General features: G+C 61.2%; 108 protein-coding genes, 5 tRNA genes and 2 riboswitches (2 of these 115 cut by a window edge). Of the genes, 29 read left to right on the forward strand and 84 right to left on the reverse strand.

The features are described 5' to 3' along the window. The 3 genes from coxB to EL255_RS18555 all read right to left on the reverse strand — a co-directional run. A protein-coding gene (gene coxB / locus EL255_RS18545) for a cytochrome c oxidase subunit II (RefSeq protein WP_232018881.1) crosses the window boundary here: on the reverse strand, window positions 1–829 show its 5' portion. Its footprint begins 356 nt before the window's first position; only the first 829 of its 1,185 coding nucleotides appear in the window; it begins with the start codon at window positions 827–829; its stop codon lies beyond the left edge, outside the window. A gap of 245 nt (window positions 830–1,074) precedes the next feature. Further along, window positions 1,075–3,147, reverse strand: a complete 2,073-nt coding sequence (locus tag EL255_RS18550; RefSeq protein WP_042653174.1) for a tRNA(Met) cytidine acetyltransferase TmcA — start codon at window positions 3,145–3,147, stop codon at window positions 1,075–1,077. Further along, window positions 3,144–3,458 carry an HlyU family transcriptional regulator gene (locus EL255_RS18555; protein ID WP_042653175.1) on the reverse strand — a complete coding sequence of 105 codons (315 nt, stop codon included), beginning with the start codon at window positions 3,456–3,458 and terminating at the stop codon, window positions 3,144–3,146. Before EL255_RS18555 ends, EL255_RS18550 begins: the two co-directional genes overlap by 4 nt. 138 nt (window positions 3,459–3,596) lie before the next feature. Here EL255_RS18555 and EL255_RS18560 point away from each other — a divergent pair, with 138 nt between their 5' ends. From EL255_RS18560 to EL255_RS18575, 4 genes are all read left to right on the forward strand, one after another. Further along, window positions 3,597–3,803 (forward strand): bacterioferritin-associated ferredoxin, encoded by a 207-nt coding sequence (locus EL255_RS18560; RefSeq protein ID WP_042653176.1) that lies wholly within the window; start codon window positions 3,597–3,599, stop codon window positions 3,801–3,803. Between the two features lie 144 nt (window positions 3,804–3,947). Next, window positions 3,948–4,427 (forward strand): bacterioferritin, encoded by a 480-nt coding sequence (gene bfr / locus EL255_RS18565; protein WP_042653177.1) that lies wholly within the window; start codon window positions 3,948–3,950, stop codon window positions 4,425–4,427. Between the two features lie 201 nt (window positions 4,428–4,628). Continuing rightward, window positions 4,629–6,734, forward strand: a complete 2,106-nt coding sequence (locus EL255_RS18570; protein ID WP_042653178.1) for a DUF885 domain-containing protein — start codon at window positions 4,629–4,631, stop codon at window positions 6,732–6,734. A gap of 89 nt (window positions 6,735–6,823) precedes the next feature. Beyond that, the gene (locus tag EL255_RS18575; RefSeq protein WP_042653179.1) at window positions 6,824–7,282 is read left to right on the forward strand and encodes a methylglyoxal synthase; all 459 of its coding nucleotides are present in this window, start codon (window positions 6,824–6,826) and stop codon (window positions 7,280–7,282) included. A gap of 264 nt (window positions 7,283–7,546) precedes the next feature. Here EL255_RS18575 and EL255_RS18580 read toward each other — a convergent pair whose 3' ends face one another. Further along, window positions 7,547–8,134, reverse strand: a complete 588-nt coding sequence (locus tag EL255_RS18580; RefSeq protein ID WP_042653180.1) for a superinfection exclusion B family protein — start codon at window positions 8,132–8,134, stop codon at window positions 7,547–7,549. 170 nt (window positions 8,135–8,304) lie between these two features. After that, a riboswitch (yybP-ykoY riboswitch) is annotated at window positions 8,305–8,414 on the forward strand. Between the two features lie 88 nt (window positions 8,415–8,502). Here EL255_RS18580 and EL255_RS18585 point away from each other — a divergent pair. Continuing rightward, a complete protein-coding gene (locus tag EL255_RS18585) occupies window positions 8,503–9,489 on the forward strand; it encodes a sodium:calcium antiporter (protein ID WP_042653318.1) in 987 nt (328 codons plus the stop codon). Between the two features lie 100 nt (window positions 9,490–9,589). Here the strand turns inward: EL255_RS18585 and ansB are convergent, their stop codons facing one another. The 3 genes from ansB to EL255_RS18600 all read right to left on the reverse strand — a co-directional run bounded on the left by ansB (window position 9,590) and on the right by EL255_RS18600 (window position 12,141). Continuing rightward, a complete protein-coding gene (gene ansB / locus EL255_RS18590; RefSeq protein WP_042653181.1) occupies window positions 9,590–10,648 on the reverse strand; it encodes an L-asparaginase 2 in 1,059 nt (352 codons plus the stop codon). A gap of 129 nt (window positions 10,649–10,777) precedes the next feature. After that, window positions 10,778–10,972, reverse strand: a complete 195-nt coding sequence (locus tag EL255_RS18595) for a heavy-metal-associated domain-containing protein (protein ID WP_042653182.1) — start codon at window positions 10,970–10,972, stop codon at window positions 10,778–10,780. Window positions 10,973–11,190: 218 nt separating this feature from the next. After that, window positions 11,191–12,141 (reverse strand): AEC family transporter, encoded by a 951-nt coding sequence (locus EL255_RS18600; protein ID WP_042653183.1) that lies wholly within the window; start codon window positions 12,139–12,141, stop codon window positions 11,191–11,193. A gap of 153 nt (window positions 12,142–12,294) precedes the next feature. Between EL255_RS18600 and treR the strand changes: the two genes are divergently transcribed. From treR to EL255_RS18620, 4 genes are all read left to right on the forward strand, one after another. Beyond that, on the forward strand, window positions 12,295–13,242 hold the full coding sequence (treR, locus tag EL255_RS18605) for a trehalose operon repressor TreR (protein WP_042653184.1): 948 nt from the start codon (window positions 12,295–12,297) through the stop codon (window positions 13,240–13,242). Window positions 13,243–13,433: 191 nt separating this feature from the next. Next, window positions 13,434–14,858 carry a PTS trehalose transporter subunit IIBC gene (gene treB, locus EL255_RS18610; RefSeq protein ID WP_042653185.1) on the forward strand — a complete coding sequence of 475 codons (1,425 nt, stop codon included), beginning with the start codon at window positions 13,434–13,436 and terminating at the stop codon, window positions 14,856–14,858. Between the two features lie 91 nt (window positions 14,859–14,949). Continuing rightward, window positions 14,950–16,611, forward strand: coding sequence for an alpha,alpha-phosphotrehalase (gene treC, locus EL255_RS18615; protein WP_042653186.1), 1,662 nt, complete (start codon window positions 14,950–14,952; stop codon window positions 16,609–16,611). A gap of 21 nt (window positions 16,612–16,632) precedes the next feature. Then, a complete protein-coding gene (locus tag EL255_RS18620; RefSeq protein ID WP_042653187.1) occupies window positions 16,633–17,268 on the forward strand; it encodes a sugar O-acetyltransferase in 636 nt (211 codons plus the stop codon). Window positions 17,269–17,353: 85 nt separating this feature from the next. On the opposite strand, the gene EL255_RS18625 is transcribed toward EL255_RS18620, so the two are convergent. From EL255_RS18625 to plsY, 8 genes are all read right to left on the reverse strand, one after another. Continuing rightward, window positions 17,354–17,950 carry a Yip1 family protein gene (locus tag EL255_RS18625; RefSeq protein WP_042653188.1) on the reverse strand — a complete coding sequence of 199 codons (597 nt, stop codon included), beginning with the start codon at window positions 17,948–17,950 and terminating at the stop codon, window positions 17,354–17,356. A gap of 374 nt (window positions 17,951–18,324) precedes the next feature. Then, window positions 18,325–19,329 carry an OmpA family protein gene (locus EL255_RS18630; protein WP_042653189.1) on the reverse strand — a complete coding sequence of 335 codons (1,005 nt, stop codon included), beginning with the start codon at window positions 19,327–19,329 and terminating at the stop codon, window positions 18,325–18,327. Between the two features lie 235 nt (window positions 19,330–19,564). Continuing rightward, a tRNA-Asn gene (locus EL255_RS18635) sits at window positions 19,565–19,637 on the reverse strand. Between the two features lie 221 nt (window positions 19,638–19,858). Continuing rightward, window positions 19,859–19,934: transfer RNA gene (locus EL255_RS18640), tRNA-Asn, on the reverse strand. A gap of 44 nt (window positions 19,935–19,978) precedes the next feature. Then, window positions 19,979–20,054: transfer RNA gene (locus tag EL255_RS18645), tRNA-Phe, on the reverse strand. A 3-nt stretch (window positions 20,055–20,057) separates the two neighbouring features. Further along, a tRNA-Thr gene (locus EL255_RS18650) sits at window positions 20,058–20,133 on the reverse strand. Window positions 20,134–20,185: 52 nt separating this feature from the next. After that, window positions 20,186–20,261: transfer RNA gene (locus EL255_RS18655), tRNA-Phe, on the reverse strand. 47 nt (window positions 20,262–20,308) lie between these two features. Continuing rightward, complete coding sequence (gene plsY / locus EL255_RS18660; protein WP_042641224.1) at window positions 20,309–20,971, reverse strand: glycerol-3-phosphate 1-O-acyltransferase PlsY; 663 nt, start codon at window positions 20,969–20,971, stop codon at window positions 20,309–20,311. 171 nt (window positions 20,972–21,142) lie between these two features. On the opposite strand from plsY, the gene folB reads away from it, so the two are divergent. The 3 genes from folB to EL255_RS18675 all read left to right on the forward strand — a co-directional run bounded on the left by folB (window position 21,143) and on the right by EL255_RS18675 (window position 22,657). Next, window positions 21,143–21,514: a dihydroneopterin aldolase gene (folB, locus tag EL255_RS18665; protein ID WP_042653191.1), complete on the forward strand. Its 372-nt coding sequence runs from the start codon at window positions 21,143–21,145 to the stop codon at window positions 21,512–21,514. A 38-nt stretch (window positions 21,515–21,552) separates the two neighbouring features. Further along, complete coding sequence (gene folK, locus EL255_RS18670) at window positions 21,553–22,062, forward strand: 2-amino-4-hydroxy-6-hydroxymethyldihydropteridine diphosphokinase (protein ID WP_042653319.1); 510 nt, start codon at window positions 21,553–21,555, stop codon at window positions 22,060–22,062. A 106-nt stretch (window positions 22,063–22,168) separates the two neighbouring features. Next, window positions 22,169–22,657, forward strand: coding sequence for a YbaK/EbsC family protein (locus EL255_RS18675; protein ID WP_042641447.1), 489 nt, complete (start codon window positions 22,169–22,171; stop codon window positions 22,655–22,657). Window positions 22,658–22,699: 42 nt separating this feature from the next. Here the strand turns inward: EL255_RS18675 and mdtD are convergent, their stop codons facing one another. The 7 genes from mdtD to EL255_RS18710 form a co-directional block, all read right to left on the reverse strand. Further along, window positions 22,700–24,094 carry a multidrug transporter subunit MdtD gene (gene mdtD, locus EL255_RS18680; protein ID WP_042653320.1) on the reverse strand — a complete coding sequence of 465 codons (1,395 nt, stop codon included), beginning with the start codon at window positions 24,092–24,094 and terminating at the stop codon, window positions 22,700–22,702. An 83-nt stretch (window positions 24,095–24,177) separates the two neighbouring features. After that, window positions 24,178–25,305 carry a CobW family GTP-binding protein gene (locus EL255_RS18685; RefSeq protein ID WP_042653192.1) on the reverse strand — a complete coding sequence of 376 codons (1,128 nt, stop codon included), beginning with the start codon at window positions 25,303–25,305 and terminating at the stop codon, window positions 24,178–24,180. Window positions 25,306–25,314: 9 nt separating this feature from the next. Beyond that, window positions 25,315–26,709 (reverse strand): D-arabinono-1,4-lactone oxidase, encoded by a 1,395-nt coding sequence (locus tag EL255_RS18690; protein ID WP_042653193.1) that lies wholly within the window; start codon window positions 26,707–26,709, stop codon window positions 25,315–25,317. 156 nt (window positions 26,710–26,865) lie between these two features. Further along, the gene (locus tag EL255_RS18695) at window positions 26,866–28,431 is read right to left on the reverse strand and encodes an EAL domain-containing protein (RefSeq protein ID WP_042653194.1); all 1,566 of its coding nucleotides are present in this window, start codon (window positions 28,429–28,431) and stop codon (window positions 26,866–26,868) included. Window positions 28,432–28,543: 112 nt separating this feature from the next. After that, window positions 28,544–30,118: an EAL domain-containing protein gene (locus EL255_RS18700; protein ID WP_042653195.1), complete on the reverse strand. Its 1,575-nt coding sequence runs from the start codon at window positions 30,116–30,118 to the stop codon at window positions 28,544–28,546. Window positions 30,119–30,447: 329 nt separating this feature from the next. Next, the gene (acnB, locus tag EL255_RS18705; RefSeq protein WP_042641451.1) at window positions 30,448–33,045 is read right to left on the reverse strand and encodes a bifunctional aconitate hydratase 2/2-methylisocitrate dehydratase; all 2,598 of its coding nucleotides are present in this window, start codon (window positions 33,043–33,045) and stop codon (window positions 30,448–30,450) included. 229 nt (window positions 33,046–33,274) lie between these two features. Next, window positions 33,275–35,533, reverse strand: coding sequence for a patatin-like phospholipase family protein (locus tag EL255_RS18710; RefSeq protein ID WP_042653196.1), 2,259 nt, complete (start codon window positions 35,531–35,533; stop codon window positions 33,275–33,277). Between the two features lie 262 nt (window positions 35,534–35,795). On the opposite strand from EL255_RS18710, the gene EL255_RS18715 reads away from it, so the two are divergent. The 3 genes from EL255_RS18715 to EL255_RS18725 all read left to right on the forward strand — a co-directional run bounded on the left by EL255_RS18715 (window position 35,796) and on the right by EL255_RS18725 (window position 39,014). Beyond that, window positions 35,796–37,706: a methyl-accepting chemotaxis protein gene (locus EL255_RS18715; protein ID WP_042653197.1), complete on the forward strand. Its 1,911-nt coding sequence runs from the start codon at window positions 35,796–35,798 to the stop codon at window positions 37,704–37,706. A 146-nt stretch (window positions 37,707–37,852) separates the two neighbouring features. Continuing rightward, window positions 37,853–38,065: a hypothetical protein gene (locus tag EL255_RS18720; protein ID WP_042653198.1), complete on the forward strand. Its 213-nt coding sequence runs from the start codon at window positions 37,853–37,855 to the stop codon at window positions 38,063–38,065. Between the two features lie 634 nt (window positions 38,066–38,699). Further along, window positions 38,700–39,014 (forward strand): hypothetical protein, encoded by a 315-nt coding sequence (locus EL255_RS18725; RefSeq protein WP_084228324.1) that lies wholly within the window; start codon window positions 38,700–38,702, stop codon window positions 39,012–39,014. A 74-nt stretch (window positions 39,015–39,088) separates the two neighbouring features. Here EL255_RS18725 and lpdA read toward each other — a convergent pair whose 3' ends face one another. The 5 genes from lpdA to ampD all read right to left on the reverse strand — a co-directional run bounded on the left by lpdA (window position 39,089) and on the right by ampD (window position 47,052). Continuing rightward, window positions 39,089–40,516 carry a dihydrolipoyl dehydrogenase gene (lpdA, locus tag EL255_RS18730; RefSeq protein ID WP_042653200.1) on the reverse strand — a complete coding sequence of 476 codons (1,428 nt, stop codon included), beginning with the start codon at window positions 40,514–40,516 and terminating at the stop codon, window positions 39,089–39,091. A gap of 153 nt (window positions 40,517–40,669) precedes the next feature. Beyond that, on the reverse strand, window positions 40,670–42,541 hold the full coding sequence (aceF, locus tag EL255_RS18735) for a pyruvate dehydrogenase complex dihydrolipoyllysine-residue acetyltransferase (protein WP_042653201.1): 1,872 nt from the start codon (window positions 42,539–42,541) through the stop codon (window positions 40,670–40,672). Between the two features lie 167 nt (window positions 42,542–42,708). Beyond that, window positions 42,709–45,369 carry a pyruvate dehydrogenase (acetyl-transferring), homodimeric type gene (aceE, locus tag EL255_RS18740; RefSeq protein WP_042653202.1) on the reverse strand — a complete coding sequence of 887 codons (2,661 nt, stop codon included), beginning with the start codon at window positions 45,367–45,369 and terminating at the stop codon, window positions 42,709–42,711. Window positions 45,370–45,438: 69 nt separating this feature from the next. After that, entirely contained in the window at window positions 45,439–46,203 is a 765-nt protein-coding gene (pdhR, locus tag EL255_RS18745; protein ID WP_042653203.1) for a pyruvate dehydrogenase complex transcriptional repressor PdhR, read from the reverse strand. Between the two features lie 276 nt (window positions 46,204–46,479). Further along, window positions 46,480–47,052: a 1,6-anhydro-N-acetylmuramyl-L-alanine amidase AmpD gene (ampD, locus tag EL255_RS18750; RefSeq protein ID WP_042653321.1), complete on the reverse strand. Its 573-nt coding sequence runs from the start codon at window positions 47,050–47,052 to the stop codon at window positions 46,480–46,482. Window positions 47,053–47,186: 134 nt separating this feature from the next. Here ampD and EL255_RS18755 point away from each other — a divergent pair, with 134 nt between their 5' ends. The 9 genes from EL255_RS18755 to yacG all read left to right on the forward strand — a co-directional run bounded on the left by EL255_RS18755 (window position 47,187) and on the right by yacG (window position 54,928). Then, entirely contained in the window at window positions 47,187–47,657 is a 471-nt protein-coding gene (locus tag EL255_RS18755) for a retropepsin-like aspartic protease family protein (RefSeq protein WP_042653204.1), read from the forward strand. Window positions 47,658–47,660: 3 nt separating this feature from the next. Further along, complete coding sequence (gene nadC / locus EL255_RS18760) at window positions 47,661–48,518, forward strand: carboxylating nicotinate-nucleotide diphosphorylase (RefSeq protein WP_042653205.1); 858 nt, start codon at window positions 47,661–47,663, stop codon at window positions 48,516–48,518. Between the two features lie 321 nt (window positions 48,519–48,839). Beyond that, window positions 48,840–49,265, forward strand: coding sequence for a pilin (locus tag EL255_RS18770; protein WP_042653206.1), 426 nt, complete (start codon window positions 48,840–48,842; stop codon window positions 49,263–49,265). Window positions 49,266–49,268: 3 nt separating this feature from the next. Further along, on the forward strand, window positions 49,269–50,975 hold the full coding sequence (tapB, locus tag EL255_RS18775) for a PilB family type IVa pilus assembly ATPase TapB (RefSeq protein ID WP_042653207.1): 1,707 nt from the start codon (window positions 49,269–49,271) through the stop codon (window positions 50,973–50,975). A 130-nt stretch (window positions 50,976–51,105) separates the two neighbouring features. Beyond that, window positions 51,106–52,347, forward strand: a complete 1,242-nt coding sequence (locus EL255_RS18780) for a type II secretion system F family protein (RefSeq protein WP_042653208.1) — start codon at window positions 51,106–51,108, stop codon at window positions 52,345–52,347. Between the two features lie 104 nt (window positions 52,348–52,451). Beyond that, on the forward strand, window positions 52,452–53,324 hold the full coding sequence (locus EL255_RS18785) for a prepilin peptidase (protein WP_042653209.1): 873 nt from the start codon (window positions 52,452–52,454) through the stop codon (window positions 53,322–53,324). A gap of 18 nt (window positions 53,325–53,342) precedes the next feature. Further along, on the forward strand, window positions 53,343–53,957 hold the full coding sequence (gene coaE / locus EL255_RS18790) for a dephospho-CoA kinase (RefSeq protein ID WP_042653210.1): 615 nt from the start codon (window positions 53,343–53,345) through the stop codon (window positions 53,955–53,957). Window positions 53,958–53,994: 37 nt separating this feature from the next. Further along, on the forward strand, window positions 53,995–54,717 hold the full coding sequence (zapD, locus tag EL255_RS18795) for a cell division protein ZapD (RefSeq protein ID WP_042653211.1): 723 nt from the start codon (window positions 53,995–53,997) through the stop codon (window positions 54,715–54,717). Window positions 54,718–54,733: 16 nt separating this feature from the next. Then, window positions 54,734–54,928, forward strand: coding sequence for a DNA gyrase inhibitor YacG (yacG, locus tag EL255_RS18800; protein ID WP_042653212.1), 195 nt, complete (start codon window positions 54,734–54,736; stop codon window positions 54,926–54,928). A gap of 56 nt (window positions 54,929–54,984) precedes the next feature. Here the strand turns inward: yacG and mutT are convergent, their stop codons facing one another. The 20 genes from mutT to EL255_RS18900 form a co-directional block, all read right to left on the reverse strand. Next, a complete protein-coding gene (gene mutT, locus EL255_RS18805; RefSeq protein WP_042653213.1) occupies window positions 54,985–55,392 on the reverse strand; it encodes an 8-oxo-dGTP diphosphatase MutT in 408 nt (135 codons plus the stop codon). 8 nt (window positions 55,393–55,400) lie between these two features. Next, a complete protein-coding gene (locus EL255_RS18810; protein ID WP_042653214.1) occupies window positions 55,401–56,585 on the reverse strand; it encodes a tetratricopeptide repeat protein in 1,185 nt (394 codons plus the stop codon). Between the two features lie 73 nt (window positions 56,586–56,658). Further along, the gene (gene secA, locus EL255_RS18815; RefSeq protein WP_042653215.1) at window positions 56,659–59,379 is read right to left on the reverse strand and encodes a preprotein translocase subunit SecA; all 2,721 of its coding nucleotides are present in this window, start codon (window positions 59,377–59,379) and stop codon (window positions 56,659–56,661) included. Between the two features lie 59 nt (window positions 59,380–59,438). After that, on the reverse strand, window positions 59,439–60,344 hold the full coding sequence (locus EL255_RS18820; protein WP_042653216.1) for a M23 family metallopeptidase: 906 nt from the start codon (window positions 60,342–60,344) through the stop codon (window positions 59,439–59,441). Between the two features lie 140 nt (window positions 60,345–60,484). Beyond that, complete coding sequence (gene lpxC, locus EL255_RS18825) at window positions 60,485–61,408, reverse strand: UDP-3-O-acyl-N-acetylglucosamine deacetylase (RefSeq protein ID WP_042653217.1); 924 nt, start codon at window positions 61,406–61,408, stop codon at window positions 60,485–60,487. Window positions 61,409–61,509: 101 nt separating this feature from the next. Continuing rightward, on the reverse strand, window positions 61,510–62,661 hold the full coding sequence (gene ftsZ, locus EL255_RS18830) for a cell division protein FtsZ (RefSeq protein WP_042653218.1): 1,152 nt from the start codon (window positions 62,659–62,661) through the stop codon (window positions 61,510–61,512). 39 nt (window positions 62,662–62,700) lie between these two features. Continuing rightward, complete coding sequence (gene ftsA / locus EL255_RS18835) at window positions 62,701–63,960, reverse strand: cell division protein FtsA (protein ID WP_042653219.1); 1,260 nt, start codon at window positions 63,958–63,960, stop codon at window positions 62,701–62,703. Further along, on the reverse strand, window positions 63,941–64,693 hold the full coding sequence (locus EL255_RS18840; RefSeq protein ID WP_042653220.1) for a cell division protein FtsQ/DivIB: 753 nt from the start codon (window positions 64,691–64,693) through the stop codon (window positions 63,941–63,943). Before EL255_RS18840 ends, ftsA begins: the two co-directional genes overlap by 20 nt. A 97-nt stretch (window positions 64,694–64,790) precedes the next feature. Then, window positions 64,791–66,245, reverse strand: coding sequence for a UDP-N-acetylmuramate--L-alanine ligase (gene murC, locus EL255_RS18845; RefSeq protein ID WP_042653221.1), 1,455 nt, complete (start codon window positions 66,243–66,245; stop codon window positions 64,791–64,793). A gap of 9 nt (window positions 66,246–66,254) precedes the next feature. Beyond that, window positions 66,255–67,322 carry an undecaprenyldiphospho-muramoylpentapeptide beta-N-acetylglucosaminyltransferase gene (gene murG / locus EL255_RS18850; protein WP_042653222.1) on the reverse strand — a complete coding sequence of 356 codons (1,068 nt, stop codon included), beginning with the start codon at window positions 67,320–67,322 and terminating at the stop codon, window positions 66,255–66,257. After that, window positions 67,319–68,503, reverse strand: a complete 1,185-nt coding sequence (gene ftsW, locus EL255_RS18855) for a cell division protein FtsW (RefSeq protein WP_042653223.1) — start codon at window positions 68,501–68,503, stop codon at window positions 67,319–67,321. Before ftsW ends, murG begins: the two co-directional genes overlap by 4 nt. After that, the gene (gene murD, locus EL255_RS18860; RefSeq protein WP_042653224.1) at window positions 68,500–69,783 is read right to left on the reverse strand and encodes a UDP-N-acetylmuramoyl-L-alanine--D-glutamate ligase; all 1,284 of its coding nucleotides are present in this window, start codon (window positions 69,781–69,783) and stop codon (window positions 68,500–68,502) included. Before murD ends, ftsW begins: the two co-directional genes overlap by 4 nt. Before the next feature lie 3 nt (window positions 69,784–69,786). Continuing rightward, window positions 69,787–70,869, reverse strand: a complete 1,083-nt coding sequence (gene mraY, locus EL255_RS18865) for a phospho-N-acetylmuramoyl-pentapeptide-transferase (RefSeq protein ID WP_042653225.1) — start codon at window positions 70,867–70,869, stop codon at window positions 69,787–69,789. After that, entirely contained in the window at window positions 70,863–72,218 is a 1,356-nt protein-coding gene (murF, locus tag EL255_RS18870) for a UDP-N-acetylmuramoyl-tripeptide--D-alanyl-D-alanine ligase (RefSeq protein WP_042653226.1), read from the reverse strand. Before murF ends, mraY begins: the two co-directional genes overlap by 7 nt. After that, on the reverse strand, window positions 72,215–73,699 hold the full coding sequence (murE, locus tag EL255_RS18875; RefSeq protein WP_042653227.1) for a UDP-N-acetylmuramoyl-L-alanyl-D-glutamate--2,6-diaminopimelate ligase: 1,485 nt from the start codon (window positions 73,697–73,699) through the stop codon (window positions 72,215–72,217). Before murE ends, murF begins: the two co-directional genes overlap by 4 nt. A gap of 98 nt (window positions 73,700–73,797) precedes the next feature. After that, window positions 73,798–75,552 (reverse strand): penicillin-binding transpeptidase domain-containing protein, encoded by a 1,755-nt coding sequence (locus EL255_RS18880; protein WP_042653228.1) that lies wholly within the window; start codon window positions 75,550–75,552, stop codon window positions 73,798–73,800. Beyond that, on the reverse strand, window positions 75,549–75,863 hold the full coding sequence (gene ftsL / locus EL255_RS18885; RefSeq protein WP_042653229.1) for a cell division protein FtsL: 315 nt from the start codon (window positions 75,861–75,863) through the stop codon (window positions 75,549–75,551). Before ftsL ends, EL255_RS18880 begins: the two co-directional genes overlap by 4 nt. Before the next feature lie 3 nt (window positions 75,864–75,866). After that, complete coding sequence (gene rsmH, locus EL255_RS18890) at window positions 75,867–76,805, reverse strand: 16S rRNA (cytosine(1402)-N(4))-methyltransferase RsmH (RefSeq protein WP_042653230.1); 939 nt, start codon at window positions 76,803–76,805, stop codon at window positions 75,867–75,869. Beyond that, the gene (mraZ, locus tag EL255_RS18895) at window positions 76,806–77,264 is read right to left on the reverse strand and encodes a division/cell wall cluster transcriptional repressor MraZ (RefSeq protein ID WP_042653231.1); all 459 of its coding nucleotides are present in this window, start codon (window positions 77,262–77,264) and stop codon (window positions 76,806–76,808) included. Window positions 77,265–77,503: 239 nt separating this feature from the next. Then, a complete protein-coding gene (locus EL255_RS18900; protein WP_042653322.1) occupies window positions 77,504–77,800 on the reverse strand; it encodes a hypothetical protein in 297 nt (98 codons plus the stop codon). Between the two features lie 255 nt (window positions 77,801–78,055). Here EL255_RS18900 and EL255_RS18905 point away from each other — a divergent pair, with 255 nt between their 5' ends. Next, entirely contained in the window at window positions 78,056–78,910 is an 855-nt protein-coding gene (locus EL255_RS18905) for a lytic transglycosylase domain-containing protein (RefSeq protein ID WP_042653323.1), read from the forward strand. Here EL255_RS18905 and EL255_RS18910 read toward each other — a convergent pair. The 11 genes from EL255_RS18910 to lafA (EL255_RS18960) all read right to left on the reverse strand — a co-directional run bounded on the left by EL255_RS18910 (window position 78,846) and on the right by lafA (EL255_RS18960) (window position 87,629). Beyond that, window positions 78,846–79,304, reverse strand: coding sequence for a hypothetical protein (locus EL255_RS18910; RefSeq protein WP_084228325.1), 459 nt, complete (start codon window positions 79,302–79,304; stop codon window positions 78,846–78,848). The two genes, EL255_RS18905 and EL255_RS18910, sit on opposite strands and share 65 nt — an antisense overlap. Further along, window positions 79,291–80,238: a lateral flagellar motor protein LafU gene (gene lafU, locus EL255_RS18915; protein WP_042653232.1), complete on the reverse strand. Its 948-nt coding sequence runs from the start codon at window positions 80,236–80,238 to the stop codon at window positions 79,291–79,293. Before lafU ends, EL255_RS18910 begins: the two co-directional genes overlap by 14 nt. Further along, window positions 80,238–81,095 (reverse strand): lateral flagellar motor stator protein LafT, encoded by an 858-nt coding sequence (gene lafT, locus EL255_RS18920; RefSeq protein WP_042653233.1) that lies wholly within the window; start codon window positions 81,093–81,095, stop codon window positions 80,238–80,240. The genes lafU and lafT overlap by 1 nt, the downstream gene beginning before the upstream one ends. Before the next feature lie 48 nt (window positions 81,096–81,143). Next, on the reverse strand, window positions 81,144–81,857 hold the full coding sequence (gene lafS, locus EL255_RS18925) for a lateral flagellar system RNA polymerase sigma factor LafS (protein WP_042653234.1): 714 nt from the start codon (window positions 81,855–81,857) through the stop codon (window positions 81,144–81,146). Between the two features lie 5 nt (window positions 81,858–81,862). Further along, complete coding sequence (gene lafF, locus EL255_RS18930) at window positions 81,863–82,321, reverse strand: lateral flagellar basal body-associated protein LafF (protein ID WP_042653235.1); 459 nt, start codon at window positions 82,319–82,321, stop codon at window positions 81,863–81,865. 40 nt (window positions 82,322–82,361) lie between these two features. Beyond that, window positions 82,362–83,450: a flagellar hook-length control protein FliK gene (locus EL255_RS18935; RefSeq protein WP_042653236.1), complete on the reverse strand. Its 1,089-nt coding sequence runs from the start codon at window positions 83,448–83,450 to the stop codon at window positions 82,362–82,364. Beyond that, entirely contained in the window at window positions 83,441–83,779 is a 339-nt protein-coding gene (locus EL255_RS18940; RefSeq protein ID WP_042653324.1) for a hypothetical protein, read from the reverse strand. The genes EL255_RS18935 and EL255_RS18940 overlap by 10 nt, the downstream gene beginning before the upstream one ends. Window positions 83,780–83,899: 120 nt before the next feature. Further along, the gene (gene lafC / locus EL255_RS18945) at window positions 83,900–84,292 is read right to left on the reverse strand and encodes a lateral flagellar export chaperone LafC (RefSeq protein WP_042653237.1); all 393 of its coding nucleotides are present in this window, start codon (window positions 84,290–84,292) and stop codon (window positions 83,900–83,902) included. 39 nt (window positions 84,293–84,331) lie between these two features. Then, window positions 84,332–85,615, reverse strand: a complete 1,284-nt coding sequence (gene lafB, locus EL255_RS18950; protein WP_042653238.1) for a lateral flagellar capping protein LafB — start codon at window positions 85,613–85,615, stop codon at window positions 84,332–84,334. 109 nt (window positions 85,616–85,724) lie between these two features. Beyond that, on the reverse strand, window positions 85,725–86,588 hold the full coding sequence (lafA, locus tag EL255_RS18955) for a lateral flagellin LafA (protein WP_042653239.1): 864 nt from the start codon (window positions 86,586–86,588) through the stop codon (window positions 85,725–85,727). 177 nt (window positions 86,589–86,765) lie between these two features. Further along, entirely contained in the window at window positions 86,766–87,629 is an 864-nt protein-coding gene (gene lafA / locus EL255_RS18960; protein ID WP_042653240.1) for a lateral flagellin LafA, read from the reverse strand. Window positions 87,630–87,836: 207 nt separating this feature from the next. Here lafA (EL255_RS18960) and fliB point away from each other — a divergent pair, with 207 nt between their 5' ends. Further along, window positions 87,837–89,006, forward strand: coding sequence for a flagellin lysine-N-methylase (gene fliB / locus EL255_RS18970; RefSeq protein WP_197720910.1), 1,170 nt, complete (start codon window positions 87,837–87,839; stop codon window positions 89,004–89,006). 55 nt (window positions 89,007–89,061) lie between these two features. On the opposite strand, the gene EL255_RS18975 is transcribed toward fliB, so the two are convergent. From EL255_RS18975 to lfgB, 12 genes are all read right to left on the reverse strand, one after another. Then, window positions 89,062–90,063: a hypothetical protein gene (locus EL255_RS18975; RefSeq protein ID WP_042653241.1), complete on the reverse strand. Its 1,002-nt coding sequence runs from the start codon at window positions 90,061–90,063 to the stop codon at window positions 89,062–89,064. Between the two features lie 18 nt (window positions 90,064–90,081). Then, window positions 90,082–90,981: a lateral flagellar hook-associated protein LfgL gene (gene lfgL / locus EL255_RS18980; RefSeq protein ID WP_042653242.1), complete on the reverse strand. Its 900-nt coding sequence runs from the start codon at window positions 90,979–90,981 to the stop codon at window positions 90,082–90,084. Window positions 90,982–90,991: 10 nt separating this feature from the next. Beyond that, window positions 90,992–92,311 carry a lateral flagellar hook-associated protein LfgK gene (gene lfgK / locus EL255_RS18985; protein WP_042653243.1) on the reverse strand — a complete coding sequence of 440 codons (1,320 nt, stop codon included), beginning with the start codon at window positions 92,309–92,311 and terminating at the stop codon, window positions 90,992–90,994. Continuing rightward, window positions 92,311–92,709 (reverse strand): rod-binding protein, encoded by a 399-nt coding sequence (locus EL255_RS18990; RefSeq protein WP_042653244.1) that lies wholly within the window; start codon window positions 92,707–92,709, stop codon window positions 92,311–92,313. The genes lfgK and EL255_RS18990 overlap by 1 nt, the downstream gene beginning before the upstream one ends. A 10-nt stretch (window positions 92,710–92,719) precedes the next feature. Next, window positions 92,720–93,826, reverse strand: coding sequence for a lateral flagellar basal body P-ring FlgIL (gene fgIL, locus EL255_RS18995; protein WP_042653245.1), 1,107 nt, complete (start codon window positions 93,824–93,826; stop codon window positions 92,720–92,722). Window positions 93,827–93,834: 8 nt separating this feature from the next. Then, complete coding sequence (gene flgH, locus EL255_RS19000; protein WP_242380647.1) at window positions 93,835–94,494, reverse strand: flagellar basal body L-ring protein FlgH; 660 nt, start codon at window positions 94,492–94,494, stop codon at window positions 93,835–93,837. A gap of 17 nt (window positions 94,495–94,511) precedes the next feature. Next, entirely contained in the window at window positions 94,512–95,297 is a 786-nt protein-coding gene (gene lfgG, locus EL255_RS19005; protein ID WP_042653246.1) for a lateral flagellar basal-body rod protein LfgG, read from the reverse strand. 90 nt (window positions 95,298–95,387) lie between these two features. Then, window positions 95,388–96,122, reverse strand: coding sequence for a lateral flagellar basal-body rod protein LfgF (lfgF, locus tag EL255_RS19010; protein ID WP_042653247.1), 735 nt, complete (start codon window positions 96,120–96,122; stop codon window positions 95,388–95,390). Window positions 96,123–96,132: 10 nt separating this feature from the next. After that, entirely contained in the window at window positions 96,133–97,326 is a 1,194-nt protein-coding gene (gene flgEL / locus EL255_RS19015) for a lateral flagellar hook protein FlgEL (protein WP_042653248.1), read from the reverse strand. Between the two features lie 18 nt (window positions 97,327–97,344). Then, entirely contained in the window at window positions 97,345–98,028 is a 684-nt protein-coding gene (locus EL255_RS19020) for a flagellar hook assembly protein FlgD (protein WP_042653249.1), read from the reverse strand. Next, window positions 98,029–98,454, reverse strand: a complete 426-nt coding sequence (gene flgCL, locus EL255_RS19025; RefSeq protein ID WP_042653250.1) for a lateral flagellar basal body rod protein FlgCL — start codon at window positions 98,452–98,454, stop codon at window positions 98,029–98,031. Window positions 98,455–98,456: 2 nt separating this feature from the next. Further along, complete coding sequence (gene lfgB / locus EL255_RS19030; protein ID WP_042653251.1) at window positions 98,457–98,846, reverse strand: lateral flagellar basal body rod protein LfgB; 390 nt, start codon at window positions 98,844–98,846, stop codon at window positions 98,457–98,459. Between the two features lie 127 nt (window positions 98,847–98,973). Here lfgB and lfgA point away from each other — a divergent pair, with 127 nt between their 5' ends. The 3 genes from lfgA (at window position 98,974) to lfgN (ending at window position 100,491) form a co-directional block, all read left to right on the forward strand. Further along, entirely contained in the window at window positions 98,974–99,699 is a 726-nt protein-coding gene (gene lfgA / locus EL255_RS19035; protein WP_269471663.1) for a lateral flagellar basal body P-ring formation protein LfgA, read from the forward strand. Window positions 99,700–99,775: 76 nt separating this feature from the next. Further along, window positions 99,776–100,051: a flagellar biosynthesis anti-sigma factor FlgM gene (gene flgM / locus EL255_RS19040; protein ID WP_042653253.1), complete on the forward strand. Its 276-nt coding sequence runs from the start codon at window positions 99,776–99,778 to the stop codon at window positions 100,049–100,051. Continuing rightward, entirely contained in the window at window positions 100,048–100,491 is a 444-nt protein-coding gene (gene lfgN / locus EL255_RS19045; RefSeq protein ID WP_042653254.1) for a lateral flagellar protein LfgN, read from the forward strand. Before flgM ends, lfgN begins: the two co-directional genes overlap by 4 nt. Window positions 100,492–100,495: 4 nt before the next feature. Here lfgN and lfiJ read toward each other — a convergent pair whose 3' ends face one another. The 14 genes from lfiJ to lfiM all read right to left on the reverse strand — a co-directional run. Further along, the gene (gene lfiJ / locus EL255_RS19050) at window positions 100,496–100,912 is read right to left on the reverse strand and encodes a lateral flagellar protein LfiJ (protein WP_042653255.1); all 417 of its coding nucleotides are present in this window, start codon (window positions 100,910–100,912) and stop codon (window positions 100,496–100,498) included. 9 nt (window positions 100,913–100,921) lie between these two features. Beyond that, window positions 100,922–102,253: a lateral flagellar FliI-like assembly ATPase LfiI gene (gene lfiI / locus EL255_RS19055; RefSeq protein ID WP_042653256.1), complete on the reverse strand. Its 1,332-nt coding sequence runs from the start codon at window positions 102,251–102,253 to the stop codon at window positions 100,922–100,924. Beyond that, a complete protein-coding gene (lfiH, locus tag EL255_RS19060) occupies window positions 102,246–102,938 on the reverse strand; it encodes a lateral flagellar assembly protein FliH (protein WP_042653257.1) in 693 nt (230 codons plus the stop codon). The genes lfiI and lfiH overlap by 8 nt, the downstream gene beginning before the upstream one ends. Before the next feature lie 12 nt (window positions 102,939–102,950). Continuing rightward, window positions 102,951–103,979, reverse strand: a complete 1,029-nt coding sequence (fliGL, locus tag EL255_RS19065) for a lateral flagellar motor switch protein FliGL (RefSeq protein WP_042653258.1) — start codon at window positions 103,977–103,979, stop codon at window positions 102,951–102,953. Beyond that, window positions 103,966–105,714 carry a lateral flagellar M-ring protein FliFL gene (fliFL, locus tag EL255_RS19070; protein ID WP_084228326.1) on the reverse strand — a complete coding sequence of 583 codons (1,749 nt, stop codon included), beginning with the start codon at window positions 105,712–105,714 and terminating at the stop codon, window positions 103,966–103,968. The genes fliGL and fliFL overlap by 14 nt, the downstream gene beginning before the upstream one ends. An 8-nt stretch (window positions 105,715–105,722) precedes the next feature. Next, window positions 105,723–106,049 carry a lateral flagellar hook-basal body complex protein LfiE gene (lfiE, locus tag EL255_RS19075; RefSeq protein WP_084228327.1) on the reverse strand — a complete coding sequence of 109 codons (327 nt, stop codon included), beginning with the start codon at window positions 106,047–106,049 and terminating at the stop codon, window positions 105,723–105,725. 11 nt (window positions 106,050–106,060) lie between these two features. After that, window positions 106,061–107,323: a lateral flagellar response regulator transcription factor LafK gene (gene lafK / locus EL255_RS19080; protein ID WP_269471676.1), complete on the reverse strand. Its 1,263-nt coding sequence runs from the start codon at window positions 107,321–107,323 to the stop codon at window positions 106,061–106,063. Window positions 107,324–107,576: 253 nt separating this feature from the next. Continuing rightward, a riboswitch (cyclic di-GMP riboswitch) is annotated at window positions 107,577–107,664 on the reverse strand. Window positions 107,665–107,868: 204 nt separating this feature from the next. Next, on the reverse strand, window positions 107,869–109,944 hold the full coding sequence (gene lfhA / locus EL255_RS19085; RefSeq protein ID WP_042653260.1) for a lateral flagellar biosynthesis protein LfhA: 2,076 nt from the start codon (window positions 109,942–109,944) through the stop codon (window positions 107,869–107,871). A gap of 3 nt (window positions 109,945–109,947) precedes the next feature. Next, window positions 109,948–111,084: a flagellar biosynthesis protein FlhB gene (gene flhB / locus EL255_RS19090; protein WP_042653261.1), complete on the reverse strand. Its 1,137-nt coding sequence runs from the start codon at window positions 111,082–111,084 to the stop codon at window positions 109,948–109,950. Then, window positions 111,081–111,863 carry a lateral flagellar biosynthetic protein LfiR gene (gene lfiR / locus EL255_RS19095; protein ID WP_042653262.1) on the reverse strand — a complete coding sequence of 261 codons (783 nt, stop codon included), beginning with the start codon at window positions 111,861–111,863 and terminating at the stop codon, window positions 111,081–111,083. The genes flhB and lfiR overlap by 4 nt, the downstream gene beginning before the upstream one ends. Then, window positions 111,860–112,129 (reverse strand): flagellar biosynthesis protein FliQ, encoded by a 270-nt coding sequence (gene fliQ / locus EL255_RS19100; RefSeq protein ID WP_042653263.1) that lies wholly within the window; start codon window positions 112,127–112,129, stop codon window positions 111,860–111,862. The genes lfiR and fliQ overlap by 4 nt, the downstream gene beginning before the upstream one ends. Before the next feature lies 1 nt (window position 112,130). Further along, complete coding sequence (gene fliP, locus EL255_RS19105) at window positions 112,131–112,865, reverse strand: flagellar type III secretion system pore protein FliP (protein WP_042653264.1); 735 nt, start codon at window positions 112,863–112,865, stop codon at window positions 112,131–112,133. Next, on the reverse strand, window positions 112,865–113,242 hold the full coding sequence (gene lfiN, locus EL255_RS19110) for a lateral flagellar motor switch protein LfiN (RefSeq protein WP_042653265.1): 378 nt from the start codon (window positions 113,240–113,242) through the stop codon (window positions 112,865–112,867). The genes fliP and lfiN overlap by 1 nt, the downstream gene beginning before the upstream one ends. Window positions 113,243–113,249: 7 nt before the next feature. Then, window positions 113,250–113,855, reverse strand: partial view of a lateral flagellar motor switch protein LfiM gene (lfiM, locus tag EL255_RS19115; protein ID WP_170176019.1) — the 3' portion only. It continues 273 nt past the right edge of the window; 606 of the gene's 879 nt are visible here — the last part of the coding sequence; the start codon falls outside the window, past its right edge; the stop codon is at window positions 113,250–113,252.

The raw sequence follows: 113,855 nt of genomic DNA on the forward strand, positions 1-113,855 counted from the left end.
CCTTGGCGGCGGCCTGATCATCTGCAGTCTTGGCAATCCAGCCATCAAACTCTTCGGCCGGTTTTGCCACCACCACTATGGGCATGAAGCCATGATCCTTGCCGCATAGCTCGGCACACTGCCCGCGATAGGTGCCGGGTCTGTCTATCCTGGTCCAGGACTCATTGATGTAGCCCGGGTTGGCATCCTTCTTCACCGCGAAGGCGGGCACCCACCAGGAATGAATGACATCATCCGAGGTCATCAGGAATCTGATTTTCTTGCCGACGGGCAATACCAGAGGGCGATCGACCTCCAGCAAATAGGTGTCGCTCTTGGGCTGCTCACCCGAGATCTGTTTCTTGCTGGTTGCCAACAGGGAATAAAACTCCACCGGGTGCTCGAGATATTTGTAATGCCACTTCCATTGGGATCCCGTGATGAGCACGGTCAAGTCGGCCTTGGAGGTATCTTCCATCTTCAACAGGGTCGAGGTGGCCGGGGCGGCCATCGCCACCAATATCAGCACGGGAATGGCGGTCCATAGCAATTCGATGCGGGTGCTCTCATGGAATTGGGCAGCCTTGGCGCCACGGGATTTCCGATGATGGATGATGGACCAGAGCATGGCCCCGAACACGAGCAGCCCGATCAGACAGCAGATATAGAAGATGGTCATGTGCAGGTCATAGACCCGCTGACTGATAGCGGTGGCCCCGCGCGTCATGTTGAATGTTATTTCGCTGGCGGAAACACTGCCGCCAGCGAGACATATCAGCCATGCGCCATGGTTAATTGCATTTTTTCCCACATGGCACTCCCTGTGCACGCTAGAAAAGATGGTGAGCATTAACCGCTGACATAACTAACCATCTGAAAATAATGCATTTATTAAAATCACTTTCACAATCAAGTATTAGTCCATATTCCGAAAAAGCCAAAATGAGGCCGATCAGGATGGACTCATCAGAGCGATTTTCATCGAATCTGATGGTGAGCCGCGCTCCTGAAGAGTGGCAGATAAACCAGGGGCGCATGGCGCCCCTGGTTTATCTATGCTGACTCACCATGACACCCGGGCCGTCCCCTCCTGCCTCAGCCCCTGTCCTCGCCCCCGTCCAGCAACCGGGCCACCAGGGTCCTCAGGGACTTGATCAGGGCAGGCTTGCCCGCCAGTTTCAGCGCCCTGGCCAGCTCAGACCAGGGGGCATATTGCCAGATGCTGGCGATCAGCAGCCGGCGTTCGTCGGGCACCAGCTCATCCAGTGCGGTCACCCGGGCAGCCAGCCAGCGTTGCAGGCTGGACTGGCACAGCTCGAACGGCTTGTGATGATGGGCAAAGCACATCAGCTCCTGGCGCTCAAACTCATCCGGCTCGGCCACATCGGTGACCATATCCCCACTCAGGCACTGCCAGATCAGCTCGGTATCCAGCCCCCTGAGCTCTCCCGCCAGCAGGGTCGGCAGCTGGCGCACGAAGCGCCGTCGCCATTCTGCCAGCTCCGGTTCCAGCGCCGTTTTCAGCGGCTTGAGCAGCAGGGCCGCATGGCTGCCGCTGGCCGCATCCCGTTGCAGGCCGATGCGTAGCACCCTCAGGCCCGCCTTGCGCCAGAAGGGGAGCAAGTCGGCACTGGCGGAAAAGGCGGAGCCCAGATAGTCGAGCCCCAGTGCGCGGTAGTGGGCCTCCAGCTTGTCCAGCAGCAAGGAGCCCAGCCCGTGGCGATGCAACAGCGGGTGGATGGCGATGCGCATCACCCTGGCGTAGCTGCGCTCACCCGCCGTGGTGAACCCCGCATGGGCGAGCAGGGACTGAGGCAACAGGTGCCCCCTTGGGCGTCGCCGCCCGGCCCAGATATCGCGGGCCAGCGCCGGCGCTATGTTGCCTTCCCGTGCCACCAGCGCGACCCCGAGCAGGCTCTGCTCTTGCTCCAGCAGGTGGATGTCGAGATCCGGGCTCTCCAGCAGGGATCTGAGATCGCTCGGGCTGGTCTGGTAGTGGGCCAGCACCAGCAGGCCGAACACCTGATCGAGCAGCGCCTCATCCTCCGCCAGCTTGTCCTGCCCGATCTGCCGCCAGCCTGGCGCCGTCGGGGGCGGTGGTGGTAGGACTTCGGCGTTGAGGCCGAGCAGGCGGAACACCAGTGGCTCCAGCGGATCGTGCTGGCTCCAGCGAATGGGTTCGGCCAGGCGCAGCTCCTGCCAATCCGGGGTCTGCCGGTCCAGCACCCGCTTGAAGCGCAGATGAAAGCCGCGCCCGGTACCCTCATAGCCGTGCTCCGTGGTTGCGAAGACGATGCGGTTGTGGCGCGCCAGCATGGCCTCCAGCAGCGGGGTCGGGATGGCGGCAGCCTCGTCCACCAGCAGCAACGCCGGCTGAAGATTGCCCTGTACCAGCCGGTCCGGTGACACATAGCTCAGCCCGGCCAGCCGCTCAGGCGTGCTCGCCAGCGCCTCGGCGGCATGGGCAAACAGGGTCGCGACCGTGGCCTGGGACGGGGCCGTCACCACTATCTGCAGGGCGGGATCCTGACGCAGCAAATCGGCGGCGGCGAGGCCGAGCAGGGCGCTCTTGCCGCGGCCACGATCGGCGCTGAGCACCAGCGGGCGGCCGCGATGACCATGCAACACCTTGTGGATCGCGGGCAGGGCATGAGCCTGATCGGCACTGAGTGGCCGGCCGGGTCCCAGAGGTTGCCAGGGTTCCACCCCGGTCGGCGGACTCAGGGAGAGTGCAGGATCCCCCGCCAGCAACCGCACCAGCCGGGCGATAAAGCCGTGCCCCGCCCGGCCCGCATCCTCCGGCTGGGCCACCAGCCGCAGCCGGTCCGGATCAGGATAAGTGGGCCACTGTGCCCGGGGCGGTGTCAGCAGCAACAGCAGACCACCGGCGCGCAGCGTGCCGGCCAAGGCGCCGAAGGCATCGGGATGAAAGCCGCTGAATGCGTTTAGCACGAGCGTGTCGCACTCCTGACCCAGCCGCTGCAACGCCTTGGCGGCCGGCAAGGGGGCGTACCGCTCAGGCCCCTCCCCCAGCCAGAAGACAGCCTCCCCGAGCAGGGGCTCGGCCCGGGCGATGCAATCCGCCTCCACTCCTTCCAGCCAGATCAGACGCCGCTCGCCACCATGGGCAAGCGCCCGGCGCAGGGTGCTCGACTCGGCGGGGATCATGAGACGCCGTGGTCGCCGGATTTGACGCGGGGCTCGAACATGCGCTCCCCCATCTGATCGATGAAGGTATGCGCCTTCTGCACCATGAAACGCTCGGCATCGGCCGGGCTCGCGAACAGATCGGAGCGGATGAAGCGGTGGGTCAGCAGGGCGCCATCCACCTCCCTGGTGATGCGGCCCGCCAGCCGGTATTGCCCCCCTTCCGCCATGGGCTCGGGGTAGATGAGATAACCGGCATATTCGGTCGGGGTCACCTCGACAACCGGTGTCGGCTGGCCTTTGAACAGGGTGCGGAACAGTTTCTTGAGCATGATAGTTTCCTCTCTGATGGGAGCATTGTCCCCAAGGGGTGAATGACTGGCAAGCGGGTGAGCTTATTCCTAATTGTTATTTGCATTGCGAACAGTTCTCATTTAGATTTCATCTCAATCCAGCATGAGGTCAGAATTATGTACGTGTGTTTGTGCCGCGGCATCACAGATACCCAGATCCGCAAGGCGGTACAGGCAGGCAAGACCGAGTTCCGACAACTGAAACAGTCGCTGGAAGTGGGTGCCCAGTGCGGCAAGTGTGTACGCATGACCATGGAGATCATCGCCGCCGAACTCGACAAGGTGGAATCGGATCAGGAACCGCTCTATTACGAAGTGGCCTGATACCGCGATTTGATTTTCTACGCAGATCCCTCACGGGATCCCCGCACCCTCAGGCGAGCCAATTCGTCAGCCCCCTTATTGTCATCTTTCTGGACTAAGCTCTAGTGATCGACGCCGCAGGCACGAACATAAGGAGTAATGTCGATGAAAGGAGATCCCAAGATCATTGCCCACCTGAACAGGGTGCTGGCCAATGAGCTGGTTGCCATCAACCAATACTTCCTGCATGCCCGTATCTACGATGACTGGGGCCTCAAGGGGCTCGGGCACAAGGAATACCATGAATCCATCGACGAGATGAAACACGCCGACGAGCTGGTCAAGCGGGTGCTGTTTCTCGAGGGGCTGCCCAACTTGCAGGATCTGGGCAAGCTGCGCATCGGCGAAACAGTGGAAGAGATGCTGCGCTGCGATCTTTCCCTGGAGATGGATGCCATCCCCGACCTGAAGGTGGCCATCACCTACGCCGAGTCCGTGCATGACTACGTCAGTCGCGACCTGTTTCAGGATATCCTGGAAGACGAGGAGGAACATGTCGACTGGCTGGAGACCCAGCTCGATCTCATCGATCGCATCGGCCTGGAAAACTATCAGCAATCACAGCTCCACTCGGGCACATCCTGAATAGTTATCGCATGAATAAACGACTCCAAAACCCGCTGAGGCGGGTTTTTTATGATCCCCATGCATAGCTTTTCATCACGCTTATACATATGAAAAACAAGGTTATTTTTGTTAAGCAAGTCGCAAAAAACCGATCCTTGCAGGTGCACTATTGGAACCCATTCTGGAGTTCACAATAACAATGCTTTAAAGGACTAAAACATGCACTTCTTGCCCAACAAGGTGACGCTGGCCTGCGCCATCGCCCTCACGCTGACCGCCTGCAACGACAACAGCTCCAATGCCCCGGCGGATCCCGCCGCCACCAAGGCCGCACTGATGCAAACCATGGACGATGCTCTGCGCGAGAGCCAGGCGCTGGATCCCTATGGCTTTGCCATCGATGAACAGACCCTCGCCAAACGCAAGGCGCTCGACGGGTCGCTGCTCAAGCGACTGGACGCCATGGACCCGAACGTACTGAGCGAGCGGGATCGGTTGTTCTACGACATGATCCGCTGGGATCTGCAGATCAACCTGGCCGGCTACGAGCTGCCCCAATCCCAGATCCCCATCCATCACTTCCGCAACCGGGTGGTGGATCTGGCCGATGAGGTCGGCGCGGCCCCCGCCAACGGCAGGGCCGCCCGCACCGTCGGCAGCGGCTTCGACTATTTCGAGCAGAGCTCGGCAGATCGAGTGGCGCCGGGCGATGCCGCCTGGCGGCGGGATCTCGACCGCACGGCCAAGGCGCCTGCGCTGGCTACTCAGGCGCGGGCTGCGACGGCCCCCCTGGCTTGGTATCAGGAGCATCTGACCTGGCTCAAGGCCTATGACGCCTATCTGGCCGAGGTGAAGCACCAATTCGAGCTGGGCAGCGCCCAGGGCAACACCCTGCCGGATGAGCTGGTGGACAGGCTGCTGGCCCAGCTGAACAGCAAGCTGGATGGCGAGGCGATCGCCGGCGCCTATCTCGGCTGGCAACAACTGCCGGGGGAGGCCGACGAGGCGCTGCGCACCGACTACAAGGGGGTGCTGGACAGCATCAACGGCCGCTATCTGGCGCTGCGGGACTATCTGGATTATCGGCATGGCGGTGCCTATGCGGTACGCCTGGGCAGCGGTGAGTGCGACGACGGCTTCTGCGGCATGACCAATGGCCGCGACTGGTATCGCTGGCTGCTGAAGAAGCACAGCACCACCAACATGACGCCGGAGGAGGTGCATGAGCTGGGGCTGAGCGAGGTGGATCGGATCTTCGGCGCCATGGTCAAGGTGTGCCATACCGTCGGCAAGTGTGACAGCGAGGAGGTGGCCAAGAGCAAGCAGAGTGGCCAGATCTACGCCTTCTTCCGCTACCTCAACGAGCCGGGCTTCTTCTATCAGAACCCGCTGTCGGTCTGGTCTGCCGGCCTCAATCCGGGTAACGCGGCCGGGGCTGTGCTGAGCGAGCCACAGCAGCAGGCGCTGGCCGAGCATGAGCGGGCGCTGCGGGAGTACAACGTCTTCAAGAGCAAGGCGGCGCTGGTGCTGCCGGACTTCTTCGATGCCGAGCGCACCATTCCCAAGCTGGACTACGAGGTGGTGCCCGTCGCCTACGGGGATGCCCCCTACGGCGGGGTCGCCTGGTATCAGGACGGCAACCCCCAGACCGGGCGCAAGGGGCAGTTCTTCCTCAACACCTTCTACCCCTATGGCCTGCAGAGCTGGAACATCAGCACCCTGCTGGCCCACGAGGGCGCGCCGGGCCACCACTTCCAGATCACCATAGCCCAGGAGCTGGCGGCCAAGGATCCCGACTTCCCGCAGTACGTGGCGAACGCCTCCTACACCGCCTATGCGGAAGGCTGGGCGCTCTACACCGAATACCTGGCGGATCACGACATGGGGCTCTATCAGGGCCGTGGCCTCTACGACCCCGCAGTGGGAGATGCCAAGCTGGAGGGCTCGCCTGCGTTCAACAACCAGTTGCAGTACTTCGGCCGCCTCAACGAGGAGATGCTCAGGGCCATGCGGCTGGTGGTGGATACCGGCATTCACTGGTATGGCTGGAGCCACGACAGGGCCGTCGATTACATGCAGGAGAACTCGGCGCTGGGGGCGGGAGACATCAGCTCAGAAGTGCCGCGCTACATGGCCTATACCGGTCAGGCAACCTCCTACAAGGCGGGTCAGCTGGCGCTGATCCGGATGCGCGAATCCGCCGAGCAGGCCATGGGCGGCCGGTTCGACCTCAAGGCGTTCCACCACCAGGTGCTGGAATACGGCATGTTGCCCATCTCGGTGCTGGAGCGGAAGAACCAGCAGTGGATTGAACAGTCGAAGTGATCACAGTTACGGCGCCCGGCAAGGCAGCGGGCGCCGCTTTCGATTAGGATACAGCCCTACATTCCATCACTATGCTACGGATGATATCCATGGACCAGATTACACGTGAGATGGCGCCCCACAAGCGGGTGGCGCTGGTGGCTCACGACAACATGAAAGCCCCATTGCTGAACTGGGTGCTGCGCCGCAAGGAGGAGCTCAAGCTCCACCACCTCTATGCGACCGGCACCACCGGCACCCTGCTCGGCAAGCAGGCGCAGCTGCCCATCACCTGCCTCTTCTCCGGCCCCATGGGCGGCGATCAGCAGCTCGGTGCCCTCATCGCCGAGGGCAAGATCGACGTGATGATCTTCTTCTGGGATCCCCTCAATGCCGCGGCGCACGATCCGGATGTGAAGGCGTTGCTGCGCCTGGCGGCGGTGTGGAACATCCCGGTCGCCACCAACGAGGCGACCGCAGACTTCATCATGGACAGCCCCCACATGCAGCGGGCCTTCAGCGTGCAGATCCCCGACTACGCCGGTTATTTGAAAGCCAGAACCGAGTAACGGCAGATCCGCCAATCTGTGCCGGTTACTTGAAGGCCAGAACCGAGTAACGGCAGATCCGTCAATCTGTGCCGGTTACTTGAAGGCCAGAACCGAATAACGGCAGATCCGCCAATCTACGCCGGTTACTTGAAGGCCAGAACCGAATAACGGCAGATCCAACAATCTGCGCCGGTTACTTGAAAGCCAGAACCGCATAAAAACAGCCAGATAGCAAAGAGCCGGACATTGTCCGGCTCTTTTCATTTGAAGGATGACGGCGACTCAGCGCTGGAGGCTCTTCTGGGCGAACTTGGGCCTGGCGTTCATGATCTGCTCCACCTGCTCGTCGCTCATCTTGCCACGGGAGAGCCCCAACACCTTGTAGGTGAGCAGCGGCCGCGCCGGCAGGGCGATCATCAGGGCGCGGATCTGGTTCTCGTCTTCTTTCTCCCGCACCGGCTTGCCATAGGCATAGGTCAGCACCCCGGCATTCATCAGGTTTTTGACGGCGGGCTCGGTGATCGGCAAGTTTATGACGCTTTTACGCTGCAGCACGAACTCGCGCAGCACCGCCTTCTCGTTGAAATCGAGGAAGCCGATCATCTGGGCCAGCAGCCCCTGCTGACGGCGGGACTGCCACTCGTCACAGGCCCACTCCCAGGCGATCAGGAAACCCTGGCTGCAGAAGTAGGAGATGGCGATCAGCATGCCAACCCCGAGCCAGGCGGCGTGCACCGTGGCCCACTGGCTGACGGCCCCCTTCATCAGGCCGGCCGGAAACAGCAAGATGATGCTGCAGCAGAGCAGCAACCAGACCATGAGCCAGTTGAGGCGGTTCAGTTGATAGAAATGTTGGATCCACCGTTTCATCGTTCATCCTTCCCAGAGCATTGTGGACAGTACTCAGCTGATAGCAATCGCTGTGCCAATGCGCAGCTAAGGTGGGCAAGGAAACAGACCGGGCGTTACATCCCCTTACAACTTGTTGATCCCATTATTATTAATTTCCCTTGTGAGACGGCCACCGGGTTGGTAAAAAACCTGCACTGTCATTGGGGAGTAGCAACCCGCCCGTGATCCGGGCAGGGCTCATGTCAACATTCTTGGATCTTTCGGTCCATGGCATGGGCGGCGATAGCATCTATCGCTCTGCAAGACCTTTGGCCTCGATATGCTAGCCAGCCAGGCGAGCCGTATCGGGTCCATCGGTTGTTCTGCTCGCCTGGCGGTTGCCCATCATGCCGATCACCCTGCTGCTGTTCCTGCTCTCCGCCGTCACCATCTATCTCGCCTGCGAATATTTCGTCAACGGCATCGAGTGGACCGGTCATCACCTCAAATTATCCCAGAGCGCCACCGGCTCCCTGCTTGCCGCCCTCGGCACGGCGTTGCCGGAGTGCATCGTCACCCTGAGCGCCCTGCTGATGGGGGATGCCTCTGCTCAGCAACAGATAGGGATAGGTGCCGCCCTCGGCGGTCCGCTGGTGCTCTCCACCCTGGGTTATGCCGCCGTCGGCCTGACCCTGCTGCTCTGCCTTAGCCCCGAGCAGAGGGTCATCGAGGAGGCAGTGCAACGGGAGACAGGCCGGGATCAACTCTGGTTTGCCGGCATCTTCCTGGTGGCGGTGGCGCTCGGCATGGTGAGCTTCGACGGCAAGGCCTGGCTGGCGCCGCTGTTCGTGCTGATCTATCTGGTCTATGTGCGGCGTGAGCTGAGGCAGACCGACAGCCACGAGGTCTCGTTGCCGGCCCCCCTCAAGCTGGACCCCGGGGCCAGGATCCCGACGCCGGGCAAGGTGTTGCTGCAGACCCTGGGGGCGCTGCTGGCGGTGACGCTGGCGGCTCAACTCTTTGTTCATCAGCTGGAGAGCATGGGCGAACTGCTCGGCCTCTCCCCCGCCTTGGCGGCCCTGTTGCTGAGCCCGGTGGCGACCGAGATGCCGGAGCTGATGAACGTGCTGATCTGGGTGCGCCAGGGCAAGAACCGGCTGGCGCTGGCCAACATCTCCGGCGCCATGATGATCCAGGGCACCATTCCCAAGGCATTCTGCCTGCTGTTCACCCCCTGGCTGCTGGACAGCACCATGCTGGTCTCCTCGCTGGTGACCCTGCTGGCGGTGGTGCTGCTGTGGTGGGGCTTTCGCCGGGGGAGGATGACGGCGGCCAGGCTGGCCTGGGTGGGGCTGGTCTATCTCGCTTTCTGTGGCTGGCTGGGGGTGGGCTGAGGGCGCGCTGGTTTGTGAGCATGACGCCATGAGAAAGGGCAGGATGAGATCCTGCCCTTGTTTATTTTCATGGGGTTATGTCAGCCCCGGAGCCCCGGGATCAGAACTGCTGGAACCAGCGCTGGATCTGGGCCGGATCCTTGCTCTGGGTCAGGGAGAGCATCAGCAGGATGCGCGCCTTCTGCGGGTTCAGGGTGCCGGCGGCCACGAAGCCGTACTTGGCGTCATCGATCTCGGCATCCAGGGTGGTGGCGCCGGTCGGCACGCGGGCGGAACGCACCACCCGGATGCCATCCTTGCTCGCCTTGGCCAGGGTATCGAACAGGGTGTGGTAGAGGTTGCCGTTGCCCACGCCGGCGCTGACGATGCCGTCAAACTTGGCATCCACCATGGCTTTGGCGGGCAGATCGGTGGCGTTGGCGTAGTTGTAGACGATGCCCACCTGCGGCAGCTTGTCGAGCTTGCTCACGTCGAACGGGGTCTTGCTGGTGTGCAGGCGGGCCGGGCTGCGCTGGTAGTCGATCTTGCCGTTGTGGATGTAACCGAGCGGGCCGAAGTTGGGGGCGGCAAAGGTCTGCACCCCTGTGGTGTTGGTCTTGGTGACGTCACGGGCGTCCAGCACGGTGTCGTTCATGGCCACCATGACGCCACGGCCCTTGGATTCGGGATCGGAGGCGGTGACCACTGCGTTGTACAGATTCAGCGGGCCGTCGGCGCTCATGGCGGTGGAGGGGCGCATGGCGCCGACCAGCACCACCGGCTTGTCGCTCTTGACGGTGAGGTTGAGGAAGTAGGCGGTCTCCTCCATGGTGTCGGTGCCGTGGGTGATGACGATGCCATCCACGTCATCCTTGGCCAGCAGTTCATTCACCCGTTTGGCCAGCTTGAGCCACACCTCGTCGTTCATGTCCTGGGAGCCAATCTTGACCACCTGCTCCCCCTGCACCGCGGCGATGTTCTTCATCTCGGGCACGGCGGCGATCAGCGTCTCGATGGCGACCTTGCCAGCCTCGTAGTTGGATTGGGTCGCGGACTGTCCCGCCCCGGCAATGGTGCCGCCCGTCGCCAGGATGTGCACGCTGGGCAGAGCCATGGCCATGGGGGAGAGGGTCATGCCGAGGACGACGGCGAGCAGGGTCTTGCGGATAGGGTGGGTCATGCTGCAATCCTTTTGGGTTAGTTGACTGCAGCATTTTCATCCATTTTGAATCGTTTTTAAGTGATCACTCTCAACAATAAAAACAAGCAAACAGAATATTGGTCTGATTTTTACCCATATAGGGATAAATCACTCCGCACTGAACCCCTTGGCTTCGATCAGCGCGATCAACTCGGCCTTGCTCAGCTCGCTCTCGATGACGGCCTTGCTGCTGCCAAAGTCGACCCGGGCCTGGCTGACGGCGCCCTGGGCCAGCAGGGCCTTCTGCAGACTGGCGGCGCAGCCACCGCAGGACATGCCGGATACTTTGAGTTCTATGGTCATGAGATGTCTCCTCTGTTGATGTGATCTCAGCCTAAAGCTACAGCTAGCGGCAAGGTCAAGCCCCGCTCGTCATCAATAAACATGCCCTGTATTCACCGTCATCCCATCAGTCCCAAGTAGTTCATCAGGGCGGCACCCAGGCTGGTGCTGATCAGCGAGCCCAGGGTGGTGGTGGCGATGACATATTGACGGCGAACACGCCGTCATCGGATGCCTCGCTAGCCCATCAGCCCGAGGTAGTTCATCAGGGCGGCGCCCAGGCTGGTACTGATCAATGAACCGAGCGTGGTGGTGGCGATGATGTTGGCGGCCAGCACGCTGTCGCCGCCCATGGCGCGGGTCATCACATAGCTGGCGGCCGCCGTCGGCGTGGAGCTGATCAGGAACAGAATGCCGAGCGCCTGGGTGCTGAAGCCGAGCGCCCAGGCCCCCACCACCAGTAGCACCGGAATACAGAACAGGCGGTTGGCGGTGGCCCAGCCGGTCAGCGTCGCACCGCCGCGCAGGGCCTTTAGATTGAGGCTGGCACCGGTGCACAGCAGCGCCAACGGCAGGGTCATGTTGGCAAAGTAGTTGCCGGTGGTGATGACCAGTTGCGGCAATTCGATGCCGAGCAGGCCGAAGGGCAGCGCCGAGAGTATGGCAATGATCAGCGGGTTCTTGGCGATCCCCTTCAGGATCGGCCTGATCCCCCGCCCTCCCCCCAGGCTGCGGGTGAGGGTGATGACAGCGAGAATGTTGTAGAGCACCGTCACCGCCCCCACCAGCAGCGCCGCGGCCCCGATCCCCTCTGGGCCATAGGCATTCTGCACATAGGCCAGCCCCATGATCCCCATGTTGCCGCGGAAGCTGCCCTGTACGAAGATGCCGCGCTGGCGCGGCTCCGCGATGAAACGGGACGCCAATGCCTCGAGCACCAGGAAGGCGGCGAGCGTGCCCAGCAAGCCGTAGAGGATGAGCCAGGGACTCGGCATGGTGGAGAAGTCGGTGCGCACCATGCTGAGGAACAGCAGGGCCGGCAGGGTGACCTGGAACACCAGCCGCGAGGCGGACTCGACGAAGCTGTCTGGCAACAGACCGAGGCGCTTGAGCCAGATCCCGAGCAGCAGCACCATGCAGATGGGGCCCGTGATGGAGAGGGAGAAGTGCAGACTTGCCAACAGATCCATGATGCGCGTCCTGTGCGATGCGAGCGGCAGGCCGCCAGCCGGAATGGAGAGGGGAAGAGCCGCCATTCTAACGCCATGGGCTTGTATTCACAGGGGTTAATCACAACAATGTGGGCAATGACCTGCAGCCCTGATGTGGAAAGCACCCGACCTATGGAAAAGAAACTGACCATCCTCGACATCGCCCGTCTCTGTGGCGTCGGCAAGTCGACCGTCTCCCGGGTGCTCAATCAGGATCCCAAGGTCAAGCCACAGACCCGCGAGCGGGTGGAGCAGGTCATAGCCCTGCACGGCTTCGTGCCGAGCAAGTCGGCCAGGGCCATGCGCAACCAGAGTCAGCAGGTGGTGGGCATCATCGTCTCCCGGCTCGATTCCAGCTCGGAAAACCAGGCGGTGCGCGGCATGCTGGAGACCCTCTACGCCCGCGGCTACGACGCCGTGCTGATGGAGAGCAAGTTCTCCCCCGACAAGGTGAGCGAACACCTGGCCGTGCTGGCGCGGCGCGGGGTGGATGGCATCATCCTGTTTGCCTTCAACGATCTCGACTATGCTGCCATGACACCGCTGCGAGAGAGGTTGGTGCTGGTGGCCCGCGAATACCCCGGTTTCTCCTCGGTCTGCTTCGACGATGGGGGGGCGGTGCGCACCATGCTGGCACAGCTGGAAGCACGCGGCGCCCACGACATCGCCTACCTCGGGGTGGATGCCTCGGATCTCACCACCGGTCAGCGTCGGCTGGATGCCTATCTGGCCTACTGCCGGGAGCAGGGTCGCCCACCGCGCTCCGCGCTCGGGGATCTCAGCCTGCAGAGCGGCTACCGGCTGGCGGCCGAGCTGCTCACCCCCACCACCCAGGCGCTGGTCTGCGCCAGCGACACCCTCGCCATGGGCGCGGCCAAATACCTGCAGGAGCAAGGCCGCGGCGAGGTGCTGGTGACCGGCCTTGGCAACAATCCCCTACTCAGCTTCCTGTTTCCCAACGCCCTCAGCCTGGATCTCGGCTACAAGGGCGCGGGGGAGCAAGCCGCACGCCAGCTGCTCGGTCAGATCGAGCAGGGCAGATCGCCGCAAGCCACCATAGCCCCCTGTCAGCTGTTGTGAGCCTCATCACTCGTTGCTGAGCGAAATTCGCACATTCTGTGACTCTCACCACGAAATGGGAACGTTCCCATTTCTGTCGGGAGCGATTGGTAGCATGCTAAATAGGAACTATACCAAGAACACTTGGGTCAGCAGGCTGGCCCTACAGGGTGATGCATACCAAACTCAATAGAGTCACAGAGGGAAGACTCATGTCCAAGATCAACGCACAACATCTGGCCCAGCTTATCGACAAGATCGGCGGCAAGGAGAACATCGCCACCGTCAGCCATTGCCTGACCCGGCTGCGCTTCGTGCTCAATGACCCTACCAAGGCCGACTCCAAGGCCATCGAGACCATACCGGCGGTGAAGGGGAGCTTCACCCAGGGCGGCCAGTTCCAGGTGGTCATCGGCAACGAGGTGGAGCAGTGGTACAAGGCGCTCACCGAGGAGATCGGGGTCAGCGGTGCCAGCAAGGATGCCGCCAAGCAGGCGGCGCGCCACAACATGAACCCGCTGGAGCGCGGCATCTCCCATCTGGCGGAGATCTTCGTGCCGCTGCTGCCCGCCATCATCACCGGCGGTCTGATCTTAGGGTTTCGCAACGTCATCGGCGACATTAAGATGTTCGATGGCAAGACCCTCACCGAGATCAGCCAGTTCTGGGCCCAGGTGCACGCCTTCCTCTGGCTGCTGGGTGAGGCGATCTTCCACTTCCTGCCGGTCGGCGTCTGCTGGTCCGCGGTGAAGAAGATGGGGGGCTCCGAGATCCTGGGGATAGTGCTGGGGATCACGCTCGTCTCGCCGCAGCTGATGAATGCCTACGCCATCGGCCAGCAGGTGCCCGAGGTGTGGGACTTCGGTCTGTTCGTCATCGAGAAGGTGGGCTATCAGGCCCAGGTCATTCCGGCCCTGCTGGCAGGGGTGGCGCTCGCCTATATCGAGACCAACCTCAAGCGTATCATCCCGGCCTATCTCTACCTGGTGATAGTGCCCTTCATCTCCCTGCTGCTGGCGGTGATCCTGGCCCACACCCTGATCGGCCCCTTCGGCCGCTGGATTGGTGAAGGCGTCGGCTTCGCCGCCAAGGCCGCCATGACCGGCTCCTTCGCCCCCATAGGCGCGGCCCTGTTTGGCTTCCTCTACGCCCCCCTGGTCATCACCGGCATCCACCACACCACCAACGCGGTGGACCTGCAGCTGATGCAGAGCATGGGCGGCACCCCGATCTGGCCGCTGATCGCACTGTCCAACATCGCCCAGGCGTCCGCGGTGGTGGGCATCATCCTGATCAGCCGCAAGGAGAACGAGCGGGAGATCTCGGTACCTGCCGCCATCTCAGCCTATCTCGGCGTGACCGAGCCGGCCATGTACGGCATCAACCTCAAGTACAAGTTCCCCATGCTGTGCGCCATGGTGGGCTCGAGCTGCGCGGCCCTCATCTGCGGCTTCGCCGGGGTGATGGCCAATGGCATAGGGGTCGGCGGCCTGCCGGGCATCCTCTCCATCCAGCCGCAATACTGGGCCATCTATGCCGTCGCCATGCTGGTGGCCATAGTGGTGCCTCTGGCGCTGACCCTGCTGGTCTATAAACGCCAGCAGGCGGCCGGCAAGCTGGAACTGTCTGCCGCCTAAGCGGCTGGCACAGAGGCGGAGCTCAGGCTCCGCCATTTTTATCGCCCTTTTTCAATCCGTTACCCGTTTCAACAAGATGAGCGACCCGACCATGAAACAGACTCCCTGGTGGCAGAGTGCCGTGATTTACCAGATCTACCCCAAGAGCTTTCAGGATTCCGGCGCCCGCGGCACCGGCGATCTCAAGGGGATCATGGCCCGCCTCGACTACCTCAAGACCTTAGGGATAGATGCCCTCTGGCTGACCCCGGTCTACGTCTCCCCCCAAATAGACAACGGCTACGACATCGCCGACTACCTGGCCATCGATCCCGCCTACGGCACCATGGCCGATTTCGAGGCGCTGCTGGCGGCGGCCCACGAGCGCGGCATCCGCATCGTGATGGATATAGTGGTGAACCACACCTCCACCGAGCACGCCTGGTTCAAATCCGCCATGGGGGATAAGCACAGTCCCTATCGCGACTACTACATCTGGCAAGATCCTGTGGCGGGCGGCGTGCCCAACAACTGGCAGTCCAAGTTTGGCGGCAGTGCCTGGGAGCTGGACCCCGCTACCGGCCAGTATTATCTGCACCTGTTTGCCCGCGAGCAGGCGGATCTGAACTGGGAGAATCCGGCGGTGCGGGCCGAGGTGAAGAAGGTCATCCACTTCTGGGCCGACAAGGGGGTCGATGGCTTCCGGCTCGACGTCATCAACCTCATCTCCAAGGATCAGGCCTTCCCGAACGACGACCTGGGCGATGGCCGCCGCTTCTACACCGACGGGCCGCGCATTCACGAATTCCTGCAGGATATCAGCCGCGATGTCTTCGCCCCGGTGGGCGCCATGACGGTGGGCGAGATGTCCTCCACCTCGCTGGCGCACTGCCAGCGCTACGGCGCGCTGGATGGCTCAGAGCTCTCCATGGTGTTCAACTTCCATCATCTGAAGGTCGACTACCCGAACGGTGACAAGTGGACCAAGGCGCCGTTCGATTTCCTCGAGCTCAAGCGCATCTTCAACCACTGGCAGAGCGGCATGCACGGCAAGGCCTGGTCGGCCCTGTTCTGGTGCAACCACGATCAGCCGCGCATCGTCTCCCGCTTCGGCGACGAGGGCGAGCACAGAGTGGCGGCCGCCAAGATGCTGGCCAGCACGCTGCACGGCCTGCAGGGCACCCCCTACATCTATCAGGGGGAGGAGATCGGCATGATCAACCCCGGCTATGGCAGCATCCATGACTATCAGGATGTGGAGAGTCGCAACATCTTCGCCATCAAGCAGGGCGAAGGGGTGCCAGAGGCGGAGATCCTCGCCATTCTCGGCGCCAAGTCGCGGGACAACTCCCGCACGCCCATGCAGTGGAGCGTCGCCACCAACGCCGGTTTTACCAAAGGCACCCCCTGGCTCAAACCCGCCGCCAACTACCCCGAGATCAATGCCGAGGCCGCGCTGGCCGACGCCGACTCGGTGTTCTGGCACTACCGGGATCTGATTGCCCTGCGCAAGGCGCACCCCATCTTCACTCAGGGGGATTATCAGGAGCTGCTGCCGGGCCACGAGCGCCTCTGGGCCTATAGCCGCAGCTGGCATGGCCAACGCCTGCTGGTGGTGAGCAACTTCTACGGCGAGCCAGCGGACTTTGCCCTGCCCGAAGGGATGCAAGCCGGCGAGGGACGCCTGCTGCTTGGCAACTACCCGGACAGCCCGACCCGACTGCAGTCTTGCCGGCTGCGGCCCTATGAATCCCTGATCTGGCTGGTGGAGTAGATGATGACTGAGGCAACGACTATGGTGACAACCCAGTCGCAACAGGGGACTCAGCCACAGCCAGAACGTGGCCAGGAATGGCACAAGATGGTGGCGGGGCAGCCCTATGATGCGGCTGACCCCGAGCTCAAGGCTGCGCGCGAGCGCTGCCGCTTCCTCTATCACAGCTTCAACACCTGTTGGCAGGAGAAACCCGAGCGGGACGCCCTGCTGCGCGAGTTGCTCGGCAGCCGCGGCGCTTCCTGTGCCATCAACCCGCCCTTCTTCTGCGACTATGGCGCCAATATCTTTGTGGGTGAGAACTTCTACGCCAACGTCAACTGCACCATCCTCGACGTGTGCGAGGTGCATATCGGCGATAACGTGCTGCTGGCGCCCGGGGTGCAGATCTACACCGCCGCCCACCCGATCGCGGTGGTGCCACGGGTGGCCGGGGTCGAGTTCGGCAAGCCGGTGCGGATCGGCGATAACGTCTGGATCGGCGGCAGCACAGTGATCTGCCCCGGCGTCACCATAGGCGACAACAGCGTCATCGGCGCCGGCTCAGTGGTGACCAGGGATATTCCGGCCAATGTGGTCGCCGTCGGCAATCCCTGCAAGGTGCTAAGGCCCATGACGGCGGAGGAGCTGGCAGTGATGGGCCCTGCGGAGGCGTAGTGAACCTGTATCGAACGATGACAAAGGCGCCATAGAGGTGCCTTTGTCATTTCCGATGAAGGACCTGGTGCAGGCCCCTGCCTCGCTAGGTAAACACCGGACCAAAGCCAGAGCCCCACAGAACGGCGGTGGTCGCCAGCACGCAGACCAGCAGCACCAATCCGACCGTGACCACAGAGCTGGCATAGATGAACCCCTGCTCCTTGGGAATGTGCATCAGGATAGGGACGCCGACATAGAGCAGGTAGACGGAGTAGCTGAGCCCGATGAGGCCGATGATCATGACGAACCAGAGATGGGGGTAGAAGGCCGATAGCCCGACCATGAACAGCGGGGTGGAGGTATAGGCTGCCAGCTCGAGTGTCGTCGTGTAACTGGGGTCGGAGCCGAAGGTGTGACCCATCCAGTGCGCCAGATAGGCCAGGGCAAACACCCCTATGACCAGCGCCACGTACATGGCCACCGACAGCATGAAGGCGCTGTCCGAGGTCAGGGTGATGGGATCGCCTACACCTATGCTCCAGCCGATATGGACGGCGGAGTAATAGGCGCAGACTGACGGGATAAGGGCCACGATAAGAATATGGGTCAGACTGTTTCTGAAACTGTCGTGCGCCTCGTCTATGGTATGCCATTCGGTGTGAGGATGGGCATACAATCCCCATAAGTGGTTTAATATCATAGCGTTATTCCTTTTCAGCTTGGATTGTGAATCGTCGTATACCGCTCGCGCTCCTCTCTATCATTGTTGCATCGCTCGACGGGCCGTCCATTGCAACCGCTACGGCTAGCTTTAAATAAAGCTGCTCCCCTCCCCGGGCGTCAAGGAAGGAACCGGGAACCACAGAAACAGAAAAGCCCGGCGTTGCGGCCGGGCTCTTGAATTGCGCTCTGGGATTTGGCTTGCAGCGGTGATATGCGGAGCTGCAGCCCACAATGCAACGCTCGAACCGCTCGTCACAACCACCTTTCCTGGCCAGCCACGGCTCTGCATTGCGGATAAGCAAAAGGGGATGCCATGGCATCCCCTCTTCGCATTATCTGAGCTGAGTCAGATTACTGCTGTACTTCCTGCACGCCGGAGACGCGGACTTCGACGCGACGGTCCGGGGACAGGCAGGAGACCAGCTGATCCTTGGCGGTGATGCCATCGCACTGGGTGCCGGTTACCGGGTCGGCTTCGCCACGACCTTCGATGGAGATCTTGCTGGTGGCCAGACCCTTGCTCACCAGGAAGTCTGCGACGGTGCGGGCACGCGCCTCGGACAGCTGCTGGTTGTAAGCCTCGGAACCGATACGGTCGGTGTAACCGACAACGACGGCGCTGCCATCTTTCGGCTGGAATTCAACGATTTGCTGATACAGACCGTTCAGGGCTTCAACCCCTTCCGGCTTCAGTTCTGCCTTGCCAAAGGCAAACAGCACGTCTGAGTTCAGGGCAAAGTTCTTCTCGACAACCACAGGGGCCGCTTCTGCAACGACGGGTGCAGCAACAGGCTCAACGTAGGAGGTGCGGAACGGGTGATATACCGCTTCCAGCGTCGCTACACTCTGGTTGGACTTGTACTGCTCGCCAGTGGAGGTGGTCAGGTCAGCCACGTCCCACATGTAGCGGTAGCGCGCCTGCAGATCCAGCGCATCGTTCAGCTTGTAGGTCAGACCGATACCGGCCAACGGGGAGACACGGGTGTCACTGTTGTCCAGACCATCGGTGTGGGCCCAGTAGGCACCGGCTTCACCGAACAGGGAGAAATCTTCGCTCAGCGGCAGACGGGCGATACCGGACAGGGTGGCGCCCTGGTTCTCATAGCGCTCGCCATCGGTGCTGCCACGGCCGGCGTACTGGTAACCCAGTTCGGCACCGAAGGTTTCGTTGAAGTTGTAACCCATGAAGAGGTTGGTGGCAGTCGCATCTTCGGTACCATCTTCGACAGCCGCGTTATTCAGGCCGTTGAAGTGGGTGGCACCGATACCGGCACCAAAATAGATGTCGTCGGTAGCGTGAGCTGCAGTGCTTGCCAATGCCAGTGCAATCCAGACAGGAGTCAGTCGTAAGTTCATCGTATAGCCTCATCAATGCTAAATGGTGGGCGTTCAGCCCTTGTTATGTATGGCCGCCATTCTATAGGCGAAATCATGTACAGGACCTTAAGCGCAGAGACTATTTACCACTCATTTTACTGTTTGTTTTTCATGCACTTCTCGGCTTTAACCAGAAAAACGTTTTTACTCAATAACGGGCTTCTTATGCCCTGGGATGTTAGTGATGTATGGTGACTGAGTGAATAACCATGGGCTCCTCCTACTGGACTTGAACCAGTGACACATGGATTAACAGCCTGCCGTTCTACCGACTGGAATAAGGAGGATATATGCCTTTAGTAGCGGATATACGGGCCACCATCATCCCGATAGAAGGGCCCAGAAGAAATTGAGGCGGCGGCCAGCGAAGCTCCGGCTCTTAAAGACGGTATCAAGAAAAAGAGGGGTCTGCGATATATCGAGAGCGCCCAGCAAACCTGTCCCCAGATCAGCCAACAGTGAAAAACAGGCAAAGAAAAAGCCCAGCTTTGCAGCTGGGCTTTTGTGTTGGCTCCTCCTACTGGACTTGAACCAGTGACATACGGATTAACAGTCCGCCGTTCTACCGACTGAACTAAGGAGGAATTGTACTTTGGATGCAAGATATCGCTATCTCATCATCCTTAATTGGTGCCCAGAGACGGAATCGAACCGCCGACACGGGGATTTTCAATCCCCTGCTCTACCGACTGAGCTATCTGGGCAAATGGTGCCGGCTACCGGAATCGAACTGGTGACCTACTGATTACAAGTCAGTTGCTCTACCTACTGAGCTAAGCCGGCACACTTTAAACCACTGTGCATGAACACATTTTCACTTCATGGCACCAAAACTTGGTGCCCAGAGACGGAATCGAACCGCCGACACGGGGATTTTCAATCCCCTGCTCTACCGACTGAGCTATCTGGGCGTGGGCGCTATTAAACGGATTTTAGGGCGGGTGGTCAACGGGAAATTTCACTTTCCGTCTCGTTCGTCTCTTTTTTGCGCAGCATCGCCCGTTTTTATCACTTCCGCAGGTGAAGCCACCTCCCGACGGCCCCAGAGTCGAGATTCCTCTCCCTTCAACAGGCGGGTGATGTTCTCGTGATGGCGGATCAGAATGAGGCAGGAGAGCAAGGAGACCGGCAGGGTGTATTCCGGTTTGAGCAGGTAGGTGAAGAGCGGGGTCAGCAGCACGGTGACGATGGAGGCCAGCGACGAATAGCCGCTCACCAGCAGCACCAGCAGCCAGGTGGCGATCGCCGCGCCCCCCATGGCAAAACCGATGGGCAGCATGGTACCCAGTGCCGTGGCGACGCCCTTGCCACCCCGGAAGTGAAAGAAGATGGGATACATGTGACCGAGACAGGCCGCCACACCGATGAAGCCGAGGTAGATGGGCTTGATCTGCAGATACCAGGCGAGGTAGACGGGCGCCGTGCCCTTGAGCACATCGAGCAGCAGCACGACCAGCGCCGCCATCCGCCCGCCGAGGCGCAGCACATTGGTCGCCCCCGGGTTGTGGGAGCCATGATCGCGAGGATCCGGCAGCCCCCTGATGCGGGAGACCAGCACGGCACTGGACAGCGAGCCGCCCAGATAGGCCAGAATAATCATCAAAATCGTCAGGGCCGTCATCTTGGTCGTTTTTACCACGATATGAATGGGGTATGATGCGGGCCACATTCTCTGGCTTGGGGTTGCCCAACAGCGTGTCGCCCAAACCGACCGTCAGCAGCAATCTGCTGGCCAGACCTGCATCCCTGCGCTGTTCTCACAGCCCATCAAGAGTAAAGAAGAAGTACTGTCATGGACAAGGTGTTTATTCGCGGACTCGAGGTTTTGACCACCATAGGGGTATATGAGTGGGAGAAAGGCATTCGCCAGAAGCTCTGTTTCGATCTCGAGATGGGCTTTGACAACCGCCCCGCCGCCGCAACCGACGATATCAAGCTGGCATTGGATTATGCCACCCTCTCACGCAAGATCTGTGATCACGCCGCCGGCACCATAGTCGAGCTGGTCGAGACCATGGCCGAGCAGGTCGCCGCCCTGGTGCTGGCCGATGAGCGGGTGCAGTGGGTCAGGGTCGTGCTGACCAAACCGGGCGCCGTGCCCAACGCCGCCGGCGTCGGCGTCGAGATCCTGCGCCACCGCGCCCCGGCCGCGAGTGCCCAGTGATGGGCATTCGTACCGATGACGATCAGGGCGGTGACAGCATGACCCGCATCTACATCAGCCTGGGCTCCAACATCGAGCGGGAGCGCCATATCCGGGCCGGGCTCGATGCCCTGCAGGCCGAATTTGGCGAGCTTGAGGTCTCCCGGGTGTTCGAGAGCGAGGCGGTGGGCTTTGCCGGCCGCCCCTTCTACAACCTGGTGGTGGGTGCCGACACCGAGCTGCCGCTGGCGACCCTGTGCCAGCGCCTACGGGCCGTGGAGTTCGCCCATGGCCGCGAGCCGGACGCCAAGAAGTTCGCCCCGCGCACCCTGGATCTGGACCTGCTGCTCTATGGGGATCTGGTCTGCGAGGATCCGGTGGCACTGCCCCGCGGCGAGATCCTCAGCAACGCCTTCGTGCTGTGGCCGCTGGCCGAGCTGGCCCCCAGCCTGCGCCATCCCACCGATGGCCGTACCCTGGGGGATCTGTGGCAAGCCTACGACAAGGCATCGCAGCGACTCAGCCCCATTCCCTTCCACTGGGTGGCGTACGAGTTGCAGCCTCACTGAAGCACAAGGGCGCCTCGCGGTGCCCTTGTGCTTATCGGCCATCAGAAAGAGTGATTGGGCCCAAGCCCCGGCGACTGGCAGCATGGCCCTGACACAGGAGAGCACAATGCCACTCGATACCATTCATGACTTCAACTGCCAGCTGCTGAGCACTCTGCCCCACCAGCGCTATCAACACGAACCCATCCTGGATTACGCCACCGACGAGCGGGTCAAGGCGCGCCTCGGCTGGCAGGCGGAATTCAGCAAGACTCTGTTCCTCAAGTTCAAGGATGGCCGCTTCGCCCTGCTGCTGACCCACAGGGACGGGCGGCTGGATAACAAGGCGGTCAAGGCCAGCCTGGGGGCCAAGCCCTCCATCTGCACACCACAGGAGATGCAGGCGGAGATCGGCTGCCTGCCGGGGGCCGTCTGCCCCTTCCTGCCCCGTGCCGACATCCCGCTGCTGGTGGACTCCGCCCTGCTGGCCCACCACGCCTTCACCTGGACCCCGGGCCACCCGGAGCAGACCTTCCTGCTGGCGACCGAGCACCTGACCACCCTGCTGGCGGCCCTGCCCTGCCAGGTCAGCTACCTGCCCGTGGCGCAGGCCTGATCACTGCTTTTCATCTGACCGAACGGGGCCGCGAGGCCCCGCTCACCCCTGCTCCTTCCTGGCCAGCTGGGCGAAGATCAGCGCCGCCAGCATGGACATCAGGCCGATGCAGAGATAGGTCAGGTGGAAGCCACCCAGCCACTGCTCACTGCCCTCTGCCGGCTGCCCGGCGGAGAATAGCCCGAGCAGGCTGGCGGCGATGGCCACCCCCAGGCTCATGGAGAGCTGCATCACCACCGACAGCAGGCCGTTGCCGCTGCTGGCATGGTCGGCGCTCAAGTCCTGCAGCGTCAGGGTGTTCATGGCGGAGAATTGCAGCGAGTTGATGGCGCCGAACACCATCAGCCAGCCCAGCAGCAGCCAGTGCGGCACCTGGTTGTCGATGAGGGAGAAGCTGGCGATCAGCACCCCCAGCGCCAGGGTGTTGACGATCAGGATGCGGCGATAACCCACCTTGGGGATCAGCTTGTTGACCAGGGTCTTGGTCAGCATGGCGCCGATCACCGTGGGGATCATGGTCATGCCCGCCTTGCTCGGCGAGAAGCCCAGCCCCAGCTGCAGGAACAGCGGGGTGAGGAAGGGCATGGCGCCGCTGCCGAGGCGGGCAAACAGGTTGCCCCAGATGCCGATGGCAAAGGTCGAGGTCTGGAACAGCGCCAGGCTGAACAGCGGCTGCTCGGTGTTGGCCGCATAGAGCCAGTAACTCGCCATGGCCGCCAGGCCAAACAGCACCGCAAACAGCGCCCAACCGGTGGAGATGCTGTGTTCACCCAGCCCCTGCAGGCCGACCGAGACCAGCACCATGCCGGCGCTGAACAGCACAAAGCCCTGCCAGTCGAAGCGGGCGGTGTGCTGACGCAGATCCGGCATGAAACTCCAGCTGGCGATGAAACCTATCACCCCCACCGGCAGGTTGATGAGGAACACCCAGTGCCAGCTCGCCACCTCCACCAGCCAACCCCCCAGCGCCGGGCCGAGCAACGGCCCCAGCAAACCCGGGATGGTGACGAAGGACATCACCCGCAGCAGCTCATGCTTGCTGTAGACCCGCAGCACGGCGAGGCGCCCTATGGGCATCAGCAAAGCTCCGCCCACCCCTTGCAGCACCCGGGCGGCGACCAGCATGGGCAGGCTGTTGGCCGCGGCACAGGCCAGGGAGCCCAGGGTGAACAGCAGTATGGCCGCCAGGTAGACGCGGCGGGTGCCGAATCTGTCCGCCAGCCAGCCGGAGGCGGGGATGAGCAGCGCCACCGTCAGCATGTAGGCGATGATCACCGACTGCATCTGCAGCGGGCTCTCCCCCAACGCCGCGGCCATGCTGGGCAAGGCGGTGTTGAGTATGGTGCCATCGAGTGTCTGCATGAAGAAGCCGACCGCGGTCAGCAGGGGCAGCCACTTGCGTTGGGCAGGGGTAACCAGGTGCGAGTGTTCGGGCATGGGCAGCAACCTCTCCTTGTTGTCTTGACCTAAAAAGAGACTCGCACTCGCTTTTTGAAAACGGGGCGGGTCACATCAGGATATCAGGCATCCGGCTGGCCGAGCATGGCTCTGAGCTGCTCTTCGAGCGTGGGCTCAGGTGCCTTGAGAGTCTCGAGGAACAGGGCCTCGATCCCGGCCTTGTCCCGGCTCTTGACGATAAACACCAGCCTGGATTGGGCCCGCCCTTCCGGCCACTCCCCCAGGGTCTGCAGCGGATAGAGCTGGCCGTGGACGCCGTGGATCACCACCGGCTGACTCTCTCCCTCCAGCAGCAGTATCCCCTTGAGCCGCAGCAGGGCATCGCCGTATTGGGCCTGCACCGCATCGATGGCGGCCAGCAGGCGAGACGGCCTGAGAGGCTCGCCGATGCGCAGGGAGAAGCTCTCGATGTTGCCGTGCTCGAAGTGGGTCGGGGTGGCGGTGCCCACCCTGGCCGCGACCGGCGTCATCCTCGGCTGCAGTGGCGAGGCCAGCCCCTGCTTCGGGGATTCGGTGCGCAGCCAGGCCAGCAGCTGGCGCACATCGCGCCCCGCCGCCTCGTTGTAGGCGCCGAGCTTCTCCAGCACGGTCGGCGACAGCTCGCCATTGCTCACCCGCTGGATCGGCGCCGCCGGGTTGAGCAGTGCCAGCCGGGCTTCCACCCGCGCCAGCACCTCGGTCTCCACCAGGTCGCCCTTGCTCACCACCAGCAGATCCGCCAGCGCCACCTGCTTGACCGCCTCGTACTGCTGGCCGAGCTGCTGCTCGATATGGCCGGCATCCACGACGGTGACTGTGCCATCGAAGCGGTAACGCTGGGCGATGAAGCCCTCCTCCTTCAGGGTGAACAGCACGGGGGCCGGATCCGCCAGCCCGGTGGTCTCTATGATGAGCCGCTTGAAGGGTTTGATCTTGCGCTGGATGGCCTTCATAAACAGCCCCTGCAGCGCCTCCACCAGGGAGCCCTGCACCGAGCAACAGATACAGCCGGAATCGAGCAGCATCACCTGCTCGTCCACCTGCTGCACCAGATGATGATCCAGCCCCACAGAGCCGAACTCGTTGATCAGCACCGCGCATTCGCCGAGCTCAGGCTGCTTGACCCAGTGGTTGAGCAAGGTGGTCTTGCCGCTGCCGAGGAAGCCGGTCAGCAGGGTGACGGGAATGCGGGTATCTTGCATATCGGTCATGTTAGCGCCTCACCGGTTGGCAAACAGATCGGCGAGCCAGCGGTTTTCGAACCGGCCGCAGGGATCGAGCTCGGCCTTGAGGGCCAGGAAGTCGTGCCAGCGCGGCAGCAGGGCCGGGAAGTCGTAGAGATCCATCGCCAGGTGCTTGCCGAAGTGGGGAATGCCGCCGAGCGGCACCAACAGTTGTTGCAGCTCGCGCATCTGCTCCATGGAGCCATTGACGAAGGTGCCATCCGCCGCCAGATAGACCAGGAAGCCGACCCAGCACACCGACTGGTCATAGGCCGCGCTGAGCCAGGCCTCGGAGGGGCCGGTGCAACGCAGGATAAAGGGGTAATGCAGCACGCCGGGGTTGGCCTGCTGCCAGCGCTGCAGGATCTCCAGCGCCTCGGCCATGCGGTGCAGCGGCACCGCCACCTCGCAGTTGATCTGGGGCGCCGGTATCCCCTTGCAGAGGATCTGGTAGACGTTACCCACCAGATCGGAGGCGTCCTTGAAGCGGCGCACCGTCTCGAAGTGCTCCCCGAGCCGCGCCTCGTCCTTGGTGTCCTTGGCCATCTTCTGCAGGGTGGCATCTATGGTGGCATTCATGCGGGCATCTATGTCCCCCTCCAGCAGCAGCGGCTCGCTGCCCGCGGCGCGGTAACGCTCGACCTCCTCGTCACTGGCGGGATCCACCAGCCAGATGTGGCTCTCGCCGGTCCAGGCGAACCACCAGCTCTTCACGAAGCCGTGCTCGCGGTTGAGCCGCTCGTTGTGCTCCAGCAGGAAGGGGTAGTCGGTGGTGAACTTGGTGCAGCGCATGATGCGGTTTGGCACCGTGCGCAGGGTGACGTCGAGCAGTATGCCGAGCATCCCCATGCCCATCACGAAGGCGCCGAAGCGCGGGTCGGTGCGATCAACCCGGATGAGGTCGCCATTGGCCAGCATGAGGGTCATGGCCTCCACCGCATCGCACAGGGCGGACTGGTGCAGCCCCTGGCCGTGGGTGCCGGTGCTGAGCGCGCCCCCCAGGGTCTGGATGCCGATGACCCCCGGCGAGGCGGGCAGCATCCGCTCCATGGCGATGAGATCGGCGTAGACGGTATCGAGCGGCGTCCCCGCCTGATAGGTGACGCTCTCCTCCGTCTTGCTGAGCTGGCCGCGCAGATGGTGCAGATCCACCAGCAGCGCCTGGCTGCCCTCGGCATAGACGCTGTGGATGGGTTCGAAGGAGAGCCCTGAGCCGATCAGCCGCAGCTTGCGCTCGGGATGTTCACGCAGCAGGCGTTGCAGCTGGTCGCGGCTGGTCGGGCGCCACACCTGCTCCAGCGCACCGAGGGGGTTGGTCCTGGACCAGTTGAACAGCACCTCTCGATTGCCAATCGCCTTGATGCTGTGAAATGCCTGGAACCTGACCGTCATACCGCGCCTCATCTGACTTCAAAATGAGCGTCAATTCTACCGAAAAGTGAGCCGCAAGGCATGAAAAACAAGCCCCTACAGTCGAGGGGGTGGATAACGAAGGCCTGACCCGTGCAAAGCGGGGATGCTGGCGGCCATCGCAAGGCCCAAGCGCGATCAGCTGGCGAGCGACATGACCCGGCTGGCCGCCTCCGCCCGCAGCATCGCACAAAACTGCCGGAGCGGCACCGGGCGACCGAACAGATAGCCCTGCAGGTAGGTCACCTTGCCCTTGAGATAATTCGCCTGCTGGCGGGTCTCGACCCCTTCGGCGATCAGGGTCAGTCCGAGCCGGCTACCGAGATCGATCACGTTGTCGACTATGTGCTTGGACAGGGATTCGGTGCCGATCCGGCCGATGAAGGATTGATCGATCTTGAGGTAGTCCACATTGAATTGCTGCAGATAGACCAGGCTGGAGTGGCCGGTGCCGAAGTCATCCATGGCCAGCCTGACCCCCATCTCGTTCAGTTGCCTGAACAGCGAGAGGGTATGGGGATCCGCCACCAGCAGCTCACGCTCGGTCAGCTCGAGCACCAGCACCACCTTGCCCGGCTCGAAGCGGGCGAGAAACTCGCGACACTCCCTCAGCAGGATGTAGTCGCGGCAATGGGCCGCGCTGATGTTGAAGCTGATGTGAAAACCTTCGGGCAGACGCCGCTGTTCGGCGGCCAGCCGCTGGCCCACCTCCGCCATGATGAGGCTGGTCATGGGCACGATCAGACCGCTGACCTCCGCCTGGGGAATGAACAGGTCCGGGCGGATCAGGCCCGCGTTCGGATGCTGCCAGCGCATCAGCACCTCGGCCCCCATGATCCGCTCGCCATCGGTCGACACCAGGGGCTGCAGGAAGGGGACAAATTCCCGCGCCTGCAGGGCGCGCGCCAGCTCGTTGGCCGGGGAGCGAGGACGACTCAGCAGCCACCACATGAGCAGGGCAAAGCCGATGCAGATCCCCGTCAGCACCAGCAGTCCAAACCAACGGTGCTGCAACAACCCTTGCCAGCTGGTGGAAAACTTCTGCCCCACGTAAATGGCGAGGGGATAATCCTGCGAGTGCAGCATGACATGGGCCTCGCCGGACAGGGCGGGGGCCTCGCTGAAGAAGTTGCCCTGCTCGTCGAGCCAGTGGCTACCGACGTTCAGCATCAGCTCGAGGGAGGGAATATGAAGGCTCAGGATGAAGCTGAGGTAGTCGCCATCGATCAGCGCCAGGGTGGACGCCTCCCCCTGCACGGCCCGCACCGCCAGGAAGGGGTGACCATTGCGAACGGGGCTGCTGTTGCTCAGCAGCAGCTGCCCCTGGCTGTATTTCTCCGCCGCATAGGGCATCTGATAGGAGCCGAAGAAGGAGGTGCAGTAGATGTTGCCCTCGTGCGCCAGATTGACCGAGCGGATGAAAGACTCCATGGCCGCCTTCTCCCTCAGGTCAAACAGCACGGCTTCGCAGGGCTTGCCCAGCAGCGGCAACGCATTGCGGTTGGCCTCCTTGGCATGCCCCAGCATGTTTTCCAGCATGGTCATGGCGCGATCCGCCGCCTGATTGGACTCCAGCAACAGACCCGCCTGATAACGGTTGTACAACGCCCAGCTGCCGAGCAGCATGGGCAGTGTGAATACCAGCAAGGTGATGGTCAGACGCAGCCAGGGCCGAGCCGTGTCGAACGCGGGGGAATAGGTCATGGGTGGTCCTGCTGCACAAGGACCGCCATGTTAACGATAGAAACTGAACCCAGGCCTAACCGTACAAAAAACAACCACACGAAGATGTTCTGGTGGGCGCCATGAGGCGCCCCTAGGCAAGATCCGCGAGCCTCGGCGCCGCCGACCCGGCTTCCGGCTGCAGCTCGGCGCAGAACTGCGGCAGCGGGATCGGCTGACCGAACAGGTAGCCCTGCAGATAGTCGACCCCCTTGTCGCGCAGATAATCGGCCTGCGCCTCGGTCTCGACCCCTTCCGCCACCAGCGCCAGCCCCAGCCGCGAGCCCAGATCGATGACATTGTCCACTATGTGTTCGGAGAGGGACTCGGTGCCGATCCGGCCGATGAAGGAGCGATCGATCTTGAGATAGTCCACGTGGAACTGCTGCAGATAGAGGAGGCTGGAATGGCCGGTGCCGAAGTCATCGACCGCCAGCTTGACCCCCATCTCGTCCAGCTGCTTGAACAGGGAGAGCGTGTGCGCGTCCGCCACCAGCAGCTCGCGCTCGGTCAGCTCCAGCACCAGCACCACCCGGCCCGGGATGAAGTGCGCGAGGAAGCCGCGGCACTCCTCCAGCAGGGAGAGATCCCGGCAATGGGCCGCACTGATGTTGAGTCCAACATGGAAGCCGTCCGGCAGCTTGTCCTGCCGGGCCGCCAGTTGCACGGCCACCGCCTGGATCAGCTGGCTGGTCATGGGGACTATCACCCCGCACTCCTCGGCCTGGGGAATGAACAGGTCGGGGCGGATCAGACCAGAGCTCGGGTGCTGCCAGCGCATCAGCACCTCGGCCCCCATCACCTTGCCGTCGCCACTGGTCACCAGGGGTTGCAGATAGGGCACGAACTCCCGCGCCCGCAGCGCCCGCTTCAGCTCCCCCTCCATGGAGCGTGGCCGCCCCAGCAGCCACCACACCAGCAGCGAGATGCACAGCGAGAAGCCCAGCAGCATCAGGATGGTCAGGTGCCTGACATGCCACAGCGCCCCCCAGATGGAGGGCAGTTCGAAACCGGCATAGACGGAGAGCGGATAGTGCTCGGACTTGAGCTTGTGCACCGCCAGGGTCGGCAATCTGTGATAGCCCTCCATCAGGTGCCCCTTCTCATCCAGCCAGGCGTTGCCCACATGCAGCTGCACCTCCCCCGAGACCGGGGCACTCAGGGCCAGCATCAGCTTCAGGTATTCGCTGTCGATGGTGCTGAGCACGGCCCCATCCTGCGATTCGGTGCGCACCGCCAGCATGGGGTGATTGGCCCTGACCGGGTTGCCCGACAGCAGGCGCAGGAAGCCCCCGCTGTAGGCACCGACATCGTCCTCCCAGTGCACATCCCCGAACAGCGAGTTGCAGTAGACCCCGTAGTCGTTGATGAGGCTGGCGCTACGGACGAAAGGGGCCAGCGTGACCTCCCTGCGCAACGTCAGCAGCGAGGTTTTGCAGGGGTGCCTGATCAGCGGGAAGATGTTTCTGTTGGCCCCCTCGGCATGATGCAGCATCGCCTCCATCAGGCGTACCGCCTTGGTGGCGGCCAGCTCGGATTGCTTGTCCAGGGTGTGCAGATAGTTGCTGTGCAGCTCCCACAGGCCCACCGAGGTCGGGAGCGCAAACACCAGCAAGGCACATAACAGCCGCCAGCAGGGGCGCGCGGCATCTAATCCCAATAGAAACATTGTCTGACCATCCAGGAATGAGGCGGATAGAACGACCAGCCCCATGACATCGGCACCTCGCCGGCATGAGGCCCAGAGTCGCAGCCAAAAAAGCGGGGCATGATACAGCGGCCGATCCGTTGCGCTCACGAACCAGATCAGTTTTTACTCAATAAAGAGAGAAATGCGTCGAGGGGGATGGCGGGGCATGGGGGCGTTCCCCTCCCCTTATCTCGCCAGCGTCAGGCCGCAGGATCCTGAGGCGTCTCAGTCTGCTTGGCGCCATGAAAAAGCCCCGACATGGGCCGGGGCTTTTTATCAGACTGCGTGCGCCGCGTCGGCGCCCAGCCTTACACCGCTTGCTGCAAGATCACCGCATCGGCCTTCTTGGTATAGGAGGCGATCTCGTTGAAGTTGAGGTAGCGATAGGTATCGGCCGCGGTGGCATCCAGCGCCTTGGCGTACTGCAGGTACTCCGCCACGGTCGGGATCTTGCCGGTGATGGCGGCAACCGCGGCCAGCTCGGCGGAGGCCAGGTAGACGTTGGCGCCCTTGCCCAGACGGTTAGGGAAGTTACGGGTGGAGGTGGAGACCACGGAAGCCCCCTCCGCAACCCGCGCCTGGTTACCCATGCACAGGGAACAACCCGGGATCTCGATGCGGGCACCGACCCGGCCGAAGATGCCGTAGTAGCCCTCTTCGGTCAGCTGATCCTTGTCCATCTTGGTGGGCGGGGCTATCCACATGCGGGTCGGCAGCTCGCCCTGGTACTTCTCGAGCAGCTTGCCGGCGGCGCGGAAGTGGCCGATGTTGGTCATGCAGGAGCCGATGAACACCTCATCGATCTGGCAACCAGCCACGTCGCTCAGCAGGCGGGCATCGTCCGGATCGTTCGGCGCACAGAGGATGGGCTCCTTGATAGTGGCGAGATCGATCTCGATGATTTCGGCGTACTCGGCATCCTTGTCCGCTTCCATCAGCACCGGATTGGCCAACCACTCCTCCATCCCCCTGATACGGCGGGTGATGGTGCGCACGTCGCCGTAGCCTTCGGACAGCATCCACTTCAGCATGACGATGTTGGACTTGAGGTACTCGATGATCGGTGCCTGATCCAGCTTGATGGTGCAACCGGCGGCGGAGCGCTCGGCGCTGGCGTCGGCCAGCTCGAACGCCTGCTCCACCTTCAGGGTCGGCAGCCCCTCGATCTCGAGGATACGGCCGGAGAAGATGTTCTTCTTGCCTGCCTTCTCCACGGTCAGCAGGCCGCGCTGGATGGCGGCGTAGGGGATGGCATGGACCAGGTCACGCAGGGTGATGCCCGGTTGCAGCTCGCCCTTGAAGCGCACCAGCACGGATTCCGGCATGTCCAGCGGCATCACGCCGGTGGCGGCGGCGAAGGCCACCAGACCGGAGCCCGCCGGGAAGGAGATCCCGATGGGGAAACGGGTGTGAGAGTCACCACCGGTGCCCACGGTGTCCGGCAGCAGCATGCGGTTCAGCCAGGAGTGGATGACGCCGTCACCGGGACGCAGGGAGACGCCGCCGCGGTTCATGATGAAGTCCGGCAGGGTGTGGTGGGTCTGCACGTCGATGGGCTTCGGATAGGCGGCGGTGTGGCAGAAGGACTGCATGGTCAGATCGGCGGAGAAGCCGAGGCAGGCCAAGTCTTTCAGCTCATCCCGAGTCATCGGGCCCGTGGTGTCCTGGGAACCGACCGTGGTCATGCGGGGCTCGCAGTAGGTGCCGGGACGGATGCCCTGCACGCCGCAGGCCTTGCCCACCATCTTCTGGGCCAGGGTGTAACCCTTGCCGGTGTCGGCCACAGGCACAGGGCGACGGAACACGGTGGAGAACGGCAGCGCCAGCGCCTCGCGCGCCTTGTCGGTCAGGCCGCGGCCGATGATCAGCGGGATACGGCCACCGGCGCGCACCTCGTCGATCAGCACCTCGGTCTTGAGGGTGAACTCGGCCAGCACCTCACCGGTGCCGTGGCGGGTGATCTTGCCCTCATAGGGGAAGATGTCGATCACATCGCCCATCTCCAGCTTGGAGACATCCACCTCGATGGGCAGGGCGCCGGCATCTTCCATGGTGTTGAAGAAGATGGGGGCGATCTTGCCGCCGAGGCAGACGCCACCGGCACGCTTGTTCGGCACGAACGGGATGTCGTCGCCCATGAACCAGAGCACCGAGTTGGTGGCGGACTTGCGGGAAGAGCCGGTACCGACCACGTCACCGACGTAGGCCAGCGGGAAGCCGGTCTGCTTGAGCTCTTCGATGGCCTTGACCGGGCCTATCACGCCATCCTTGTCCGGGGTGATGCCGGGGCGGGCGTTTTTCAGCATGGCCAGGGCATGGAGCGGGATATCGGGACGGGACCAGGCATCCGGTGCCGGTGACAGGTCATCGGTGTTGGTCTCACCGGTCACCTTGAACACGGTGACGGTGATCTTCTCGGCCAGGGCCGGGCGGTTCAGGAACCACTCGGCATCGGCCCAGGACTGCAGCACCCGTTGGGCGTGCGCGTTACCGGCCTTGGCCTTCTCTTCCACGTCGTGGAAGGAGTCGAACATCAGCAGGGTGTGGGAGAGGCCCTTGGCAGCAAGAGGGGCCAGCTCGGCATCATCCAGCAGATCGATCAGCGGCTGGATGTTGTAACCACCCTGCATGGTGCCGAGCAGCTCGACGGCTTCGGCCGCGGTCAGGATCGGGGAGTGCGCCTCGCCCTTGGCGACGGCGGTGAGGAAACCGGCCTTCACGTAGGCCGCTTCATCAACACCAGGTGGAATTCGGGAGGACAACAGTTCTTTCAGAAAATCTTGTTCACCGGCGGGCGGGTTCTTGAGCAGTTCAACCAGGGCGGCGACTTGCTCTGCATCCAGAGGTTTGGCAACCACGCCCTCGGCGGCACGTTCTGCGACGTGTTTACGGTAGGTTTCAAGCACGACTAATTCCTCTTTGGTCTTTTTTTTGGGGTTCGCCCAAGCTCGCGGCGATCGTCCTTGCGGGACACCCGTAGGGTGCCCCCCACTATATAAGTTTTAACGAGTAAGTAAAATCCAAACCCTGCTCACTTATTCACCAAACCAACATAACCATCTAACCTTGCTCAGGTTTTTTAAAAGTACAAAAAACGCGCCAGACACAAATTAACAAAAAGGCAGCATTTAGCCCTTATTCAAAGGTGGTGCCCAATTGCAGATAGAACATGTCGTGGCCCCCCTCCGCCACGCCATAACCGAGGAAGATGGGGCCGAGGAAGCTCTCCACCCCCACATAGACGGAGCCGGAGGTGTAGGAGGACTCCAGGCTGATGTCCGCGCCCTTGTCCCAGACCCCGCCCTGCTCGAGGGAGCCGCCGAGGAACAGCGGTGCCTTGACCGCGCCGAAGTCGTTGTCCGCCACCCGATAGATGTAGCGCAGACCGCTGAACAGGCTGTAGCGGCCGCTCAGCTGGTAGTGCTGGAAGCCGGACAGCCGGAACAGACCGCCGAGATCCTGCACGAACAGCGGCACCTCTTCCTCCGAGGTGGAGCCGCCCCCTTCCAGCATCAGGTTGAGGCTGTGTCGCCCCCATGACCATGGCTTGATCAGCGCCAGGTGATAGTTGATCCCCTCGGTATTTTCGGTCGGCTCATTGGTCGGTTCGACCTTGATGTGGGAGTAGCCGCCCTTGATGTCCCAGTAGATCCCCTCGTAGGGGAAGTAGCGACTGTCGAGGGTATCGTGCTCGAAGCGGACATAGGGTCCCCAGGAGGAGGCATCCGCATCCGCATCGGACAGGTTCTGAATATCGACGCTGCCCACCTTGCCCTCCAGCCCCAGGGACAGCCGGCTCCAGGGCTGACGGTTCCAGCCGACGGAGAGATCCACGCTGGTGAAGCTGTACTCCGAGTCCAGATAACTCACGCCGGACGTCTGCACCTCATCCTCCGGGAAGAAGACCCGGCGCTGGGTCTTGTCATAGGCCAGACTCGCCTCGCCGAAGAAGGTCTGGGAGGGCTCGAGCGGGGTGTAGAAGTCGGTCTTGAGGTGCTTGGCCGTGCCCAAGGAAGCCTCGGTCAGCCACTCGGCCCCCCAGTCATTGACGTTGGTCAGGTTGTAGGACATGCCGACGTTGTAGTTGGAGGTGCTCTCGAAATCATCGGAGAAACCGAGCTGGAAGTTGAGATAACCCGGCCCCCAATTCTTCTCGCTGGCATTGACCACCAGCACGTTCTCACCACTCCGCTCCTCCACCTCATAGGTGATGCGATCGAACGACTCCAGCGCATAGAGCCGGCGGATGCCCGCCTCCAGGCTCTCATAGGTCTGCACCTTGTCCGGGCGCACCTTGAGCATGGCGCGCACAGTGTCGTCGGAGAGGCGCGACTTGTTGACGATCTCCACCTTGTCGATGTAGTAGGCCGGCTGGCCGCTGCGCTCGGCGCGGCGGCTCAACTTCTGGTTGCGGTAGTCGGCATAGCGTTCCGGCGAGAGCGACAGGGCATCGAGCTGGCTAGAGGCGCGGTTGGCCACCACCTCCCCGACCCGGATCCCCTCCGGCATGCGGGCAAAATCGGCGATGCCCATGTCGCCGAACTCGGGACTGAGCAGCACATCCTTGGGCCCCAGCAGGGCCTTCTGCTTGTCGGTGCCGACCTGGGTCATGTAGGTGGTGAGCTGATCGATCATCGCCAGCCCCGATTTCAGCGACTCGCGGGTGCGCAGCTTGGCACCTATGTCCACCGCGATGACGATGTCGGCCCCCATGGCCTTGGCCACGTCCACCGGCATGTTGTTGACAGTGCCGCCGTCGGCCAGGATATGCCCCTCCCACTCCACCGGCTTGAGGGCGCCGGGGATGGACATGGAGGCCTGCATCGCCTTGGCGAGGCTGCCGTGATCCAGCACGAAGGGGGTCACGGTTTCCATGTCGGTGGCCATGGCGCGGTAGGGGATGGGCAGGTTGTCAAAACTCTTCTGCACCGGCAGGTTGGAGGTCGCGTGACGCAGCAGGCTGGCCATGGACTGGCCCTGGAAGAAGCCGTCCGGCAACTGGACAGAATCACCATTGACGCCGATGTCGGTACGCAGCTGGTATTTCTCGCTCTGCTGCTTCTTGCGCAGGGAGAGTTCATCGCGGCCGACCTTGTCCTGATAGCCCTTGTTCCAGTCGATGGAGAGGGTCATGCGCTCCACCTCCTCGGCGCTGAGCCCCATGGCGTACATGCCCGCCACGTAGGAGCCCATGCTGGTGCCTACTACTATGTCGACCGGGATGCGCTTCTCTTCCAGCACCTTGAGCACCCCGATGTGGGCCGCCCCCTTGGCGCCGCCGCCGCTCAGCACCAGCGCGATCCTGGGTCGATCAGACTGGGCCGCCGCCATGAAAGGCAGAGTCGCCAGCAAGAGCAGAAGCAGGTGGGTCCATCCCCGATGAAAGATGCGCATATGATTGTCCATTGATCCAGTGCGAGCCGAGTGAGCCGTGATGCCTACTATAAGATGAGGAACTGTAACCGCAACTGCCTGTGCTGGCGAGATTTCATCAAGATCCCGTCGGCCGGCCGGGAGCATGGGCGGCGTCAATCCAGTCCCGGCCTGATGTGAGCGCAAACGTTAATCGGCAATAAACGCCGGCATCGCCTCAAGGGCGCGGGTCGGCGGCCGCTAATATGGGCTCAACCTTCGGCCCACACTCCCGAGTCACCCTATGTTTGCAAGCCTGACACTCAAACAGAAAATTCTGGCCACCGTCATCCTGGCCGTGGCGCTCTCCTGCCTGCTGGTGGGTTACTTCAGCCAGCGCTCGGCCCAGCAGCTGATCGAGGCCCGCATGTTCGAGCAGGAATTGCCGAACCTGACCCAGCGCATCGGCAAGGAGATCGAGAAGGATCTCACCTCGGTCGCCAATGCCGCCAAACAGCTCGCCAACGATCGCTTCGTGCTGGACTGGGTGGCCCGTGGCATGCCCAAGGAGCAGGAGTCCATCCTCGTCGACCAGCTCAAGGACATGACCGCCCAGTACGGCCTGGTCACCGCCTCCTTCGCCGATCGGCAGAGCGCCGCCTACTACAACCAGGACGGCTTCCTGCGCAACCTGACCCCGGAGCAGGATGGCTGGTTCTACGGCTACACCAAGAGCCCGCAGGATCTGATGCTCAGCATCTTTCGCGAGAGCAATGGCGAGGTGAAGCTGTTCGTCAACTTCCAGCAGCTCGACGGCCGCGGCCTGGCGGGGCTCGCCAAGTCCCTCGACAGCATGGTCAGCATGCTGGCCAACTTCCGCATCGGCGACAGCGGCTTCGTGTTCATGACAGATGGCAGCGGCAAGGTGAAGCTGCACCCGGACGCAGCCCGCATCGACCGCGACACCCTGTCCCAGCTGGCCGGGGCCAGTGCCGCTGGCCTGCTGACCAAGCAGGCGTTCGCCGCCACCCACGCCGAGATCGATGGTCAGCCGGTGGTGCTCGCCACCAGCTATATTCCGCTGCTCGACTGGTACCTGGTGGCCCAGGTACCGGAGGCCGAGATCTACGCCGAGCTGGATCGGGCCCGCTTGCACATCCTGCTGGTGAGCCTGGCGATCGCCGTCGGCATGGGGCTGCTCGGCGTGCTGCTGGCAGGCTCGGTCAGCCGCCCGCTCAACGAACTGGCCCGCCTGTTCCGCGAACTCGGCAGTGGTGACGGGGATCTGACCCAGCGCCTCAAGGTGGAGGGCCGGGACGAACTCGCCCAGGTCGCGACCGGCTTCAACAACTTCGTGGCCAAGATCCACGGCTCCATCGAGCAGGTGGCCAGCAACTCCCGCCAGCTCGCCGCCACCGCCAACGAGGTGGCCAGCAAGGCCCAGCTGACCCAGCACAACTGCACCGCCCAGCGCGATCGCACAGTGCAGGTGGCCACCGCCATCCACGAGATGGGCGCCACCGTCGGCGAGATCGCCGGCAACGCCTCCCTGGCCGCCGACGTGGCCAAGCAGGCCAACGAGCAGGCCGATGCAGGCGCCCTGATGGTGGCCCAGGCACGCCACGGTATCGTCGGCCTCTCCGACGAGATCGAACAGGTATCCGGCGTCATCGAGTCGCTGGCCAACCAGACCGACTCCATCGGCAGCATCCTCGACACCATCCGCAGCATCTCGGAGCAGACCAACCTGCTGGCGCTCAACGCCGCCATCGAGGCCGCCCGTGCCGGTGAGCAGGGCCGTGGCTTCGCCGTGGTGGCCGACGAGGTGCGCAACCTCGCTAGCCGCTCCGCCGCCTCCACCGCCGAGATCCAGGGCATGATCAACCGCCTGCAGGAGCAGAGCGCCCGCGCCGTCAGCGCCATGACCCAGGGCCGCAGCCAGAGTCTGGCGGTGGTGGCCCAGGCCGACGAGGCCGATGCGGCCCTCGGCCAGATCACCGGCCATATCACCCAGATCAGCGACATGAACATCCAGGTCGCCACCGCCACCGAGGAGCAATCCAGCGTGGTCGGCGAGATCAACCGCAACGTGGAAGACATCAACCAGCTGACCATGGAGACCGCCGACATCGCCCACCAGCTGACCGAGTCTAGCCGCAGCCTGCAGCAGCTCTCTGGCGAGCTCGACAAACTGGTCGGCAACTTCCGGCTCTGAGTCTCCTCCGCCCTTTCCCCTCATCCAGGGAGCGCAGCCGCGCTCCCTTTTGGCGACAACGGCAAGCCATGACGCAGCACCGCCAACTCGACTCAGGATCCCGGCAGAAATGACGCATAATCAGAGGAGAACCAAGGAGAACGGAAATGGGTAAACTGATGATGGTAATGGTACTGGGGGCGCTGTTGTCGGCCTGCAGCAGCGGGCCGGTGCGAGTGCACGGCGCCGATGTCAGTGTGGATGACACCCGGATCCGGGTCTACGACGGCCATAATGATGGCTATTACGATGATGACTATCACGGCGGCCAACGGGGTCATTTCTGTCCCCCGGGACAGGCCAAGAAAGGGCGCTGCTAGCGCCTTTTTTTATGGCCGTCATCTGCTGGTCGGCCTGCTGCAAGCGCGCGTCCAATACAGGCGCCGCCGGATCTTAGTGCTCCACCCCGGCGACACAGATCCATAGGGTCTGCCCCCTCCCCTCGACCATCCCCTGTCCTCCCTCTGTACTGAGCCCCACGGCATAGCGCCAGATCACACCGGATCCCATGCCGGCATCGACTACCATATCAGCCGGGATACGCCTCTCTTCCACTGCCTCGAGTCCCGCTATGGGCCACGCCCTTGACGCTTCCCCCGCTCGGCACCGAGTCAATTCAGGCTCGAACCGATCGCTCGCCGGACGCCCCTCTACAGGATGCAGACAGTTGGCCGGAACGGCTCTCCCTCAACACCATCTCGTGCCGCTCTGGCCGGGCATATCAGCCATTCCACCATAGGGTGGCGCCGGCATGGCGCGGCAATGAAACGGCGACGTAAGCAAGAGCGCATCGCTGCTGGTCATGACCTTCTAAATACGCGTTCTGCCCCATACTTGAGGGAACACCGCATGCTCCCTGTTATGCCAGCGGCAAGTCATGACGCAACGCCACCAACGCACCCCGGTGTCCATGGGGAACGGCAGCATAATCAGGGGAAACCATAGGAGGTTGTTATGGACAAGCGGATTCTGATGGTACTGCTTGGCGCGCTGCTCACCGCCTGCACCAGTGGCCCTATACGGGTACATGGCGCAGATTTCAGTGTGGACGATGCCCATATCCGGGTCACTGACGGCTACTACCGCTACCATGGGGGTCATTACTATCGCTATTACGATGACCACCATCGCCACGATGGCTATTACCGCCGCTATTACGATGACCGCCACCCCGATCGCTATTACTACCGCCATGATGGCCACCACCATCGCCAGGAGGGTTATCGCTCCTTCTGCCCGCCAGGCCAGGCCAAGAAAGGGCGCTGCTGACAGCCGGCTGCCAGGTGACAGGCAACAAAAAAGCCGCTCATGGGAGCGGCTTTTTCATCACGGCAGGAAGAAGATTATTTCTTCTTCTTGGCCTTGGCGTTCGGCAGATCGGTGATGGATCCTTCGTACACTTCGGCAGCCAGACCCACGGACTCGTGCAGAGTCGGGTGAGCGTGGATGGTCAGCGCCAGATCTTCGGCGTCGGCACCCATCTCGATGGCCAGACCGATCTCACCCAGCAGTTCACCACCGTTGGTACCGACGATGGCACCACCGATGACGCGATGGCTGTCCTTGTCGAAGATCAGCTTGGTCATGCCGTCGGAGCAATCGGAGGCGATGGCGCGGCCGGAGGCAGCCCAGGGGAAGGTGGCGACTTCGAAGTTCAGGCCCTGTTGCTTGGCTTCCTTCTCGGTCAGACCGACCCAGGCCATCTCTGGCTCTGTGTAGGCGATGGACGGGATCACTTTCGGGTCGAAGTAGTGCTTCTTGCCGGCGATGACTTCGGCCGCCACGTGGCCTTCGTGCACACCCTTGTGCGCCAGCATCGGCTGACCGACGATGTCACCGATGGCGTGGATGTGAGCGACGTTGGTACGCAGCTGCTTGTCCACCTCGATGAAACCGCGCTCGTTGACGGCCACACCGGCTTTCTCGGCGTCCATCAGCTTGCCGTTCGGCACACGACCGACCGCGACCAGCACGTTGTCGTAGCGAACCGGCTCGGCCGGGGCGTGCTTGCCTTCGTAGGAGACGTAGAGACCGTCTGCACGGGCTTCAACTGCGGTGACCTTGGTCTCCAGCATGATGTTGAATTTCTTGGCAACACGCTTGGTGTAGATCTTGACGATGTCTTTGTCGGCAGCCGGCACCAGCTGATCGGCAAATTCCACCACGTCGATCTCGGAACCCAGGGAGGAGTACACGGTACCCATCTCCAGGCCGATGATGCCGCCACCGATGACCAGCAGCTTGCCCGGAACTGTGGTCAGTTCCAGCGCATCGGTTGAATCCCATACACGCGGGTCATCGTGGGGGATGAACGGCAGCTTCACCGGACGGGAACCCGCGGCGATGATGGCGTTGTCGAAGGTGACTGTGGTCTTGCCGTCGTCCCCGGTCACTTCCAGCGTGTTCGGGCCGGTGAACTTGCCGAAGCCGTTCACAACCTGGACCTTACGCATCTTGGCCATGCCGGCCAGACCGCCGGTCAGCTGGTTGATGACCTTCTCTTTCCACAGACGGACCTTGGTGATGTCGGTCTGGGGGGCACCGAACACGATGCCGTGATCGGCCAGCGCCTTGGCTTCTTCGATGACTTTAGCGACGTGCAGCAGTGCCTTGGACGGGATGCAGCCCACGTTCAGGCAGACGCCACCCAGGGTGGAGTAGCGCTCGACGATAACGGTATCCAGACCCAGATCGGCGGCACGGAAAGCAGCGGAATAACCGGCAGGGCCGGCACCCAGTACTACGACCTGAGTTTTGATTTCTTTACTCATCATGACCTCTTTGTCGTTCTATATCCCCGGACAGCACAGTCTTATGCCAAAGAAGGCGGCTGCAGCCGTGAAAAAAACGGGGCAAGTTTATAATTTTGTTAATGAAATGAGAAGTGAAAAGGGCGAGCTCTGTGCTCGCCCTCTCATTTACATTTACAGAACCAGTCGACGAATGTCGGACAGCACACCACTCAGAGTGGTGACGAAGCGAGCACCGTCAGCACCGTCGATGACGCGGTGGTCATAGCTCAGCGCCAGCGGCAGCATCAGACGCGGCACGAACTCCTTGCCATTCCACTTCGGCTTCATCTCGGACTTGGAAACACCGAGGATGGCCACTTCCGGCGCGTTGACGATCGGGGTAAAGCTGGTACCGCCGATGCCACCCAGGCTGGAGATGGTGAAGCAACCGCCCTGCATGTCGGCAGCGGTCAGCTTGCCGGCACGGGCCTTCTTGGAAATTTCGGCCAGGTCGCGGGACAGCTCATAGATGCCCTTCTTGTTGACGTCGCGAACGACCGGTACTACCAGGCCCCCCGGAGTGTCAACCGCCACACCGATGTGGATGTACTTCTTCATGATCAGCTTGCTGCCGTCTTCGGACAGGGCGCTGCAGAAGCGCGGATGCGCTTCCAGGGCCTTGGCGGCGGCTTTCAGGATGAACACCAGCGGGGTGATCTTCACATCCAGCTTCTGCTTCTCGGCCAGCATGTTCTGCTCTTTGCGGAACGCTTCCAGATCTGTGGTATCGGCTTCGTCGAACTGGGTGACATGAGGGATCATGGCCCAGTTGCGGTGCAGGGCAGGACCGGAGATCTTCTGGATCCGGGTCAGTTCCAGCTCTTCGACCGGACCGAACTTGCTGAAGTCCACCTTCGGCCATGGCAGCACGTTCATGCCGTTGCCATTGCCGGTACCGGCAGCAGGAGCGGACTCGGCGCGCTTGACGGCATCCTTCACGTAGGCTTGCACGTCTTCTTTGACGATGCGGCCCTTGCGACCGGAGGCCTTCACCTTGGCCAGGTTGACGCCGAACTCACGGGCCAGACGACGCACGGCCGGAGAGGCGTGGACGTAGGCATCGTTGGCAACGAAGTCGGACGAAGCGGCAGCCGGGGCAGCGGCCTGAGCCACCGGGGCAGCAGGTGCAGCGGCAACGGGTGCAGCAGCCTGGGCAACCGGGGCGGCGGCAGGCGCGGCGCCAGCCACTTCGAATACCATGATCAGGGAACCGGTAGAGACCTTGTCACCGGCCTTCACCTTGATTTCCTTGACGATACCGGCGAACGGCGCAGGTACTTCCATGGAGGCCTTGTCACCTTCGACCGCGATCAGGGACTGGTCGGCTTCGACCTTGTCACCCACGGCGACCATGATCTCGGTCACTTCCACTTCGTCACCGCCGATGTCAGGTACGTTGACCTCTTTGGCAGCGGCGGCAACCGGGGCTGCAGCCACGGGAGCGGCTGCCTGAGCCGGGGCAGCCACGGCGGCAGGTGCGGCACCCGCCACTTCGAATACCATCACCAGGGAACCGGTAGAAACCTTGGCGCCGGCGGCAACCTTGATTTCGACCACGCGGCCCGCGAAGGGTGCCGGCACTTCCATGGAGGCTTTGTCACCTTCCACGGCGATGATGGACTGGTCGGCTTCGACCATGTCGCCCACGGCAACCATGATCTCGGTCACGTCCACTTCGTCGTCACCGATGTCCGGTACGTGCACGTCTTTGCGAGCGGCAGCAACAGGAGCAGCCGGCGCTGCAGCAGCAACCGGGGCGGCGGCAGCCGCACCCTCGGCTTCGAAGATCATGATCTGGGAACCGGTGGCAACCTTGTCGCCCACCTTGATCAGGATCTCTTTGACGATACCCGCGGCCGGAGCCGGGACTTCCATGGAGGCCTTGTCGCCTTCTACCGCGATGATGGACTGGTCGAGCTCGACCTTGTCACCCACGGCAACCATGATTTCGGTCACTTCAACTTCATCGGCACCGATATCCGGCACCATAATCTGCTTGGACATTGTGATTTATCCTCTTACGCGTACGTTTATCGCGTTAACCTTGGCAAGAGCAGGTTCCGGCTCGTTGTTGCCGTCCGAACCCTGTGTTTGTCCTCTTACCCTTATGTCGCATTAACCTGGGCAAGGCCCTGTCCGGCACGCAGGTCCGGACAGGGCGCTCAATCCTCTTACGCGTACAGCGGGTTAACCTTGTCGGCATCGATGCCGTATTTAGCGATGGCGTCGGCCACAACCTGCTTGTCGATCTCACCGCGCTTGGCCAGTTCGGTCAGGGCAGCAACGACGACATAGAACTCGTTCACTTCGAAGTGACGACGCAGGTTGGCACGGCTGTCGGAACGGCCATAACCATCGGTACCCAGTACACGGTAGTTCTCGGTCGGCACGAAGGCACGTACCTGCTCGGCGAAGGACTTCATGTAGTCGGTCGCGGCGATGGTGGCATCGCTACCCAGCACTGAGGTGATGTAGGGTACGCGGGCGGTCGCGGTCGGGTGCAGCATGTTCCAGCGATCAGCGTCCTGACCATCACGAGCCAGCTCGTTGAAGGAGGTCACGCTGAACACGTCGGAACCCACGCCGTACTCGCTGGCCAGGATCTGGGCTGCGGTACGGACGTGACCCAGGATGGAGCCACAACCCAGCAGCTGTACCTTGGCCTTGTTACCGGCCACGGATTCCAGCTTGTAGATACCCTTGCGGATGCCTTCCTCGGCGCCTTCCGGCATGGCCGGCATGGCATAGTTCTCGTTCAGGGTGGTGATGTAGTAGAAGACGTTCTCCGGCTTCTCACCGTACATGCGGCGCAGGCCGTCCTGTACGATCACCGCCACTTCATAGGCGTAGGACGGATCGTAGGAGATGCAGTTCGGGATGGTGCCGGCCAGGATGTGGCTGTGACCATCTTCGTGCTGCAGGCCTTCACCGTTCAAGGTGGTACGACCGGAGGTCGCGCCCAGCAGGAAGCCACGGGCTTGCTGGTCACCGGCTGCCCACGCCATGTCGCCGATCCGCTGGAAGCCGAACATGGAGTAGTAGATGTAGAACGGGATCATCGGGCAATCGTTGGTGCTGTAAGAGGTCGCAGCAGCCAGCCAGGAGGACATGGCGCCCAGCTCGTTGATACCGTCTTGCAGAACCTGACCCTGCTTGTCTTCCTTGTAGTAGGAGACGATGTCGCGGTCTTGCGGGGTGTATTGCTGACCGTGCGGGCTGTAGATGCCGATCTGGCGGAACAGACCTTCCATCCCGAAGGTACGGGCTTCGTCGGCCAGGATCGGGACGATGCGCTTGCCGATGGACTTGTCTTTCAGCAGCACGTTCAGGGAACGCACGAACGCCATGGTGGTGGAGATCTCGCGAGCCTGCTCGCCCAGCAGCGGGCCGAAGGCATCCAGCGCCGGGATTTCCAGCTTGGTGGTGCTCTCGCGCAGACGGGTCGGTACATAGCCCTTCAGCGCGGCACGGCGAGCGTGCAGGTACTTGTGCTCTTCGGTACCCTCTTCGATCTTCAGGTACGGCAACTCTTCCAGCTGCTCGTCGGTGACCGGCAGGCTGAAACGATCTCGCAGGTGACGCACTGAGCCCAGATCCATCTTCTTGACCTGGTGAGCGATGTTCTTGCCTTCGGCCGCTTCGCCCATGCCATAACCCTTGATGGTCTTGGCCAGGATGACGGTCGGCTTGCCCTTGGTCGCTGCGGCCTTGGAGAAGGCGGCGAACAATTTACGGGGATCGTGACCACCGCGGTTCAGGGCGAAGATCTCCTCGTCGGTCATGTCTTTGACCAGCGCGGCGGTTTCCGGGTAACGGTTGAAGAAGTGCTCACGGACGTAAGCGCCGTCACGGGACTTCATGGTCTGATAGTCGCCGTCCACGGTTTCGTTCATCAGCTGGATCAGCTTGCCGGAAGTGTCTTTCTTCAGCAGCTCATCCCACTTGCGACCCCAGATAACCTTGGTGACATCCCAGCCGGCGCCTGCGAACAGACCTTCCAGCTCGTTGATGACCTTGCCGTTACCCACGACCGGACCGTCCAGACGCTGCAGGTTGCAGTTGACCACGAAGACCAGGTTGTCGAGCTTTTCACGCACGGCAACGGTCAGGGCACCCTTGGCTTCCGGCTCGTCCATCTCGCCGTCACCCAGGAAGGCGTAAACGGTCTGCTCGGAGCAATCCTTGATACCACGGTCGGTCAGGTACTTCAGGAAGCGAGCCTGATAGATGGCGGCGATGGGGCCCAGACCCATGGAGACGGTCGGGAACTGCCAGAATTCCGGCATCAGTTTCGGGTGCGGATAGGAAGGGATGCCCTTGCCGTCCACTTCCTGACGGAAGTTGTCCAGCTGATCTTCAGTCAGACGACCTTCAGCGAAGGCACGGGCGTAGATGCCCGGGGAGATGTGACCCTGGAAGTAGACCAGGTCGCCACCGTCCTTCTCGCTGCGAGCGCGGAAGAAGTGGTTGTAGCAGACTTCGTAGATGGTCGCAGAAGAGGCGAAGGAAGACATGTGACCGCCGAGGTCCAGGTCTTTCTTGGAGGCGCGCAGCACTATCATCATGGCATTCCAGCGGATGATGGCGCGGATGCGACGTTCCATCTCCAGGTCGCCCGGGTAAGCCGGTTCGTCGCTGGCAGGGATGGTATTGATGTAGTCGCGATTCGCCTTTTCAGCCACATCAACACCGCTGATGCGGGCTTTCTCGGCCAGTTGTTCAAGGATGAACTGAGCGCGTTGGGGACCCTCTTCACGCAGCAGGGATTCCAGAGAGGCAAGCCACTCCAGCGTTTCTATCGGGTCCACATCGTTCTTCAGGATATCAGACATGGCTGGTTCCTATTGTTATTTGCACGGCGGTTAAGATGCGCAAGAATTCGACAATAAAGCCTTGTGGGATTAGTTTTCCTGCTGACGGATCCGACGCATGGATCGCTGGATCCGGCTGTCTTCCCTCTGCATATCCAACAAGGTGTCCTCGATAAAGGCCAGGTGCTCATGACAAGCAGCCCTGGCCCGCTCCGGAGCCCCCGACAGGATAGCCTCGATCAGGCTCGCACGATGGCGACGGATCTTGGCTACCACTCCCGGACGGCGATTCAAAATTTCATTATTTCGTAAAATATTCTGTTCGAGCATGGGGCCCATGGCCCGCAACAGGTGCAGCAGCACCACGTTGTGAGACGCCTCGGCGACCGCCAGATAAAACTGGGTGACGGCGGCGGATTCGACCACCAGCGACCCCTGCTGACCCGCCTCTTCGATGGCGGACTGCGCCTGGCGGATCCGTTCGAAATCGGCCTCGGTCCCCCGCAGCGCGGCATAGTAGGCACAGATGCCTTCCAGCGCGTGACGAAACTCCAGCAGATCGTACTGGGCTTCAGGGTGGGTGCTGAGCAGTTCGAACAGGGGATCGGCGATCCCCTTGCTCAGGGCATTCTGCACATAGGTGCCGCCGCCCTGACGACGATACAAGAGTCCTCTCGCTTCCAGGCGCTGGATGGCTTCGCGCAGGGAGGGGCGCGATACCTGAAACTGGATGGCGAGTTCGCGCTCCGGTGGCAGCTTCTGCCCCGGCTGCAAGCTGCCTTCCAGAATCATGCTTTCCAGCTCGGCGACGATGGCGTCGGCCAGCTTGGGCTGAGTAATCTTGATATAGGGCATGGGGCTACTTTGTTAAATTGGTATTACCAATTCTATGATTGGGGCGAAAATTAGCAGAGGGCATAGGAAAAGTCCACCCAAAATATGATCTGCATCAAGATTGAAGGTTGCCACTTTAGGGGTAAAAGACGGGAATTATGATGTGGCTCAAAGAAAATGGTCTGACCAATATTTATGAGCTGCCTCACAGATAACATTTGGCCAACAGCCTGAAAGAATGGCTCGCCATAGAGACAAGCCATTGATTTTAAAAATACAAACTAAAGTTTAGCTTTGTCACTTGAAGTTGAGCAGATGGCGATAGTGAGCCCATTCGAAACTATCGCCCGGATCCGCCTTGCGGCCGGGCGCGATATCGCAATGACCGACAATCCGCTCCGGGGTGATGGCAGTATATTGGCCTGATATGGCTCGGGTGAGCCCCGCCAGCGTCAGGTACTGCGCCTCCTCGTAGGGAAGCTCATCTGTCCCCTCCAGCTCGATGCCGATGGAGAAATCGTTGCACGCCTCCCTGCCCTCCCAGCTCGACACCCCGGCATGCCAGGCGCGGGCACCGAATGGCACATATTGCACCAGCTCACCATCGCGCCGGATCAGGCAATGGGCCGAGACTCGCAGCTGATGGATCTCGGCGAAATAGGGGTGCGCGGCAGGATCCAGCCGCCCCAGGAAGAGGTCATCTATCCAGGGGCCGCCGAACTGCCCGGGTGGCAGGCTGATGCCGTGCACCACCAGCAGGGAGATGTCGTCCGGGCTGGCCCGCTCGTTGTGGTGGGGGGACGGCACCCGACGGGCCTGCTCACACCACCCCTCGGCGTCGATGGAAAAAACTGCTATGGGCTGCGTCATCATCTACTCGATCCACAATGGAAATGTGCCCGCTAGCGGGCGGCCGCTCCCATCATAAACTGGGAACAAGCATCTGAATTCATGGGTGAAACTGTGTTAGGCTGAACCATCATTCGCAAGGCACTGGACCCCATATGCACCCGATGGCACGCCGTCTCTGGCTGCTGGCCTGGCTCTCCCTGCTGGGGCTACTGACCCTCTACTTCTACTCAGGTGCTCAGCCGACCGTGACCGCCAGCGGCGATCTGCTGCTCAAGGCCGATGCCAGCGGCCACTATCGTCTGGAGGGTGCCATCAACGGTCAACCGGTGCAACTGCTGCTGGACACGGGAGCCACCCGGGTGACGGTACCGAGCCAGGTGGCCAACCGCCTCGGCCTGATCGCCACCGGCCGCAGCCGGGTCAACACGGCGGCCGGCGAGATCCAGGTCCATACCAGCCAGATCGAAAGCCTGGCGATGGGCCCACTGACCTTGTACGATTTGTCCGTGTTTATCAATCCGGCGGCCGACGGGGAAGAGATCCTGGTGGGCATGAATGCCCTCGGCCGGCTGGAATTGCGCCAGAAAGACAGGCAGTTGCTTCTCAGACCCTTGCAGGAATAAGGCATGTTACAACAGGACATCAGCCGCGCCGTACGCGCCGCACTACTCGAAGACTTAGGTCAAGCCCTCACCACGCTGGATCAACCGGATGCCAGCGCCGACATCACGGCCCAGCTGATCCCGGCCGATCGCATCTCGACCGCCCGTGTCATCACCCGTGAAGCCGGCGTGTTCTGCGGCCAGCCCTGGGTCGATGAGGTGTTCGCCCAGCTGGGAGGCGAGGTCAAGGTGGAATGGAAGGTCCAGGATGGTGAACAGCTCTCACCGGATCAGGAGTTGTTCCGCCTCCACGGCCCTGCCCGCATCCTGCTGACCGGCGAGCGCAACGCCTTGAACTTCGTGCAGACCCTCTCCGGCGTCGCGACCCTCACCGCCCGTTATGTCGCCGAGCTGGCAGGCACCGAATGCCGCCTGCTCGACACCCGCAAGACGCTGCCCGGCCTGCGCAACGCCCAGAAATATGCCGTCACCTGTGGCGGTGGCAAGAACCACAGGATCGGTCTGTTCGACGCCTACCTCATCAAGGAGAACCACATCCTCGCCTGCGGCGGTATCAAAGAGGCCATCGCCGAGGCCCGCCGCCTCAACCCGGGCAAGCCGGTGGAAGTGGAAGTGGAGTCGCTGGCCGAGCTGGAGCTGGCCCTCAGCGCCGCCACCGACATCGTGATGCTGGATAATTTCGATGTGACCATGATGCGCGAGGCGGTCACCCTCAATCAGGGCCGCGCCAAGCTGGAGGTGTCTGGCAATGTCACCCTGGAGACGCTCGCCGACTATGCCGCCACCGGCGTCGACTTCATCTCGGTGGGTGCACTGACCAAGCATGTGCGGGCGCTGGATCTCTCGATGCGCTTTGTCTGAATGCGGACGGGAGAGAAACCCTTCGTTTCGCCCTGCCAGATATTACAGGTCTCGAAACTTGCAAAAGGCGCCACAGGCGCCTTTTCTTTATGCAGGATCCCACGGCATAAGGAGTGTGAAGATGGGCCCTCCCCTGCGATAAAAAGAGTCGTTAGAGGCCATTTAATCTTTGATTTTTCTATGATTTTCACTAAATGACAGAAAAGTGGTTAACAAGAGGGTTACCTCTGTTGCCAACCCGAAGCGCTCGGATAAGATACTGACGTGTGGATAGACTTCCACCAGGACTTATCAGGAACCATGGACAAAAGGATATTTGACATGAAAAGACAATCAGGGTTTACGCTAATCGAATTGATGATAGTGGTTGCGATCGTCGCCATTCTGGCCGCCATCGCCCTGCCGGCCTATCAGACCTATACCAAACGCGCCAAATTTTCGGAGGTTATCGCGGCCGTCGGCCCCGTGAAAACAGCAGTTGAAGTTTGTGTGCAAGGAGCGGCCGACGATGCAGCTGCTCAAGCCTGCGGTACAAATGCAAATAATGTTGCATCTGATCTCGGGGCTTATAAAAATGTCGCTAGTGTCGGAGTTGACGACGACGGAGTAATCACAGCAACAGGAACTACCGATGTAGATGGTGAAACATTCATTCTCACCGCATCTCCTGCTGTTTCAACAGTTAGCGCTGGAGCTCAAATTATTTGGGACAAATCTGGCTCTTGTGTCGCAGCAAGCCTCTGCTAACGCATGACCTCTAGCCCCAATAGCGGCCTGGCCACAAGCCTGGCCGCCTCTTCCCTCCTCAGTGAGCCTGACTCACTACGCTTCTTGAGCCAGGCCAGGGCGCAGCGCAAGCCTTTTGTCACCTTCCTGATCGAGAACGATATCCTCGACAGCAAGGCATTGGCGGACTTCTGTGAGCTGGAGTATGGGGTACCTCTGCTGGATCTTGCCGCCTTCGATCTGGCCGAGATCCCGCAGAAATACCTCAATCAGAAGCTGATTGAGAAACACCATGTGCTGCCCATCTACACCCAGGGGCACACCCTCTATATCGCCATGTCGGATCCGACCAATGTGTCGGCACTGGAGGATTTCGGCTTCAGCTTCGGCCTGCACACGGAAGCCTTGCTGGTCGAGGAGAGCAAACTGACCACCGCCATCGGCAAGCTGATGGAGAACGAGCAGGATGCGCTCGGCATGGACCATATCGACGAGTCTGAGATCTCGGAACTCGAAGTCTCTGACGAAGGCTCTCGGCTCGATGAGGGCGTCAATACGGCGGATGATGATGCCCCCATAGTGAAGTACATCAACAAGATAATGATGGACGCCATCAAGCGCGGCGCCTCGGATCTGCATTTCGAACCCTATGAGACCAAGTACCGGATCCGCTTTCGGATCGACGGCATTCTGCATGAAATCGCCACCCCACCGGTCAACCTGGCCAACCGCTTCTCCGCCCGCCTCAAGGTGATGGCGCGACTCGATATCGCCGAGCGGCGCCTGCCTCAGGATGGCCGGATCAAGTTGAGGCTGTCACGCCACAGATCTATGGACATGCGGGTCAACACCCTGCCCACCATGTGGGGTGAAAAGATTGTGATCCGCCTGCTGGACTCCTCGGCGACTCGCCTCAACATAGAGCAACTCGGTTTCGACGACCGGCAGAAGGCCCAATACCTGAAGGCCCTCTCCAAGCCTCAGGGCATGATCCTGGTCACCGGCCCCACCGGCTCCGGCAAGACGGTCTCACTCTATACCGGCCTCAACATTCTCAATACCAACGAGGTCAATATCTCTACCGCCGAGGATCCGGTGGAGATCAACCTGCCCGGCGTTAACCAGGTGCAGATCAACCCCAAGGCCGGACTCACCTTCGCCAGTGCCCTGCGCTCCTTCCTGCGCCAGGATCCGGATATCGTCATGGTGGGGGAGATCCGGGATCTGGAGACCGCCGAGATCGCCATCAAGGCGGCCCAGACCGGTCATCTGGTGCTCTCGACCCTGCACACCAATTCGGCGGCCGAGACCCTCACACGGATGATGAACATGGGGGTCCCCGCCTTCAACATCGCCTCCTCGGTGACTCTCATCATGGCCCAGCGCCTCGCCCGCAAGCTGTGCGATCACTGCAAGACACCGGAGGTGGTGCCGGACGCCGAGCTGCTGGAACTGGGCTTTACCCCCCAGCAGCTGGCCGCCGGATTGCGGCTGTTCAAGCCGGTCGGTTGCAAGGAGTGCTCGGGAGGATACCGAGGCCGCGTCGGCATCTATGAGATCATGCTCATGTCCGACAACATCGCGAAATTGATCATGCAGGGGGCCAACTCCCTGCAAATAGCCGCCATTGCCCAGAAGGAGGGCATGCGTAATCTGCGTATCTCGGGTCTCGAGAAGGCACGGTTGGGGGTCACCAGCCTGGCCGAGATCAACCGGATCACCACCAACTGAGCCTAGCGTTTCCAACCCGTTCACCCGGGTGATGCCAACGCGGTGTCCCAGGGGATATTCTTCAAGCCAAGGCGGCCCGGACAGGGAGCAATATCATCCGGCCACCGTCGCCCAATTGCAGGATGCAGTGATGGCAACATTAGCTCAAAAACAGAATGCCCCGAAGAAGGTCTTCTCCTTCCGCTGGCACGGGGTCAATCGCAAGGGGCAGAAAGTCTCCGGCGAGTTGCAGGCCGACAGCATCAACACCGTCAAGAACGAGCTGCGCAAGCAGGGCGTCAACGTCACCAAGGTCAGCAAGCGGAGCCAGGGGCTGTTTTCCAAGGGTGGCGCCAAGATAAAGCCGATGGACATCGCCGTCATCTCCCGCCAGATCACCACCATGCTCTCCGCCGGTGTGCCGCTGGTACAGAGTCTACAGATCATCGCGCGCGGCCACGAAAAGGCGGCGGTACGCGACCTGATAGGCCAGATAGCCGCCGATGTGGAAACTGGCACCCCCATGTCGGAGGCGCTGCGCCGCCACCCCCGCCACTTCGATACACTCTACTGCGACCTGGTCGAAGCGGGGGAGCAATCCGGCGCGCTGGAGACCATCTACGACAGGATCGCCATCTACCGCGAGAAGAGCGAGGCGCTCAAGTCCAAGATCAAGAAGGCGATGTTCTACCCAGCCATGGTCATCCTGGTGGCCATCATAGTGACCTCCATCCTGCTGCTGTTCGTCATTCCCCAGTTCGAGGAGATCTTCAAGAGCTTCGGTGCCGAACTGCCCATCTTCACCCAGTTCGTCATCGGCATCTCCCGCTTCATGCAACACTGGTGGTATGCGATCTTTGGCGGCATCGCCCTCGCCATCTTCCTCTACGTGCGCGCCTGGCGCAGCTCCCAGAAGGTGCGGGACAACACGGACAGGTTCATCCTCACCATCCCCATAGTGGGCTCGATCCTGCACAAGGCAGCCATGGCCCGCTTCGCCCGCACCCTCTCCACCACCTTCTCCGCCGGTATCCCGCTGGTTGACGCCCTGGTCTCGGCCGCCGGCGCCTCCGGCAACTATGTCTATCGCACCGCCATCATGGCCATCCGCAACGAGGTCGTGGCCGGCATGCAGATCAACGTCGCCATGCGTACCGTGGACCTGTTCCCCGACATGGTGATCCAGATGGTGATGATCGGGGAGGAGTCCGGCGCCATCGATGACATGCTCTCCAAGGTGGCGGCCATCTTCGAGCAGGAAGTGGACGACATGGTCGATGGCCTTACTAGCTTGCTCGAGCCCTTCATCATGGTGGTGCTGGGGGTACTGGTCGGTGGCATGGTCGTCGCCATGTACCTGCCCATCTTCAAGCTGGGCTCTGTGATACACTGACCCCCTGCGGCCCTACCTGCAGACCCGGGTGGCCAACCCCGCCGGCATGAGCCGGCGCGGGTACGACCCTTTATGGCTCTCTTTCCCAACACAAACGGTTGATTATGGCGTCTCTGATCGAACTGGCCCACGGCCTGCCCTGGCTCTACCTCTCCCTGATGTTTCTCTTCTCCCTGATGATCGGCAGCTTCCTCAACGTGGTGATCCATCGCCTGCCCATCATGCTGGAGCGGGAGTGGCACGCGGAATACCGCAGCTACTTCGACAGCGATGCCGAGCCCGCCCCCACCACGCCTTACAACCTGATGGTACCGCGCTCCTGCTGCCCTCACTGCGACCATCCCATCGGGGCGCTGGAGAACATCCCCCTGCTGAGCTGGCTCTGGCTCAAGGGGCGCTGCCGGCAGTGCCGGGCTCCCATCTCGGTCCGTTATCCGCTGGTCGAATTGCTGACCGCCCTGCTGTCGTTGGCCGTCGCGGCGACCCTGGCCCCGGGCTGGGGCACCCTGGCCGCTTTGGCGCTGACCTGGGTGCTGGTCGCGCTCACCTTCATCGATCTGGACAAGATGCTGCTGCCAGACCAGCTCACCCTGCCACTGCTGTGGGGAGGCCTGCTGTTCAACCTGCTGGGCGGCTTCGTCTCGCTGGGAGATGCGGTGATCGGGGCCATGGCCGGGTATCTGGTGCTGTGGAGCCTCTACTGGGCCTTCAAACTGCTCACCGGCAAGGAGGGAATGGGCTACGGTGACTTCAAACTGCTGGCCGCCATCGGCGCCTGGCTGGGCTGGCAGGCTCTGCCCATAGTGCTGCTGCTCTCCTCCCTGATCGGCGCCCTGATCGGCCTCACGCTGATCGCCCTGCGTCGGCATCATCAAGCCAACCCTATTCCCTTTGGCCCCTATCTCGCCATCGCGGGCTGGATCGCGCTGCTGTGGGGCGATAGCATCACCCGCTGGTATCTGAACACCGTCCTCTAACACAAGGGTGCCCTGACAATGTATGTGGTAGCTATCACCGGCGGGATCGGCAGCGGCAAGACGACCGTCGCCAACCAGTTTGCGACCCTGGGTATCGAGGTGATCGATGCCGACCTGATCGCCCGCGAGGTGGTGGAGCCCGGCACACCGGCACTGACCGCCATCGCCAACCATTTTGGTCCCGGCATCCTGGATGAACAGGGGCGACTGGACAGGCGTGTCCTGCGCGAGCGAATCTTCAGCGAGCCGGCGGCCAAACACTGGCTCAACGCCCTGCTCCACCCCCTCATTCGCAGCGAGATGCTGCGCCAGTGCGCGGCGGCCAGCTCGCCCTACTGCCTGTTGGTGGTGCCGTTGCTGGTAGAGAACCGGTTGATGGCCCTGGCCGATCGAGTACTGGTTATCGACGTGGATGAGGCGACCCAGATCGAACGAACCTGCCGCCGGGACGGGGTGAGTCGCGCCCAGGCGGAGGCCATTCTGGCCGCCCAGGCGAGCCGGGCCGAGCGGCTCGCGGTGGCCGATGATGTGCTGGACAACCAGAGTGGTACAAGTGAGACCATCCTGGCGCGAATTTTGGCGCTGCACGAGACATATCTGGCATTTGCCACTCAACAAGCCCGCCAAGTGTGAGTACACTAGGCCGGTTTATGGCTGGCCAGGATTAGGCATGATTTACGATTTCCCCCTCAACGAAAAAAGCCGGACCTATCTTCGTCTGGAGTCCCTGTTTTCCCAGATCCGCGACAATCTGGAGAGTGACCAGCCTTGGGCACACATCGCCTTTTTCAAGGGGTTGTTCGATCTGCAGGAACTGCTGGAGCGCGGCGATCTGCGTGCCGATCTGATCAAGGATCTGGAGCGGCTCGGTCAGCGACTGAGCCATTGGGCCAGCCTGCCGGAGGTCGATCTCGAGCAGATCCAGCGGATGCAGCAGGAGAGCGCCCAACTCTCCCGCAGCCTGCTCAATTCACCACGGCCCGGCGCCCGCCTGAAAGAAGATCGCCTGCTCGGCTCCATTCGCCAGCGTTTCTCCATTCCGGGTGGCCTGTGCGCCTTCGACGTGCCACAGCTGCACCACTGGCTGGCGACCCCGGCCGTCGCCCGTCATCAGCAGATGCAACAGTGGCTCAGCGACATCAACCTGCTGATGAACGCCATCTCCCTGCTGCTGCGGCTGTGGCGCGAGTCCGGCCACTTCAGCGACCAGGTCGCCACCAATGGCTTCTTCCAGGACACCGCCGAGGGCGCCGAGCTGATCCGCATCCGCATCCTCGGCAACCACTCCTGCTATCCGACCCTGAGCGGTCACAAGAACCGGTTCGCCCTGCGCTTCCTGCCGACGACAGAGCAGCAGATCGGCGACGTCCCCTTCCAGCTAGCCTGTTGCTAACGGTCAAGGAGCCAATATGGTCACCAAGGTGAAATGTCCGACCTGCCAAACCGAGATAGAGTGGGGCCCGCAGAGCCCGTTTCGTCCCTTCTGCAGCAAGCGCTGCCAGCTGATCGATCTCGGCGAATGGGCCGATGAAGAGAAGCGCATCCCGGGCGAGATCAATCCGGAGCTGTTGCCCTACCCGGATGAGGGTGAGCAGTGGCAATGAGCCAGATACCAAAAAGGGCCCGCAGGGCCCTTTTTTAATATCGGCACCCCGGCAAATTACTCCGCCAGCGATGCCTGCAGCCGCGCCACGATCGGGCCGTTGGCATCCGGGAACCGGTATTCGTGCAAGGCGGCCAGCGGCACCCAGCGGCACTCCTGCCCCTCCTTGCCGAAGGGCTCGCCACTGAAACGGGTCACCTTCCAGATATCCAGCAGCACCTGCTTGTCAGGATAATCGTGGTGCAGCTCCATGAAGGGAGCGCAATCCTGTACCCGAATCCCGATCTCCTCCCACAGCTCCCTGTCCAACGCGGTCAGCAGATCTTCCCCTGACTCCACCTTGCCCCCCGGGAACTCCCAGCGATCGCCCTGATGGCGGTCTGAGGAGCGTTTGGCGAGGAAGATCTCGCCCTTCTCATTCTCGATGACGCCGACCGCCACCCAGATCCGTTTCTTCGGTTCCATCTCTGTCCTCAACGTAAGCACGGCAACGCGGCAATCCAGGGGGCCAGCCGACTGGCCTGCTGCGCCTCCTGAGCCGTAAAGATATCCTGCCCCACATGCTCATTCCCACTCGGGGCGGGCTGTGGCCAGGGGCTCACCCCGGGCGGGGTGAAGCAACGATCATGCACCAAGCAGCTTTGGCGCAGATAGCGCCACAAGCAGTCGCGCAGGAACCACTGATCCACATTCGGTGTCTCCATGGTACCCGGTTGATAGGTGGCAAGCAGCGGGGCCAGCGGCGGCAGTATGCCGGCCACCCCGCCCCACATTCCCGCCAGCACCAGATCGGTATGGCTCCACCAGTCACGCATGATATGGAACCAGCGCTCCGATGCAAGCCAGGCATCGACGGCGAGCCGTTCCCGGATGTTCAGCACTGAATCCGCATCGCGGATCAGGAAGCGCCCCACCCCGGGATCGTTGGCCACCAGGAAGCGCCAGCACAGGCGCTGACGCAGAGACTGTCCGGCCGGCTGCACCAGCACCTCGGCACCGTGCTCCTGCAGACACGCCAGCAAGGCTGCCGGCACGCTCGCATCCACATAGAAACGCACCCGCCAACCCGGATAGAGATAGGCCGCCGCCAGCATGTTGTCGAGCGCACCGCGCAGATAGCGCCGCTCGCTGCCCCACAGGGAGAAGGCGATGACCTTCTGCCGGTCGGGGCGCTCGGCCAGCCAGGTATCCGGGCCACCTGCGGGCAGCACCCACCCCTCGGCCGGCTGACCGGATGCCTCATCCTTCAGGATCAGTGCACGGGTGCCCGCCTGCGCCGCCTCGGCATGACGCCCAAGCTTGGCGAGGGAGGTACAAAGGCCATCCTGGGCCAGATATTCCCTCGGCTCACGCCGTGCCAGCTCGGTCAGTCGCAGCAGTGCCCGCTCATATTGGCCGGATCGCGACAGACAGACACAGAGGTTGCGCAGCACCTCGTTGTCACCGGGTTCGGTCTGATGAGCCAGTTCCAGCACTTGTGCGGCCGAGGCCGGATCGCCAGACAGAAAGAGGTAATAGGCAAACTGCAGCTGCAGGGGAGCGGGCTTGAGGCGCTCCCCGTTCAGTCGTGCCAGCACCAGCTGGACGGCCTCCTGTCGCCGCTCCTGCAACCAGCTGGCATGGGCCGCTTCGTCCCACCCTGTCGGCGCCTTGCTCATCTTCTCTCTCCTTCCTTGGGGGCCCTGAAATGAATGCACCGCCCGGAGGCGGTGCATGAATCACAACAAGGGATCAGGTCAACTGACCGTGGCAGTGCTTGTATTTCTTGCCGGAACCGCAGGGGCAAGGATCGTTGCGACCGACCTTCTGCTCGTCACGCACGAAGGTGACATGACCCTCTTCGGGCTGGGCCTCTTCGTCGGCCAGCTGGTTCTCGGCGGCGGCATGGGTGTAGGTACGGGGAGCCGCTTCCGCCTGCTGGCGCTGATGCTCTTCCATCGCCTCCACGTCGCGCTCCTGCACCTGCACCCGGCTCAGGATGCTGACCACGTCGCGCTTGAGGGTTTCCAGCATCTGGGTGAACAGATCGAAGGATTCGCGCTTGTACTCCTGCTTGGGGTTCTTCTGGGCGTAGCCACGCAGATGAATGCCCTGACGCAGGTGATCCATGGCCGCCAGATGCTCCTTCCAGAGGCCATCCAGGGTCTGCAGCATCACCGCCTTCTCGAAGTTGCGCAGCACCTCGACGCCGACCAGCTCCTGCTTGTGGGCGTAGAGCTTGGTAGCTTCCTCCAGGATGCGCTCGCGCAGCTTCTCTTCATACAGCTTGTCATCTTCCGCCAGCCACTGCTGCAGCGGCAGATCCAGCGAGAAGTCGGACTTCAGGCGGGCTTCCAGGCCCGGCACGTCCCACATCTCTTCCAGGGACTGGGGCGGGATGTACTCGTCGATGACGCTGCCATAGACGTCGTCGCGGATGACGTGGATGGTGTCGGAGATGTCATTGGTGTCCAGCAACTCGTTGCGCTGCTCATAGACCACCTTGCGCTGATCGTTGGCCACGTCATCGAATTCGAGCAGGTTCTTACGGATGTCGAAGTTGCGACCCTCCACCTTGCGCTGGGCGTTCTCGATGGCCTTGGTCACCCAAGGATGCTCGATGGCCTCGCCCTCTTCCATGCCCAGCTTCTTCATCATGCTGGTGACACGGTCGGAGGCGAAGATCCGCATCAGGGTATCTTCCATGGAGAGATAGAAACGGGAAGAACCCGGGTCACCCTGACGACCGGAACGGCCGCGCAGCTGGTTGTCGATACGGCGGGATTCGTGACGCTCGGTGCCGATGATGTGCAGGCCGCCGGCGGCCAGTACTTCATCGTGGCGGATCTGCCAGGCGGCCTTGATCTCGCGGATCTGCTCGTCGGTCGGGTTCTCCAGCGCGGCGATCTCGGCCTGCCAGTTGCCACCCAGCACTATGTCGGTACCACGACCGGCCATGTTGGTGGCGATGGTCACGGCGCCAATCTGGCCGGCCTGGGCGACGATCTCCGCTTCCATGGCGTGGAACTTGGCGTTCAGTACCTTGTGCGGGATGTTCTCCTTGTTCAGGATGCCGGACAGCAGCTCGGAGTTCTCGATGGAGACGGTCCCCACCAGTACCGGCTGGCCGCGGGAGACGCAACCGCGAATGTCTTCGACGATGGCGGCATACTTTTCCTGGGCAGTCAGGTAGACCAGATCGCCCATGTCCTTGCGCACCATCGGCTGGTTGGTCGGGATGACCACGGTATCCAGACCATAGATCTGTTGGAATTCAAAGGCTTCGGTGTCGGCGGTACCCGTCATCCCCGCCAGCTTGTCATACAGACGGAAGTAGTTCTGGAAGGTGATGGAGGCCAGGGTCTGGTTCTCGTTCTGGATCTTGACCCCTTCCTTCGCCTCGACGGCCTGATGCAGACCATCGGACCAGCGACGGCCCGGCATGGTACGACCGGTGTGCTCGTCGACGATGACGATCTCGTCCTTCTGCACTATGTAGTCGACGTTGCGCTCAAACAGGGTATGAGCGCGCAGGCCGGCGTTGACGTGGTGCAACAGGCTGATGTTGGTGGCTGAGAACAGGGAGTCATCCTCCGCCAGCAGCCCCTCTTTCTTGAGCAGCTCTTCCACGAAGATCTGGCCGGTTTCGGTCAGCAGCGCCTGACGGTTCTTCTCATCCACCGTGTAGTGGCCGTCACCGGTATACTCTTCGGAGTCTTCCTTGTCCTGCTTGACCAGCAGCGGGATCAGCTTGTTGACGCGGATGTAGAGCTCGGAGCTGTCTTCGGCCGGGCCGGAGATGATGAGCGGAGTACGGGCTTCATCGATGAGTACGGAATCCACCTCATCCACCAGCGCGTAGTTGAGCGGACGCTGCACGCGCTGCTCCGGCGAGAACGCCATGTTGTCGCGCAGGTAGTCGAAGCCGAATTCGTTGTTGGTACCATAGGTGACGTCGGCGGCGTAGGCGTCGCGCTTCTGGGACGCATCCATGCCGGGCACGTTGCAGTCGACCGTCATGCCGAGGAAGGTGAACAGCGGGCGGTTCGCCTCCGCATCACGCTTGGCCAGATAGTCGTTCACCGTCACCACGTGCACGCCACGACCGCTCAGGGCGTTCAGATAAGCCGGCAGAGTCGCGGTAAGAGTCTTACCTTCACCGGTCTTCATCTCGGCGATGCGGTTGGAGTTCAGCACCATGCCGCCGATCAGCTGCACGTCGAAGTGGCGCATGCCAAACACCCGGCGGGAGGCTTCGCGCACGGTGGCGAACGCTTCCGGCAACAGCTGCTCCAGCGTCTCACCCTGCTCAAGACGCTGACGGTACTCAGCGGTCTTGGCCTGCAGCTCCTGATCGGACAGTGCCTCGAACTGAGGCTCCATCGCATTGATCTGTTTTACAATTTTGCGCAAAGCCTTGAGCGTTCTGTCGTTCCGGCTGCCGATAATCTTGGTGAGCAGTGTGCTAATCATGGGTACCAACTGTTTTGGTTATATTTGAGCGTTCCGTCACTGGAACCTGAAGAAAAAACCTAACCCCGTCTGGCGTTCAGAAAGCGTGCGGGGTTGACCTGACGACCATCTTTCAACACTTCATAATGCAAATGCACCCCGGTCGCGCGACCGGTTCGCCCCATCAGGGCTATCTTCTGGCCCTCATCGACCAGGGTGCCCACATCCACCAACAACTTGGAGTTGTGGGCATAGCGGGTCACCAGACCATTGCCATGGTCAATCTCGACCATGTTGCCAAATTCCGGGTGGCGGCCCGCCCAGCTGACGATCCCCTTGCCGGTCGCCATGATGGGGGTGCCGGGCTTGCCACGGAAATCCACGCCCTTGTGCATCTTGGCTCGACCGTTGAACGGATCGACCCGGCCACCGAAGCCAGAGGAGATCCAGACTCGCTCCTGCTTGACCGGCGAACCGGCAATGAAACCGGCATCGGTGATATGGTGATTCATGATGAAAGATTCAAGTACCGACAGCTGTTCTTCACGGCTACTGAGCTGGCGGTTGAGGTGCGCCATGGAATCTTGCAGCTCGTTGAGGCTGACTTCCAAGTCTGCATCATAGGAGGGACCGCCCATCGGGGGCAGCTCCTTGAAATTGAACTCGTCGGGATCGAGATCGGCCTTTTCGGTCAGCCGCTCGCCGAGCGCATTGAGGCGGCCCAGTTGCCCCTGCATGGTGCCCACCTGAGCGGCCAGCATGGCAAGCTGTTCACGGGCTTCATCGGCCCCTTGCGTGGATTTTTGCTGTTCGGCCTTGGCCAGCGCGATTTCCAGCGCCTCCATCTGCTGGTGCCAGCTCTGCCAGAGCCAACCACCACCCAGTGCCAACAGGGAGAAGAGGATACCGCCGACCCAGGCCAGACGTTGTTTGGGTAAGTGCAACTTGCGGCGCTGCTTACCGTTGAGGATCAGGGTAATGCTCATAGAAATATGTCTTCTCGGTCAGGTGCGGCCAGGAGCCTGCACGGGCAATAAAACCGGGAGATAATCGGTATTAAAGGATGGAATAAACAAATGACAGGACGTCGGTGCGGAGAGATGACCGACGTCCTGTTGCACAGCTATCAGGCCAGAACCAGACCGTTATCGTAGTAAGCGATGGGCGCTTTCTCGCCCTCACCCTCGAAGGTCACCAGTTCCCAGGCCTCCTGCTTGGCCAGCAAGGCACGCAGCAGTTTGTTGTTCAAGGCGTGGCCAGTCTTGTAGGCACGGAATTCGCCGATGATGCTGCGGTTACACATATAGAGGTCACCGATCGCATCCAGCATCTTGTGCTTGACGAACTCGTCTTCATACCGCAAACCATCTTCGTTCAGCACCCGATAGTCATCCAGCACCACGGCATTCTCCAGGCTTCCGCCCAATGCCAAGTTCTGGGACCGCAGGTACTCGATGTCGCGCATGAAACCAAAGGTACGGGCACGACTGATCTCTTTCACGAAGGAGCTACCGGAGAAGTCCAGCACGCAACGCTGGTTGCGGCCTTCAAACACCGGATGCTGGAAATCGATCTCGAGATCCATCTTGAAGCCGTTGCGATAGGGGTGGAATTCCGCCCACTTGTCGCCGTCTTCAACCCGGATGCTCTGCTTGATCCGCACGAACTGCTTCGGCGCATTCTGTTCACGGATACCGACTTCTTGCAGCAGGTAGATGAACGGGTGCGCACTGCCATCCATCACCGGGATCTCGGGTGCGTCAACCTCCACATAGAGGTTGTCGATCCCCATCCCGGCCAGGGCGGCAGAGAGGTGTTCGATGGTAGAAACGCGTACACCGGCTTCGTTCACCAGAGCGGTACAAAGCACGGTATCGCGCACCTGATCGGCGTTGGCTGGCAGCGCTACCACAGGATTCAGATCGGTACGCAAGTAAACGATCCCTGTGTTAACAGGCGCCGGACGGAACGTCATTGTGACTTTCCGGCCCGAATGCAGGCCCACACCGGTGGCCTGAACACTCGTTTTCAAGGTTCTTTGTCTAATCATGGGTGTATCCGCTTAACAGCTCAAATTCCGGACCAGATGGTCGTTGCCGGGCCATCTTAGCACAATCCTTAAGCAACAAACAAACCAGAGCCATCAGAGGCTTAGTCAGCTTGTTTGCGCAGGAACGCCGGAATATCCAGATAATCCGGTTCGCGACGAGCTTGCGGCTCGGCGTTAACCACCTTGGCCGGGGCCTCTTCCATCACGCGAGACTGCAGTGCTTCGCTGATCAGGGGCTGACGGGCCGGACGCTCTTGAACCATGTTGTTCTTGACCAGCGTGATGTCGGCCTTGCGCTCGGCACCGATACCGGTCGCGACCACGGTCACCCGCAGTTCGTCGTGCATTTCCGGGTCGATTACGGTACCCACCACCACGGTGGCGTTCTCGGAGGCGAAGGCCTTGACCGCGTTACCCACGGTTTCGAACTCTTCGATGGTCATGTCCATGCCGGCGGTGATGTTGACCAGGATGCCACGGGCACCGGCCAGATCCACGTCTTCCAACAGCGGGCTGGAGATGGCCTTCTCGGCGGCTTCTTCGGCACGGTCATCACCGGAGGCAGAACCTGTCCCCATCATGGCGGTACCCATCTCGCGCATCACGGTACGCACGTCCGCGAAGTCGACGTTGATCAAACCCGGGCGGGTGATCAGCTCGGCGATGCCCTGTACCGCACCCAGCAGCACATCGTTGGCCGCCTTGAAGGCGTCCAGCAGGGAGATACCGCGACCCAGCACCTTCAGCAACTTGTCGTTGGGGATGGTGATCAGGGAGTCGACGTTCTTGGACAGCTCCTCGATGCCGTGTGCCGCGAAGCCCATCCGCTTCTTCCCTTCGAAGGAGAACGGCTTGGTCACGACGGCAACAGTCAGGATGCCCATCTCGCGCGCCACTTCGGCCACGATAGGCGCGGCACCGGTACCGGTACCACCACCCATGCCGGCGGCGATGAACACCATGTCTGAACCGGTCAGCAGCTCACGCAGCGCTTCCCTGTCTTCCATGGCGGCGTCACGGCCCACTTCCGGATTGGCTCCGGCACCCAGACCCTTGGTGATGCCACCGCCGATCTGCAGAGTGGTGTTGGCACTGGAGTTGCGCAGCGCCTGGGCGTCGGTGTTGACGGTAATGAACTCAACACCCTCGATGTTTTGACGAACCATGTGCTCGACTGCGTTGCCGCCGCCGCCACCCACACCTATCACCTTGATGACGGCTTCGTCAGTGTGGCTATCCATAAATTCAAACATGTTGTCTCTCCGCTTTATTTGCCTGACTCAGCAAAATCTTTAGAACTCGCCACGCAGCCAGTTGCTGACCCGTTTGACCAGGCCACCTACGCTTGCCTTGGCAGCATATTCTTTGCTCGTACCGGTGGATTGATGGGTTCGGCCGTACTGCAGCAACCCGACCGCGGTCGAGTACACCGGTGCCTGCACGTAATCACTCAATCCACGTATGTTCATGGGTTCGCCCACCCGGACCTGGCTCTGGAAGATCTGCTCTGCGCACTCCACAATGCCTTCGATCTGGGCCGCGCCACCGGTCAGTACTACCCCGGCCGCCAGCTGATGCTTGACCCCCTGTGCCTTCAACTCGCTCTGCACCCGCACCAGCTCATCATTCACCATGGAGAGCAACTCGGTGTAACGGGGTTCAATCACTTCGGCCAGTGTCTGCCGCTGCAGGCTACGCGCCGGACGGCCGCCGACACTGGGGACTTCAATATTGTCTTCCTTGCTGACCAGGCGGCCGAGGGCGCAACCGTAGCGCACCTTGATCGCTTCTGCGTCCAGCGGCGGTGTGCCGAAGGCGTAGGCGATGTCGCTGGTCACTGTGCTGCCGGCATAGGGGATCACCTTGGTATGGCGCAGGGCACCGCCGGTAAACAGCGACATGTCCATGGTGCCACCCCCGATGTCCACCACGCAGACACCCAGCTCCTTCTCGTCTTCCGTCAACACGGCATAGCTGGAGGCCAGCGCCGAGAAGATCAGCTGATCCACCCGCAGACCGACCTTCTCAACGCATTTCTCGATGTTGCGAGCCATGTCGTTGTGGCAGGTGATCAGGTGCACCTTGGCCGCCATCCGCACGCCGGACAGGCCGACCGGATTCTTGATCCCTTCCTGATAGTCGATGGCAAACTCCTGGGGCAGCACGTGCAGCACCCGCAGCTCATCGGACAATCGCACCGACTTGGCGGTGTGGATGACGTTGTCCACGTCCTCCTGGGTCACCTCTTCGTCGGAGATGGGCACCATGCCGGTCTCGTTGCGGCAATCGATGTGCTTGCCGGACAAGCCCAGATAGACCGAGCTTATCTGGCAGTCGGCCATCATCTCGGCCTCTTCCACCGCCCGGCGCAGGGACTTGACCACGGAGTCGAGATCATTGACCCCGCCCTTCTCCATCCCGCGAGACGCGTGGCTACCCATGCCGATGACATTGAGCTCGCCATCCGGCAATACTTCTCCAACCAGTACCGCCACTTTGGTCGTGCCGATATCCAGTCCGACAATCAAATTCCTATCTGCGGTGTTGGTCATTCACTTTCTCTTCGTTCTTCTTCCAGCCAACCGCCATTCCGGTGTCGTATCGAAGGTCCACGTAAGCCACTTGCTCACGGGGTTCGATGACCGGGAAGGCATCGATAAACCGCTGCAGGCGAAGCGCGATGTCCGCGCGCCCCACAAACAGCTGAATGTTGCCATCCAGGGTCAGTTCCCAGGCATGGCGAGGGGTCAGATTCACCCCCAACAACTTGTATCCCTTGGCAGCCAGCTGCGCCTCGTACTGGTGACTGGCCTCCAGCACCATGGCGGCCTGATCATCGGGCCCGGACAACTGCATCAGGGGTGTTTTCACCCTGTCCGGTGCACTGAATACCTCACCCTTGGTGTTGACGAAGCGGTTGCCATTCCAGCGTGCCGCCACCGCCTGTTCGGTGAGGTAGACCTTGATCTTGTTCGGCCACTTCTTGCGTACCGAGACCTGGGCTACCCAGGGCAGGGCGTTCAAACGCCCCTGCAATTCGTTCACATCCAGCTCGAAGAAGTTGCGCAGTTCGGCGCCATCCAGCACGGCGGCGCGCAACTCATCGGCCTTCAAATATTCGTGTTGCCCCTGCAGCAACAGCTCGCTCATGGGCAACCGACTGGCATCCGTCAGCCAGTCTTTAACATCCAGCGCAGTCTGGTAGAGCCCCCACATGACCAGGATGAAAAATGCCACCCCGGCGATGAAGCCCCCCTTGGTGCGCCCTTGTGCCCTTGCCTCCACCCGCTCAATCCCCGTTTAACGCGCCATGCCGGCCACTTGCAGACCGGTCCGCCATTATATAGGCCCCGGCTTGGCGGTCAAAATACTCATTGGGCCCTCAGGCACCGGATTTCATGCTATCCACGCTCAATTTCATCTCACCGAGGCGACGCGCCAGGGCACCGACGTTCCCCGCGCCCTGAGTCAGCACCAGATCCCCTTCACCGATCAGCTCCGCCAGCACCGCAGGCACATCGTCCGGCGTTGCGACAAAGATGGGTTCCAGACTGCCGCGGGAGCGGATGGTGCGACAGAGGGCGCGGCCGTCGGCCCCCGGGATCGGCTCCTCACCGGCGGCATACACCTCCAGCATCACCAACACGTCCACCTTGGAGAGCACGTCGGCAAAATCTTCATAGAGATCCCGGGTCCGGCTGTAACGGTGTGGCTGGAACACCATGACCAGGCGCTTCTCGGGCCAGCCGGCGCGGGCGGCATTGATGGTCACCTTCACCTCGCTCGGGTGGTGACCGTAGTCATCTACCAGCATGGCCTTGCCACGACCGGTCTCGAACTCGCCATATTGCTGGAAGCGGCGACCCACCCCCTCGAACTTGGAAAGCGCCAGGATGATGGCCTCGTCGCCGATCCCGTCTTCGGTTGCGACCGCGATGGCGGCGGCGGCGTTGAGCGCGTTGTGCACCCCCGGCAGATTGAGGGTCACCTGCAGCTCACCGGCACCAGCGCGACGCACCCGGAAGCGGCTGCGATTGCTGGTCTGCACGAAGTCCAGCACCTGCACGTCGGCATCAGCGGACAGACCGTAGGTGATGGTAGGACGGCCGATCTCCGGCAGCAGGCCACGGATCACGGGATCATCCACGCACACCACGGCCAATCCGTAGAACGGCAGGTTGTGCAGGAAGTCGATGAAGGTGGACTTCAGCTTGGAGAAGTCGCCGCCGTAGGTGTCCATGTGATCCGCTTCGATGTTGGTCACTATGGATACCATGGGCTGCAGATGCAGGAAGGAGGCATCGCTCTCGTCCGCTTCGGCGATCAGGTAACGGCTGCTGCCCAGGCGTGCATTGGTACCGGCGCTGTTGAGCAGGCCGCCGATGACGAAGGTGGGATCCCGGTCGGCCTCGGCATAGATGCTCGCCACCAGACTGGTGGTGGTGGTCTTGCCATGGGTGCCGGCGACGGCGACGCCGTGACGGAAGCGCATCAGCTCGGCCAGCATCTCGGCACGGCGCACCACTGGGATGCGCAACTCACGGGCGGCCAGCAGCTCGGGGTTGTCCTGCTTGATGGCGGTCGACACCACCACCACGCTCGCCTCGTTCACATGCTCGGCGCTGTGGCCTACGAAGATGTGGGCACCAAGCGAAGCCAGCCGTTCGGTCACCGCATTGCGCGACAGATCGGAGCCGGAGATCTGATACCCCTCGTTGGCAAGCACCTCGGCGATCCCGCCCATACCGGCGCCACCGATGCCGATAAAGTGAATGCGGCGCACGCGGCGCATTTCGGGGATCACGGTACGCAGTTTTGCCAGTTCAACCTTGGTCATAGTTCTCTCTCAGTCTGCCGCAAGCCGTTTGCATTCATCGGCAACCCGCTCGGCGGCATCGGTAATAGCGACGCGACGGGCGGCTTGGGCCATGTTCAATAGGGTTTCCCTGCGCCCGGCGAGCCAGGAGAGACGCGCGGCCAGAGAGGCCGTGGTCAGCTCGGATTGGGGCAGGAATTCGGCCGCACCGCCGTCGACCAGGGTCAGGGCGTTGCGGGTCTGATGATCGTCCACCGCGTGGGGCAGCGGCACGAAGATGGCGGCGACACCGGCGGCAGCCACCTCGGAGACCGTCAGGGCCCCCGCGCGGCACACCACCAGATCGGCCCAGGCATAGGCGTCGGCCATGTCCTTGATAAATTCACTCACCTCGGCATCGGCCCCCAGCCTGGCGTAAGCCTCCGCCACGGCGTCGCTATTGCCCTTGCCGCACTGGTGGCGCACCTGGATGGGCACACCGGCGGCGGCCACGGCAGGGGGCACCTGCTCGTTGAGCACCTTGGCACCCAGGCTGCCGCCGACGATCAGCAGGCGCAGCGGCTCGGCACTGCTGCGCAGCTGCGGATCCGGCAGGGCCACCACTTCCGGGCGTACCGGGTTGCCGACCACGGCGGTGCGACGGCTCGGCGCGAAGGCGCCGGGGAAGGCCATCAGCACCCGCTTGGCGAGGCGCGCCAGCAGCTTGTTGGTCATGCCGGCCGCCGCATTCTGCTCATGCAGCAGCAGGGGAATGCCGGACAGCCAGGCCGCGACGCCACCGGGGCCGGAGGCGAAGCCCCCCATGCCGAGCACCACGTCCGGGCGAATGGTCTTGAGCACCTTGCGGGCCTGCAGCACGGATTTCACGATGCGGTAGGGCGCGGCCAGCAGTCGCTTGATGCCGTTGCCACGCACCCCCTGGATGTCGATGAAGGAGATGGGATAACCGTGGGCGGGCACCAGCTCGGCCTCCATCCGGTCGGCGGTACCGAGCCAATGAATGGTCCAGCCCTGGGCCTTGAGGCGATCGGCCACTGCCAGCCCGGGGAACACATGACCCCCGGTACCGCCTGCCATCACCAGTAGCGTCTTGCTCACGAAACCTCCCGCACGCGCGCCTGGGCACTGGCCTGGCGCAACTCGAAATCGATACGAATCAACATGCTCACCGCCACCATCATGATGATGAGACTGGAACCACCGTAACTGACCAGGGGCAGGGTCAGGCCCTTGGTCGGCATCATGCCGCTGGCCGCGCCGACGTTGACGAAGGTCTGGAAGCTGAACCAGATGCCGATGCCGATGGCCAGATAGCCCTCATACAACTTCTCGGCCACCAGCGCCTGATGGCCGAGTCGCAATGCCTTGTACGCAAGTGCAAAGATGAGGAGAAGCGCGCCCAGCACGCCCACATACCCCAGCTCCTCCCCCAGGATGGCGAACACGAAGTCGGTGTGCGCCTCCGGCAGGTATTCCATCTTCTGGATGGAGTTGCCTAGCCCCTCGCCAAACCAGCTGCCACGACCGAATGCCATCAGCGACTGGGTCAGCTGATAACCGCTGCCGAACGGGTCGGCCCAAGGGTCGAGGAAGGAGGTCACTCGCCGCATCCGGTAGGGCTCGGCGATGATCAGGGTCACCACGGCGCTCACCCCGACCAGGATGAGGCCGATGAACTGCACTAGCCGCGCCCCTGCCAGGAACAACATGCCAAGGGAGGTCACGAACATCACCACCACCGAGCCCAGATCCGGCTGGGCCAGCAGCAAGATGGCCACCACGAACAGCACCGCCATGGGCTTCATGAAGCCGATGAAGCGCTCACGCACCTCGTTCTGGCGGCGCACCAGATAGCCCGCCAAGTAGACAAACAGCGCCAGCTTGCCAAATTCCGCAGGCTGCAGGTTGAAGGGGCCGAGCGGCAGCCAGCGGATAGAACCGTTGACGCTGCGGCCCACCAGCAGCACCAGCACCAACATCAGGATGGCAAGCAACAGCATAGGGCTGTTGTATTGCTGCCAGCGCGCCATCGGCACCTGCAGCACGAACCAGGAGATGCCGAGCGCCATCACCAGGAACAGGCCGTGACGCTTCACGAACATGAAGGGGTCGTTGTTGATGGCGATCCCCTCCGGAATGGAGGCCGACGCCACTATCACCAGGCCCACCGACATCAGCGCCAGCGCCAGCACCACCAGCTGCCGATCGTAGAGACCGGCGGGGCGCGCCGGTAACAACCAGCGTTGCAGCAGAGCTGCGATGGTGCGCAGGGCATTCATAGGGCCAGCACCAGTTCGGTGAAGCGATCGCCACGGGCTTCGAAGGATTTGAACTGATCCAGGCTGGCGCAGGCCGGCGCCAGCAGCACCCAGTCGCCGGGTCTGGCGTCGGCGGCGGCCTTGGCGACGGCGGCAGCGAGATCGGCGACCCGTTCGGTCTGCTCACCCAGGGCGAGCAGCACCTCGGCGTCCTGGCCGAAGCAGTACAGGTGATCGATCTGGTTGCCGAGCAGCGCCTGCACCGGGCCAAAGTCCTGGCCCTTGCCCTGGCCACCGGCCAGCAGCAGCAGCCGGCCCTTGACCGATTCGCGCACGCCGGCCACGGCCGCCAGGGTCGCCCCCACGTTGGTGGCCTTGGAGTCGTTGATCCAGCGCACCCCGTTTACCTCCCGCACGAAGCGGGCACGGTGGGGCAGGCCCTCGAAGCGGCGCAGCACCCGCAGCTGTGGCTCACGGGGGATGCCGACCGCATCGCACAGGGCCATGGCCGCCAGGGCATTGGCCTGGTTGTGGGCACCGACGATCTTCATCTCGTCGACGGCCAGCAGCGGCTCCCCGTGCAGGGTCAACCAGTGGCGGCCGTCCAGCAGGCAGCGGCCGTAGCCGTTGCAATCCAGGCCGAAGCTCTGCCACACCTGACCCACGTCGGGCAGAGTCTGGGCATCGTCACGGTTGATCAGTATGTGTTGGGAATGCTGATGGATCTCCTGCTTGGCGGCGCGATAGTCGGCCATGCCGGCGTAGCGATCCATATGATCTTCACTGAGGTTTAGCACCACCGAGGCGGCGGCACGCAGGCTGTGGGTGGTCTCCAGCTGGAAGCTGGAGAGCTCCAGCACGCAGAGATCCATGGGCTGCTTGAGCAGCTCCAGCGCCGGGGTGCCGATGTTGCCACCGACCCCGACCTTGAGGCCCGCCTCGGCGATCATCTCACCGACCAGGGTGGTCACTGTGCTCTTGCCGTTGGAGCCGGTGATGGCGATGACCGGCACCTGGGTCTCGCGCACGAACAGCTCGATGTCGCCGATGATGCGCACCCCGAACTCGGCCGCGGCCTGCAGCTCGGGGGTGGCCAGGGCGATGCCCGGGCTCGCCACTATCATGTGGGCCAGCTTGAGCCGATCGGCGTCCAACCCCTGGACGAGTTCCACCCCGGCCGGCAGTTGTTCCCGGCCTGGCGGATTGGCTCGCGTATCCATCACCAGCGGCGTCACGCCGCGGCTCAGGAAGTAGTCGACGCAGGAGAGTCCGGTTTTACCGAGTCCGATGATGATGACCATGGCTTACCTCACCTTCAGGGTGGCGAGGCCGAGCAACACCAGCATGAGGGTGATGATCCAGAAGCGCACTATCACACGCGGCTCCGGCCAACCCTTCTTCTCATAATGGTGATGGATCGGGGCCATGCGGAAGATCCGCACGCCGCGCAGCTTGTAGGAACCCACCTGCAGGATCACCGAGACGGTCTCCATCACGAAGACGCCACCCATGATCACCAGCAGGAACTCCTGACGCACCAGCACGGCTATGGTGCCGAGGGCACCGCCCAACGCCAGCGAGCCGACGTCGCCCATGAAGACCTGGGCCGGGTAGGTGTTGAACCAGAGGAAGCCAAGACCCGCGCCGACGATGGCGGTACAGACGATCACCAGCTCGGAGGTATAGGGTACGTAGGGGATGTGCAGGTAGTTGGCGAAGTTGACGTTGCCGGTCGCCCAGGCGATCAGGGCGAAGCCCCCCGCCACCATCACGGTCGGCATGATGGCCAGACCATCCAGGCCGTCGGTCAGGTTGACCGCGTTGGAGGTACCGACGATGACGAAGTAGGTCAGCACGATGAACATCAGGCCGAGCTGCGGCATCACATCCTTGAGGAAGGGCACCACCAGCTGGGTCTGGCCATCATGGGTGGCCGTGGCGTAGAGGAACACCGCCACCCCCAGCGCGACCGCCGACTGCCAGAAGTACTTCCAGCGGGCGATCAGACCGTCGGTATTCTTGCGCACCACCTTGAGGTAGTCGTCGGCGAAGCCGATGGCACCGTAGGCGCCGAGCACGAACAGCACCAGCCAGACATAGGGGTTGTCGAGGCGGCTCCAGAGCAGCACCGAGGTGAAGATGGCGGCGATGATCATCAGGCCGCCCATGGTCGGGGTGCCTTTCTTGCTGAGGTGAGACTCAGGACCGTCGTTGCGGATCACCTGGCCGAACTTCATGATCTGCAGGCGGCGGATGAGGCGAGGCCCCATCCAGAGCGCCACCGCCAGACCGGTGATGATCGACAGGATGGCGCGAAACGTCAGGTAGGAGAAGACGTTGAAGAAGGTGAAGTGCGGGGTGAGCAGTTCCGCCAGCCAGACTAGCATGTGGCTGACTCCTGACGGTCAGCGACCATCTTGACGATATCTTCCATGCGGGAGCCGCGGGCCCCCTTGACCAGAATCGAAATTTCTTGATGTGTATTTATCATTTGCGCAAGCACTTCAAACAACGACGCCTTGTTATCGAAATGTCGGCCAGCCGCGGCATCTGCGGTGTGGCGACTCTGTTCCCCTACTGTCAGCACGGCGTCAAGACCGCGCTCGCGGGCGTGGCGTCCGACCCGGGCGTGTTGCTCGGCAGACTCCTCACCCAACTCCTTCATGTCACCGAATACCAGCACCTTGTAGCCGCCCATGGCGGTCAGGGCATCGATGCCTGCCAGCACGGACTCCACGCTGGCGTTGTAGGTGTCATCCACCAGGGTGAGACCACCCCAGCGCTGCACGCAGAAGCGGCCCTTGACCGGCGCCATCTGCTCCAGTCCCGCCTTGACGGAAGCGAGCGAGGCACCCAGCGCCAAGCAACCGGCGGTGGCGGCCAGGGCGTTGGCCACGTTGTGACGGCCGGGAATGGCCAGGGTCAGGCTCACTTCCCCCTGCGGGGTCACCAGCACGCACTCGGCGCAGCCTGACGCATTGAAACGAATGTCGCGGGCATGGAATGGCTGGCTTCGATCCTCGATGGAGAAGGCGCAGTGAATGCCCTTCTCCTGCCACTTTGGCCAGAACTCGTTGTCGGCGTTGACGATAGCCGTCCCCTGCTCGCCCAGGCCGGCGAAGATCTCGCTCTTGGCGTGGAAGACGCCCTCGAGGGAACCGAATCCCTCCAGATGCGCGGCCGCCACGTTGTTGATGATGGCGGCATCGGGTTTGACCAAGGAGGTGGTCCAGGCGATCTCGCCAGGATGATTCGCCCCCAGCTCCAGCACCGCAAATCTGTGTTGCGGCTCGAGGCGCAGCAGGGTGAGCGGCACCCCCACTTCGTTGTTGAAGTTGCCGGCGGTGGCCAGCACCTCCCCTTCGTGGCGCAGGATGGCGGTCGCCATCTCCTTGACCGTGGTCTTGCCACAGCTGCCGGTGATCGCCAGCACCTTGGGGTTGAGGCGCTCGCGCACCAGCTTGCCGAGCCGCCCCAGCCCCTTGAGGCTGTCGGCGACGATCAGCTGGGGAATGGCCAGCGGCAGCTCGCGCTCCACCAGCAGGGCCGAGGCCCCGGCGGCGACGGCCTGATCGCAGAAGTCGTGGGCATCGAAACGCTCGCCGCGCAGCGCAACAAAGAGTGCGCCCGCACCCAGGGTACGGGTGTCGGTACTGACCGCCGTGATCGCCGCGTCGTCACCAATCAGACGGGCATCGAGCACCTGCGCCAGGTCGGCAAGCCTGAGGGTCATCATGTGAATGACTCCAATAATGTGTGCAAGGCGGCCGCGACGGTTTCCCGGTCGCTGTAGTGCCGCTTGTCGGTTCCAATGATCTGATAATCCTCGTGACCCTTACCGGCCACCAGGATGATGTCCTGTGTGCTCGCCTGACCGATGGCCAGATTGATCGCCTTGACCCTGTCGTGCTCGATCTGCACCGAGTCGGGATCGCGAAGACCCGCCACCATGTCCGCCATGATCTGGGCCGGCTCCTCGGTACGGGGATTGTCGTCGGTCAGGATCACGCGATCCGCATGCAGCTCCGCCATGGCGGCCATCATGGGACGCTTGCCGCGATCCCGGTCGCCACCACAGCCCACCAGACACCAGAGTTGGCCCTCGCAGTGCACCCGCAGGGCCTGCAACGCTTTCTCCAGCGCATCCGGGGTATGGGCATAATCGACCACGGCGAGCGGCGCCTTGCCGCCCCCGAAGCACTCCATGCGGCCGGTCACCGGCTGCAATTGCGGCGCGCTGGCCAGCAGCGCATCGAAGTCGTAACCGAGCACCAGCATGGCACCCATCGCCGCCAGCACATTGCTGACGTTGAAGCGGCCGAGCAAGGGGGCGGATAATACACCATTCCCCCAGCTGGAGTTAATCCTGGTGTGAAAACCTTGTTGGTGAAAATGGGGATCCTGCGCCGTTAACTGTCGCCCAGGATGGTTTTCAATCGGGCCATTCACCCCGAACGCCACGGCCTCGGGATAACGTGCCAGCCATGCCTGCCCCACCTCGTCGTCGGCATTGATGACCGCATTGGCTTCCTCGACCAGCTTGAGCAGCTCTTCCTTGGCGGCGCCATAAGCCTCCATGGTGCCGTGATAGTCCAGATGATCCCGGCTCAGGTTGGTAAACACGGTCGCCGCGAAGGGCAGCGCCGCCACCCGATGCTGCACCAGACCGTGGCTGGAGACCTCCATCGCCACCAAATCCGCCCCCTGCCGTTGCAGGGCCGCCAGATTCGCCTGCACCTGCAGGGCGCTGCCGGTGGTGTTTTCCGCTTCCACCAGCTCACCGAACAGACCGTTGCCGACCGTGCCCATCACCCCGGCCTTGCCCCCCAGCAGGGTGCGCCAGTTCGCCACCAGCAGCGCCGTGGTGCTCTTGCCATTGGTGCCGGTGATGCCCACCAGTTGCAGCTGGCTGGCGGGTTGGCCGTAGAAATCGCCGGCCAGGCCGGAGAGACGAGCGGGCAAATGGGGGATCCCGAAACAGGGCACCGCCAGGGTTGGCGCCACAAATTCTCCATCCTCCTCAAACAGGACGGCGGTCGCTCCCTGAGCCACCGCCTGTTCGATGAAGCGTCTGCCATCCATCTGGTGGCCTCGAATGGCCACGAAGAGGCAACCGGGCCCGACCCGCCGGCTGTCCAGCTGGAGGTCGGTGAGGGGGAGCGCCGGGGCAGAGATGCCGAGGGGGCGCAGCAGTTGATCAAGCGCGCGGGACAACATGAGAAGCCTCCAACTGGGCAGGAATACAGGCGCCCGAACGGCGCGACGACAGGGGAAAAGGCCCGCGACTTGGGTCGCGGGCGGGAGATTGTTGCCAATCAGGTGCGTGGCGCGGCATTGGGAGCCTCCACACGGGCGAGTTTGGCGGGCACGGCAGGCGCTAGCCCATCGGGGCGAATGTTGAAGAGCTGCAGCACGCCGCCCATGGCCTCGGCAAAGGGCGGGGTCGCGACGGCACCGCCGTAGTAGGCGCTGCCCTTGGGCTCGTTGATCACCACCACCATGACGAAGCGGGGGTTGCTGGCCGGAGCGAAGCCGGCGAACCAGGCCATGTAGTCCTTGCCATAGCCCCCGGCGACGGCGACCTTGGCGGTACCACTCTTGCCGCCGACCCGGTAACCCGGGATCTGCGCCTTAGGGATGGCGTTGCTGACCACGTATTCCAGCGCCTGCAGCATGGCGGTGGCGTTGTTGTGGTCGATGACCTGCTCACCCTTGGGCGGCTGGGTCACCTTGATGATGGAGAGGGGCACCCGCTTGCCCTTGTTGGCCAGGGTGGCATAGGCGGAGGCCAGCTGCAGCGGGGTGACCCGCAGGCCATAGCCGAATGACAGGGTCGCCCGCTCGATATCGGACCAGCGGCGACGCTGGGGCAGCATGCCGCTGCTCTCGCCCATCAGGCCGCTGCCGGTGTCCATGCCGAAGCCGACCATGCTGAGGGTGTTGATCATCTCCTGGGCGGGCATCCGCAGCGCGATGCGCGACATGCCGATGTTGGAGGAGTAGCGCAGGATGTCGTACAGATTGGTCGCCTTGTGAATGCTCACATCGCGGATCTGCTTGGCGCCGATGAACAGGGGGCCGCCCTGGATGGTGTCCTTCCAGCTGGTGACACCCGCCTGGAGTGCACTCAACAAGATCAATGGTTTGATGGTCGAACCCGGCTCATAGGTATCGGTCACCACCCGGTTGCGCACCCGGAAGCTCTGGTACTGGCCACGGTTGTTCGGGTTGTAGGAGGGGGTATTGACCATGGCGAGCACCTCGCCGGTCTTCACGTCCAGCATCACCATGGAGCCGGAGGTGGCCTTGTTCTCGTCGGTGGCGCGCTTGAGCGCGCGATAGGCCAGTGCCTGCACCCGCTGATCGATGCTCAGCTGCAGATCGTTGGAGTTCTTGCCCTCCTTGACCAGCCCGAGCCGCTCGATGACCCGGCCCTGGCGATCCTTGCGCACCCGCATCTCGCCCGGGGTCGCGGTCAGCCACTCGTTGTAGCTGCGCTCGATCCCCTCGATGCCGCTGCCATCTATGTTGGTCACCCCCACCAGGTGGGAACTGATCTCGCCGGTCGGATAGAAGCGACGAGCCTCGGGCCGCAGATAGATGCCCCCCAGCTTGAGACCCTTGATGTATTCCGCCACCGCCGGCGTCACCTGCCGCTGCAGGTAGACGAAGCGCTTGCTCGGGTTGGAGATGCGGTGCTTGAGGGTGTTGATGTCGAGCTTGAGCACGGCGGAGAGCGCCAGCCAGGCGCGCTCGTTATGGATGGCACCGGACTCGTGCACCGTCTTGGGATCGGCCCAGACCGCCTCGACGGGCACCGACACCGCCAGCTGTTCGCCGTTGCGATCGGTGATCATGCCACGCACCGCCTGGGTGGAGGTGGTACGCAGCGAGCGCATGTCCCCCTCCTGACGCAGGCGGTCCGGGTCGATCACCTGGATCCAGGCCAGCCGCAGGATCAAGCCGGCAAACGCGATGCCGATGAAGAACACCAGCGTGCGAAAGCGCCACGGATAGAGTGACGGGGCTTTGGCCTTGGGTGGGGCCTTGGTGGCGGCCTTGCGTTTCATGGTTGTGTTATTACCTTCTCGGTGGTCACCAGCGGGCGAGCCATCTGCAATTTGTCCATGGCCAGACTCGCCACCCGGGAGTGTTCGGCCAGGGTGCCCTGCTCCAGCAGCAGGTGTCGCCACTCGATGTTGAGCCTATCCTCTTCCGCCATCAGGTCATTTTGCTGGGCGGTCAGGCCGCGGGTCATGTTGGTCACTAGGATCACCGCAAAGGCGGTGAGCAGCACGGCAACGGATAGCACGATCTGCAGCTTGTGCCGCCAGAGATCGCCGATGATCTCCTTGGCCAGATGGACACGCACCTCGCTCATGACTCAGTCCGCCAGCCGCTGGGCGACCCGCAGCACTGAGCTGCGGGATCGGGTATTTTCGGTGACTTCGTGCTCAGAAGGCTTGAGCGCCTTGCCGATCGCTTTCAATTTACGGCCACCGGCCAGCTGCGCCTCGGTCAGCGGGATGCCACGCGGCACCTCGGGTCCCTTCTCATGCTTGCGGATGAAGTGTTTGACCAGCCGGTCCTCCAGCGAATGGAAGCTGATGACGGAGAGGCGCCCCTCGGGAGCCAGTGCCTGCAGCGCGCCGTCCAGTGCGGTCTCGATCTCGTCCAGCTCGCTGTTGATATAGATGCGGATGGCCTGGAAGCTGCGGGTGGCGGCGTGCTTGCCCTTCTCCTTGCTCGGGTTGACCCGGGCGATCATCTCCGCCAGCTGGCGGGTGCGCACATAGGGCTCGGTGACTCGATCGTGGACAATGGCACGGGCAATCTTCTTGGCGAAGCGCTCCTCGCCGAAGGTCTTCAAGACCCAGGCGATGTCGTCCACATCGGCCCTGGCCAGCCACTGCGCGGCGCTCTGGCCGCTGGTCGGGTCCATCCGCATGTCGAGCGGGCCGTCCTTCATGAAGCTGAAGCCGCGCTCGGCATCGTCAAGCTGGGGGGAAGAGACACCGAGATCCAGCAGGAAGCCGTCGACCTTGCCCAGCAGGCCGCGCTCGACCAGATAGGTGGTGATGCCGGAGAAGGGACCGTGCACGATTTCGAAGCGGGGATCCTGGATCTTGGCGGCCTCGGCGATCGCCTGGGGATCCCGGTCGATGGCGATCAGACGGCCGTTCGGGCCGAGCTGCTGGAGAATGAGACGAGAGTGACCACCCCGGCCAAAGGTACCGTCGACGTAGATGCCGTCCGGCTTGATGGCCAGCCCTTCGACGGCTTCGTGCAACAGCACTGTGATGTGTTCAGCGGCTTGGGTCATTTATAAGGAAAAGTCCTGTAGTCGTGGTGAGCTTGCCCAATCGTCCTCGGGCAGGCCCTGGATATCGTCATTGATCTGTTGCTGCCAGCGGGCTTCATCCCACAGCTCAAACTTGTTGAGCTGGCCCACCAGCATAATTTTCTTGTCCAAGCCGGCATGGCTGCGCAGCGGCTGGCTGAGCAGCAGGCGGCCATTGCCGTCCAGCTCGCACTCGGTCGCGTGACCGAGCAACAGGCGTTGCAGGCGGCGCTCCGCCGGGTTGGTGCTGGAAAGGGTCTTGAGCTTGCGCTCGATCTCTTCCCATTCATTCAGGGGGTAAAGCAGCAGACAAGGGTGGGCAATGTCGATGGTGCAGACCAGCTGGCCGTCGCTTTCATCGCGCAGCCAATCTCGGTATTTGGTCGGAATCGCCAATCGCCCTTTGCTGTCCAGGCTGATGGCGTGAGCGCCACGCAACAAATTGCAGTCCCCGAAGGTGAGTTTAAGGAGGCAAACTGCCTGATAAAACCACTTTGATCCACTTTTCTCCACCATGAAGTTTAAGGACGAGCAGGAGGCTTTTCAAGCGAGGATGGCGGGCATGGGGAACATATTGACGCAACACCGGGGCACTACCGATTAAATGAATTGATTTTCCACAAGTTATTCATGAATAAAATAAATCTCCCTCATCAGGAACCACCTGTAAATAATCGAGCTCAGGGGGAAATAATGAAACGAAACAGCACGACGGCGCACAAGATGATGCACACCCCCACCACGGGATAAATGATGTATCCGTCCCCCGCCCGCCGGGCGCGCAAACAGACCAGCTGACAGAGCAGCAGGTTATAGACGATGAGAAGGAAAGTCAGCAGAAGGTTGGAACCAAATGTCAGTTCATCTGCATACATGACGTAGAGCCACATCAAACCAAAATTAACGAGGATCAGGTAAAGCAAAAACTTCTGGATCGCCCTACCCGCCTTTGGGGTCTTTTTTACTCGTGTTATCATGCTCATCACGTCCTGGATACCACATGAACAGTCGACAGAAACTGTCAAAAACTGTTGAGATTCATCATGTTTTTATCGCCTTCCTGCCAGGTCATTACCCCCCTGATGAGACTATTATTCCGTTTCCTTGCCAGCCTGCCGCTGCTGACCAGTACTTATTGTTACTCCTATGATACTTATCATTGGCAGGCGGGCTTTCCTACCCCTATAGCAGGAAAAGGAGCCGAACTGGTCACCCAGCAGACGCAATTCCTGCTGCAACAACGAGTGCACCTGCAGGGGCGGATTGCCCAATCCCAACCCATGATCCGTTGGGTGGAGCAGCAGGTTCGCGAACGTAAAATGCCTTCCATACTGGCATTACTCCCCCTGATAGAGAGCAGTTATCGTCTTGATGTGGTCTCCTCTGCGGGAGCCGCCGGCCCCTGGCAACTGATGCCGGATACCGCTGCCCGTTTCTCCGTCCCTATGACAACTAGCTTCGATGGTCGCTATTCATTGCCCCTGGCAACGGAAGCTGCGCTGTCCTATCTCGGTTGGTTATATCAGTTCTTTGGCCAAGACTGGCTGCTGGCACTTGCGGCCTATAACGCGGGGGAAGGGCGGGTATTAAAGGCCGTACTCAGTGCTGGAACGCGCAACCTGTGGGAACTGTCGCTGCCTACTGAGACGCGCCTCTACGTGGCACGTTTCCTCGCCTTGTCTCAGTTGCTGGAGCGGGCTGCACACTACAATTTTGCTCTGCCGTCGTGGCAAGAAGGGGACAGCATACAGGTATGGCAGCAGCCTGGAAGCTGCTCCCTGCGGAGCTGGGCGATGGCCAAAGGGGTGTCCATGAATGAGGCTAGCCGTTGGAACCCAGCCTGGCAGTTGCCCGATGCCCAGGGGGTGAGCAACTGCCCAATCGTCTATGGTCGCGGCAAAACACCCCCGGCAGTACGCGAGAGTGAACGTCCCCTGCTGGTGCGTGCCGTGTCGCTGGAGAGTCTGCATGATCCCCTGCTGCTACAACCAGCCAGAGGGTTGAACATGAGCCGGGGAGGTCTCAGCCTCGCACCGTTGCCGGATCCACTGGGATTGGAACAGACCCGCCCTCTGCTGGCGCCATGAAACTGTGACGCCAGTGGCTGAGTATGGGGGCGAGATCGACAGACCCCGGGTCACCCCAGCGAGCACCATAGAAGCTGAGGTATTGGCCTATCGCCCGCCGATGGGTGATCTGGCATTCCAGCACGATCCGAGGTGACAATGACAGACTGACGGTATCGGGCAATGCAAAGCGGGCGGGGGCCAGAAAGCCCACCCCGCCCGGCCCAATGTCCTTGATCACCACCCGGCCGATACGCTTGTCAAACAGCAGACCCGACACCATGAGCCGGGCTGCGATGCCGCAACTCTGGGATTCCAGCGGGGTAGCACCATCATGCAGATACCAGCGAGGTAGCTTGCGCCTGGGGTCATTGAATGGGGTTGATTCCGGCAGATAGAGGTCAGGGGTTCCCATGGGCAGTGGCATCCTTGGCTTGCTGGGTGGCGGCTTGGGTTTGGGCGCTGAATAGCTGTTCCAGATTCTTCTCTGCCTGGCTCGTCATCACCAGCAACTCGATGCGGCGATTCTGGCTGCCCCTGGGATCGGAGGTATTTTCCAGCATGGTGTCCGACATGGCGACCACCTGGCCCACCCGCTCGGGCGGCATGCCGCCTGCCAGGAGCACCCGTCTTGCCATCATGGCGCGGTCGGAAGACAGCTCCCAGTTACTGTAGTTATCGCCTGCAAAGGGCGAGCTGTCGGTGTGACCGGAGATCATGACCCGATTCTCGATGCGCTGGAATATGGGTGCCAATGCCATCAGCAGGTGGCGGAAATAGGGGCTGATGCGGGTGCTGCCACGGCTGTACATCTCACGCTCATCATCATCGCGGATCAGGATCCTGAGTCCCTGTGGCACCAGTTGCAGCTCAAGGTTGTTCTTCGCCTGCATCTGATCCGCCATGGACGCGATGAAACTGGCCAGCTGCTTCATCTGTGCCTCTCCCTCTATCTTGCCCGCCAACAGGCTCTCATAGCCACCATTGGCGCCATCGGTGAAGATGCTGCGGTTGCGTTCCATATGCCTAGGCATGCGCTGCCCCTCGGCCACAAATTGGGGGCTCAGCTCTTCCAGCACGGATGGATTGCCACCGAGATCCACCGGATAGGGACTATTTCTGATGTCGAAGGGGTTCGCCTCACTGTCCATGATGCTGTAGTCACGCAGGCGGCTGGCGACCACTTCGCGCTCTTCCTGGCTGGAAACGGCCAGGATCCAGAGCACCATGAAGAAGGCCATCATCGCCAGGGTGAAGTCGGCAAAGGCAACCTTCCATGCCCCGCCGCTCTTGGGGCCACTGCTGCGCCGCTGCTGGCGCTTGATGATGATCTGCTCGTGATTACGCATTACATGGCCCTGTTCGTCACCCAGTCTTCCAACTCAAGGAAGCTGGGTTTCACGTCGGGCTCCAGCATCTTGCGGCCCGAATCGACGGAGAGCAACGGCGTCTTGCCGCGCAACTGGGCAATCAGGATCGACTTGATGCACATCAGCATGCCGATGCGGCGCTTGACCATCTCTTCCATGGCATTGCTGATAGGCTCCAACAGGCAGTAGCAGAGGAAGATGCCGATGAAGGTTCCCACCAAGGCGGCGGCCACATGCACCCCGATGTTGCTAAGCGGGCCATCGAGCTGTTGCATGGTGATGATGATCCCCATCACGGCCGCGAGAATACCGAAGCCAGGGCAGGCCTCTCCTGTCTTGTGCAGGGCATGAGACGGCTTGAGCATGTCCTCCTCGATGGCCATGATCTCCTGCTCCAGAATGGTATCCAGCTCGTGGGGTGTGATCTTGCCCATGCCCAGCAAGCGCAGGTTGTCGATGATGAAACCCAGTAATTGCGGATCCTCCGACACCTGGGGGTACATCAGGAAGACCGAGCTCTGCTGCGGGTTCTCGACATGTTCATCCAGCGCCTTCATCCCCTTGTTACGGGTCTCTTCCAGTAGTTGATGCATCAGGGTCAGCAACTCGCGGTAGATCTCCTTCTCATCCTTGTTGGATTTGAAACAAAGCTTCACCTGACGCCACATTTCATGCATCACCTCCTTGGAGTTGCCGAGGAACATGGAACCGGCGGCAGCGCCTATGATGATGATGAGCTCGGCGGGCTGCCACAGGGCGATGGGGCGCCCTCCGGCCATCATGAAGCCGCCCAGCACACAAATGAAAATGACACCAAGACCAATCTGTTTTTGCATGGATGCTCCCGCAGAATTCAAGAAGCCCCCTCCCCATGGGAAGAGGCATTAATATATGGAGTCGACCAAACGCTGCTTGAGCTGAAGGACGCACTGCTTGTGCAGCTGACACACCCGCGACTCGGTCAGACCGAGCACCAGCGCGATCTCCTTCATGTTCAGTTCCTGCTGGTAGTAGAGGGAGAGCAGCAGTTGCTCCCGTTTGTCCAGCGAGCCGAGCACCTTGCTAAGAGTCATGGCCAGGTCCACATCGTCAGATTCACTGGCCGGAGCCCTGCCGCCATTTTCCAGCCACTCCTCCAGACTCTGCAGGGCCTCGGCTTGGCTGGCGTAGGCCAGCTGGCGAACCTCCTCAATCGAGCAATCCAGCGCCAGCGCCAGTTCCTGCTCGGTCGGGTTACGCCCCAATCGGTTATACAGCTCCCGCTGTACCTGATTATGACCATGCACCTGCTGACGCAGCTGACGGGGACGCCAGTCCAGACGGCGCAACTCGTCCAGCATGGCGCCACGGATCCGCTTGAAGGCATAGCTCTCGAACTGGGCATCCGGCTCGCTGCCGTAGCGGCGCCAGGCTTCCAGCAGCCCCATCATGCCGACCTGCTCCATGTCCTCTTGATCGAAGCAGGCGCAGACCTGACTGCGCAGGTGGCTGGCCGCCCGCTTCACCAGCGGCAGATAGCGAGTCAGGATCGCATGCTCACCGGTGCGGGGCGGCGAGGTCGCCAGCTCGCAGGGAGTGTCCCAGTCAGAGTCCATCATTCCCGTTACTGCACCAGCACCTTGGTGACCAGCACTTCATCCAGATAGGGTTTGTAGCCATATCCCTGCAGCGTGGCCACCAACTTGACGAGCAGAGAGGCCTGCAGGGCGGAGATGTTTTGCAGCTCCCTCTTCACGGCATCGTGGGAACGATGGCTGAAATACTGCACCATCGCATTGCGGATCAGCGGCGTCAGCTCATTGAGCGTCTCCAGCTGCTTGGGGTTATGGGTTACCAGCGCCAGCTCCAGCACCAGGTAGTGGGGCTCGCTGTCTCCCTCAAGGCTGATGACGAAGCGCTCCATGGGCTTGAACAGCGGAGTCTTGCTCAACTCAGGCTTCGCCTCCGCCAGACCCAGCCAGACGGCGACCGTATCTCGCTTGAGATAGGCACCATAGGCCAGCACCGCCAGCAGGCACAGCGCCATTACCACCATCATCATCCACTTCATGACACGCCGCATAATTTGACATCACTCTCGCTATTGCCGGACTTTGAAAATGTCACACCAGGGCATTGAGCCAATCCTGACCAGAGCCGCTGGATGAGTCTTGTTCTTCCTGCCATTGCCGCCGGCCCGCCAGGATCTTGTCCTGCTGCCAGCGGTCCCCTCGCTCCTGCTCTCCCCCCTGGCCGACATTCACCTCGACACCGCCGGCATGGTGGGGAGCCAAACTCATGCGTAGTCTCTCCATCGACTGGATCAGGGCCTCACGTACCGCCGGGTTGGTCACGTTGAGCTGCACGTTGAGCCGATCTCCTTCAACCCTGACCGTCAGTTCGAGACGGCCCAGCTCAGGAGGGTCCAGGCGGATATGAGCCTGTTTGATGCCTTGGTTGACCTGCAGCTCCACCTTGTCCTTCAACACCTCGACCAGTTGCTGACCCCACTGGGCTGGACTGTCGGCCAGACGGGCTGGCGCCCACTGATACTCTGCCGTCTTGGTCAACGACATTGGCACCAACTGTCCCGCCACCCCTTTCAGGTCGGATATCAGGGGTTCCCGTTCAGACGAGCCATCCCCTCCAAGCAGGGGCTGCAAGCTGGTCAGCAGCTTGTCGGGCAGCGGCAGCTTGTCACCCTGGCCGACTGGCTGGCTCAAGAACCGGGCGAACTCGCCCGTGAGTGGCGCTGGTTTGTCTTTCTGCGCCAAGGCGGGTTCCACGACCGGAGTCCGTTCAGTCTCCCGACGCTCATAGCTAGACAGGGCACGCAATACCGCTGATACGGAAGAGCGCTCATCATGAGCCCCCCCAATACCGACACCGAGAGGGGAAATCGGATCCTGTGTCTGGCGTGCGACCAACAGCCGTGATGCCTCTTCATGACGCACGAATACGGGCTGCATATGGGTAAAGGCCTGCAGTTGCTCGGTCACATCCGTTGAAGGAGGCTCGGTTGCATCGGTATCAGACTCCTCGGCAGACACTTCATCCAGAGGGGGGGTAACCAGGACCTCCTGCTGAAACTCCAGAGGCTGATAGAGTCCCTCCTGCCCTTCAGGCTGACGGGTGAGACGGGTGAGACGGGTGAAACCTGTTGGTTCAAGGGTTGGCACCGGGTCGGCCGCGACGAACTGGATCAGGCCCATTCTTGTGCCTCATCATAGGCTTGCAACCCTTCTCTTTTGTAAGAGAGCGATTGCCATTCTTGTTTGCGCAGGGTGGTTTCTTGCTGGCAAAGCTCAAAGGCTTCCCGATGCCAGACTCGGACCTGATTCCGGGTCGAAGCCAGGGATTGCCATAATGCCGGCTGCAAGCGCACATGGCCGATGAACTGGGCCAGACGATGATCCGCCAGGCGCACTGCATCCCACTGCCCGGCACGGGCCTGCTGTAGGATCAGACGCCCCAATCCCAATAGCTGGCGCTGGCGAGTCTCGTGTTCCGTGCTGGGTTGCACAGCCTCGGTCATGGACATGATGATGGCCTCAAAATAAGACGACCCTGCCAATAAGCAAGGAGTAGGCCAGATATGTATCTGTTGAATTTCAGTACTTTACCATCACCCCACTGCAGATGAGGAAAGCCGGCTTCCGCTTTAGCGAGGATGGCGCGCCATCGCTTCCCAGCCTTCTTTCAGCTCCAGCAGAATGCGACGCACCTCAGCAAAGCCCGTGACATCGTTGCCGACGCTGATCTCGAACAGCCGCTGCCCGCAATAGTCGTACAAGCGGTGCAGATTGGTCGCGAGCTCACCCCCTTTGTCCATGTCGAGGGCGCTGTCGAGCCCCCCCAGGATCTGCAGGCATTTGTTGATGGACTGACCCTTGCGCTCATATTGCTTGGCCAGGATGTGGCCTTCGGCCCGCGCAATCTCATCGAGCAAGCCATCCATCAACATCAGCACCAACTGGTGCGGATCGGCGCTCGCCGCCTTGGCCTGGGTGGCAGCAAACTGATAGGCATCATAACCATCTTGGTGTTCAAACATCAGAGACTCACTTATTCAGGATGAAACGCGATCACCGACTCACAAAGCCCCCATGGTTTGCATCATCTGGTTCATGGTGGTGAATTGATTGAGGTAGCGCTTATACGCGGAATCCATACGGCGATCCAGTGCCTCCATACGTTCGTTCACCCGCTTCTCGCTGGCTTCAAGACCACTCTTGCGCCCCTTCAGCGCACCATCTCGTTTGGTATAAGGATCGAGCGAATCGCCCATCCGCTTGAGCAGGCCATCGTCCCCCATCAGCGCCTTGCCAAGCAGTTCGGGATCCTTCTCCAGCGCCTTGTTGAAGTCGGTCTCATTGAAGGAGAGCTTGCCCGTCTTGTCGGTCTTGATCCCGAGGCTGCTGAGGCTGAGATCATTGGGCAAGTCCCGCACGCTGCGAGACAGCATGCTCTTGAGGCTGCGCACACCGCTGTCGGAGGAGAGTGCCCCTGGTGCCTTGGGATCGCTGGAGGTCATCTTGGCCAGCTCATCCACCAGCTCGTTGTAGCTGTCGACGAACTTCTTGAGGGAGCCGGTGACGGCCTCCTTGTCCTGATCCACTGTCACCAGCAACGGCGCATCCCCGGCTTTTTGTGCCTTGGTCAGCTGGAAGGTCAGCCCATCCACCACGTTTTCAATCTTGTTGCTGGCAGAGGTGATGGTCAGCGGGTTATCCCCCCCCATCCGCAGCTTGGCGTCCTGCGCCTGTGTGATATCGGTCTTGCCAGCCACGGCAGCCCCCAGCGCATTAGTGGCATCTCCGCTGTAGTTGAGGGTGATGGCGTTCTCCACCCCGCTCTCCTTGCTAGTCAGCACCATGCTGATCTTGCCGTTGGTGCGCACCAGAGTCGCCTTCACGCCCGGGTTATCCTTGGCATTGTTGATCTGGGAGACCAGGTCCTTGGCGGTTGCTCCAGCCGGCAGGGTCGCCAGATCGATGTCGATGGTCTTGCCCTTGACAGTCAGGGAGAAGACGCCATCCGCCGGCAAGGGGGTGGTATCGCTATCCAGCTTCAGGCCGACCTGATGGGACTGAGCGAGCTGCTCCACGAAGAAGTTGTACTGGCCCGAGCTAGCCTTGCCGTTGCTCGTCACCGTCATGAGCCCGTCCTGGGACATGGTGGCCTTCTGGGCCTGCAGGTTGGTGGCCTTGTTCAAATCCTTGAGCATGGTCTGGAAGCTCGACAGCTTGGTGTTGAGCGTGCTGATGGCACTCTGCTGTCCCTTGACACTGTCCAGCTGTTTCTTCAACAGCTTGTCCATGTTCTGGCGCTCAATGGCTACCAGTTGCATCGCCATGCTGGCCGGATCTACTTGCATCATCACATCCTTATCAACTTATCGGTGGCATGCCCGTTGAAAAGAGCCCCGCTTCTTTCCAATAAACACGCGGAACCACAGGCTGCCCATGCGGGCAGCCTGAAATCCATTAACGCAGCAGGGAAGTCACCATGCCGGTCATCTGGTTGGAGTTGGACAGCACAGACATGCCAGCCTGCATCAGCATCTGGTTCTTGGTCATGTTGGTGCTCTCCTGAGCGAAGTCGGCATCCATGATGCGACCGTTCGCCAGATCGGTGTTCTCTTTCATGTTGGAGAGGTTGTTGACGGTATGCTCCAGACGGTTGATGTTGGCACCAAAGGCGGATCGTGCCTCACCGATCCCCTTGGAGAAGGTGTCCAGTTCTGTCATGGCTGCAGTCGCCTTGGTCTGATCATCGATACCGGCGGCAACCGCAGTGCCCTTGGTACCTTTATCATCGGCAACGACACCCTTGAGTGCGGTTGCCAGGGTGCCATCATCCTTGAGCTCGAGCTTCTCAGCACCGGTGCCACCGATCTGGAAGGTCACTGCCTTCTGGAAACCCTTATCCTTGGCCAGCAAGGTCTGTCCACCGAAGGTGGTGTTGTTGGTGATGTTGTCCAGCTCGGCACGCAGCTCGCCGAACTCAGCGTTCATCGCCTTGCGATCGTCAGCAGTACTGGTGCCGTTCGCAGACTGGGTGGCCAGATCCTTCATGCGCTGGACGATGTTGCTCATCTCGTCCATCGCACCCTCACCGGTCTGCATCATGGAGATGGCATCCTGAGCGTTGCGCATGCCGACCTTCTGGCCGCTGGACTGGGATTGCAAACGGGTGGCCATCTGCAGACCGGCGGCATCATCGGCAGCAGAGTTGATGCGCAAACCGGTACCCAGACGCTGCATAGCAGTACCCAGCATCTTGTTGGTGGAATTCAGCTGGCTCTGAGTGGTCAGCGAGGCGAAATTAGTGTGAATGGACAAACCCATGATCTACTCCTCAAGAAGGCTGCAATGCAGCAGGTAACCCTATAGAAATGAGAAGCGACGGGAGTCGGCCAAGACTTGAATGGAGAACGAAAAATATGATGAGGAAGCGGAAAGCGGAATCTGGAGGAAATGGGCAGGAGGAAGATGGCACTCATCCCGGGATGAGTGCCACTGGGGTTAACGCAGCAGGGAAGTGACCATGCCAGTCATCTGGTTGGAGTTGGACAACACGGACATGCCAGCCTGCATCAACATCTGGTTCTTGGTCATGTTGGTGCTCTCCTGGGCAAAGTCGGCATCCATGATGCGGCCGTTCGCCAGGTCGGTGTTCTCTTTCATGTTGGAGAGGTTGTTGACGGTGTGCTCCAGACGGTTGATGTTGGCACCGAAGGCAGAGCGGGATTCACCGATCTTCTGGGAGAAGGTATCCAGCTCGGCCATGGAGGCAGTGGCCTTGGCCTGATCGCCGATGCCGACCTTCACCGCAGCGCCATCGGTACCCTTGCCGGTGCCGACCACTTCTGCCAATGCCTTTGCCAGTGTGCCGGTGCTTTTCAGCTCCAGCTTCTCGGCGGCAGTACCACCGATCTGGAAGGTCACGTCCCCCTGGAAGCCACCGCCAGTCTTGAGCAGGCTCTGTCCACCGAAGGTGGTGTTGTTGGTGATGTTGTCCAACTCGGCGCGCAGCTCGGTGAACTCGGCGTTCATGGCAGTGCGGTCTTCGGCGGTACTGGTGCCGTTCGCAGACTGGGTGGCCAGATCCTTCATGCGCTGGACGATGTTGCTCATCTCGTCCATGGCCCCTTCGGCAGTCTGCATCATGGAGACGGCATCCTGGGCGTTGCGCATGCCCACTTTCTGGCCGCTGGACTGGGATTGCAGACGGGTGGCCATCTGCAGGCCAGCGGCGTCATCGGCAGCGGAGTTGATGCGCAGACCGGTACCCAGACGCTGCATCGCGGTGCCCAGCATCTTGTTGGTGGAGTTCAGCTGGCTCTGGGTGGTCAGAGAAGCGAAGTTGGTATGGATGGACAAGCCCATGATGTATTCCTCGATATGACGCTGCCGTGCAGCCTGTTAGGTTGACATCTGATATAGGCGACCCCTTTCTCGCAGAAATGTAGGCTTCCATTCGCATATTTTTATCTTTTCCTCTCGCCTCTCCTCAGTCAGTCCGATACCGCAGTGCCAGTTCATCCGGCATGTTTATTGCTTTGCACTAGCCATCTTCCATCACCGGACCGCGCCATGGCTGCCTCTCTTTGTACACCTCATTTCGTTAAACATTTCCAATGTGTAGGGGATCGCTGTGAAGATAACTGCTGTCATAGCTGGACCATCAGCATCGACAAGAAGACCTTCCGTAACTACGAGCAACACGCCGATCCCACGGTGAAATCCCTGAGCAAGCTGCATATCCGCAAGGTAAAGATGAGCAATGAGCGCTGGGGGGAGATCACACTGGATGAGCAGGGCGCCTGTCCCTTCCTCGATGAGAACCGCCTGTGCCAGATCCACAGCAAGGCCGGGCCACAGGCGCTGAGCCATACCTGCAAGACATACCCCAGATCCCAGGCTCGTATCGGCAACCAGATCAAACAATCCCTGATGCTCTCTTGCCCCGAGGTGTGCCGGCAGTTGCTGCTCGATCCCATGGCGATGCAAACCGAAGTGACCCAGCTGGATCAGCGCCTGCCGTTTGTCTCTCCCCCCTCCACAACCATGGCAACCCTGCACAGCCTGAGTATCCATGTGTTGGCGGCCACGGATGTCCCCACCGAGATCCGCCTGTGGCTCATCGGCATGCTGATCCACCGGGATCCGACTCAGCTGTCACACGAATCCTTCCTGGATCAGGTGGCTATGCTGGCCGAACGGGGAGAGCTCCTCACCATGTTCGATCAACTGCCTATCTTGCCCAAGTTACAGTGGTGGGGACTAAGAACCATCACGCACCAATTGTTGGCTTATTCACAGGGAGGGGGAAAGCGGGGACGCCAGACCATGCAACACTGCCTCGACAAGATCAATCAGCTGCTGGAGGGGATATATGATGAGGGCAAACTCGTGCTATTGCAGCAAACCTGGCACAACAAGGTCGCGCCCTTCTTGGCAGCCCGACCCCAGATACTGAACAACTACCTGCTCTATTACGTCTATCACCACAACTTCCCGCTGTTGCAGAACACCCAGTTCCAGGCCTATCAGTTGCTGGTGATAGATTACTTCCTACTGCGCAACTATCTGTGCCTGCTGGCCATGGACAAGGAGCTGGAAGAGCAGGACGTCATCAACCTCTTCTATAGCTACCACACCATACGCCAGCATAATGCAGGCTTTCTCAAGACGGTGGAGCAAGGGCTGAGTGAATCTGGTTTTGCGTCGGACCTCACCCTCTATGCCTTGCTGAAACCCTGAAAAAAACCGCCAGCAATCTGCATGGCGGTTTTATTCTCAAACTTTCATTTCGGCCCTACACCAACAGCGCAACCACGTTCTGGCGTGACACATTGGCCTGGGCCAGCAGGCCGGACATGGTGCCCATGAAGCCACCCTCCTTGAGTTGCAGGCTGAGCTTGCCTTGCAACTGCTCCAGCTCTTCCTGCTGCAGGTTCTGGCTGCGCGCCTTGACTCGGTCGAGCTGCTTGATCATCTTCTGGCGAAACTGTTTCAGATCCCGCACCGACTGTTCGATCTCGCCGAGCAAACGCTTCAAACGCTGCTGCTCCTGCTTGAGTTCCCCCTTGTCGAGCCCCTCGCCGAGTTGAGTCAACTGCCCGGCCTTGGGCTTGAACTGCACCGGGACCGGGTTGCCTGCGGGGATGCGAATACCCTCCCCGCTCAGCAGCACGGGTTCATCCAGCTTGCGCCTGTGCTGCTCAGGCACACTCAGCTCCAGTTTGCCCAGCTCGTTCAGCCGTGCCTGAATATGTTCCTTGCGCAATGCCCGATCCAGACGAGAGGCGGTTTCCGACTCGCTGGCACCGGCGGGCAGCACCACCTCGACGGCACTGCTGGTCTGTGGGAATGAGAAGACCAGCCGTTCGGCGCTCGACTTGGGGCTCAACAGATCGAGCCTGTCCGCGCTGTAGTGCATCCGGCTGTCCATGGCCGATGTCAGTAAACGAGGTTTGAGCTCCGCCGTCAGCGGCGCCTTCGGCTGGGTCAGCTTATCTTCCAGCAGCTTGAGGCGGGAGACCTGCTCCCCGCTCGCCGTCCGATTTTGGCCGAGCTGCTGCTCCAGCCGTTTCAACTCACCCCAGACTTGGCTCAGGGCCTGCTCGCCTCCCTGGGCATGGGCGATGCGCTGCTGGGCCGTGCCGATCAGCGCCCAGCGGTCCAATCGGATGACATTGGGCTGACGTTCGCTGCGGCTGGCTTGCGGTGAGGTGGCCGGAGCAGTCGAACGTCCACGCAGCTTGGGCTGGGCCGATGTTTCGGCCACACCGCCCAGACGGGTTTGTTGAATCTGCATCCTGGCTCCTTGACAGACTTAGGGCATGTAATTGAACAGGCTCAGACCGTTCACCTTGGCGAAGGCCTGTTGCTGCACCTGCAGGGCCATCAGTACATGAGCCTGCTGGGTCACGGCGCCCGCATAATCGAGGGACTCTATCTGATTGCTCACTTCCTTGCTATACGTGCTCTTCTCGGCATGACCTTCGTCGACCTGATCCAGCAGATTGATGCGCGCCCCGATGGAGCTGACCATCTGGCTGATGTCATCCTGCAGCGTCTGGCTGCGATCCAGCATGACCCTTGCCTGATCCGCAGCATCCGGTGCACCGCTCTCGAAGGCGGTAACCATCTCGTCCAGTTGCTTGAAGAAATCCCCGTTCTGGATGAACAGCTTGTCGGCGGTATGATTGAGCTCCACCGTCACCCCTCTGGCGATGCCGACTTCACGCACCAGCGCATCCCCCTGATAGGAATAGTCACCGCCGGGTCCCTTGACGATGGGAGTCTTGTCCACCTGGCTACCACCAAACAGGCTGGAGCCGCTCTCGTTGCGGGCATTGGCCAGATCCAGCAGCCCATCCTTGATGATGGCCGTTTCGCTGGCAACGGCGCGACGGTCATCCTCCGAGAGGGAGCCGTTGGCCGCCGTCTGGGTCAATTCGCGCAGACGACTCAGCATGTTTGTCATGGTCTCGAGCTGGATCTCCCCTTGTGACAGCTGGCTCTTGGCGTTGGCGATGTTCTTCTGGTACTGCTCCATCGCCGTCTGCTCTTTCTTCAGGCCGAGCAGCTGCACGCTGCCGACGGGATCGTCGGAGGGTTGCAGGATTCGCTTGTTGCTCGAGATCTGACGATCGAGTCGGGCGTATTCACCGAAGCCATGTTGCAGGTTATCGAGCATGCTGAGCTGGATCTGGTTGGTACTGATACGCATGGTCGCTCCGTCAGAACATGTTCAGGATGGAATTGAAAAGCTGATCCGAGGTACTGATCACCTTGGCGTTGGCCTGGTAGGCCTTGGTGTAGGCCATGATCTTGACCCCCTCTTCATCGGTGTTGACCCCGCTGACGCCGCTCAGCTTGGTGGCCAGCTGCTTCTCCATATTGGCATCGGCCTCCATGGTAGCCTTGGCCTGACCGCTCTGCACCGCCATGCGGCCGAGCAGGGCGCTGTAGGCGTCATACTGGCTGTCCTTGATGGTCAGCAGCTCCTGCAAGTTGCGGTTATCGCCGTTGCCACCCCCCGCCTTGGCGAAGGCCAGGTGATCGCCGGTAAAGCCATCCGCTACCTGCAGGGTGCCCGAGGGGTTGAGGGGATCGTAACTGAACAGGGGTTTACCCGGATCGCCGTTCAGATCGACCCCGCCCCCCTGCTTGGCATTGAAATCATCCGCCAGCTTCTTCGCTATCTGATTCAACTCGGTACGCAAGGGCCGCAACACAGTCGTGCGATACTCCAACACCCCGGCCAGGGTCCCCCCTTGTAACTTGGGAACCTCGAAGGATTGCGGACCAAAGTGGAGGCTCAGGGTGTCACCAGCCAGGGAGAGGGTACTGCTGCTGCCCGCCAGCACCAGCGGTTGACCCTGAGGCAGGCTCAGGGAGAAGGAGCCGTCACTCTGCCGATTGACCCTGACCTCCATGAAGGTCGACAGCTCGCGCACTATCTGCTCACGGCTGTCTTCCAGCACCGAGGTATTGACCCCCTTGGAGGCCTGCTCGCCGATCTGGGTATTCAGCTCGGCCACCTGTTTCAGGTAGCTGTTGACCTGGGAGATGGTGCTGCCCAGTTGATCATCGATCTGCTTCTCCTGGGTCAGCAGGCTCTCGTTCAGCTGGCCGAAGCGATTGGCAAGCGCCCCGGCAGAGCTGACGATCTGGCTGCGCTGCGCCGGCGTCTCCGGACTGTCGAGGGCGGCATTAAGGGAGGCAAAGAAGCTGTCCAGCCCCTTGGCGATATTCATCGATTCACTGCCAAGCAGTTGCTCGGTGGTGTTGATGTACTGATGAAACGCATAGGATGAACCGGTCGAGGAGCGGCTACGCCAGTGTTGGGACACCAGGTAATCATCGGTGATCCGGCGAACACCGGTCACCTCCACCCCCATGCCGTTATCCAGTCGACCAAAACCGGACAGGCTGCCCATCATGGCCTCCTGGCGGCTGTAGCCGACGGTATTGACGTTGGCGATATTCTGGGCGGTGACATTGAGCGCGATCTGAGCCGCGTTGAGTCCGCTAAAACCGATATTGAGCAGCGACATCAGTCAATCTTCCTCATTTTTGCCGAATTCAGAGGCTGACTGAAGGCAGCCAGGGTCTGCTGTTCTGAAGCGACCACTGGCTCGGCATTCTTTAATGTCGGGGCAAGCTGATTGACCATCTGTTCTTTCAGTCCCATGCCGCCCCGCTTCACCAGACTCATCGCCAGCTGGCTGTCGTACATGTCGCGGTAGAGCGCTTCTCCCTTGATGAGCTTGTCATCTTCATCCTGCATGGCATCGGAGGCCGAGCGCATATGCTTGAGAACGGTTTGCAGGAAACTCACCTCGAACTGGCCAGCCGCCGCCTCCAGGGCCGCGCGCTGATCCGGGTTGCTCTTTATCTGCTGCAGTTCATTGAGATCCTGATAGAAACCAGGCTCTGACGTTATCTTGGTCATATGGATATCCTTAGATGACAACCAGCTCTCCTTCGAGGGCTCCCGCCTCATCGAGGGCTTGCAGTATGGCCATGACATCATCCGGGGTCGCCCCCAGCGAATTCACTGCCTTGACGATCACCTCCAGCGAGGTTCCCTCCGGCCAGACGAACATGTTGTTACGCTCCCGGTCAACCTGGACCTGCGAATTCGGGGTCGTGGTAGTTCGGCCGTTGGAGAAGGCATTGGGCTGACTGACCGTCTTACTCTCGCCTATGGTCACCGTCAGGCTGCCGTGGCTGACCGCGGCCTTGCGCACCTTGACCCCTTGCCCCATCACGACGGTGCCGGTGCGGCTGTTGAAGACGACCCTGGGCCGCTCCTTGCCCATGTCCACCTGAATATCCTGCAGCAAGGCCATGAAGGAGATCCGCTGACTCTCGTCACGGGGGGCCGCAATCTGAATGCGCCCGGCGCTGACCGCCTTGGCAACTGGCCCCAACTGGCGGTTGATCTCCCGTTCAACGTTGCGTGCCGTCTTGAAATTTGGCTGATGCAGATTCAAGGTGACCTCGGGTTTGTCCGCAAAATTGCTGACCGCCTCCCGCTCGATGATGGCACCGTTGGGGATGATGCCCGCCGTTGGCACATTGATGGTGACGGACGAGCCTGACTGCCCCTCCGCCTTGACCCCGGCCACCACCAGATTGCCTTGGGCAACGGCGTAAACCTCACCGTCGATGCCGCGCATGGGGGTCAACAGCAGCGACCCCCCTCTCAGGCTCTTGGCATCGCCGATGGAGGTCACGGTCACATCCACCAGTTGCCCCTTGCCGGCCAAGGCCGGCAGGGTCGCCTGCACCGACACGGCGGCGACGTTCTTGAGTTTGGGATCGATGTCATCCGGCAGTTGCACGCCGAACTGCTTGAGCATGTTGGTCATGGACTGACCGGTGAACTTGACCTGGCTGCGATCCCCGGTGCCGGAGAGTCCGACCACCAGGCCGTAACCTACCAGCTGGTTGGTTCTCATCCCCTGCACGTCGGCGATGTCCAGCAGGGCTCGCTTGGCAGGGGCGGCAGCCCCCGCCACACCCGACAGGGAGAGGCAGAGCAAGGCGATACACCATCTGTTCATGTGGATCCTCACAGGGGGGCAAACGCGGAGCTGAAGAAACGCGACAACCAGCCCATCTGGTTGCTGTCGGCAAGGGCACCGCGACCCGCATAGGTGATGCGGGCATCGGCGATGCGCTGGGAAGAGATGCGGTTGCTCTGACTGATGTCCTCGACCCGCACCATGCCCCCCAGGCGAATGTATTCATCCCCCTGATTGAGGCGTATCCATTTCTCCCCCCGGATCCCCAGCACCCCGTTTGGCATCACTTCCGCCACGGTAACGGTAATGGCCCCCGCCAGGGTGTTTTGCTGGCTGGAGGTGGCTCCGCCGTCAAAGTCCCGATCGGCATTTGCCGAGAGACCCCAATCGGGCCTGGACACACCACCAATGGAGGGGGCGGGCACATTGATGCTGCTGCTCTTGTTCGTGCTGGTGTTGGCTTTCTTGCTGGATTGAGTCCGCTCCTCCAGCATCACGGTCAGGATATCGCCGATGCGATAGGCACGGCGATCCTGAAACAGCGTCATCATGTAGTCACCACGATAGAGACTGCCATCCTCTCCCATGCCTGTCTTCGTCATCTTGGAACGGGAGGGAGCCCATTTTTCATCTCCGGGCTCAGGGGCCTGCAGCTCATAGGTGGAGCATCCCCCCAGCAGCAGGAACAATCCGAACCAACACCACATCGATCTCTTCATCACCATCACAGCGCCTGGGTCACGAACTTGAGCATCTGATCGGCGGAGGAGACCACCTTGGCATTCATCTCATAGGCGCGCTGGGTGGTGATCATGTCCACCATCTCCTCCACCACGTTGACGTTGGAACTCTCCAGGGTGAACTGCTTGATGGCGCCCATGGCCTCTTCCCCTGGGACACCTTCGATGGCCTCACCGGACGCGCCGGTTGCACGATAGAGGTTACCCCCCAAGGCTTCCAGCCCGGACGGGTTCGAGAAGTTGGTCAGGGTAATGCGCCCCAGCTCCACGTTCTCTTGCTGGCCTGGCAGGGTGGCACTCACTGTCCCATCCGTGCCGATGGCCACCTTGGTCGCGTTGTCCGGGATCTGGATCTGCGGCAGCATGGGCAGGCCATCGGAATTGACCAGCAGACCTTCCGCGCTGCGGTGCCACTGACCATTGCGGGTGTAGGCCGTCTCGCCATCCGGGCGCTCGACCCCAAAGAAACCGGCCCCGACGACGGCCATGTCCAGCTCCTGGTTGGTGTTCTGGAACTGCCCCGGGGTAAACACCTTCTGGGTGCCGACGACCCGTACGCCGTTCCCCATCTGGATGCCGATGGGCGACAGGTTCTGTTGATCCTGCTGGGCCCCCGGCTGACGCTGGACCTGATAGAACAGATCCTCGAATGCCACCCGATCACGCTTGAAGCCGACCGTGTTGACGTTGGCCAGGTTGTTGGAAATGCTGGCCATCTTGGCATCTTGTGCCGACAGACCCGTTTTACTCACCCACAGTGCTGCGTGCATCTTAGTTTCTCCACCTATTCATTCGAGCGCGCCGAGGCGCCCCATCAACTCTTGCTCACGGTCCGGCCAGGCCCACCGCGTTCAACTCTGTCAGCCCTGACCGGAGATCAGCCTGGCCCCTTGCCTAGCCTGATCGTCCGCGGTCTTCATCAACTTGACCTGCAGTTCGAAGTTACGGGTCAGCGACATGCTGCTGATCAGCTCGTCAACCGCGTTCACATTCGCGCCTTCGAGGAAGCCGGACGCCAGCACCACCTGCTCGCTGATCTCGGCATCCCCTCCCTGACGCTGACGGAATAGACCATCCAGCCCCTTCACCAGATCGGCCGGGTCTGGATTGACCAGCTTGAGCCGACCCACATCCAGGCGGGCCCCGCCCCCCGGCGGAGTGATGCTGAGGGAACCATCCTTACCAAAACTCAGGTCACGATAGGCTGGCAGCACCATTTCCCCACCGTCACCCAGCACCGGACGACCATTGAGGGTCAACAGTCCCTCGCCATCCACCTCCAGGTTGCCGGCACGGGTGTAAGCCTCCTTGCCATCGGCCGTCTGCACCGTGAGAAAGCCCTCGCCACGCACCGCCACATCCAGCTTGCGGCCCGTCTGCATCAGGGCACCGGGTTTGAAGTCGGTGCCCGCCAACTCCTCGCGGGCCATGACCCGGCTCGGATAACCATCACCGGTCAAGGCATAGGCGGAGGCCCGCTCAAAATCGGCCCGAAAGCCGGCGGTATTGACGTTGGCCAGGTTGTTGGCCCGGATTTGCTGGGCCATCAGGGTATGTTGCGCCCCCGACATGGCGGTATAGATAAGCTTTTCCACGCATCACGCCTTAGAAGGAGTTGAAGAGAACCTGAGTCATCTTGTCGGCCGAACTGATGGTCTTGGCGTTGGCCTGGTAGTTGCGCTGAGAGGTCATCAGGCTGACCAACTCCCCCGTCAGATCGACGTTGGATCCCTCATAGGCGCCGGCCGTCAGGGTACCCAGCGTCCCGGTGCCGGGGGCCCCCAGCACCGGCTGACCGGAGCTGAACGACTGCTGCCAGGTGGTGTTATTGGCCTGCAGCAGACCGTTGGGATTGGTGAAGCTCGCCATCACCACCTGACCCTGCAGCAGACTCTGGCCGTTGGTGAAGGTGGCGTAGACACCGCCATCGGCATCCACCCTGACCCCGGTCAGATCCCCGGCGGCATAGCCGTTGGACTGGTTGCGGGTGGCGTTGAAGTCGGAGGCATACTGGCTGACTCTGGCCAGATCCGCCTTGAGAGCGATGGGCTCTGCACCGGCGGGGGCCAGATTCAGCACCGGCGCCGTGGTCGGGATCTTCAGGGTGCCGTTGGTGTTGAACTCCATGGTCACCGGGGAACCGGTTTGGGTACCGTTGAAGGCGTAGTTGACCTGCCAGGCGTTGTCGCCCGTCTTCACAAAGTACTGGGTGACGGTGTGCTCAACGCCGAGGGAGTCATAGACCTTGCTGGACTGGGAGTAGCTGAAACTTTCGGATTTGGTGGGGTCGAACGGGTGCACAGTCTGATCGATGACGCTGGCATCCGCCTTGAGGTTGGCCACGAACTCCAAGCTGTCGGACGGCTTGGCGGGCAGGCTGCCCGCCTTGACCTGCACATCTCCCACCACACCCGACTGCAGTTCACCCGCCTCGTTGGTGGTGTAGCCCTGCAGGCGAGTCCCGTTGGCCGTGGTCAGATAGTTGTTGGCATCCCGCTGGAACATACCCGCCCGGGTGTAGGAAACCTGGCCATTGCTGTCTTTCTGTACGAAGAAGCCATTGCCGGAGATGGCCAGATCCAACCCCCGCCCCGTCCGCATCACGTCGCCGTTACGATCGAAGTTCTGAGAGACGTTGCTCATCTCGACCCCCCCGGCCTGACCACCACCGTAGATGGCGGCAAACTCGGCACGACTGGACTTGAAGCCGGCGGTACTGGCGTTGGCCACGTTGTTACTGATGACACTCAATTCCTGGTTTACGGCGCGCAGGCCACTCAATCCGATACTAAAAGACACAGTTTCGCTCCTATCTGATTACGCCGATTTACCAAACTGGACTGCGCTGAACAGCGGCACGTCCCCAACTCCGGCTACCTGCAACATGATTTCACCCGTGCCAGGCAGGCTGACCCGCTCGACCTTGCTGGCCACGTAATTCTTGGTGGTCGTGGCAACCCCGGCGAGGGAAGCCTTCACCTCGAAGCTGTACTCCCCAGCTGGCAGGGGGGGCAGCTCATAATCCAGCCCGCCAGGCTTGCTCTCACCCCAGCTCTTGGTCGCAACCAGGGTGCCGTGCTTGTCGTAAACCTTCAGCTCAACCAGATCGGCCGCACCGGTCAGCTCCACCTGCCCACGGATGGATTGTTCATCCTTCTGGCTCAGGGTCTGACTCGGCACCATTACCTCCTTGTCGATCAGCGCCGTGCTTTGCAGTACCTGCTGGGTATCCATCATGTTGATGGACTTTTGCTGCAGCACCTTGAGGCCCTCCACCCCTTCCACCATGCTGAACTGGGCCAGCTGAGTGACGTACTGGGCACCGTCGAGCGGATTGGTCGGATCCTGGTTCTGGATCTGGGCCACCATCATCTGCAGAAATTCGTTGCGTAGCTGGACACCCTGCCCTTCAGAGGGACCGTTGGCGGCGATTTCCGGGGTCGCGCTGCGCTGGCTGGCGCTGCGGGCGGTATCCAGGCTATTGACTTGAGGCAGGCTCATTTATGCCCCCTGACCCAGACGCAGCAACCCTTGCTGCATGCTGTTGATGCGATTGATCACCTCGACCGAGGTCTCGAAACCGCGGGAGGCGCTCATCATGTCCGCCATCTCCTCCACCGCATTGACGTTGGAGTAGTAGACAAACCCATCCCCGTCGGCCAGCGGGTTATTGGGCTCGAGACGCTTCTCGACCTGGCGATCCGACTGAACTATCCCCGCGATCTGCACCTGAGCGGCACCAAGCCCATCTGCATCCTGTACCCGCTGATAGAGGGTGGAGAACACCGGTTTGATGGCACGGAAGGCGGTATTTTCGCTGCCTGCGGCGCTGTCGACGTTCGCCAGGTTGGATGCCACTGTGTCGAGGCGGACGGTTTGCGCCCGCATGGCACTGCCGGCGATGTCATAGATTCGATTGAACGACATGATTAACGGCCCTCGATCGCCTTGGCGATCCCGGTGATTTTCATATTCAAGAAGGTGAGGCTGGTCTGAAAGTCGGTGGCATTGTTGGCAAACTTGCTCTGCTCCACACTGAGCTCGGCCGTGTTGCCATCCATGGAGACCTGGTAGGGAATGCGATAGAGGGGATGCTGCATGTCGGTGCTCATGGCCCCCTGGCTGATGGCATGGCCCTCATCACCCGCTGCAACTTGCTGGGCGACACGGCCGAGGATCGTCTTATAATCCACATCCCGAGCCAGGTATCCTGGGGTATCCACATTGGCCAAGTTCCCTGCCAGAATACGTGCCCGATCCGCCCGCACATCGAGAGCATAGGGGTGCACGCCAAGAGCGCTGTCAAATGAGATACTCATGCTTCATCCTTCTTATAAACCAGTCAGACCGGTGCATCCTTTATCAAGACTCATGCCAACCATGAAAACCCGTTATTTTCGCTGGCTACGGCGCCGACAGTGGCTGATAAGCCTGACAAAAGGGGAAGTGTTGTTTCCCGTATGGAAGTGGGCCAGCCTGTTGGGCATGCTCATGCTGGCACTCCCGCTGCGGGCCGCCCCCCTCTCCCTGTCGCAACAGCTGGAGGCGGGGTTGAAAGAGGACGCGACGGCGGCGCTCAACGACTATCTGCAACAGCAGGGTTGGCCCAGCCCGCAGGCCGAGTACCAGATCTGGCTCTCCCCTGCCGTCGCACACCTCCCCGCCTGCCAGCAGGCGGTGCGATTGCAGGCTGGTGGGCAGTATCGTCAGCCCTGGGGACGGCGCCCCTATCTGGTGGAATGCACAGAGCCAGCCTGGCAGTTGAGAGCCAGGGTCGAGGTCACACTGATGTTACCGGTCTGGGTCACGGCCCAGGAGATCCGGAAAGGGAGCGCCATCCAGGCCGGAGACCTGGTCGAGAAGGCACTGGATGTCAGCCGGCTGCAGCGGGGTTTCATCCCCACCAGCGAATCACTGGTGGGCAGCAAGAGCCATCGCCACCTCAGAATGGGCCAGCTGATCGGCGAGCTGGATCTGCAGAAAGCCTGGGCGGTGCAGGAAGGGGAAGGGGTGCTGATCCGGGCCGGTCAGGAGGGCTTCTCCGCCACCACTCGTGGCAAGGCACTGGAGAGTGGCGCCATAGGTGACGGGATCAGGGTGCGCAACAGCCAGTCCGGCAAGGAGATCCAGACCTGGATCATCGAGAAGGGAGAGGTCGAGACCCATTTTTGAGCCAGGAATCGAGTTTGATTTAAGTTGGGGCGCTCTTGGGTCGCCTGTCACAGATAGACCATCAGGAAATGACGTTATGAAAATCACCCGTACCGATCCGCTCTATGTCCAGACCCAGCCGCAACGCAAGCAGGATGCCGCGCCTGCTCAGTCACAACCAAGGACGAGCCATGGCGATGCCCGGATCAGCACCACGGCACAAACCATCAATCAGGCTAGGAGCCAGCTGGTCTCCACTTCGGACGTGGATATGGAGAAGGTGAACCAGATCCGGCAGGCCATCGGCGAGGGCAAGCTCGAGCTCGACATGGATGCCCTGAGCCAGGCCATCCTGGATATGCACCGCCGATGAGCATGACCCCCAAGCTGAGGGTCAAGCAGCTGATCGTCGGCATCCAGCAAGACTGTGGTCGCTACACCGATCTGCAGCAGTTGTTGCGAAACCAGCACGGTCTGCTGGCCAGCCATGATGTCGACGGGCTGACCGAGCACAATCGGCAACAGACCAAGCTGCTGGCCGACATCCAGCAACAGGCCCAGCAACGCTGCCAGCACCTGCTGGCGCTGGGACTCAAACCCGATGAGAAGGGAATGGCGACACTCATCACCAAGCTGCCCAGTCCGTTGCAACAGAGCGTCGGCGAGCAATGGCAGCGACTCGAGTTGCTGCTGCAACAATGTCGACGCCAGAACGAGCTCAATGGTCGTTTGCTGGCAGGACAGATAGAGACGATCAATACCCTGTTGGGCCAGGAGTCATCCTATGGCCAGCAGGAGCGCTTTCCCGATTGAATGCTCAGCGCCCTTGCAAGGCGCGATGACGCAGACTGGACAGCTCGTCCAGCTGACGCTGATCCCCTAGTTCCCGTTGCCGACGGGCCGCCAGTTCCCGCTTGTCCAGCAACAGCTCCAACCCCTTGACCCGACCAAACTGTTTGAGCAACTGCCCCTCATGGCGCGCCAGATCCAGACTGGCCAGGGTGGCCTGCTGCAACTGGTGTGCAAGCAGTTGGCTCAGTTGCCCCTGCATCTGCTGTTTGTTCTGCCACAGCAAGGGGTGAAAGCTGGCCGACCCCGGTTGCAGGGTCTCGATCACCTCTTGCAGCTTCCTGGCCCGTCGCTCCTCGCGTATCGCAACCTCGCGCAGGCGCTGTCGCTCCTTGCCCATGACGTCCAGCGCACCCTGTTGCAGCCCGAGGTAGGATTTCAGCATGTGGCTTCCTTAGACTCTGCCAAGCACTTGCTTGAGGCCGTTCATCACCTGCACGAAGGGGGTTTCCTCATAGATGCCCTGCTGCAGGAAGGCGGCGATGGCGGGATAGCGCTGCACCGCCTCATCCATCTGGGGATCGGCTCCCGGCTGATAGCCTCCCAGTGGCAACAGTTCACGCACCTGCTGATAACGGCCCCAGAGCTGGCGCAAGTTCACCGCCATGGCCTGCCACTCGGACGACACCACCTGCGGCATCACCCGACTCACCGAGGCCCCGATGTCGATGGCCGGATAGTGGCCCTCTTCCGCCAGTCGGCGAGTCAGCACTATGTGGCCATCCAGAATGGCTCTGGCCGCATCCACAACCGGATCCTGCTGATCATCTCCCTCTGCCAACACGGTATAGAAGGCACTCAGGCTGCCATCGGGATGAGTGCCGTTGCCCGCGCGCTCGACCAGTTGAGTCAACATGCTGAAGACCGAAGGCGGATAGCCCCGGGTGGCGGGAGGCTCCCCGATCGCCAGCGCGATCTCGCGCTGGGCCTGGGCATAGCGAGTCAGGGAATCCATCAACAGCAGCACGTCCTGCCCCTGTTCACGGAAATGTTCGGCGATGCGGTGACACAGCTGGGCCGCCCGCAGTCGCATCAGGGGGGATTGGTCGGCCGGGGCGGCGATCACCACAGCGCGCGCCAGGCCTTCCGCTCCCAGGCTGTGTTCGATGAACTCCCGCACCTCCCGGCCTCGCTCACCGATGAGCCCCACCACCACGATCTGGGCTGTCGTGTTGCGGGTCATCATCCCGAGCAACATACTCTTGCCCACACCTGAACCGGCAAACAGCCCCAGCCGCTGGCCCTTGCCAACCGTCAGCAAACCATTGATGGCGCGAATACCGACATCCAGTGGCTCGCGCACGGGAGTGCGCAGCAGCGGATTGGGGGGAGAGGCAAACAGGGGAACCCGTTCCCCTGCTTCTTTCAGGGGGCGGCCATCCAGGGGTTGCAACAGACCATCGAGCACCCGCCCGAGCAGATGATCACCAACCAGGATCGTCTCTTCCCCATCGATGGGCAGCACCCGGGCACCAGCATAGAGACCGCTCATAGGCTGCAATGGCATCAGGTAAGAGACATCCCGGTTGAAACCGACCACTTCTGCCAGCAGCGACTCACCCGTCGCCGAGTCCACCCGGCAGCGCTGCCCCATCACCAGCTGACAGCCCACCACCTCCAGGGTCAGCCCGGTGACCCGCACCAGACGGCCATAACGGCGAAAGCCGGGGATATCATCCAGATTTCCCAGGGCTGAGGTCAGCGCCTGCTGCAGCTCCTCATGCATCCTGCGGCAATGCCAGACTGGCGTTGAGCTGGCCGAGACAATGATCTAGTCGCTCCGCCGTGTTGATCTCGATCACTGCGGCGCGGGTCTCGATCCTTGCGTCCCCGACCTCCAGTGTCGCATCTATCTGTAGCGGCCACTTCTCGCAGCGGGTCACCCCCTGCTCGGCCAACCGCTGACGATCCCCTGCACTGAGGTAGATGACCAGCTCTTCCACTTCGTTTGGCAGGGCCGCCAGGGCTTGCTCGACCTGACTGAGCACCTGTTGCGGATTGAGGGTAAATTCGGCCTGGATCACCCGCTTGGCAACCTGGGCGACCAGTTGGGCGATCAGCTCTTTCTGCTCCTGCATGCGGGCCCGGGTCAGGGATTCCCACTGCTGTTGCAACTTGGCGAAGGGGATCATGGCCTGATCGAATGAGGCCCTGCCCTCGGACAGCCCCTGTGCCAGGCCACGCACCTGACCCTGTTGCAGACCCTTGGTCTCCCCTTCGATCAACCCGCTGGTCAGCCCTTGCTGGTAACCAGCCTGGTAACCTTCGGCCTGCCCCTGTTCCAGTCCTTGCTGGTAGCCATATTCGAACTGTTCCTGCTGACTCTGGGCCTCTTCCCCACTCTGCCCCAATGTGGGGAAGCGGTAGAGACGGGTGGCGCCTGCCGCCAGTTTGCGCACATGCTGACTCATGCCTGTCTCCTGTTAGCTGACCGTCGGTTCTTCGAACAGCTGGAACTCGATCTCGCCCTGCTCCACCAGCTCCCTTACCAGTTGCATCACCTCTTCCCGTGCCTGCTCCACCTTGCGCAGGGAGACGCTGCCCTGATCCTGGATCTGGGCCTCCAACGCCTGTGCCATCCGCTTCGGCATGGCGCCCAACACCACCTTGCGAAAGCCCGCCTCGGTATTTTTCAGCGCCAGGGCCAGCAGCTCGGCCGGCAGTTCCTGCACCAGACGCTGCAGGGTGTCGTCGCTCTGACGACGCAAGGCCATGAAGTCGAACATGTTCTTCTCTATCTCGAGCGCCATGTCACCGTCGTGTTCCCGCAGCAGGGAGAGCATCTGCTCCTTGTCGCCCTGATAGCGGTTCAGGATGTCGGCCACCTGCCGCACCCCGTTTACCTTGGCGCCAGATTGATCGGCCACATAGGCTAGGCAGCGATCCAGGGTCAGTCGCAGTTCCCCCAGCACGTGTTCACTGACACTGCTGAGGCTGGCGACCCGTACCAGCAGATCGTCATGCACCGAACCGGGCAAGGCATCGAGTACGGCCGACGCCGTCTGGGGAGGAAGGAAAGCGAGCAACACCGCCTGCATCTGCGGGTGTTCATTGCGGAAGAAACGGGCGAGGACATCGGCAGGCACCCACTGCAGACGCTGGATATCCTGGCTCATCACATCGCCATACAGACTGTCAAGCAGGCTGCGGGAGAGACGCTGACCCAGCGCCAGATCCAGCGTCTGTTCAAGGTACTCTCTTGAGGCGCTGCCAATACCGCTCTGCTCGCGGTATTGATTGAAGAACTGTTGCAGCGTCCACTTCGCCTCGATCGAGCTCACACCGGACAGGCCTGCCATCTTGGAGATGAGGCTCTGCACCTCATCCCGCGAGAGTTTCTGCATCACCTTGGCGGCGGCCTCGGTCCCCATGCTCAGCAGCAGGATGGCGGCTTTCTCGAGGTTGTCGATATCGATGTCGACGGCATTCTGGTTCAGATTAACGTTGCTCATTACCACTCACCCATGATCTGACCACTTCTGCCACGCGGGCCGTGTCCTTCTCCACCAGCAGTTGCAGGTGCTTGAGCTGGACTTCCAGTTCAGAACCAGGTTCCGGCAGCTCCTCCAGATCCAGCGAAGAGAACTGGGGTTCCATCTTGTGTTCGGCATGGATCAGGCCATTGCTGGCCGATCTTCCCTCCAGCAGCGCATCGGCCTCACGGCGCATGGCGAGACCGACCGTGGGTTCCTGTGCCTCATCCTGCTCCTCCGATGGCTCTGCATCGGGATATTGCTGGGTGCGTACCAGGTGTTTTACCAGCGGCCGGATACCGAAGAACACCAGCGTCAGGCCCAGCAAGCCCCCCACCAGATAGCGCAGTGAATCCTGCCAGTACGGCGTCTCCAGCCAGCTGGACTCCGGCGGAGTGATCGGGGCAGCACCGGTAAAGTCGAACACCTGCAAGCTGAACTGATCGCCACGGGTAGTATCAAACCCTACCGAGCGCTCCACCATCTGCCGGATCTGCTCCAGCTGTTCGGCATTCCAGCCCTCCTTGGGGCCACTCTGCTGATTCAACAAGACGGATACGTTCATCCGCTCGAGTCGTCCCTGCTGATAGCGGGTGTGCACTATGGTGCGGCTGTTTTCATACTGCTTGCTGATTTCCTGGCGTTCGGTGCGGGTGTCGTTCTTGGCAGGCTCGGGCGTCGCAGCATTCCCCTGAGCCGCCTGATCAGCCGGAGGCGTCGTCTCGGGCGGACGATTGGAGAGTGCTCCCGGGATGCCGAGCGCCAATGCATCTATGGTCTTGTCAGACTTGTTGGACTCCTTGGTTACCACGCCTTGCGGATCCAGCTGCTGCTGAGTCTCTTCCACCGCATTGAAGTTGACGTCTGCTGCTATCTGTACCCGGAAGTTCCCCGTGCCCAGCATGGGGTAGAGCATGTCGCTGGCACGCTGGCGGATGTATTGTTCCAGCTTGCGCACATACTCCATCTGTTGGACACTCTGCTTGCCGAAGCCTGCCCGGTCTCCCAGCTCGGCGCTCAGCAGCTGGCCGGCCTGATCCACTATGGTCACGGCCCCCGGCTTCATGCCGGAGATACTGCCCGCCACCAGATTGGCGATCGCCTCCACCTGACCAGGCTCCATGGACTGTCCAGGCTGCAGATCCAGCATCACAGACGCGCTGGGTTTCTCTTCGTCACGGCCGACAAACAGGGTTCTCTTGGGGATGGCCAGGTGCACACGAGCACTGCGCACCGCGTCCAGCGAGATGATGGTTCTGGCCAGTTCCCCTTCCAGCGCATGCCGATAACGTGCACCTTCCATGAACTCACTGGTGCCCAGCCCGGTGACCGTATCCAGCCCTTCCAGACCGGCCGGCATGGCGGCTCTGACCCCACGAGCCGCCAGCGCCATCCGGATATGAGCCAGCTGATTTTCTGGCACCAGGATCTGGCCGGTGCTCTTCTCCAGCCGGAATGGCACCTGCTCCTTCTCCAGCATCTCCATGATGTTGGCCGTGTCGTAAAGCTCCTGCTTGCCGTAGAGGGGGACGTAGTTCTTGCTGGAGGTCCACAGGATCACCACTATGGTACCTGCGACGATCGCGGCCAGCAGGGCAATGGTCAGAATGGATTTGTTGTCGCGGGACAGCGTGCGCCAATTGCGCAGCCCTTCCTGGACCCGAGTCATGAAAGAGCCAGGAGACTCTTGGGTAGACGATACCAGTTCAGTCATTACCAACCTCAGAGCGGCATGCGCATGATGTCATCGAAACCCGCCATCAGCTTGTTGCGCACCTGCATCAGAGCGGAAAAACTGAGACCGGCTTTCTGACTGGCCACCATGGCCCCGACCAGATCGTCACTCTGACCCGCGTCGACGGCGGTCATCAAACTGGACGCGATATTTTGCTGCTCGTTAACGCGTCCGACGACGTCGCGCATGGCGTCGCTGAACGATACAGTCGATGCATCATTCGGCTCTATGGAAGGGGTTTGATTGGCGACACGCTGCATTTCCTGCATCTGCTGCAGGAGCGTCACCTGTGATGACATGATCTCAATCTTCACTCGGTTATCCCTTAGTTTTGAATCTGCTGCTCGACATCTATGCCCTGCTCACGCATGGCAGCCAGCTTGTATCTAAGCGCCCGGGTCGTCATCCCAAGGGCCTCAGCCGTACGAGTCCGATGACCACGAAAACGACGCAAGGTCTCTAGCACGAATTGAAATTCAGCATACCGCCTCGTCTCGCTGAGCCCTTCCGGCGCGGCGAGTGTCTCCGGTAACAGGTTGTCGGCTTCGACGGTGTAATGGGGCAACATCAAATCGACGGCCTGAATATGCAATCCGCGAGCCATAATTAAGGCCCGCTGGATGACGTTATCCAGCTCGCGAACATTGCCTGGCCAGTCATAGGCGAGCAGCTGTTTACACGCGCTCTCGCTCAGACGATAGCCCTGCTGTGCGCCGTAACGCTCGATGAAGTACTCGGCCAGCGGCAGGATGTCGTCTTGCCGTTCCCGCAACGCGGGCCAGCTCATGGGCAGAACATCGAGCCGGTAGAACAGGTCTTCGCGAAACTCTCCCTGTGCCACCAGATCCCGCAGATCCCGGTTGCTGGCGGCGATGATCCTTACGTCCAGCGCGATCACCTGATGGCTGCCCAGGCGTTCCACCTCTTTCTCCTGCAGCACCCGCAGCAACTTGGCCTGCAACGCCAGTGGCAACTCGGAGATCTCATCAAGCAGCAGGGTGCCCCCCTGCGCCAATTCAAACTTGCCCTGCTGGCTGGCAATAGCTCCGGTGAAGGCGCCCTTGCTGTGCCCAAACAAGATGGACTCGAGCATGGCCTCCGGAATGGCCGCACAGTTGATGGCCACGAAGGGTTTGCCAACACGGCTGGACATCTCATGGATATAGCGAGCCAGGCGCTCCTTGCCCGTGCCCGACTCGCCGCCGATGAGGATGGTGGCCGAGGTCTTCGCGGCTCGCCTGGCGAGTTGCAGCACTTGCTGGCTCAGGGAGGAGGCCGCGATCAGGTTGGGAATGGCTTGACGCAGGCGCAGAGCTCCCCTGACCACCTCGATCATCTGTCGCGGGCTGAAAGGCTTGATGATGTAATCGATGGCGCCGGCCCGCATGGCTTCCGCCGCCAGATAGGCCTGATGCTCATTGACCATGATGATGCAGCTGGTAACGGCCAGTTGATGCATCACGGAGGGGCCCGCCTCGGTCATGGCCGCCATGTCGAGCAGGATCAGATCGACCGTGTGTTGGGAGAGAAATGTTTTCGTTTGAGGAAGGGAATCCAGGCAGGAAACACGATAGCCAGAATTCAACAATATCTCCTCAATGTCGTTTCCATTTGATAACGATGGGGAGACAAATAATAGATGTGGCAGCGCTTCAATACCGAGTGATATTGAACTTTCCTTGATAGATGAATCAAAAAGCATATAAACCCGAACCTGTGATTGTACATGAATCAATCAACAGAACTGACGTGCAAAAATAAAAACGCACCACGACAAGAGCAACGCTTCTTAATGAGCGCTCGCTCTATATTAGGCATGGAAACAAGGCTGGAATCATAGCCTTGGTAACCCCGCTATCATTAACATCAATGCTGTTAGACCGGAGGCTTTGCGTCCTGACTTTTCAGTTCAGTTTGCCTTTATCATGCGACGATCCGTATTAGGATGGCATGGCTCTGTTGTCCCTAAAGCCATGTGACACATGTAGTTTGTTATATTTTGTAATATTGTTTTATTTTTTTTAACATGTCGTTACGTCAAAAGCCGTCACATGATAACGGCTTTATAAGACAATTCAAGCGGATATGCGGAATAGCCTCTTCCTGCTAGCCTGCATGACTGGCAATTCAACTTCAGCCTAGAGTCCCAATAACCTCGACCCGCAAATCTTCCGGGATCTCGTTATAAGAGAGTACTTTGAGACCTTTTGAGAAAGAGCGGGCATAACGGGCGATCAGCGGTCTGAGCTGGGGCATGACCACTAATACGGGAGCATATCCCTGTTGCTGCAACTGCTCCTTCACCAGCGGCATATTTTGTTGCAATTGCGCCAATAACTGGGGATCGACCGGGAAGCTGTCCAGCTGGATTTTTCCCTGCTGCTGGGACTGATTCATCGCCGTCAACAGCGTCTGCTCCAGGCGATCGTCCAGGGTGAAGGCGGCCAGGATGTCACGCGAGCCTATCGCCTGCCTGACGATCTGACGCTTCAAGGCACAACGCACATCCGACGCCAGCAGGACGGGATCCTTGGTCAGCTCGCTCGCATCCAGCAAGGTGGTAGCTATGGTGCGGATGTCGATGAGGCTGATCTGCTCCTTGAGCAACTGGCGGAAGACCCGCAACTGCTGCATCTGGGTCAGGGCCAGATTGAGTTCTTCCGCCAGGCGGGGAGACTGAATGGCCAGATATTGGCCCAGTTTGCCCACCTCATCGTGACCAAACAGCGCATCGAGCTGCTCTCTGAGTAGCTTGCTGGCATGGGTAGCGATGACGGTGGCAGAGTCGACCACCGAATAGCCCAGGTTGAGCGCCTTGGCCTTGTTGTCCGGCGAAATCCAGACCGCACTCATGCCGTAGGCCGGGTCCTGGGTGAGCTCTCCATCCAGCGTACCGTATGTTTCTCCGCTGCTGATGGCCATCAGCCGCTGGCAATCCACATTCCCCATGGCCAGGGCGATGCCGGACAGCTTGATACGATATTGATCGGGTTGCAGTTGCAAGTTGTCACGTACCCGAATTTCCGGCAGCAGGAAGCCATATTGCTCGGAGAGGGTTTTTCGAATGCCGCGAACCCGGGCGAGTAACTCGGCCCCCTTGTCCACTTCCGCCAGCGGCACCAGCCGATAGCCGAGTTCGATGGCGACGGAGTCCACCGGTGGCAGATCCTGCCAATCCAGCCCCTGGGGCTCGGGTTGCACCATCTGCCGGGTCAGTTCCTGGGCCGCGTCCAGAGCCGGATCCTTGAGCCGACGCTTGCTCACGCTCCAGCCGGTCCATGCCAGTACGGCGGCGAAGCTGAGGAAGGCCAGCATGGGCATGCCAGGTACGAGGCCCAGCACCAGCATGATGATCGCCGCCGTGTAGATGACCCGGGGCGATGCCAGGATCTGCTGGCCAACCTGATCCGACATCTCCCCTTCGTCGCTGACGCGCGTCACTATGATGGCGGCGGCAGTGGACATCAGTAGTGAGGGGATCTGGGCCACCAGGCCATCACCTATGGTGAGCAGGGCATAGATCCGGAACGCATCGGAAACCGGCAGCGAGTGCTGGAAGATACCGATGGCCAGCCCCCCCACCAGGTTGATGATGAGCACCAGCAAGCCGGCGATGGCATCGCCACGCACGAACTTGGAGGCACCGTCCATGGCGCCGTAGAAATCGGCTTCCTTGGCGATCTCTTCCCGCCGGGCCCGGGCCTGGTGCTGATCCAGGGTGCCGGCATTGAGATCGGCATCGATGGCCATCTGCTTGCCCGGCATGGCGTCCAGTGTGAAGCGGGCGGAAACCTCGGAGATCCGCTCTCCCCCCTTGGTGATCACCACGAAATTGATGATCATCAGGATCACAAAGACCACCAGACCCACCACGTAGTTGCCACCGATGACCACTTCCCCAAACGCCTGGATGACCTTACCGGCAGCCTCATTCCCCTCGTGACCATGCAGCAGCACGACCCGGGTGGAGGCGACGTTGAGGGAGAGCCGCATCAGAGTCGCGACCAGCAGCACAGTCGGGAACACGGAGAAGTCGAGCGGACGACGGGCCGAGACCGAGACCAGCAGCACCAGCACGGCCAGCACTATGTTGAAGGTGAAAAGGGCATCCAGCAGCCAACCGGGCAGGGGCAGGATCATCATCGCCAGGATCGCCAACAACATCATGGGGATCGCGGTATAGGATTGGGTCAATACACGCCAGTTCACAACTTACCTCTCAGGTTGACGTAACTCGGGCGGCACATGCAAAGGGGCAAGGGAATGGGGCTTCTTGCCCTTGCCAGCCTCATAGGCCCGTAGCTGCAATACGTGATTCAATACATAGGCGACTGCGGTGTACAGGCCCGCTGGCACTTCCTGATCAACCCGGGTGGAGTAGTAGATGGCCCGGGTCAGATCCGGCAGGCTCATCACCATCTTGTCGTGCTGCTTCGCCACCTGGCGGATCCGCTCCGCCATGCTGTCTACCCCCTTGGCGATCACAAAGGGCGCATTGGCCCGCTCGGGATCATATTTGATGGCCACCGCATAATGGGTCGGGTTCACGATGATCACATCCGCCTGCGGAACCCGCTGTTCGATACGGGCACGCGCCAGCATGCCCTGTACCTGGCGGATCTTGGCCTTGATCTCCGGGCGCCCCTCGCTGTTCTTGTGCTCGTCCTTGACCTCCTGCTTGGTCATCTTTAACTGCTTGTTCAGGGACCAGCGTTGGTAAGGCACATCCAGCACGGCGATCAGCATCTGCACGCTGCCAAGCAAGATAAATGCCTGGGAGAGGATCCCCAGCGCCTGCTCCATGGCGGCCTGCGGTGGCATACGGTTCATCATCAGCAGCAGGGGCCACTGATGCTTGAGCAGCAGGGCCAGGGTGCCACCGATCAGCAGGATTTTGAGAATGGATTTCAGCAGCTCCATCAGGCTGTGGGAGGAGAACATCCGCTTGAGGCCTTTGAGCGGATTGAGTTTCTCGCCGCTGGGCATCAACTTCTTCCAGGCCAAGACCATGCCACCCGGCACTATGCTGAGCAGGATCAGCAACAGCCCCAGAAAACCGAACAGCGGCAGCAGCACCCACAACATGCCGACCAGGGCCTCCGCCGTCCAATGGATCATCATCTGCGGATCACGTGCCCCCTGCCAGTCGAAGCGTTGGGGGCGCTTCATCAGTTCGGCAAAGAACAGGCCAAAACTGGGCACCATCCATTGCATGGCCAGCCCCCCGAGCAGCAACAGACCAGCCGAGCTCAGCTCCTTGGAACGCGCTATCTGTCCCTCTTCCCTCGCCTTGCGCCGTTTCTGGGAAGAGGCCTCTTCGGTTTTGTCCTGGGCGCTGTTCTGACTCATACCGGTGTCAGCGCCTTGAGCTGGCTCAGCACATGGCTGACCAGATCCAGATAGCGAGCAGGTACCCCGCTGATGGAGATGGCCATGGTCAGCAGTCCCAGCAACAGGGTCATCGGGAAGCCCAGCGAGAAGATGTTCAACGAGGGGGCGGTGCGGTTCATCACCCCGAAGGTGAGATTGACCATCAGCATGGCGACCACGGCGGGCAACGTCAGGATCAGGGCCGCCCCGATACTCCAGCCGAACAGGCCAATCACCCCTTTCACATCCAGTGAATAGACGGAGGATCCTGGCGGCCAGCTGCGCAGGCTCTGCACCAGCACATCCAGAGTCACCAGGTGACCATTCAGGCCAAGAAACAGCAGCGAGCAGAATATCAACATCAACTGGCTGATGATGGGCGCCGTGTCGCCATTGGATGGGTCATTCATTACCGCCATCGCGAGCCCCATCTGCATGGAGAGGATCTGGCCCGCCATGGTCATGACCATGAACAGCATCTGGATGCAGAGCCCGAACAGCAATCCGAACAGCAACTGCTCCAGCGTCAACACCAGCGCCCCGGCACTGAAGGGATCGAGCGCCGGCATTCCTTTCAGCATGGGGGCAATCAACAGGCTGATGATGAAGGCCAAAAAAATGCGGACCTGAGCCGGGATACGACCATCACCAAACACCGGCATCACCCAGAAGGCAGCCGCGATACGAATAAAGGGCCACCACCACTGTCCCAGCCAGGCTGTCAGCTCGGTCGCACTGAGCGACAGCAGGGAGTTCATCCAATCAGTCCGGGGATCTTCTGAAACAGGTCGGCAAACAGGGTGGTGATCTGCGACAACAGCCAGTTGCCCGTGAAGATAAGCGTCATCAGGGTCACGATGAAACGGGGCAGGAAGCTGAGGGTCTGTTCCTGAATCTGGGTCGCGGCCTGGAAGATGCTGACCACCAGCCCGACGATGAGGCCTGGTACGATCAGCACCGAGACCATGACCACCACCAGATTCACGGCGCCACCGAGCAGGGCCACACTCTGTTCAGGGCTCACGTCAGCCTCCACCACCGAAACTGGCGGCCAGGGTACCGACCGTCATGGACCAGCCATCCACCAGCACGAAGACCATCAGTTTGAACGGCAACGAGATGATCAAGGGTGAGAGCATCATCATCCCCATCGCCATCAGCACGCTGGCAACCACCAGGTCGATGACCAAGAAAGGGATGAACAGCATGAAGCCTATCTGGAAGGCGGTATTCAATTCACTCAGCACAAAAGCCGGCAAGAGCACGCCGAATGGCACATCACTCTTGGCAAGGGTGGTGGGTTCCCCCGAGATACGCAGCATCTGCTCCAGATCCGGCTCCCGGGTCTGGGCCAGCATGAACTGGCGCAACGGCTTCTCCGCTCTGGCCAACCCCTCGGTCAGGGTGATCTCGTTCTGGTCATATGGCACGAAGGCATGCTGATGTATGTCAGTCCAGACCGGCCTCATGATCACCAGGGTCAGGATCAGGCTGATGCCGATCAATACCCGGTTGGGTGGGCTCTGCTGCAAGCCCATGGCCTGGCGCAGAATGGCCAGCACTATGATGATCCGGGTAAAGCTGGTCATCATCAGCAATAAGGTAGGTAATAGACCCAACAGGGTCATGAAGAAGAGGATCTGCAGCTTGATGCTGTAATCCTCACCTCCCGTGGCCCCCGGTGAGACCGAGAACAGCGTCATATCCGCCGCCCAGCTGGGCAGCGAGAACAGCAGCAGAGCAACCAGCAGGTAGCGCATCAGTCGTGCATACCGCCCAGCAGGTTGGTATCGACTACGTCGACCAAACGCAGTCCGTATTTGCCATTCACGACCACAACCTCACCCTTGGCCAGTAAACGGCCATTGACGCGTACGTCCAGCGGCTCACCCGCCAGCTTGTCAAGTTCGATGACAGCACCTTCCTCAACACGCATCAATTCACCCAGCGCCACTTCTGTGCTGGCGACTTCCAACGTCACCTTGACCGGGATCTGGTGGAAGAAGGAAAGATCGCGCTGCTTGCTGCTACTGGTGGGGGCCATGTAGTCGGCCGCACTCGGCATGCTGATATCATCACCAAACAGTTGATCCAGGCCATCCAGATCCAGCGGGTCATTCAAATTGTGTTCGTTCATGATTCGACTACTCCTCTACCACAGTTGCAACCTGATACACCAGGCTGCCTTTATGTTCAGCAATGCGTCCGTTAAAGCAGGGGCGGTTACCGATCAGTGCCGGCACGACCTCGGGCAGCTCCAGCGAGAGCACATCCCCCACCTTGAGGCACTCCAGATCGGCCAGGGTCATGGACATCTGTCCCATGACCACCCGCAGACAGACCGGAACTTGCGTCAGGGCCTGTTCCAGCTGCGCCGCTTGCACCCGGTGGCCCTTACCGATACTAAGGAGAGTTTCCTGCGGTGGCACCAGCCAGAATTGCCAATCGTGGGTACTACCACCTGCTATCAGGTTTGCTTCCGCCACCCAGAGACGTGATGCCGGCACCGAATCCCGGGTAACCAGATTCAGTTGCCACGCGAGATCCCCCTGGCCAAGGCAGGCGGACCAAATGTCCATCTGGTACTGACACAGCCGCAAGAGCAAGCGTTGCTCCGTATCGGTCAGCCCTTTGCCATGCACGGCAGAGGCACCCTTATGTTGCAGGGAACCACCAAAAAACAGCACGGCCAGCCGGTAAATCACCGAAGGAGCAATGGAGAAATAGGCAATCCGCTGCGCATCGAGCGG

This window comes from Aeromonas encheleia (genome assembly GCF_900637545.1).
Taxonomy (GTDB): Bacteria; Pseudomonadota; Gammaproteobacteria; order Enterobacterales; family Aeromonadaceae; genus Aeromonas; species Aeromonas encheleia.

What these genes read in the sequence shown, in the direction of transcription:
- lafF (WP_042653235.1), bottom strand. Translation starts at nt 82,321, where the DNA reads ATGCGGCGTGTCATGAAGTGGATGATGATGGTGGTAATGGCGCTGTGC.
- EL255_RS18550 (WP_042653174.1), bottom strand. Translation starts at nt 3,147, where the DNA reads ATGATCCCCGCCGAGTCGAGCACCCTGCGCCGGGCGCTTGCCCATGGT.
- lafT (WP_042653233.1), bottom strand. Translation starts at nt 81,095, where the DNA reads ATGCAAAAACAGATTGGTCTTGGTGTCATTTTCATTTGTGTGCTGGGC.
- tapB (WP_042653207.1), top strand. Translation starts at nt 49,269, where the DNA reads ATGACCTCTAGCCCCAATAGCGGCCTGGCCACAAGCCTGGCCGCCTCT.
- EL255_RS18935 (WP_042653236.1), bottom strand. Translation starts at nt 83,450, where the DNA reads ATGGGCCTGATCCAGTTCGTCGCGGCCGACCCGGTGCCAACCCTTGAA.
- mdtD (WP_042653320.1), bottom strand. Translation starts at nt 24,094, where the DNA reads ATGCCCGAACACTCGCACCTGGTTACCCCTGCCCAACGCAAGTGGCTG.
- lpxC (WP_042653217.1), bottom strand. Translation starts at nt 61,408, where the DNA reads ATGATTAGACAAAGAACCTTGAAAACGAGTGTTCAGGCCACCGGTGTG.
- fliFL (WP_084228326.1), bottom strand. Translation starts at nt 105,714, where the DNA reads ATGACTGAACTGGTATCGTCTACCCAAGAGTCTCCTGGCTCTTTCATG.
- EL255_RS18990 (WP_042653244.1), bottom strand. Translation starts at nt 92,709, where the DNA reads ATGACCAAGATAACGTCAGAGCCTGGTTTCTATCAGGATCTCAATGAA.
- EL255_RS18580 (WP_042653180.1), bottom strand. Translation starts at nt 8,134, where the DNA reads ATGAAACGGTGGATCCAACATTTCTATCAACTGAACCGCCTCAACTGG.
- yacG (WP_042653212.1), top strand. Translation starts at nt 54,734, where the DNA reads ATGGTCACCAAGGTGAAATGTCCGACCTGCCAAACCGAGATAGAGTGG.
- treC (WP_042653186.1), top strand. Translation starts at nt 14,950, where the DNA reads ATGAAACAGACTCCCTGGTGGCAGAGTGCCGTGATTTACCAGATCTAC.
- EL255_RS18595 (WP_042653182.1), bottom strand. Translation starts at nt 10,972, where the DNA reads ATGACCATAGAACTCAAAGTATCCGGCATGTCCTGCGGTGGCTGCGCC.
- aceF (WP_042653201.1), bottom strand. Translation starts at nt 42,541, where the DNA reads ATGTCCAAGCAGATTATGGTGCCGGATATCGGTGCCGATGAAGTTGAA.
- ampD (WP_042653321.1), bottom strand. Translation starts at nt 47,052, where the DNA reads ATGACGCAGCCCATAGCAGTTTTTTCCATCGACGCCGAGGGGTGGTGT.
- fliGL (WP_042653258.1), bottom strand. Translation starts at nt 103,979, where the DNA reads ATGAGCAACGTTAATCTGAACCAGAATGCCGTCGACATCGATATCGAC.
- EL255_RS18685 (WP_042653192.1), bottom strand. Translation starts at nt 25,305, where the DNA reads ATGACCGATATGCAAGATACCCGCATTCCCGTCACCCTGCTGACCGGC.
- EL255_RS18720 (WP_042653198.1), top strand. Translation starts at nt 37,853, where the DNA reads ATGGGTAAACTGATGATGGTAATGGTACTGGGGGCGCTGTTGTCGGCC.
- EL255_RS19020 (WP_042653249.1), bottom strand. Translation starts at nt 98,028, where the DNA reads ATGAGCCTGCCTCAAGTCAATAGCCTGGATACCGCCCGCAGCGCCAGC.
- lafB (WP_042653238.1), bottom strand. Translation starts at nt 85,615, where the DNA reads ATGCAAGTAGATCCGGCCAGCATGGCGATGCAACTGGTAGCCATTGAG.
- EL255_RS18975 (WP_042653241.1), bottom strand. Translation starts at nt 90,063, where the DNA reads ATGCAGATTCAACAAACCCGTCTGGGCGGTGTGGCCGAAACATCGGCC.
- flhB (WP_042653261.1), bottom strand. Translation starts at nt 111,084, where the DNA reads ATGAGTCAGAACAGCGCCCAGGACAAAACCGAAGAGGCCTCTTCCCAG.
- EL255_RS18675 (WP_042641447.1), top strand. Translation starts at nt 22,169, where the DNA reads ATGCCACTCGATACCATTCATGACTTCAACTGCCAGCTGCTGAGCACT.
- lafA (WP_042653240.1), bottom strand. Translation starts at nt 87,629, where the DNA reads ATGGGCTTGTCCATCCATACCAACTTCGCTTCTCTGACCACCCAGAGC.
- fliP (WP_042653264.1), bottom strand. Translation starts at nt 112,865, where the DNA reads ATGCGCTACCTGCTGGTTGCTCTGCTGCTGTTCTCGCTGCCCAGCTGG.
- lfiJ (WP_042653255.1), bottom strand. Translation starts at nt 100,912, where the DNA reads ATGCTGAAATCCTACCTCGGGCTGCAACAGGGTGCGCTGGACGTCATG.
- EL255_RS18555 (WP_042653175.1), bottom strand. Translation starts at nt 3,458, where the DNA reads ATGCTCAAGAAACTGTTCCGCACCCTGTTCAAAGGCCAGCCGACACCG.
- mutT (WP_042653213.1), bottom strand. Translation starts at nt 55,392, where the DNA reads ATGGAACCGAAGAAACGGATCTGGGTGGCGGTCGGCGTCATCGAGAAT.
- murD (WP_042653224.1), bottom strand. Translation starts at nt 69,783, where the DNA reads ATGGTCATCATCATCGGACTCGGTAAAACCGGACTCTCCTGCGTCGAC.
- murC (WP_042653221.1), bottom strand. Translation starts at nt 66,245, where the DNA reads ATGACCAAGGTTGAACTGGCAAAACTGCGTACCGTGATCCCCGAAATG.
- flgH (WP_242380647.1), bottom strand. Translation starts at nt 94,494, where the DNA reads ATGTGGTGTTGGTTCGGATTGTTCCTGCTGCTGGGGGGATGCTCCACC.
- EL255_RS18575 (WP_042653179.1), top strand. Translation starts at nt 6,824, where the DNA reads ATGGACCAGATTACACGTGAGATGGCGCCCCACAAGCGGGTGGCGCTG.
- folK (WP_042653319.1), top strand. Translation starts at nt 21,553, where the DNA reads ATGACCCGCATCTACATCAGCCTGGGCTCCAACATCGAGCGGGAGCGC.
- treB (WP_042653185.1), top strand. Translation starts at nt 13,434, where the DNA reads ATGTCCAAGATCAACGCACAACATCTGGCCCAGCTTATCGACAAGATC.
- flgCL (WP_042653250.1), bottom strand. Translation starts at nt 98,454, where the DNA reads ATGTCGTTCAATCGAATCTATGACATCGCCGGCAGTGCCATGCGGGCG.
- treR (WP_042653184.1), top strand. Translation starts at nt 12,295, where the DNA reads ATGGAAAAGAAACTGACCATCCTCGACATCGCCCGTCTCTGTGGCGTC.
- EL255_RS18625 (WP_042653188.1), bottom strand. Translation starts at nt 17,950, where the DNA reads ATGATATTAAACCACTTATGGGGATTGTATGCCCATCCTCACACCGAA.
- lfgN (WP_042653254.1), top strand. Translation starts at nt 100,048, where the DNA reads ATGAGCATGACCCCCAAGCTGAGGGTCAAGCAGCTGATCGTCGGCATC.
- EL255_RS18620 (WP_042653187.1), top strand. Translation starts at nt 16,633, where the DNA reads ATGGTGACAACCCAGTCGCAACAGGGGACTCAGCCACAGCCAGAACGT.
- fliB (WP_197720910.1), top strand. Translation starts at nt 87,837, where the DNA reads ATGGCTGCCTCTCTTTGTACACCTCATTTCGTTAAACATTTCCAATGT.
- fgIL (WP_042653245.1), bottom strand. Translation starts at nt 93,826, where the DNA reads ATGAACAGATGGTGTATCGCCTTGCTCTGCCTCTCCCTGTCGGGTGTG.
- EL255_RS18710 (WP_042653196.1), bottom strand. Translation starts at nt 35,533, where the DNA reads ATGCGCATCTTTCATCGGGGATGGACCCACCTGCTTCTGCTCTTGCTG.
- rsmH (WP_042653230.1), bottom strand. Translation starts at nt 76,805, where the DNA reads ATGACCCAAGCCGCTGAACACATCACAGTGCTGTTGCACGAAGCCGTC.
- lfiN (WP_042653265.1), bottom strand. Translation starts at nt 113,242, where the DNA reads ATGAACGAACACAATTTGAATGACCCGCTGGATCTGGATGGCCTGGAT.
- lfgB (WP_042653251.1), bottom strand. Translation starts at nt 98,846, where the DNA reads ATGAGTATCTCATTTGACAGCGCTCTTGGCGTGCACCCCTATGCTCTC.
- EL255_RS18810 (WP_042653214.1), bottom strand. Translation starts at nt 56,585, where the DNA reads ATGAGCAAGGCGCCGACAGGGTGGGACGAAGCGGCCCATGCCAGCTGG.
- lfgG (WP_042653246.1), bottom strand. Translation starts at nt 95,297, where the DNA reads ATGCACGCAGCACTGTGGGTGAGTAAAACGGGTCTGTCGGCACAAGAT.
- ftsZ (WP_042653218.1), bottom strand. Translation starts at nt 62,661, where the DNA reads ATGTTTGAATTTATGGATAGCCACACTGACGAAGCCGTCATCAAGGTG.
- EL255_RS18600 (WP_042653183.1), bottom strand. Translation starts at nt 12,141, where the DNA reads ATGGATCTGTTGGCAAGTCTGCACTTCTCCCTCTCCATCACGGGCCCC.
- EL255_RS18780 (WP_042653208.1), top strand. Translation starts at nt 51,106, where the DNA reads ATGGCAACATTAGCTCAAAAACAGAATGCCCCGAAGAAGGTCTTCTCC.
- EL255_RS18755 (WP_042653204.1), top strand. Translation starts at nt 47,187, where the DNA reads ATGCACCCGATGGCACGCCGTCTCTGGCTGCTGGCCTGGCTCTCCCTG.
- lfgK (WP_042653243.1), bottom strand. Translation starts at nt 92,311, where the DNA reads ATGTCGCTGCTCAATATCGGTTTTAGCGGACTCAACGCGGCTCAGATC.
- EL255_RS18940 (WP_042653324.1), bottom strand. Translation starts at nt 83,779, where the DNA reads ATGTCCATGACCGAGGCTGTGCAACCCAGCACGGAACACGAGACTCGC.
- EL255_RS18900 (WP_042653322.1), bottom strand. Translation starts at nt 77,800, where the DNA reads ATGATAACACGAGTAAAAAAGACCCCAAAGGCGGGTAGGGCGATCCAG.
- lfiI (WP_042653256.1), bottom strand. Translation starts at nt 102,253, where the DNA reads ATGCATGAGGAGCTGCAGCAGGCGCTGACCTCAGCCCTGGGAAATCTG.
- lafS (WP_042653234.1), bottom strand. Translation starts at nt 81,857, where the DNA reads ATGATGGACTCTGACTGGGACACTCCCTGCGAGCTGGCGACCTCGCCG.
- ftsW (WP_042653223.1), bottom strand. Translation starts at nt 68,503, where the DNA reads ATGAATGCCCTGCGCACCATCGCAGCTCTGCTGCAACGCTGGTTGTTA.
- ftsL (WP_042653229.1), bottom strand. Translation starts at nt 75,863, where the DNA reads ATGAGCGAGGTGCGTGTCCATCTGGCCAAGGAGATCATCGGCGATCTC.
- bfr (WP_042653177.1), top strand. Translation starts at nt 3,948, where the DNA reads ATGAAAGGAGATCCCAAGATCATTGCCCACCTGAACAGGGTGCTGGCC.
- EL255_RS18695 (WP_042653194.1), bottom strand. Translation starts at nt 28,431, where the DNA reads ATGACCTATTCCCCCGCGTTCGACACGGCTCGGCCCTGGCTGCGTCTG.
- EL255_RS18570 (WP_042653178.1), top strand. Translation starts at nt 4,629, where the DNA reads ATGCACTTCTTGCCCAACAAGGTGACGCTGGCCTGCGCCATCGCCCTC.
- murF (WP_042653226.1), bottom strand. Translation starts at nt 72,218, where the DNA reads ATGATGACCCTCAGGCTTGCCGACCTGGCGCAGGTGCTCGATGCCCGT.
- coaE (WP_042653210.1), top strand. Translation starts at nt 53,343, where the DNA reads ATGTATGTGGTAGCTATCACCGGCGGGATCGGCAGCGGCAAGACGACC.
- secA (WP_042653215.1), bottom strand. Translation starts at nt 59,379, where the DNA reads ATGATTAGCACACTGCTCACCAAGATTATCGGCAGCCGGAACGACAGA.
- aceE (WP_042653202.1), bottom strand. Translation starts at nt 45,369, where the DNA reads ATGTCTGATATCCTGAAGAACGATGTGGACCCGATAGAAACGCTGGAG.
- lpdA (WP_042653200.1), bottom strand. Translation starts at nt 40,516, where the DNA reads ATGAGTAAAGAAATCAAAACTCAGGTCGTAGTACTGGGTGCCGGCCCT.
- ansB (WP_042653181.1), bottom strand. Translation starts at nt 10,648, where the DNA reads ATGACCCACCCTATCCGCAAGACCCTGCTCGCCGTCGTCCTCGGCATG.
- EL255_RS18715 (WP_042653197.1), top strand. Translation starts at nt 35,796, where the DNA reads ATGTTTGCAAGCCTGACACTCAAACAGAAAATTCTGGCCACCGTCATC.
- plsY (WP_042641224.1), bottom strand. Translation starts at nt 20,971, where the DNA reads ATGACGGCCCTGACGATTTTGATGATTATTCTGGCCTATCTGGGCGGC.
- EL255_RS18785 (WP_042653209.1), top strand. Translation starts at nt 52,452, where the DNA reads ATGGCGTCTCTGATCGAACTGGCCCACGGCCTGCCCTGGCTCTACCTC.
- EL255_RS18690 (WP_042653193.1), bottom strand. Translation starts at nt 26,709, where the DNA reads ATGACGGTCAGGTTCCAGGCATTTCACAGCATCAAGGCGATTGGCAAT.
- EL255_RS18700 (WP_042653195.1), bottom strand. Translation starts at nt 30,118, where the DNA reads ATGTTTCTATTGGGATTAGATGCCGCGCGCCCCTGCTGGCGGCTGTTA.
- EL255_RS18585 (WP_042653318.1), top strand. Translation starts at nt 8,503, where the DNA reads ATGCCGATCACCCTGCTGCTGTTCCTGCTCTCCGCCGTCACCATCTAT.
- EL255_RS18880 (WP_042653228.1), bottom strand. Translation starts at nt 75,552, where the DNA reads ATGAAACGCAAGGCCGCCACCAAGGCCCCACCCAAGGCCAAAGCCCCG.
- mraY (WP_042653225.1), bottom strand. Translation starts at nt 70,869, where the DNA reads ATGCTAGTCTGGCTGGCGGAACTGCTCACCCCGCACTTCACCTTCTTC.
- EL255_RS18560 (WP_042653176.1), top strand. Translation starts at nt 3,597, where the DNA reads ATGTACGTGTGTTTGTGCCGCGGCATCACAGATACCCAGATCCGCAAG.
- folB (WP_042653191.1), top strand. Translation starts at nt 21,143, where the DNA reads ATGGACAAGGTGTTTATTCGCGGACTCGAGGTTTTGACCACCATAGGG.
- EL255_RS18820 (WP_042653216.1), bottom strand. Translation starts at nt 60,344, where the DNA reads ATGAGCATTACCCTGATCCTCAACGGTAAGCAGCGCCGCAAGTTGCAC.
- EL255_RS18725 (WP_084228324.1), top strand. Translation starts at nt 38,700, where the DNA reads ATGGACAAGCGGATTCTGATGGTACTGCTTGGCGCGCTGCTCACCGCC.
- EL255_RS18770 (WP_042653206.1), top strand. Translation starts at nt 48,840, where the DNA reads ATGAAAAGACAATCAGGGTTTACGCTAATCGAATTGATGATAGTGGTT.
- flgM (WP_042653253.1), top strand. Translation starts at nt 99,776, where the DNA reads ATGAAAATCACCCGTACCGATCCGCTCTATGTCCAGACCCAGCCGCAA.
- lafU (WP_042653232.1), bottom strand. Translation starts at nt 80,238, where the DNA reads ATGCGTAATCACGAGCAGATCATCATCAAGCGCCAGCAGCGGCGCAGC.
- lfgL (WP_042653242.1), bottom strand. Translation starts at nt 90,981, where the DNA reads ATGCGTATCAGTACCAACCAGATCCAGCTCAGCATGCTCGATAACCTG.
- lafA (WP_042653239.1), bottom strand. Translation starts at nt 86,588, where the DNA reads ATGGGTTTGTCCATTCACACTAATTTCGCCTCGCTGACCACTCAGAGC.
- lfiR (WP_042653262.1), bottom strand. Translation starts at nt 111,863, where the DNA reads ATGAACTCCCTGCTGTCGCTCAGTGCGACCGAGCTGACAGCCTGGCTG.
- zapD (WP_042653211.1), top strand. Translation starts at nt 53,995, where the DNA reads ATGATTTACGATTTCCCCCTCAACGAAAAAAGCCGGACCTATCTTCGT.
- murE (WP_042653227.1), bottom strand. Translation starts at nt 73,699, where the DNA reads ATGTTGTCCCGCGCGCTTGATCAACTGCTGCGCCCCCTCGGCATCTCT.
- nadC (WP_042653205.1), top strand. Translation starts at nt 47,661, where the DNA reads ATGTTACAACAGGACATCAGCCGCGCCGTACGCGCCGCACTACTCGAA.
- ftsA (WP_042653219.1), bottom strand. Translation starts at nt 63,960, where the DNA reads ATGACCAACACCGCAGATAGGAATTTGATTGTCGGACTGGATATCGGC.
- EL255_RS18910 (WP_084228325.1), bottom strand. Translation starts at nt 79,304, where the DNA reads ATGGGAACCCCTGACCTCTATCTGCCGGAATCAACCCCATTCAATGAC.
- lfiH (WP_042653257.1), bottom strand. Translation starts at nt 102,938, where the DNA reads ATGAGTCAGCATGTGCGCAAACTGGCGGCAGGCGCCACCCGTCTCTAC.
- lafC (WP_042653237.1), bottom strand. Translation starts at nt 84,292, where the DNA reads ATGTTTGAACACCAAGATGGTTATGATGCCTATCAGTTTGCTGCCACC.
- pdhR (WP_042653203.1), bottom strand. Translation starts at nt 46,203, where the DNA reads ATGCCCTATATCAAGATTACTCAGCCCAAGCTGGCCGACGCCATCGTC.
- EL255_RS18630 (WP_042653189.1), bottom strand. Translation starts at nt 19,329, where the DNA reads ATGAACTTACGACTGACTCCTGTCTGGATTGCACTGGCATTGGCAAGC.